The sequence below is a fragment of the Methylophilus sp. TWE2 genome (assembly GCF_001183865.1).
In the GTDB taxonomy this organism is placed as follows: Bacteria; Pseudomonadota; Gammaproteobacteria; order Burkholderiales; family Methylophilaceae; genus Methylophilus.
Window position 1 is genome coordinate 286,492 of sequence record NZ_CP012020.1, and the last position, 111,470, is coordinate 397,961.

Sequence of the window (111,470 nt, forward strand, 5' to 3'; positions counted from 1 at the left end):
ACTCCCACCAAAGCGCTCATGGATCAGGTTGCAAGGATTGGTCTTTCGGCTGCTGACCTGGAGAGTTTACGCATGCGCGAGCTCAATACCAAAGGCGCATTATTAACGCCGAAAGGAGGTTTGTACAATTGATGTTTGATAACGTTCAGCCATTAGTGGTCACACCTCAACCTATGCCTTTTGAAAGCTATAAGGGCTATATTTTGAGAGTGGCTGAGGCTAACGGTTATCGTTCCATTCACGGCATGCTCCGGCATGCCGGAATGACTGAGAACGAAATCCGTTCGGCAACGCCTGACCCTGAAAAATTAAAGCGGTTGGTAGGCAGTGATCTGTCAGAGTTTGACTTCCTCTCTGAGAAAACCAAGCATAGTCGCTATCAGGTCCTTTCAGGCCACCGCATTCCAAGTTTGTATCTGCGCTCCAAGCACACGAGAGTCTGTCCTTGTTGTATCGCTGAGAAGGGTTATATCTCCAGTTTTACTGAGCTCAAGTATGCTGTTGTCTGCCCTGAACATAAGATTGAAACCATCGAAGAATGTCCAAGCTGCGGTAAAGGGCTGGATGTCTTTCGACCAGGACTCTCCAAATGTCAATGTGGCTATGATTTTAAGCATGCAAAGGCTCGCGAGGTGACAAATCATGCGGTGGTTGGGTTGATGCATATCCTCAAAGCCAAACTGGAAAATCAGGATCTGAACCGCTCCCTGCTTGAGCCCTTAGGATTTCCTGTCGAGGCGATAGCTAAATTGTCGCTAAACACAATGCTGAGTTTGTTGTACCGGCTAGAGGGACGTTCAGCTGATGCGCAACCCAATAGCGACGTAATGGCTACAGTCACTTTGGCGGCCAGCATCTTTACGAACTGGCCTCGGGGTTTTCACAAATATCTGGAGGAAACGCAGGGACCACAGGCCGATATGGCAAGCACAGGGCTGCGTAAGCAGTTTCTGCCCATCTATGAAACCTTGTTTAAGAATGGGCTACCCAAGGATGAAGTGGCATTTATGCACCAGGCCTTTGTTGTGTTTGGCCAAAGCCAGTGGCGTAAAGCGCTGATCCACCCTAAACTCCAACAAGGTGGCGCATCTAATATCGTTGGGATTTATGGACTGGCGCAGGCATTGAGCAAGCAGCCTGCCACATTACGAAAAATGGTGGCTGCAGGCCTGATTCCTGTACATGCAGTCAACGCCAAAGGGCAGGCACTGTTTGAGGTCACTGAGCAGTTGGTGTTTGAATTTTCTGCAGGCCAAAGCCTCACAATTAAAGAGGCTGCGGAACGTTTGGATTTGCCTGTGGCCATTTTGAATGTATATCGTCAAAAAGGGTATTACCAGGAACACTTCATGACCAATCCAATGAAGCTATTTCATGAGCGGGATGTAGAGCGGTTGAGAAGTGAGTTAGTGGACGGTGTGGAGTTTATTTCCAATTCACCACAAGATATTCGCTACATCAGTTTAAAGCAGATTATGCTTAAGAAGCTGGGGCCATCGGTTATCAAGGCGGCATTGATTGAAGCCATCAGAGTTCGAGAGATTCTGCCTGCTGGCATCGCTGGCGATAAGCCTGGAGATTTGCTGTTCAAGCGCTCACAAATTGATGAGACCATTTCTAGCCTAGCGCAAAAATTCTCTGGCATGGTTTCATCTGAAAATGCTAGCGAGATTTTGGGAGTAGATGCCAAGGTTGTTAAAAGCTTGATCAAGGCGAATGCGCTTGAGGCTTACTCTACGGACTACGGGATATATGTGATCGAAGAGTCTTTGGTTGGATTTAACCAATCTAGTATGCAAGAGTATTCTGTCAATCGAGCATGATTTATTCCAATAGTTGAAGGAGCGTCATGATGAAAAAATTTCGAGAAAAAGTGGTTCCGGAAATATCTGGCTACGTTTGTGATCGTTGTGGCCGTGAGGCCGAGGCTCATGATGGAGAGGCTGAGGAACTCCTCTCAATTGATCGAGTGGGCGGGTATTGCTCGATTTTTGGGGATGGCAATAGAATTTCAGTCGACATTTGCCAGCATTGCCTCAAAGACGTTTTGGGTGAGTGGTTACGTATTGTGCCGTTGAGGTTTCTATGACTATTGAATCTAATCCTGCACAAAATCTGGCAAAGATTCGATCTTTAGCGATTGATACCTTTGGTTCCGAGTCGGCGGCAGAGTCTTGGCTCAATCAATACCATGCCTTGTTAGGAGCCGCTCCGATCGCTGTGGCCGAATCATCCTCTGGATTTATTGAGGTTCAGAAAATGCTAAGTGCGATCAGTTATGGCGGAGCTGTTTAAACTAGTTATTTAATGAAGTCAGTTGCGATTATCTCGCTCAGCATGCCTAGTGCCGATATTGCATTTTGTCTAAAATACTTTGCACTTTACTATCTTTCATCCGTTAGATTCTGCACATTCATGCAAGACTTTATTACCTACCTAGATAAAACTGAATCCGCCGTTAAAAATATTTTTGATGGAATTGAGTACTATAAAAAGATATTGGCACCCATTAAAGGAGCAATTTACGTTGGTGGTGGGGCAAACAAACAGGAAGCTGAAAAGAATTTCAATCAATGGGCGGAAAAAAATCAAGATGCTCTGAACGCCTCTATCGAAGCACAAAAAAAGTTTTTTGAAGAGTCATTTGCAATGGCTACTCTTTGTGGAGCAGTTCTTCAAATTGCCGCTAAAGCTATTGAATGTTTTTCAGCACTAGATCATGTGCCGGAAAATCTTTTGCCAATTATTGGAGACTCAAAAGCGATACGTAAATTTTGTATTGGCAGAGAGGTTAAAGGGCTTCCGATTGGTTTAATCATTTACGCTGGAAGAAATCAACATACTCACTACAATGATGCTAAATTAAGCGCAGCGAATACTGCAATTTTTTCTAAATTAGCCGAAGTGCCTGGACATCCAGATATTGCAGATCCCGCACTAGACTTAAGAAGGCCAAACATATTAAGCCTCGCAGATAATATAACCTTTATCCTAGGTTGGCGAACCTATAGAGACTATCGAATGGATATGGAAAGTTTACTAAATACTAAGCCTGACTAATTGGGGTAGCTGAAAATACTTTTTAAAGGAAAGGGTCGATTTAAACCTCTGCAACAAAATCTGGCTAGAGTCGAAGCTGACTATTCTGCTAAGAGCGATGCTACTGTTAATCTCGAACTCGTTTGTAATTCAAGTGTTAAAGTACTTGCTCTTTCAAAGAGGGGATTAAAGGTTTTCGCAACTTCGATGTTGTACTTCCCTAGGTATAAAGCTGAAGCTTCAATGTAGAACATCATGCTTGTCAGCACCATATTCAATGAAAAAGCATATGTTTCAATTTGAACCGCTTTCTCAGAAGTAGTATTTGAACTGGCTCTGGCTATCAGGTTATTTAATATATCTTCTGGATCATTATGAGCTTGTGAACATAGGGCTGCATAAACAGTCCTATACGCAATTTCATTTCCAATTTTTGAGAACCGTTCAAAAATATTAGGCCATGAGCCTGGATATTCATCGTAATCTATTCCGGAAATTGCAAAAGCAATTCTAAGACTGCTTTCATAGGAATCCAAGCTTCTATCTTTATTGGTAATGAGATCTCGGTGGTATTTCTTTATATGTTCAGAGTTGCCGGGCTTCTCGACACTATTGAGCCAAGCCCGATTCTGTTTTCTTTCTGTAGCTATATATTCACGCAAGTAACCTAATACATTTCCAATGTCATCTCCTATAGTGACATACTGAAGATTTACAGCAGACTCTACAGCTGTTCTGCAAAGTGCTTCAGCGGAAGCTATGTGACTAATTATGAATGTCGCCAATGCACCACCAGTGAACTCATAGCACTTTTCGTACATGTCATGAACAATGCTCCACACGGTTTCATCGTTCAACCGATCAATGTTTTCTCCAACTAATTTATTTACTTCGTTATTCGTAAGTTCAATGATCTCTGCGGCTTCTAAGACAAACTTGTTTAGGCCCATCTCAGTAGAAATACATCTACTTTCAAAAAAGCGACGAGCATTGATGTTCATGTCTTCGTTACTCATTAAGATTCAATCCGTCATAACCCGATTTAAACTATTCAGTCTTTAATAAGGGAACGTGTCCGAATCCATTTTTCTGTAGTAAGGTTGCCACATCTTGAGTCGAGCATAACCGGCCAACCACAACCGAAACTAGTTTTATATGGCAAAAGTCATTTTCGAGATCATCAATTGGTATGGGAAAGTATGATGAACTTCCTTTATTCACAATCAAGTCATGACCAGTACCTGAACCCCAAGTTTTAACTAACAATCTAGTCTCTTCTTCAGACTCCAAACCTCGGTCCACAGGAAGGTAGAATGCACCAATTCTGCTAATACCTCTTAGAACAAAATCTCTGTTGCATTCTTGTTTCAGGCGAGTTGCAATAGTTTTGAACAAGGATTTTCCAAGGTCAATTTTGGAACTGTATTTCATAGGCCTCAACTCAGATCGATCTCGATTTACAGTAATTTCAAATTGAAGCTTAACTCCTTGATTTTGTTTTCCGAAAACGCTCCAAAGTAAATCTTCATTTTTAGGTTGTAAATTCGTGAATGAGCAAAAAAATATCTGTTCCATTAATACTTCATCAATCGCACGTCCATTCTCGTCATAGTGGCCCGCTAACCCATAATCTTCTGAAAAAGTCCTAAATTCAGCTTCTCCCAATTTATTTAATAAGCAATTTAGTCGAATAGTTCTAGTAGATATGATTGATTCAAATTTTTCCAAACTTGTGTAGTGTGCCAAAACGGATGAGGTCACTTTTGAGGGAAAGAAATGGTTAATAAGAGCTTTTGACAGGCGACCATCGCTGCTTGTTTGTTCAATTATAGAACTAGAATCTTTGTGAAAATGTAATTCATTGATATCCCAAGTGAGGTTGAGTCCTGCATTCAGCAGTTCTTCATCGATGATGAGCTTGGTTTTCTCTTTGATATTCACTATTTCAATCACCCTGTTTTTAAATTTCTTCACATAACAAAGGTATCCACACGATTAAATGGATTTTGTGCCAACATCCTAACTCCATCAATGAATTGAAACAAATCAATGTGACTGACCAATATCAATATGAAGCAGAACGCGACGAGGTGCCATACGTTTTCTGGGACCAGCTCGATTTTAGTATCATTACTATGGGGCTTAAACGCCTTCCATTCTTTAAGGATGATATTTATCTGGGAATGCAGGCTATCAATGTCGGTGTAGCTGATAGCGTAATCACGCAACTAGAGTACGAGCTAGTAACCGAATATCATGAGACAGAGCGAACGCCTATCGAAACTTCAATGGCTGTATCCGCATTATCTCAGATGTGGATCTATGGCTTATACGAAGTGCTAAGAATGTGGCGCGACCGTAAATTTCAGTTTGAAAAGCTCTTCCAAAACAGTTGTATCGACTTAAAGGTGGATAGCATGTCTAGCGATGAAACCTTGAACATCACAATCGAAACCCGAAAAAAGCAGCTGCAAAGATTCAATCAAGATGAAGACTATCGAAAACGAATTACAGAAGTCTGGGAGTTGTTAAGCCCCGTGTACCGAATGACTGAGTTAATCCGCATTAACCTTGCAAAGCACTGCGCACCTGGCAAGGACGGCATGGTCCCGCGTGCGCCTGGGTATGGTCGAATTAATAGATGGTGTGGAGCTATGGATTTTGAGTTGATTGAAAAAGATGGGTATTACACTACTTTAAATCGCCGGGATATTGCCGATGCACTTCGCGCTGTAATTGCTAATTGCTAGCTGAAAAATCCGTTTGCAACTTATGCATAAATTTCTGATGATATTTGCAACTTTTGCTGTTGCATGAATTGGTAAGTGTTTGATTATAAATACACGTCATTTGCAATTTATCTGTGAACCCACATTTGTTGACATTGATGTCCTTTGGCAATTCAAGGCTTTCATTTAGATACGTCTCAAAACTCATGAATGATAAGACATAACTTATGAAATACAACTCTGAAACTCCCCCTCACATAATCAAAGAGTATGTAAAAAGTAATAATGAAAGATGGGACCAATTAAATAACCTCATACTTTCTGTAATATCTGACGGTGTAAAATTTTTATTTGTAATTAATGGCGGTGGATGTATCGCTATGTTGGCTTTTTTGGGAACATCCGAAGAGTTACGGAAACAACAATGGACATGGAGCGTGCTTTTCGTTTTATTTTTAGGAATTGTTTTTATTGGTTTTCTAAACTTTGCTCGTTATCATGTAATTAGTTATTTACAACAAAGATGGCATTCAGATGTTATTCAGTTTTATGAGGGACGAATTGATTTTGATGAGTTGAGTAATAGAGATGATCGACGAGTAAGAAATACAAGTTGGATATTATTATTTGCATATGCAGCTTTCAGCTGTTTTTTAATTGCAGGTGTACTTGGGTACAAGGGAGTTTCTGAGTTAAGGGAAACACAAAAATCTAATGACGGAGTTGCTATGAATTACACTACTTGCTCTGATGATAGAAAAAATCATGTACCTAGACCTGCCCCAGTTGCTCCGCCGGTTCAACCCCCAAAAAGTAAATAAACTCATCCTAAACTTTAAATAAAAATCACTGAGGTTAGACTTCCTTGATTTTATTAGTGGGTATTGATTAGGTCAGAATCTCTAGACTTCTTTTGAAATCAATAAATTTGCCCTATATGAGACCTAGTGAATATAAATCTGACTCAAATGTTATTTGTGCCAAAAACTTTAAATCAGCGGCATTATACTTTGACAGGGTGCTACCGCTTTATTTAGGCTCTGATAGAGGTGTTAAAGAAGCAAATGATTGGATGATGGGGTATCCAGCCGAGGAAATACCTTCTAGAGCCTTAGTTAATTTAATTGATAAAACTGTCGTACCCAAAAATTCTTTTTCCCATGCTCATCGGGTAATGGAAGAAATTAGACATGGTGCGTGGATGCCATTTGCACAAAAAATTTTGCCATATGGAAATCCCTATTTAAGTCATAAGTACGACTTTCAAGAGCAGAAAACCGTTGACGAATTATCTAATAATTATAAGAAAATAATTGAAGCATATTTAAACGACGTAACTCTGAACGGATCTGACTCCATTCGTAAAATATTCAAAGACTATGCTTCTGCAGTTGGAATAGTGGATTTTGACGTATTGCAATTCTGTTCAGATAGCTCCTCAATGCCTTTTAAAGATCCCAGTGTCACCCTTGCTAACATACAATTGATAGATACTGCCAACACAGAATGGGAGCAAATTATTGAAATTAGGAAGGATGAAAGATCTCATCAAAAACTTAAACGATTAAAATTATTTCTTACAAAAGACTATCAAGATTGTTCACTTCAATTTATTGAAGACGATTTGTCCCAGCAAATTTTTGATTATGAGCAAACATGCAAAAATTATGGATTTAATACTTTTAGCTCCAGCCTTTCATTGTTGTTAGACTCTAGAAATTTACAAGCTACATTAGGTGCAAGCTTACTAGCAGCTATTTTTGGGGGTCCATTATCAGGTTTGGCGGTAGGAGCAACTATAGAAATAGGGAAATTAGCTATTAATTTCGCTGAGAAACAGCATGAATTAAAAAACTGGAAGAACGGTCACCACCTAGCTTATATTTTTGAAGTTAAAGAAAGGTTGAAATAAGGATTCTTAGCAATAATTGGGGTAAGGGTAAATTAATCTTCATACAACCCTAACGCCAATGCCTATAAATCAATGGGGTCGGACACACTGCTGTCCCACAATTCCTAGCCTAGCATAATATCCCCTGAACAAAGCCCAGCGGTTGTGGCGGCGGCTCAGGTTTGAGTAGTGCGATCAGGTTACGCTTGGCAAATACATTCACACTGATGAGTCTTAATATCGGAACCTTCGGGTCAGATACCGTCTTGAATTGCAAGCCCCTTGAGCGAAATTTCTGCATCAAAAGGCTTGCCTGACTTCACCACGCCATAAATCAAACAACTCTTGGGGTCAGACTCCATTGATTTGACAATCATGCCGCAGATTATTTTCAAAACCCTCAAGTTACTAACTACAACTTCTCCCAAGCTTAAAAGCCTCTAACCAGTTGCGCAAAACATCGTCATAGCGCACAACTCACCATGGTCTCCACCCGCAGTGACGGTGTATTGATACTCTTCTTTTGCTTACCTTCATCGCTTTAAAAGCTGTTTGACAATCATGCTGGAGTCATGCACTCTGACATTGCCAGAAAAGCCTGCTAGGTTGCATGATTTTGGCAGATTGAAATGCCGTCAATTCTAATAATTAATTTAACAAATGAGGGGGAATAAAATGCTCAGAAAAATAGTTTGCTGTTTATTTGGTTGCGCCAAACCTGTTGCTAGCCCTGTAGAAACCGTGGCTGAAAAGCCGGAATCGGCGCAGGTTGTCGTGCAATCAACCGACCCGATTCTCAGCCAGATTCAGCTATTTGCATTGGATTTTGCACCTGTTGGCTGGTTGATATGTGATGGCAGGGAAGTGCCGATTGCGCAGTATATGGCCCTGTTTGCCTTACTGGGTAACAAGTATGGCGGTGATGGCAAAGCGAGTTTTGCATTGCCTGATTTGCGTGACAAGGCGCCAATGCCCAATATGGTTTATTGTCTTTGCGTTTCAGGCGTTTTTCCTCAACGCGGGTAATTAATCACGGATAGTTGGGGTCAGCGGAAAAACTTCGGGGTTAGGTCTTTCAAAGTCACATATTCTAAATATACTAAAGCCGCAGATCGCGGCTTTTTTATTATTCCAAAATTTCATCTCCAACTTGTGGTGGAAGTCCGCTTTGTCTGTTGAGTAAGTCTAATGCGGCTTGAACGTTGCCATTTTTTGCGCGCTCGGTAAAGTAGTCGGCGGTTTTCATGGCTGCTAATTTTTCAGCCACGGCGCAGACTATGAACTGGTTAATTGAGGTGCCATCTTGTTGAGCCACTTGCTCGACTGATTGTTTGAGCGATGTGGGAATGCGTAACGCGTATTTGCTATTGGTGCCCATGAGTTAGCTCCTTTAAAAATGAATAGTTGGGGTCAGAGTACGTATTAGTCTTCGTTAATAAATACTTCATGATCTAACAGTAGTATGATTTTTTAAATTTCTAACAAAAAATTATCATTGGGGTCATCATGAAAATAATAACAACATTTCTATTACTCTGTATTTCAGGCGCTGCATTTGCTAACTCCGCTTGTGATAAACCAAGAGATGATTTCGACGGTTTGTATTGCCTAAATAAGGTTTACCAAGAAGCAGATAAAGAGTTGAATGAAAACTTCAAAAAGCTAAATTCAAAATTGGACTCTGATGGTAAAAAGGCTTTAAAGTCAGGCCAACTTTCATGGATGTCGGAAAGAAATAGTAGTTGCTCCAAGCGCGATGGTGAAGCTTTCTTCGTAAATCTGAATTGCGCCTCCAGTATCACCATAAAACGCTCCCAGTTTTTGCAAGACCGCATTCGAGAGTGCGTAAGTTCCGGTTGTCAAAATAGTAAGCTTCTCTAATAAAGCAGTTAATCCATACACCGGGGTCATAGATGCATATTCACTCATCTTATCGACCTACTTATCTTCGAGGTGGTGTTATCCCCGATGACATGAGGTTTTTTTGGCTTTATATCGCCTTGTGTATTGTATGTTTGGTAATTTCTGCGCTATTAGCAAGAGTCAAACTAACGACTTTCCCGCTGAATCCAATTTACTGGCACTACTGGGTAATGGCTAACGCCAAAATTCCACCAGTGGTTGGAGATGTATTTGAGCGACCAAGAAATTACAGGTTTTATGTAATCTTTTGGGCCTTATCAGTCTGCTTTCTGATTTTTTCAGTAGTCATTCTTTTATCAATTCTTTTCTAAGAAAAATAACTTCATTTTTTATGCGCAATCTGATTGGTTTTAATTTAGTACTCTTTATTTTTACTTCTCAGGCGCTGAAAGCAGAAACCGAAGAGATTGAGCTTCGATATAGGATAAATCCAAATACCGACTTTATCTCCGAGTCTACGAATGAATCAGTGAATTCATTACAAGTACTCGAAGACCGTGGAATCATTGCGAACTCTAAAGGCAAGCTAACCATGGAGCCTAAAATCCAACACCTTGTCACGAAGAATAAGATTCGAATAAATACGGGTAGCGTGCAAGCAGACCAGACATATCCATTGGAATTGAGCTTTCTGGAAAAGGAAACATATAGAAAGGATCAATCTGGTAAAGATACACTGGTTCAGCAACCGATTGATGTTAAAGGCATGCACGTTTCAGCCTCAATTAACGCTTCCGGACAAATATTAGAAGAGTCAGTCAAAATCTCCGGCATGAAAGAATTGCCACCCGAGCTTGCTCAGCTAGTTCAAAAAATAGCGTCCTCAACCATGTCACAAATTACAAGTGTTGAAACACTGAAGATATCACTGGGCAAAAGCACTCCTCAAGAAATTTCACTCAAAGTGCCTATCGGTAGCATAGTCGTTATTGACGTTAAAATGCATATTGATAATAAGTTACTGGCTATCGATAACGGTATTGCCCGAATTTCCCAAACTTATTCCATGGATTTTATTGTGCCGAATGGTCCTTTCAAAGCTACTACGGTAGGTGATGGAAGTGGAATGATGCTTTACGATACAAAGGCTCAGATATTCCAACATAGTGAAACGGATACGCGGATGTCGATAATTTTCGAAACTGCTAAAGAAGGCAAGATCGAAATTAAAACGAATTCAAAGCAAATTCAATCAACCTACCCATTCATAGAAGATCAGCCTAATTGATCGGGCGCAAATCGTGACTTTTTGATTAGTATTGGGAGCCAATTATGAAAACAATTTTAAAATCACTCACATTGGGCTTTGTCATTTCTGCCTTAGCATTGGTGGGGTGTTCATCTCTTCCAGAGAGTTTAGCTAATTCAGATAAAAACAAACTGGGTATCCTGATTATGGCGGGTGAAGGTTTTAATCCCATCTACGATGATCCTAAGGACCAAAAAGTGAGAGCGACTTGGCTGGACACCTCTAAAAAGTTAGCAGAGTATCTAGAGACTGAGATTGAACAAGAACATCACACGGATGCTGAAGCCGCGGTAAATTTAAATTCTACGATTGATTCCAACACTTTTATAGCACAGCAGTTTGCGCAGAAAAGAGTCGATGGACTGATTCAAGTCAGAATTAGCCATATCAAAAACGCTTCTGAGAATACTATTTATCTAAAATTGGCATATAACGCAGTGCACTACGGTAAAAATCAGCAGGGGGGTGACACGATGATTATTGGAAAAGGGATAGAAGAAAAATACACGCTGGTAGGCGTTAATTTTGAGGGTTCGAAAACACCCCTTAACTACTTTACCCATGACTTTATTCGCAAGTTATCCCAAAAAGGATTTATTGCGGATTAACCTATTACTCGTTATTAACAGGTTTGGGGCAATCTCTCTTGCCATCCGCCAGGTGATTAATTTCAATACTAGAAGCAGAGTGAAAGTTAATATTCACACAACCCTAATGCCAATGTCTGCAAAATCTCCCCTGTTCCTGAGTTCTGCACAAACGCAACCACGCTAATATCACGCTGCTTCCAAGCTGGTTGAAGTTGAATCTCATGACTAGCACTTATTTTTCCATCAGCCCCTACCTTAAACGGCCCTAACCACTGACGTACGACATAATCATGGCGCAACAGCTCGCCACGGTTTTCACCTGCATTGACGGTGGATTGCAGATTATTTTCTTGTAGTGCGAGGTAATAGACGAATGGCCCGGCATCAGCGGTTTTGATATTGGTGGAAACTTGCACTGACCTGGTTGTTGTCGCGTTGGCTGCAAGGCGAATCTCGGCTTTGGCTGGCATACGGTTGATGCTGGCCACTTCACTTTTAAAGCGCGCATCACTTAACCAACTGCGCGTATCTTGACCATTGATGGCGAGTTGCGGGGTATATACGCCACGTGCACGACCTAAGGTGGCCATTTCACGTTGCCGTTTGGCAAATTCTGGGTTGGCAAAGTTGTCTTTCCAGCCAATGTAATCCCAATAATCCACATGCAAGGCGATGGGCACGATGTTGCCAATCGGGTTGCTTTGATTTTTTAAACGGCTTAACCACTGGTCGGCGGGTGGGCAACTGCTGCATCCTTCTGAGGTATAGAGCTCAACCAGCGCATTGGTTTGCGGCCCGCTGACGGCGCTGCATTGTGGTTGTGCGAGGGCGTTTGACGCAAACACGATTGCGCATACAGCGGTTAGCAGAGATTGTTTTTTCATGACTCGACTCACTCAATTGGCTGGAGTGGATTGGTCGTGTCACTGAGCTATCCCTTACAGGTATTTAGGCTGGGGCTGAGAGCTGGTGAGTAATTTTGCACAAAATGTACAAAATAGACATTTTGTACTATTATTTGGAAAACAGGAGGGTGAGTATGCAATATGTTTCTGCAACAGATGCTAAACAAAATATGGCGGCTTTAATTGATACGGCACAACGTGAGCCAGTGACGATTCGTCGCCAAAATCGCGATGTGGCGATTGTGCTTTCGCCCGCTGAATATCAACGCTTGCGCGGGTTGAATCTGGCTGAGTTTCAATCGTTTTGTGACCGAGTGGGGCAGCAGGCGGAAGCAAACGGCTTAACCGAGGACAAATTAGCCGAGTTGCTGACCAATGAGTGAGGCGTTACGGATCGTCTGTGACACCAATACTCTGATCAGTTATTTGCTGTTACCGAACAGCGTTTCATCAATTGCCGTGCGTAAAGCTTTTGAGCGAGGCGTATTGCTGGTGTCTGAATCTACGCTCAATGAACTGGCGGACGTATTATCTCGCCCAAAGTTTGACCGCTATATTTCACTGGAGGATAGGCAGGCTTTTTTTAGACTGTTTAGCCGCATGTATGAACGTGTGCATATTGTCTACCCTGTGAATGCCTGCCGTGATCCGAAAGACAATCAATTTCTAGAAGTCGCCGTGAATGGTGGTGCGTCCATCATTATTAGTGGTGATGCCGATTTGCTGGTGTTGCATCCTTTTCAAGGCATCTCTATTTTGACTGCCGCACAGTTTAATGCGCTTTGAATTAAGCAGGTCTCACATTCTTGTAAGCCAAGCCACATCTCCGCGTTTTTATTACCATAAAGACGCATGCGACGTGATCAGGTCGCTATTCTTTCATGCGGCTCCCAAGCAGGTTTGCAACTATATTTTTCTTGCTATACGCTAATGCTACATGCGTTTTGACGAGAGGGATGAACGATGGCTATAAGCACTGTGTTTATTAATAATCGCACGCAAGCTGTACGCCTGCCTGCTGAAATGCGCTTGCCAGAGGATGTGAAACTGGTGAACGTGCGTGCACTTGGTAACGAGCGCATTATCACGCCGATTGCTGAAACCTGGGATAGCTTTTTTAATGCTAACTTGACGGTGAGCGATGATTTTATGCCAACGCGGTAGGGCGGTCTCGCTTACAGACCACCGCATGGTTCATTTCATATACGGCGCGCCGTGAGCGGGTGCGCCCTACATAAAAACAATTGCCTTCAACATTTACCGCGCATTTTTCCTGTAAGTACGGAAAGACTCCACACTTAACTGCCTGGTAATGGTTTTGATTTCCAGCCGTTGTTTGCCTTTTTGGTACAAGAATGTGCAGCCATCAATTTCCATCGAGATGCAATCGGTGACTTCTGTGAGGCCCATGGCGTAGATTTCTTGTGCGTATAGGCTAGACCGATCAATCTTGGTGTTTTTAATTGGCGCCCAGCCGTTATCTATGAGCGTTTGCTTGACCTCGTTGTATGACTTGCCTTCGGCAATAAAGCTTAAGTCATTGGCAGCAAAGGCCAGGCTGCTGCCCAGCATCAAAATGGGTACTAATAATCTGGCAAGCATGGTTTTCATCACCTGATTAGTCAAAAATGTTAGGCAAACTGCGCCACAAACTGCTCAATCTCTTGGTGAATGTTATCGTGTGCGGTGAGGCCTTTGATCCAACGCTTTGGAATCGCACTCACCCCTAAGGAGGCACCCAAAATCGCACCCAGCACGGCACCGCGGTGGCAGTTATCCCCGCCGACATTGGTGTTGGCGATGAGTGCGCTTTCAAAGTCGTCGTGATAGCGGGTGGCGAGGTAGAGCACAGATGGAAACGATTGGTCGATGTAGCAGGCGGGGCTTAACAGTTTGCCGATGACATCGAGGTCAGAGCCTTGCTTGGCGCGCACTTGCTCCACCACTTTGGCGGCCGGAAAGCCCAACTGACTGGCGACGGCGCTGGAGAGTTGTTCATTATCTGGCTGTGGCGAATTGAAAATTTCAAACAACAGTTGGCTGAGTGCCAGTGTATGCCGTTCAAGTTCTGTTGAGCGATGCGTGAGGTTTTGCTGGGTGAGCGCGGCTTGATTGCAGGCGGCTAGATCATTTGTTTTTACATTGGCCATGACCACCAGCGGAATATTGACCAGGCCACCGATGGAAGCCGTATCGTGGCCTTCGTCGCCCGCACACTTTTCCGGGGCGACGCCTTTGGCGTAGTTGGCAAAAAAATCACGGTGGTACGATTCAGCATAGGTGTCGTTGTGCTGGTCGGGCTCGGTCATAAACCGAATATAGGCCTGCAAAAAGTCAGCGGGGTCATGGCGGCCGTTGGCGGTGAGCGAGCGCAACAATACCCGCGCACATAACAGGTTGAGCGTGTTGTCGCCTGCGTGCATGCCTTGGTGATAATGGCCGTTGGGAAGCCCCCAAAACTGTTTTTTGTCTTTTAAAATCACGCTGCCGACTATGTCGCCCGCTTGGTTGCCACGGCCTGCCTTGCCGGTGCTGGCCAGGGGCATAATCGAGTTGGGGTGATGGGCTTTGGGCGCTTGATAGTCGCGTATTTGGCCAAAGTCTTGCCACAGGGCGGCGATGTTGTAATACCAGTGCACTGGCATGGCGAGGGCATCGCCAACAAACATGCCCCAGAGGGCGCCGCGCATCCGGTCTGCACGTGGGAGAGTGGTCATTGGCATCAGTGTTCCTCGCTTATCCGCTTTATCACTAGGGCTTTGGGAGTGCTGTCAGGCATTTGCCAGTGCACCATTGGCTGCGCAAGCGGTCTTGCATCATGATCTTTTCCAAAGCCAGGAGCGAATTTAGACAGCAGGTTTTGGAATATGTCTGCCCAAAAACCGCAACACAGAATAGCCGACGATGCCTGCGATGATGGAGGCTGCCAGCACGCCAGTTTTTGACATTAATAAATATTCCGGACTGCCCTTAAACGCTAATTCAGCGATAAAAATGGACATGGTGAATCCGATGCCACCAAGAATGGAAACGGCCACAATCTGCGAGAACGTCGTGCCTGTGGGCAGTTGACCGAGTTTGAGTTTTATCGCTATCCAGCAGGCACCGGAAATGCCTACCAGCTTGCCCAGCGCCAAGCCTAGGAATACGCCCAGAAACACCGGGTGAGAGAATGTTGCGCCAAACGTAGACACATCGATGCTGATGCCAGCGTTAATGATGGCAAACAAGGGGATGATGAGAAAAGCGACCGGCAAGTGCCACACATGCTCTAAACGCTGCAAAGGCGTTTGTACCTTGTTTGCGTTTTGTTCTACTTCTTCAGCCAGCATATAGAGGCGGTCATTGGTCATGACGGTGTCATGGTCAGTGCGGCTTTCGTTAAATCGAGTCACTAAATCTTGAAGGTTTGCGGCAAATTTATCCAGGTTATATCTGGACCTGGCCGGGACTGTAAATGCGCCTAATACCCCAGCCAATGTGGCATGGACGCCTGATTGAAACAGGGCGTACCAGAGGAAAACAGCAACAACAAAATAGGGGCTGACTTTACGCACACCGGCGAAATTCAAGGTGATTAAGACGAGCACCAGGCTGGCGGCAATGAGTAACCATGAAATTGAGAGATGTTGCGTGTAGAAAAAAGCGATGACTAATACCGCACCGAGGTCATCGGCAATGGCAAGCGCGACTAAAAAGGTGATGAGGGTCTTTGGCACCCGGTAGGCCAGTAATGCCAGCACGCCGACAGCAAACGCGATATCTGTCGCCATGGGGATTCCCCAACCTGGTACGGCATCAGTGCCATGATTAAAGGCGAGAAACGTCAACGCTGGCATGACCATGCCACCGATGGCAGCAATGATAGGTAAGGCGGCTTGTTTAATATCTGAAAGTTCACCAACCAGGAACTCTCGCTTTAACTCCAGGCCGACGACAAAAAAGAAGATTGCCATCAAGCCATCATTGACGAAATGATGCAGGCTCATTTGCATTTGCCACTCGCCAAACATGACACCAACAGGCGTGTGCAAAAGATGTTCATAAACATCTGCCAGATTGCTGTTGGCAATGATCAGTGCAAAGACTGCCGCCAGCATTAACAGGATGCCACTGGTGGTTTGTTGATGAACAAAATGTTCGAACGGGGTGATGACTTTGGTGAAGATTTTTTCCCACGGGGCGTAAATCACCCCATCTTTTTCAATCCCCGCTGCTTTTTTGCTAATAGACATGCGTTACAACCTAACTTTGATTTTTGCGTGATGCGTTTAAATGGGTGACATCACTGGCACTGGAGGCGCTGAATAATATATTGGGATTCATTTTATTACGATACTGCACAATATATAAACCTTTTGCGATCAGTGAAGGCTTGCTCTCGTACCCAACTCAGTACTTAACAGCCTTGTAAGTGTTGGTTTTTACACTGTGCAGCCAATTGCTTGGCGGTAGTCTTTTGCTCTTCTGTCATTTGCGCCGCAAGATAATTGAGCATTTTGGTGTGGCGGTTCACAAAGCGCTTGTCTTCGTTTTGCGTGGCCAGCAATAACCACATCGCCGCTTTGACGGTGTTTTGTTCAACGCCTGCACCTTGCTGGTAGAGGTCAGCCAGATAGCCCTGGGCTTCACTGTTGTTGTTGCTTGCGGCCTGGCTTAGCCATTGCACGGCGGCGGGCATGTCTTGGGCAATCACATCGCCACGCAAATACAGCATGCCTAAGTTGAGTTGCGATTTCACATGCCCTTGCTTGGCTGCCTGTTCGTAATACGTCACGGCTTGCGGGTAGCTAATGCTTTGAATCTGGCGCTGAAACACCAGTGAGGCCAGCAGGTACTGCGCCTCTTTGTAGCCCAGGTCCGCTGACTTGGTGTACCACTTGATCGCTTCATCCATGTTTTTGGTCACACCATCGCCATCCTGATACATCAGACCCAGGTTGTAGCAGGCTTTGGCATCGTTCTGGTTCGCCAGTGTCAAATAAATGGCGTGGGCGGCGGCAAAGTCTTTTTCCGCGAGTTTTTGTCTGGCTTCTTCCAGCGTGTTTGCTTGCGCCACGATGCCTGTGAACAATGCAAGTAACAACACCCCAGCTAACATCATTTTCCCTGTTTGCATCATGCGTTTTCCTTAAAGGTGAATGCTGCGTCTGTTATGCATGGCGAGTTAACGCGTTTTTTAATCGCGCCAGTGCTTCGAGTACCTTGGCTTTAGGGGTGCCTATGTTCATGCGCATAAAGCCTTCACCGCCATGACCAAACATGGCGCCGGGGGAAAGGCCGAGTTGCGCTTCTTCAATAAAAAAGCGTTTTAAGGCGGCGTCATCCAGATGGAGTGCGCGGCAATCCAGCCACAGCAGATAAGTGGCTTGCGGGGCGATAACTTTAATAGCCGGTAATTCTGATTCAATAAACGCGATGGAAGCATCGCGTGTGGCTTGCAGATAAGGCATCAGCTCATTTAGCCAGTTGCCTCCGCCGCGATAGGCTGCTTCAAAGGCGGCCATATTGAGTGGGTTGGTGACTGAAATGCCCAAGCTATTGAGGCGGGTTTGAATCGCTTGCCTATAGGCGGTGTTAGGCACGATTAAGGCAGAAAGACCCAGACCGGGGATATTAAAGGTTTTGCTGGGCGAGACAGCGGTAATCACGCGATGCGACTGCGCAGTTTGTTCGGCGGTTTCAGCCTGCATCGCCAGGCGACTAATGGGCTGGTGCTGCGCATCGGCATAGACTAAATCGGCATGGATTTCGTCTGAGAGCACAATCAGATTGTGCTGGTCGGCGATGCTTAAAATGGCTTCCAATTCTGCCGTTTGCCACACACGACCTACTGGATTATGTGGAGAGCACAGCAAGAATAGCCGCGCCTGTTGGGCGCATACGGCCAGGTGGTCCAACGCCATCTGGTAGTGCGGCTGGCCTGCGTCATCGACAAGGCTTAACGCGTTTTCCACTAAACGCCGCTGCTGTCCGGTGACGGCAGAAAAGAACGGAAAATACACCGGCGGTTGCACGATCACACCATCGTCTGGGTCAGTCAGCGCCGCGACGACCAGATTGAGCGAGGGCACCACGCCGGGTGTGAGCACGATCCACTCGCGCGGTACTTGCCAACCGTGCTTGGTGGCTAGCCAATCTATCAGCGCTTGATACAGGCTGTCTGGCGCCAGGGAGTAACCTAGCACCGGATGTGCGACCCGGGCTTGTAGCGCCTGGGTCACCGCTTCGGGCACGGCAAAGTCCATATCGGCTACCCACATCGGCATGACCTCGGTAGTGCCGAAGGTCTGCTCACGGCCATCGTATTTTAATGCGCCGCTGCCTTCACGCGCGATGGCTTGGTCAAAGCGGCTGGTCAACGCACGCGCTCCCATAGCGTCACTTCTGACAGCGTATGCTGGAATTTGTGGCGAGTTTCGCGGATTACAAACGGAATCTCCACCGGGGCTTGCATGAGTGTGAAGTGCGGGCTTAGCAGCGCTTTCAGGCCATCCAGCGTGGTCACATTTTCACCATCCTGCTTGTAGCCGCCTATCCATTCTTCGCGTGGGGTGTGCTCCTCCAGCCAGGTGTAAGGTGAGGTGATCATCAGCACGCCGCCCATATTCAGGCGTTCATGAATGCTGCTTAAGAACTGGCGTGGGCTATACAGCCGATCAATTAAATTCGCAGCCAGAATAAAGTCATAGCCCGTGAATTGGGCTTTGAGGTTGCAGGCATCACCCTGCCAGAACTCCACTTTATCGACAATCTGGTCTAAGCCCAAGGCGCTCAGGGTGCGTTCCTGGTAGCTGACCAACTCACCTTCGTCCACTAGGGTGTAACGCAATACGCCTTGCTCGGCCGCCTGCATTGCCAGCCCAATAAAGCGGGCAGAAAAATCGATGCCAGTGACGTGCTCAAACTGTTTGGCCAGCTCAAACGTTGCGCGTCCGGTGGCGCAGCCTAAATCGAGCGCTTTGCGCTTGGGCTTGGCTTGTAAATGCTGCAAGGCATAATCGCTCAATGCCTTGGGAAAGTTAGGCACGCCAAAATAGCTGTCGCCATAATGAAATTCAGCATACTCAGACAGCTGTTTGTCTGATTCGTAATACGCGGCTTTATTTTCTACGGGGGTGTCAGTCACAATATAGCGGAATCCTGCATGTTGAAAAAAGTGGCGACGAAACGCATAGCGCGAGTGTTTAATCGCCTCGTTACCGGTCGAAATCCACGAACCACCTTTGATGATGTTATGGCGGCCATCATAGGTCGGTGTCGTGAAGTCATCGTACAAGGGGTGCACTTTAAAGCCATCAAACGGGAAAATCGGCGTTTCTGTCCATTGCCAGACATTGCCCACCACATCGTAGAGATCACCCTGCGCAAACTGATTGACCGGGCAGGATGACGCGCCATGGTCTAAAAACAGGTTGGCGTGATGACCATTGGCGATCTTCTCATCTGACAAGCCTGCCTGCTCATACAGACTATACCACTCATGCTCGGTGGGCAGGCGCACAGGTTTGCCGGTGTGCGCAGACAGCCAGTTGCAAAACGCCTTGGCCTCATGGTAATTCACTTCCACCGGCCAGCTCCAGGGCATGTCGACTTCTTCGGTCATCAAGCGCAGTTTCCAGCCGCTGGCGTGTTTGATCCAAAACGTAGGATGTTCAGCTTGCGCGTATTGCCTCCAGGCCAGGCCTTCTTCTTGCCAGTAGGTATCGGTCTGGTAGCCGCCTGCTTCCACAAACTTTAAAAACTCGGCGTTGGAAGTGAGGTATTTTGCCGCCTCAAACGCCGGACAGTGCGTGTGAAAGTGACCGTACTCGTTATCCCAGCCGTAATACTCGGCAGACTTATTCAGCACAATTTCGCGCGCGGGAATACTTACCAAAGCGTTTTCAGGGGCGGCGACTGTCAGGTCGGCAGTATGCGTCCAGGCGGCCGAAGGTTGCACATACTCTAAGGCGTGTTGCCGCATCAGCACCGAACTGGTTTCCAGATGAATGCGCTCATGCTCTATGCCCATCAAAATTGGCCACCATGGGCTTTCCCAGTCGATCGCTTTATCTAACGGCAGGCGATTGATTAAGCCATCTACCACTTCACGCACGCGCGTCCGGTAAGCTTTGACCTCGGCGGGTGTCGGCCACTGATAATGCGCTTCGTTGACATCATCCCAGCTCATTTCATCGACGCCTACGGCAAACATGGACTCAAACCTGGGGTTCACCCGTTCTGTGATCAGCCCGGCCAGAATCAGCTTGTTGATAAAAAAGGTATGAGTATGACCGTAGTAAAAAATCAGCGGATGCCGAAGTGGAATCGGTTTGATGTAATACGCCTCATCGCTGGTGAGGACGCTAAACAACGATTCATAAATATCGCAGGTTTCATGAAAGTAAGCCCGTATTTGCTCACGTGTCACTGGTGTTTGCGAATGGTTCAATAAGAGGCTTCGATGGGGATGCTTGTTCATATTGTTAATCGTGTGTGTATGTTTTTAGTTATAAGCCTGTTGATACTCGCCAAAAAATGAGGTCGAAAATCAGGTCTATGCCGGCGCCAGTATAATCACCCGATGGCGCTTGCTAGTTTATTGAATAAGAATGGAAATGATTGGTTCAATTTGCGTGCAAAACAATATCGTGTCATGCCTGCAGTTCCATCCATTGCACGGCCGTGCGCGTCTTGGCTTGTACCGCTGCTCGCCAGAATTGAGCAGAAAGTGGCCCGTAGTCAGTGTTGTCAATATATGTATAATCCATGACGCAGTTTTAACAGCTCTTCGGAGCTTAACCCCAGATTTTGCATTTCAAGTCCTAATGGAAAATCTGGGTTAAACCAAACATAACAATGAGGATAGTACATGTCTAAAATAATAAAACGAGTAGGGGTAGTGGTGGCACTGGCGGTATTGAGTGGTTGTGCAGCCGCACCTGCAAACAAGCAGGCGATGGTGGTGAGTCCGGTGAGTACGGTGAGTGCCGAGCAAAAGGGTAAGTTTGTGGTCAATACGGTGACTGGCGGCAAAGCGACGAATCCGTTTTGGACTTCACAAGTGAGTAATGAAAGTTTTGAAGCAGCATTAAAAGAGTCATTGGCTTTGTCAGGCTTATCTGTGGCTACAGGCAGTGCTGGCAAATACAAAGTGGATGCCGAACTGGTGTCATTAAAGCAGCCATTGTTTGGCTTGACCTTTGATGTTGTTTCTACGGTAAATTACAAAGTGGCCGGTGAAGGCGTGGAAAAAGTGTTTCCTATCGTCGCGACCGGGACAGCCACCACCTCAGATGCTTTTGTGGCGATTACGCGATTGAAAATTGCGAATGAAAAGTCTATACAGGAGAACATCAAGGCTTTTATTCAGCAACTTTCATCGAGTGGGCTCAAATAGTGGTTAAAAACCAAGGCGGGGATTGTGAATAAACAGCCTGTCTCAAATGCTCAAAAGCCGCAATTTGCGGCTTTTTTATGGCTTCGCTTGCCATTGAATAAGCCATTAAGTAGCGGCTTGACGCTGATACCATGCACCACGATGGAGAGCGCAATGACAATAAAGGTGAGTTGAATCAGTTCTCTGGCGATGGGCTCGGGCAAGCCATGCTGGATGGCATACATGAGGTAGTAAATGGAGCCTATGCCACGCACGCCAAACCATGCCAGGCTTGCTTGGATGGGCCAGCGCGTTTTGCTGAACATCAATCCGCATAACACGCTCAACGGGCGTGCTACCACAAAGATAAACAGGGCGAGGCTGAGGGTGCGCCAGTTCCAGAAATCAGCCACCAGCATGCCTCCTACCAGCAATACCAGCATGAGTTCCGAGAGTCTTTCCAGATGCTCTTTGAATACCAGGGCTTCTGCGCTGACAATCGAAGGCACCACAGTGTCGGCGTCTTCCACCACGGGTTCTGCTACTCCGGCTCCAAGTTGTTCCGGCTTGATCCCGGCGGCTTTTGCGAGATTGAGCTCGGTATGCCTAAGCGCCACGGCGGCAAAGAATACGGCTAAAAATCCCCAGCCATGTAATAACAGGCTAAAGCCATACACAATAGCGATTAATCCCAGACCGACTAAGTCATCCAGCACGTCTTGCCTGGGTTGCTGGCCTCTCAGTTTCCACACCATTTTACCGACGGCAATCCCACCGGCGATGCCGATGAGGATGGCGATCGCCGTGGCCCAGATGATCTCTTTAATCAGCCATTGACCACCGGCGGTGCCCAAGTCGTGCAGGCCCAGCAAGCCGAGGCCGAGCATGATAAAGGGAAACGCAGTGCCATCATTCATCCCGGCTTCGCAGGTGAGCGTGAACCTGAGTTGATCTTTGTCTCCCGGGTAGCGGGACTGTGCATCCGTGGCCAGCACAGGGTCGGTGGGTGCCAGCAAGGCTCCGAGCAGTACGCCTGCGCCTAATGGCAACTGGAGTATAAACACTGCAAATACGGTAATCAGTGCAATGGTGACCATCATGGAGAGAAAGGCCAGCCTGAGCGGTAATTGCCACTGTTTCACTTTAAACGGGACGGGCATTTTAACCCCGGCTGAAAACAGCGAGATGAGGACTGCGATCTCGGTCAGTTTTTCCAGGAGGGGTGCTTGTTTGATAGGGTCAAAATAAAAGAAATTTAAAACAGATGGTCCGAGCAGGAAGCCAATCACGAGATAAACAATGGCCGGGGTAAAAGGCAGCTTCTGCAAGCAGGTTTGGCCTAACCCCCTGGTTAACATTAATAGTCCGATGAGTAAAAACCATAGGGAAGCAGTCATCTAAATTGATAGCCATTGAATGAATGTCACTGGTATACGCGCTTGAAAAGGTTGATGGATGGCATCATGACTTCCTTCTGACTTCCTGTAGCGGTAGATTACTGTGGCGGGCAAGTGGTGTTTATCAGGAAGACACTGAAAACCATGTCAGAATCAGCGCACCAGACAACGGTGTTTAGCTAGCAGAGCATCCGTTTTTTGTCGCCGCTGCAGGTCTGATCAAGCCAACCCCATCCATTGCGCGGCGCCTCGAGCAGAGGCTTGTACCGCTTGTTGGTAGGTGGCCGTCGCTGGCAAATGGTCAGCCAGCTGGTGGAGTGAGAGATAGCCGGGGTCTAAACGGATATCTTTTTCGCGGAAAATGCTGTGCTCGAGGGCGTAGGTTTCTGCCAGTGCTCTGAGGGATTCAGCCAGGGGTTTGGCAGGGTCGCTGGGCGTAAAATCCCCAAGTAGCCAGAGGTGTACATCTTCTTCTTGGCTGTAGCCAGCTTTCGGGTCCGCCAGGCGATAGGCATGGTCTATCCTGGCCTGGTTTTCAACTTCTTTCGGGTCACCATAGGCGACTTCGTAGTATTTTACTTTGGCGGTGAGTAGCGAGGTCGGGCCATCAATCGGCACCTGGCCGACCGCATGATAGCCAGCAATGGCGCGCAAGCTTTTTAAATGATGCTCCTTGCCAACAAAGTGGATGGTTTCGCCACGGGCTTGCAACGCTTTGATGCCTGCTGCCATATCTTTGGTGGCCGCGTAAATGAAGGCGGCGCCATACGCTGCCGTTTTTTGGGCAAGACTGTAGTTGATCATGGCCGTGCCATTGCGATATAACTCCATCGCGCTGGCGGCCGCTGCCTCAGCTTGTGCATCCAGCACCACTGAAACAGCCATTTTGGTGCCGTTTTCATTGCCAGTGGCCAAGGCTGCGAGCCAGTTTTGCAATTGCTCCGCAGGCCATTCAGGGTATTGCTCGCTGGCCATGGCAAACACTTGCGGTAGCAACCGGGTTTGTTCGGCCAGGCTCAGGTCTTGCAGCCGCAACGTGTTGTAGCCAGGCGGCAGGTTGAAATCTTCTCTCATTAAAATGCCATGCCCTGTTTACTTCTTGTGCAGCCTCGTATTCAACTGGTCTATCACTTCCGCCCAGTCTGCGTCTTTCAAAATCTCTTCACGCAGGAATGCGGCTTGGGCCGGTGTCCAGTAAGGAGCTTCAGCGAGTGAAACATAGCCAGCCAGATGGCTATGTGTTTGTATAAATGCGTCGATCTCTGCATCGCTATTCGGCAAACCGAGTTGTGCAAACAGGTTGTTGAGGGTGTGTAGTGAAGCTTCCATGATGCGGTCTCCTTAGGGATGGTCATTGTTTTGGCGTATGACTGCCTGGGCCAAACTGGCCAGCCAGTACCGAGTAGAGCGGGCGGCTGAAGATTCTGGAGGTGACAGTGGCAATGAGTGAAACGGCCATCAGGCTGATGACCATTTCGTGGCCGTCTATCATTTCCATGACAATAATAAAGGAGGTAATGGGCGCCTGGGTGACGCCTGCCAGAAAACCTGCCATGCATAAGGCACTGAATGCAATGGCGATCTCGTGGTAGTGAAAGATGGTCGACAGGTCGTAACCGATGCCAGCGCCTATCGACAGTGCCGGGGCAAAGATGCCGCCGGGGATGCCGCTGAGATAAGTGAAAATGGTGGAGAGGTATTTGACGATAGGGTAATACCAGGTTTCATTGAGGGTGCCATCTAGCATGGCTTTGGTCATTGAGTAGCCCGAGCCGTTAGCGGCACCGTGGCTGACAATCCTCAGGCCTGCCACGAGTAGTGCGCAAAAGCCTGTCCAGTAAAGGGGGTGGCGGGTACGGAATGCCGTGATTCTGCCAGGCAGGTTTTCAGAGAATTCGATCAGCGTCCGGCTGAAGATGCCGCCAGACATGCCGCAAACCAGCCCGCAGATGAGCACGGGCAACAGGATCTCGGTGTGGATGGCGCCGACATTCAGGCTGCCGAAATAGGTGTAATTGCCTTGTAATGAAATGGAAACCAGGCCGGACAAGACAATGGCGGTGATCATGACGCCATTGGTTTTTTGTTCAAACTTGCGGCTCAGTTCCTCAATCGCAAATACAATCCCTGCCAGGGGGGTGTTAAATGCCGCCGAAATACCTGCTGCGCCGCCCGCCAGAATCAAGTGTCTGGGATACACATGAAAGTGCGCCGGGAAATATCTGCGGAAACCATGCATGATGCTTGCGCCTACCTGCACCGAGGGACCCTCCCTGCCTGCAGAGAATCCGGCGGCCAGCCCCAGCGTGACAAACAGCATTTTGGTGACGGCGATTTTAATCGACACCAAATGGCTAATGGACTGGTGTTCTTCGTATTTGAGGGCGGCAATGGTTTGCGGGATGCCGCTACCGGCGGCACCGGCAAGCCAGGTGCGGGTCACCCAGACAATCAAGATGCCCACCATGGGCATGATCAGGATAGGTAACCACCAGACCGCGGATTGCATGCCATAAAACCAGGCAATCGCCTGCTCTGTGGCACGCGCAAATAATACAATCATCAGCCCGGTAATGGCCGCTGCGGACCAGATGATCAACCTGCCCAGCCAGGCATGTAGGTCAGTCATCTTGATGGATAAGGCGATTCTCCTGAGCTTTTTCAGCATGCTTGGATTGCTTTCATTGATTCATGTTGGGTGAGCGGCAGCATCCATCCGCTAATCACTATCAGTCCATAGTCTAACTGAAGCATGGACCAATCCTAAATAAAGTGACCATCCCTGTTGCAGATGTTTCAATTTTTTCTACCTGTTCACAGATCTCCGGTGTTGTGGAAAAGCCGTTTATAAAAATTTTCAACCTATTTGAAAAATACATGTAAGTAATTTCTTTCTCGTCAGACTAAAGGTGGCAGTCCTCATGGGCTGGTTCATTTTTTTGATTGTTACTTTTAGGAGATGTGATGAAAACGACTAACAAATTAGCTGCTGCAGCACTTTTGGGCCTGTTTACCGCCAGTGTGATGACTGCCACCCCGGCATTCGCAGGCGAAGAGAGCAAGTCTGGCTGTCATGGCAAAGACGATGCCAAGATGGAAAAAGCCAATTGCAAAACGGCAGATGGTAAAGAGAAGCATGCGTGTAAAGGTAAAAACGCCTGTAAAGGCCAGGGTGGCGATGGCAAGAATGCTTGTAAAGGCCATGGTTCCTGCGCCACGGATGGTAGCAAGTAATCTAGAAACTATCTCAACCAGATTCAAAAAGGCAGGGCAGTCACCCTGCTTTTTTGAAAGGAATTTTTAAATGGGCTTAGATTTAGATCATCCATCACTCGGTTTCGGACTCGGGCTCAGGCCTCAGCACTATCCCTATATTTTCGAGCATCAACCCAGCGTGGACTGGTTTGAAATTATTTCTGAAAATTTTATGGATACTGACGGCAAGCCCAAACGCAATCTAGCGCGTATCAAGGAACAGTACCCGGTCGTCATGCACGGAGTGTCCCTGTCGATAGGGAGTATGGATCCGCTGAATTCTGAATATTTGACCAAGCTGAAAGCGCTGATGGACTGGGTGAATCCGGCCTGGATTTCCGACCACCTGTGCTGGACTGGCGTGGCGCATAAAAATACGCATGATTTGTTGCCGCTGCCTTATACCGAAGAATCGCTCAAGCATATTGTCCACCGTATCCAGCAGGTGCAGGACCGGCTGGGGCGCAGAATTGCGCTGGAAAATCCTTCGACGTATCTTGAGTTCAAGCATTCCAAGATGCCGGAAGCCGAGTTTATTGCAGCCATGGCTAATGAAGCTGACTGCCATTTGCTGCTGGATGTGAATAATGTCTATGTGACCTGTTTTAACCACCGGCTGGACCCGCAAGCCTACCTGGATGCACTGCCTCTGGACAGGGTAATACAGATGCATCTCTCAGGTCACAGTAATAAAGGTAATCATATTGTGGATACCCACGATGACCATGTGATTGATGAGGTGTGGAACCTCTACAAGTATGTGGTGCATAGGGCCGGGCGTGTGCCGAATACCATGATTGAGTGGGATGACCGTATCCCAGAATTTCCGGTGTTATCTGCAGAACTGGATAAAGCCAGGGAAGCCGCCAGGCATGCCGCCGCATTTGCCTTGCCGCAGATTGCGCATGATGAAAGCGTCGTTCCGGTTGAAGAAAGCGTGCCGCTCTTAACGGCACAAACTCATATGCAGCAGGCGGTGACGTTGGGTGACCGGTTTGATAGTGTGCCTGAGCAGTGGATACGGGCAAAAAATGCCTTTGCGCCGCACGAGCAACTCTCGGTGTATATCAATGCTTACCGCTACCGTTTATACGACGTGGTGGCAGATGACTATCCGGTATTGCAGCATTACCTGACCGACAAAAAATTCTCGGACCTGATGTGGGCATTTGTGGGCGAGGTATTGCCGGACCACTTTAATATTGGCCGCTTTGCACTCAAGCTCCCGGCCTTTATTCAACAGGCTTTACCTGACGATGCCTTTGCGCATGCCTTGTGCCAGTTGGAAACCGCGGTGGCGCAAATGACGGACCCTACCGAAACCCAGCCACTGGATGAAGTGGATATTCAGGGGCTGACAGCCGAGACATTGTTAGACCTGATACTGTATCCACGCCAGGCGCTGGCCTTGATGCAGTTTGATCAACAAGTGAATGCTTATTACCAGGCCGTGATGGATGGCGAGGTTGCGGTGCCAGTGGGTGAAGCCCTTTACCTGGCCGTGTTCAGGCACGAGGATGTGGTCTGGCGCATGGAGCTGGAGGCGCAGGAGTTTGGCTTGCTCAGCAAATTATTTAGTGGCTCAAGCATAGGCGAGACCTTGGTTGATGTGCAGGAAGAGGCGCAATACAAGATCACTGAATATTTTTCAAAATGGATGCGTAACGGCTTGCTCGCATCGCATCAATACGCGTAAACATACACACTGAAAGGGGAAATACCAATGAACGCATTACTGAACCTGTTGATCTGGTGGCCTAAACGCATCGCCGCGCATTTTGAATGGGCTGGCCCGCTGGTCGCGCGTATCGTGGTTGGCTATACATTTATGCTGACTGGTTGGGCCAAGCTCAATAACTTACCAGCCATCATAGAAAACTTCAAAAGCTGGGGTATTCCATTCCCAGAATTGCTGACACCGTTTGTCGCCGGCTGGGAATTTCTTGGCGGGCTTGGCTTGATACTCGGGTTGATGACGAGAGTGCTGGGCGGAGGATTGGCCGTGGTCATGATCGTCGCCATTATTTCCGCCAAGCTGGCGGATATTGATTCGCTGGAAACCTTGCTGGGGTTTGAAGAAGCGACTTACTTTGCCGTATTCACCTGGCTGGCGATTTGTGGGGCGGGCAAGGCCTCGCTGGATTATTTTCTAGAGCGCAAACAGTCTGATAAGTAAACTAAAACGGTGGCTCCCGCAGGAGCCACCGCTGTGCTGATGACCATTTGTGAGATTTAGCCCCAGGTGGGCTTAAACGCTTGGTATCAACGATTCCAGAATACTGCCAATCTCATGCCGGATTCATCGGTCATTTTCTGGTTGGCTTGTCAGAATATCCAAGCCTAATGCGTGACGATGCCACCGCTACCGTGAATATGGCCGTCACCACTGGGCGCATATAAAGTCCCATCGGGGTCTCTGGGCGCTTCTGCGTACTGTTGCCGGTTAGCCTGTTTGGCCGACATTTTCTCCGCCAGTGTCGGCATCAGGTTTTGCAGGGTGGTATTGACCTTGGACATCATGCCCACCTTGATGTGATGGGTAATGCTGGTGGCGGCCTCCAGAATCGCATTGGTCACATCGGCAGGATCAATCTGCGGGGTAGGCAGTTTGGGTTCCTTGTTCATGTAGTTTTTGGCATGCTGTGGATAAGGCGTATTCACCGCCGTGGGCTGGATTAGAGTGATTGAAATCGGTGCGTGGTCCAGTTCTTGCACTTCTACGCGCAAGGCATCGGTAAAGCCTTTCACCGCATGCTTGGTGGCAGAATACATGCCCTGTAATGGCAGTACCGCTTCAGATACTTCACTACCCAAATTAATCAACGTGCCTTCACTTTTAATCAAATGTGGCAACGCAACCAGAGAGCCATACACCACGCCCCAAAAGTTGATGTCGAATAGTCGGCGATGGTCTTCGTCACTCACTTCATCCAATCGGCCATAGATAGAGACGCCTGCATTATTAACCCAGGTATCTATGCTACCAAATCGCTCAATAGCGATCTGCGCAACTCTTTCCAACTCCTCACGTTGGCTCACGTCTGCCACGACATACATGGCTTCACCGCCATTCTCAATAATCAAATCGACCACATTCATTAATATGTCTTCACTGCGGGCAACCAATACCAGCCTTGCACCTTGCTCTGCCGCAGCATAGGCCGTTGCCAACCCGATGCCACTGGAGGCGCCAGTGATCACAATCACTTGTTCGCTGATGGGCGTCATAAGTTTACTCATGATTTCTTCTCCTTCACTGATAACAGAAACGGCGTTTTAAACCGTTAAAGTAACGTGTAGGAAGCAAAGAAATCATCCGGCTAAGACTGATTAAAGCGTCGGAATTTCACATGAGCGTAAATAAGAGTATTGTGACTTATAAATGCAGCTTCTTCTGCCGTTATATACAACTAACCGCTGACAAACGAGGTCTATTAGACAAAGGGTGATTTTCAACAGTGCGTTCTGGTGCAGCTAATCAAATAAACATTGTTGCGGAGGAAATGTGATGCCAGTTGCAAAAGGAGAGAATTTTCCGGATTTTGAGTTGTTTTCACGTTTCTCGCTTGATAAGGTTCAAGATTGGATTACCTGGCTAAATGCGGCGGGTGATCTCGTTTATGTCAATGAGGCGGCGTACAGGGCCTTGGGCTATAGCAAAGAAGAGTTCTATGGGTTGAATATTTTTCAGATTGATGAAAGTTATTCACCTGCATCATGGGCCGCGCATTTTGCCAGTTTAAAAACATTAGGCGCTAAAACGTTTGAAACGCAACATCGAAAAAAAGATGGCAGTGTATTGCCCGTGGAAATCAATTCAAATTATATTGAATACAACGGCCATGAATATAACTGTGCCATCGTCAGGCCCATCATAGAGCGCAAGCGTGCAGAAACACGGGAGCACATCAAAAATCATGTGCTGGATCTGGTTGCCCGCAATGCACCTTTAAAAAGTATTCTCGGCTACCTTGTACAAGGGGTGGAAGAAGAAAATCCGGAGCGGTTATGCTCGATTCTGCTACTGGATAAAACCAACCAGGTGCTTAAAAACTATGTGGCGCCCAGTTTGCCCAAGGGTTATTGCGAGGCCATAGAAAACCTGGAGGTGGGACCCAGTGTGGGTTCATGCGGTACGGCTGCGTTTAGAGGTAAGCCAGTCATTGTGGAGAACATCCAGACAGATCCCTTGTGGGAGGGTTACCATGCGCTGGCTGCCCAGTATGGGTTGGCGTCGTGCTGGTCTATGCCGATTATTGTTGACCATCATGAAGTGATCGGCACCTTCGGGATTTATCACAAAACACCCAAAGTGCCTACGCAAGCCGATCTTGAGCAAATGGAATATCTTTCCAACCTGGCCAGGATTGCGATCGAGAGGCATCGCGCTGCGGAAGAACTACGGTTATCGGACTCCATTTTCAAGAACACCAGTGAAGCCATGCTAGTGTTGGATATTGATGGTTTGATCATCGCGACTAACCCGGCGTTTAGCAGAATCTCCGGCTACACTGCTGAAGAGGTCATTGGGCATCACCCGATGGCGTTTGGCTCACCGCGGCATGACCAGGATTTTTATAGCGCGATACGCAATGATCTTGAAGAAAATGGATCCTGGCGAGGTGAAATATACGGCGTTAAAAAAAACGGTGAAGAATATATCAACTGGGTGACAGTGAACACCACCAATGATGAAAAAGGGCAGCCATTCAGACGCGTGGTGTTGTTTTCTGACATTACCGAAAAGAAAAAACACGAAGAAAGTATCTGGTACGAAGCGAATTACGATGCCTTGACGCATTTGCCGAATCGCCGCTTGTTCCAGGAGCGCCTGCAACAAGAAGTGTTTCGAGCCAACCGCGTGGGCGCTAAAGTGGTCTTGTTATACTTGGACCTGGATGGTTTCAAGGAGGTGAATGATGCCTTGGGGCATCAAGGCGGAGACCAGTTGCTCATTGAGGTGGCAAGGCGGCTCATGCATGTGGTCAGGATTACCGACTGCATTTCGCGCCTGGGCGGTGATGAATTTACCGTGACCCTGGTAGATGTCCAGGATTCACAAGCCGCGACCAAGGTGGCAACCTCTATCCTGGAGCTATTACAAGCCCCGATCATGATTGATACGCATGCCACTTACATCTCCGCCAGTATTGGGATTACGGTGTACCCTGACGATGCGGAAAGTGCATCCAGCCTGATAAAGAATGCCGACCAGGCGATGTATGAAGCCAAAAAGCGTGGTCGTAACCAGTATTCTTTTTATACGCAGGAAATGCAGTATTTGGCGCAACGGCGCACTGAGCAAAAGCGGGAACTCAGGCATGCATTGGCCAATCATGAGTTTGAAATTTATTACCAGCCGGTGGTAGAGCCCAAGTCTGGGATGGTGACGAAGGCAGAGGCATTACTGCGGTGGCGGCATGGCACCATGGGGATTGTCAGTCCGGCAGAATTCATCCCCTTGGCTGAGGATGCAGGCCTGATCCATGAAATCGGTAGCTGGGTATTTATACAATGCCTGGAACAGGCACTTCAGTGGCGTAGCCAGTTTCATCCCGACTTTCAAATCAGTGTCAATGTCTCCCCGGTCCAGTTTAAAAATACGGCTTACTTTGATCACTGGTTCAATTTGCTTGCGTCAACGGCCACCAGTAAACATTGCCTATGCGTCGAAATTACAGAAGGCGTGTTGTTAGATGCTTCGGACAAGACGTCAGCGCAATTATTACGTTTCCGGGAAGCCGGAGTGGAGGTGGCCATCGATGATTTTGGCACCGGGTATTCTTCACTGGCTTACATCAAGCGCATCAATGTGGACTATCTCAAAATCGATCGTACTTTTATCACACATCTCGCCAGCGAATCTGCCGATTACCCCCTGGTTGAGGCGATCATCATGATGGCCCACAAACTGGGACTCAAGGTCATTGCAGAGGGGGTGGAAACAGAGACACAACTTGCATTACTCACCCAGATCGGTTGCGATTATATCCAGGGCTACTGGTACTCCAGACCTTTGTCAGCCGACGCATTCGAGGACTGGCTGACGACGCGGGTACAGCATCGCGCGTAAGTCGCTTATTGTGGCGTCAGGCCGCTACATCCTTGTGTCAGATAGTTGTGTTTGGTGACGATTTTATAAGGCTGACTGCTGTTTTAAAGCAACTCCTCCACATGTTTTTTAATGTTGGCAGCCATTTTGGGTGTGGGTAAATCGTTGGTGTCGGTGCCAAACGGATCTTCAATTTCTTCGGCAATCAACTCCAGGCTGGCTAACACATAAAAAATAAACACCACTACAGGGATAACGTAATAACCCAGGTTAAACACAAAGCCAAACGGCAGGGTCATGACATAAAAGAAGATGAATTTCTTGATAAACGCGCTGTAGGAATACGGGATAGGCGTATTTTTGATCCGTTCGCAGACCCCGCATATATCAGTGAAGGCTTTGAGTTCTTCGTGGATGATAAAAAACTGATCCCCTGTGATGTGGCCTGCGGTATAGAGTTCATTGGCTTTCTGGAATATGCGTTGTGCGATCTGGTTGGGATGGTGTTCATGGTGGTCGATCTCCAAATCCAGGCCATCAAACAGCATTTTACTGACGTCCTCATTCATCAGATGTTTGGATAACACCGCCGCATAAGTCGGGATAATTTTCCTGAAAAAGTCACGGTCAGCTTGATTGGTCAGGTAGGCCGACAATTTAATCGCCAGGTTGCGGCTGTTGTTGACCAGTGCGCCCCAGGCTTTGCGGCCTTCCCACCAGCGGTCATAAGCAGTGTTGGTGCGGTATGCCAGTAATAATGACAAGACAAAACCGACAGTGGTATGGATTAACGAGAGGTTTTTCACATGGCTGCTATCGGCCAGTTTCCAGTATTCCAGCTCAAGATAGGCAATGCCACCTGCGTAGCAGCCGATCAGTATCATCATGGGCATCAGTTGCCGGAAGGTATCAGACTCGTGAAAGCGGAAAATGAAGGTGAGCCAGTCTTTGGGGTTATATTGAATCATGATTGCGGAAGCCGTTGAGAGACTGGCACGAGTGTATCACGGCGGCATGATCACGGTTGACTTTGCACACCCGGTCTCAAAGGATGGCTTGGTCTTTTTCCATGGGGCAGCATAGAAAAACCGCCAACGTTACATCGTTGGCGGGCTGCAATGACTTCTTACACATGCGCATGTTGCGAGCGCATGTATCGTCAGCTAAACCAATGGCGGATCTATTTCGCGAGCATGGTCGCGGGGCTTGGCCAGCGTCATGAGGAACATTTCAATCTCATCAGATAGCCTGTCTTCGGCAATGATCAGCCCGGGGTCAGGGTTGCCGTCTGGCAGCATGGCCTCGATACCGGCTTTTCGCAATAAATGGCTCGCACCCCTGGGGACGAGGATAGGCTTGCAATGACGGTATTGGTCACGCAGGAATTCCACAGTGCGGCCATCCAGCGCCAGATTGGCAATAGAGCGTTCGCCGTCCGCAATGACCATGGCATCAAACAATACGTTAGGCATGGTTTCCAGTGTCGCTTCTGCATCTAATGCACTCCCTTGGGCTGTTTCCACCTTGCCGAGTTTGATGCTTAACAGACGGGGGACACCGCCTTGCGACAGGATGGCGTCATAGATGGCATTGACGCTGATTGCGTCCACCCCATTGGCAGCGAGGATGGCCACTTTCCTGGTTTTGATTGAACCATCGCCCGGGTAATGCGTTTCTGACAGGGCGGGGGAGGCTAGCAACACCGGGAAAGGCTGGTCGCTGGCTAATGGCGCGGGTGCTGGCAGCGGGATACCCAGGCCATCCGCGACGGCTTGCGCCAGGGTGGCGTCGACATTGACCAGGAGTGACACCATGCGTTCTCGAATAGCGGGCGTTTGCACACGTGTCAGCTCAAACCGGTAAGCGTTAATAATATGTTGCTTTTCGGCCGCTGACTGACTGTTCCAGAACAGGGTGGCCTGAGAGTAATGGTCAGCAAACTTTTCCGGTTTACCGCGTACTTTATCTTCACTGATGTGTTCGGGAAAACTGGTAAAGCCATTCATGCCCGCCTGGAATGGACATCCACCGCCCAGCGAGTTGGGCTCATAGGACACTCTTCCGCGAGGGATGTTTTGCCTGTGCATGCCATCGCGCTGATTATTGTGGATTTCCTTCAGCGGCGCATTGATCGGGATTTCATGGAAGTTGGGGCCGCCCAACCGCGTTAATTGTGTATCGACATAGGAGTGGATACGGCCTTGCAATAGTGGGTCATTGCTAAAGTCTATGCCTGGAATAATATGCGCGGTGCAAAAGGCTACCTGCTCGGTTTCGGCAAAGAAATTATCCGGGTTGCGGTTGAGCACCATTTTGCCGACCGGGGTTAGCGGTACCAGTTCCACAGGGATGATTTTGGTCGGGTCCAATACGTCAAAATCGAATGAGTCGGCTTGTTCTTCAGTGAATATTTGCAGGCTCAGTTCCCATTCCGGGTAGGCGCCCGCTTCAATGGCTTCCCACAAATCGCGACGGTGGAAATCAGGATCGGCACCGCTGATTTTTACTGCCTCATCCCAAATCAACGAGTGTGTGCCGGCCATGGGGGTCCAGTGGAATTTACAGAACACCGACTCATTATCTGCATTCACCAACCTGAAGGTATGTACACCAAACCCTTGCATCATGCGGTAGCTACGCGGGATGGCGCGATCTGACATTTGCCACATCACCATATGTGTGGATTCTGGCATCAGCGAGATAAAATCCCAGAAAGTATCGTGAGCCGAAGAAGCTTGTGGAATCGCATTGTGCGGCTCTGGTTTGACCGCATGCACCAGATCAGGAAACTTCATGGCGTCCTGGATAAAAAATACCGGGATATTGTTGCCGACCAGGTCCCAGTTGCCTTCATCAGTATAAAATTTGACAGCAAACCCGCGCACATCGCGGGCAGTGTCGGTGGAGCCACGCTCGCCCGCCACCGTCGAAAAACGCACAAATACAGGTGTTTGTTTGCCTGCCTCACTGAACGGTGTCGCTTTGGTGACTGCGGTGAGTGGCTGGTAGTTTTCAAAATAGCCATGCGCGGCAGAGCCACGGGCATGCACCACGCGCTCGGGGATACGTTCATGGTCAAAATGGGTGAGTTTTTCACGCAGGATAAAATCTTCTAATGCCGTAGGGCCGCGCAGGCCTATTTTGAGTGAGTGCTGGTTGTCGCCGACGGTTACTCCCTGGTTGGTGGTTAATGCCTGCAAATTGGAATCGGAGCGCACGCGGTCCAGATCGCCCTTGAGCATATTTTCGCCCTCGGTGGCCCCTTCGCCGGTTTTTTCATTGGGATTGTCCTCGGTAATGGTACTGGCCCTCACCACAGCGTCATCGGCTTCACGAGCTATCCCTGTCATGGGACATCTGGCCTTTTTCCCGTATTCCGCCGCCTTGGTCTCGTTGTAGGGAAACGCTTGTGACAACACATCACCACCGACCACTTTGTCAATCAAGTCCGGAGGAACGGCCCCTTCCATGGATGACATCGGTGGCTCATGGGTAGAAGGCCCGGAGACAGTGGATAAAATGGAGCCGAGGCCTACTTGAGTCTTTGATGCTTTTGCCATGATTGTTTTTCCCGAAAATGAAAGTGCAAGAATGCAACGCAAAAATGAAGTAAAAGTACGAAACGATTATCGGGATATCACCATGGGGTGGATATAAGCGCTCTCCGATTTGATTGTAGGAGAATCACTGCTGAGTGCCCGCCAAATTCACTCATCTGCAAGCGAATATTCCGCGCCCTGAACTTCTGCCAGAGTCTATAAACAAACCGATATGGCTCATGCTCACATCCTGATTGGCATCTCTGGCTGGCGTTATGCGCCCTGGCGGAAAGTCTTTTACCCTGAAGGCTTGACGCAGAAACGCGAGCTCGCATTTGCCTCACGCGCCTTGCCGACCATAGAACTCAATGGTTCTTTTTATGCCCTGCAGCGCCCGAGCAGCTATCAACAATGGTACGCACAGACGCCAGCGGATTTTGTATTCAGCATCAAGGCGACGCGTTATATCACCCACATTTTGCGGTTGGAAAATATTGAAACAGCCATGGCAAACTTTTTTGCTTCCGGCCTTCTGGCGCTTAAGGAAAAGTTGGGCCCCATTCTCTGGCAGTTTCCGCCCAGCTTTCGTTTTGATGCAGACTTGTTTGAAGGTTTTCTCAAGCAATTACCACACGATACTCAGACTGCGGCCAACCTGGCAACACACCGTGATGCCACCATGCATGGCCGCGAATTTCTCAGAACGGATAAAAAACGACCGTTGCGCCACGCGGTTGAAATCCGCAACAAAAGCTTTGAAGACCCTGCATTTATTCAATTGCTACGAAAATATAAGGTGGCGCTAGTGATTGCGGATACGGCAGGCAAATGGCCGTATAAGGAAGATATCACCGCAGACTTTACTTACTTGCGTCTGCATGGGGATGCAGTGCTGTATAGCAGTGGCTACAGCGATCAGGCGCTGGATGGTTGGGCTGCACGCATCACGGCATGGAGCAAAGGCGGGCAACCGCAAGATCCACAGCTGATCTCGCATCAGGCGCCTGCTCTCCGTAAATCGCGCGATGTGTACTGCTATTTTGATAACGATATCAAGGTGAAAGCCCCTTTTGATGCACGCAAACTGTTAAGGCGGCTTCATCTGGAGACCGGCCTGGCAGAACTGGATTGGTCGCATGCCGATGCACCGGGAGAGATGAATCCGAGCAAAACGCGTGGCCTGAAAAAGCAGGCAACCGGACTGAAAAAACGGTAGTATGCACTGACACGCTTGGAATGAAGGTGTCGTTTGGCAACTCTTCAGGAAAGGCTCAGGCAATAGGATTGCGGGTCATGTCCGCTTACGAACCGCGCAAAGTCATCGGGGGGGAGCGGTTTGGAGAACAGGTATCCTTGCAACATATCGGCCCCTAATTCACGGCATAACCTGGCTTGCTCCAGGGTTTCTACCCCTTCAACAATCACTTCAAGATCCAGGCTTTTTGCCATGGCAATCAGCGCTTTCAGTATGCGGCTGTCGGCTTCGCTTGCAGGCACGTTTTGGACGAAGGATCGATCCACTTTTAAAATAGAGGCGGGCAACCATTTCAGATACGACATGGACGAGTAGCCGATGCCAAAATCATCCAGCGCGATCGTGATACCTAATGTTTTGAGTTGCTTCAGCAATAGCGAGGTCTTGTCAAAATCCGATACCAGGACGCTTTCCGTCACTTCTATGGTGAGGCAGCCACCGGGCAGGCCTGTGCTTTCGAGATCGCGTTGAATGTCATGGCACATTGTCTCTTGTTGTAACAGTTGCTCACTGGCATTGACCGCCAACACAAAATGCTCGTTAATCAAGCGGTCTTCGCGCCACTGGGCCACCTGCCTGCATGCCAATTCCCTGTTTTTGGTATCGATGGCAGCCATAAAGCCCAGCTCTTCCACCACATCGATAAACACAACAGGCGGTAACAGACCCCTGGTTGGATGGTTCCAGCGGATGAGCATTTCTGCACCGCATATCTCCAAGGTTTTGGCATGGATGACCGGCTGGTAATATTGCACCAGCTGGTTCTGTAAGCGTTGCGAGCGCAGTTCGGCTTCCATCATAATGCGGTGCAAAATCTGGTCTTGCAGCTCTTCGCTAAAAAAATGAAAGCCATTGCGACCCTGGCGCTTGACCTGATACATGGCGAGATCGGCATGTTTTTGCATGTTTTCGGCATTGAGCGCACAACGTGGATAGGTTGAAATGCCGATACTGCAGGTAATAAAGTGCTCGGCATTGTTGAGTGTAATCGGTTCGCGCACGCTTTCGAGTATACGTTGTGCCAGTGCGCCCACTGAGGTTTCGGTATCGAGGTCGTGTACGACAATGGCGAACTCATCGCCACCTAAGCGGCAGACCACATCGCCATCTCTCACCACTTGTAGCAAGCGTTGGGCGATCTGCTGCAATAATTGGTCGCCTGAGTCATGACCCAGGCTGTCGTTGATCAGTTTGAAGTTATCAATATCCAGATAGATCAGGCCCAATTGAGCGTTGAGCCGCTGTGCCCGTTGAATGGCGCTGTTCAAATGTTCTTCAAAGAAATAGCGGTTAGGCAAGCCGGTCATGGGGTCATTTTCGGCCAGGTATTTGAGGCGTTTGTGTGTGTCGATTAGCTTGCTGTTGAGCGCATGCCGTGCCTGGGCATGGAGCAGTGCCTTGGTCAAGTGACGTTCAGAGAGTTCTTTTTTCAATAAAAAATCCTGAGCACCGGCGAAGATACAGTTGCGCTCTATGATTTCGTTGTCCTCCATGCCGGTGAGGATAACGACCGCGGCCTGTTTCTCTGCGTGCTGGGTCAGTTGATTAAGCACATCCAGGCATTCCATATCCGGCAGGCGGTAATCGAGCAGCACAATGTCAAAGGTATCCTCATCAAATAGCTTCAGTGCTCTCACTGCCGTATTGGCTTGTACGATGTCTTTGACCAGGCTTGGATTTTTCAGGACCCTGATGACGGCCTGCCTGTCCAGTTCGTCATCATCAACGAGTAGCAATCGCATCCTTTACTCCTTTGTGATTGGTAGTTCGACCAGCCGCCAGTAATGCTCAATTAAACCAACTACCTCCAGAAAATCTCTGTCCATGTGCTGTTTGAACACATAACCAGCGACATGTTGACGGTAGGCCGCGACCAGATCTTCATCTGACTTGGACGTCGTCAATACAAACACGACGGCATGAGTCAGTAAGGGATCTGTGCGCAAACTCTCCAGAAACTCCAGGCCATTCATGCGCGGCATATTCAGGTCGAGCAGGATCATATAGGGGGAAGACACTTTGCCTGCGCGCAGCAGATCGAGTGCTTCACGCCCATCTCTGGCCCGTATCACCGTATTTAGCAGGCGTAATTTGCGCAATGCACGTTCCAGTGCAATGGCATCAATGTCATCATCATCCACAATGAATAAAGTGGCTTCCTTATAGTTTTGCTTCTGCAGGATTTGCACGGATCAGCCTTTCTCCAATATTGATTGGCCAGGTAAAACGGATGGTCGTCCCACGTATACCATCAGAAACAATACTAGTCGTACCGCCATAGGCTTCCACAATTTTCTTCACCAGCGCCAGCCCCATGCCACTACCCTCGACTTCATCGCGCGGACGCAGGGTCTGGAACATGAGGTACACCCGCTCCTGGTACTCGGGTGAAATGCCAGGGCCATCGTCAGTGACACTAAACTCATGATACGTTTTACTGGCGGCCCGCCAATCCAGACGAATACGGCCTTGAGGACGGTCATGGTGCTTGATCGCATTCGTAAACAGGTTGCGCAGGACCTGCTCCAGCGGCGTAGCAAGCGTGGTCAGGGTGGGTAGATCGGCGGCTACCTCAAGCGTGAAGCCTTCAGGCGGTGCTTGCATCTCGAAGATGTTCTGGGCCCATTTGCCAAGTGCTACCTGGCTCACGCTGCCTTCTAACCGCCCGGCGCGTGAATAGGCCAGCAAGTCATCCAGCAGGCGCTCCATACGGCGCAGACGCCCACGTAACAGGCTCATATGTTGGGGAATCGCGTCGGTTTGCCCGTTGTTCAGGTCCTCTTCTATCCAGTGTGAGATCTGGAAGATGCCGCGTAATGGAGATTTCAAGTCGTGGGAGGCCACATAGGCAAACGTGGCCAGTTCTTTATTGCTGCGTTCTAGTTCATCCCTGTGCTCAGCCAGTTTTTCGCTGGCTTTGACGCGTGCAGTAATGTCAGTGATGGCCGAGAGTACTTTGACGCCATCATCGGTTTCAATCGGGTTGAGGCCCACTTCCACCGGAAATTCGCTGCCATCCTTGCGACGGCCATAGAGGTCACGGCCAGTCCCCATCGCGCGCGGACTAAGGTCGGAGAAAAAAGAGGCTCGGTGAGCGGGATGCTGGTGGCGGAAGCGTTCTGGCAGCAAAATATCAATCAGTTGCCCTAACAGCTCGGCACGGGAGTAGCCGAAAATCCGTTCTGCCTGGGTATTCACCATCTCGATGATCCCCTTCTTATTGACCATCACCATGGCGTTCGGGGCGGCCTCTACCACTTGGCGAAAGCGCTCTTCCATGCGCTTGCGTGCGGAAATATCGGTAATGGCCGAGAGCACTTTGACGCCATCATCGGTTTCAATCGGGTTGAGGCCCACTTCCACCGGGAACTCGCTGCCATCCTTGCGGCGGCCATAGAGGTCACGGCCAGTCCCCATGGCGCGCGGACTGAGGTCGGAGAAAAAAGAGGCTCGGTGATGCGGGTGCTGGTGGCGGAAGCGTTCAGGAAGCAAGATGTCGATCAACTGGCCTAATAGCTCTGCACGCGAGTAACCAAAAATGAGTTCGGTTTGCGTGTTCACCATTTCAATGACGCCAGCCTTGTTCACCATCACCATCGCAGTAGGCGCAGCTTCTACCACCTGGCGAAAAGGCAGGTTGGCAGGTTCGATCTCCCCAGTTTCCTCACTCATGACGACAGCCCCCTTTTTTGTTCCCGCAAAAAATCTGTCTGGCGAATAGTTTGTTGCTATTTACTTGAAACCTGGATGTGGCATGGCATGCTGCATGTATTGCCAGCACTGCCATGGTGTCCTTTTTGAACGATAAGTCATCATAACAAACGGCCATCGGCTGGGCAATCTGCCATTAAATAGCCTTGTTTGATAGCAGATTTCTCTCGCTAGGGGATGCCGATGATCTTGAGGTATTCTTCAAGCGTGAGTGCCAGCGCCTGCAAGGATTCATTAACTTCATCCAGATGCTGGTTGTTATTCAAGTGCAGCTTTTCCAGCAATGCCTGGTGTTTTTCCAATGCCTGGCGATGAGCCTGCAAGGTTGCCATTTTCAGATCTTCGCTCATGACGACTCCTTTCTAACTTTACTATCAGTCTACCGGATAACGGAGGGTAGATGTCCGGTATCAGAACCATGATAGTGAGATTTAGGACATGCCATTAAGTTTACTCCTTGCCAGCCTTACCATGGTCTTAATCCGATGTCTGAATAAAGTGAATCTTTCCTATTGTCTGTCGCCAGCCCTTTGCCTAGGCTTGTAACAGATGATCCCCACTAGTGAGAAGATGCATGAAATACAGGATGGTTGTCACGGGACTGGTTTTGCTCATGAGCTTGCAGTCCGTTGCCGGACAAGTTGTAGATGAGCGTGCGCGTGAACAGCTTTCCGCTGATCAGGTGAATGCTTTGAGCCCGACAGAACAACACACCACGGAAGACCAGAAAGGCAGTCTGCCTGAGTCGCAGTCCACCTATCAGGAGCAGACCGGGCCCAATACCATGGATTTATCTTCTGATTTTTCGATGTAATGCAGTCATGCTGGCATAGCCATATACAATGGCTACATGTCAGCCATGCTCATCCAACAGTTTTTACCTCATTACCCAGCGCATTTGCGTGAACAGATCGCTTCCTTGCACGCAAAGGGGCAGCTCGGGCACTACCTGCAACAGCGCTATCCAGAGGAACATAGAGTACAGAGCGACAAGTCATTGTATGACTTTTGCATGGAGCTCAAAAACCGCTACCTGAAAAATGCGCCCATGCTGGACAAGGTGTATTTTGATAACCGGTTGACCATAGAAAAACAGACGCTAGGCTTGAATACAGCCATCTCGCGTGTGCAGGGTGGCAAACTCAAAGCCAAGAAAGAAATTCGTATTTCTGCATTTTTCAAGACAGCCCCGCTGGCGTTTTTGCAGATGATTGTGGTGCATGAGCTGGCACATCTCAAGGAGCGCGATCACGACAAGGCGTTTTACCAATTGTGTTTGCATATGGAGCCCAACTACATGCAATATGAATTTGATTGCCGGGTCTATCTGCTATGGCTGGCTACTGGTAAACTCACTGCTGAAAGTGTGCGCTAACTATTTTAGTTCTTTTCACGGTTTTTGTACTTGCAGCCAGACAGCAGCGATTCTCTCGGCCTCAAAATAGGCTTCGTTCATCAGTTCTTCACTAAAAATATCAGGATCGATTTCGATATAGCTGTAAGTGGCGCCCGCGCTTTTAATTTTTGGGCTGATGGCATGGATAAAAGGGTCCTCCCCAGCCAGCATGGCGACACCGGTATACAGCATTAACGTCCCCCTGGGGGCCAGTCGGGCCAGTGCGGTATCCACAATATCCAGCGAAAGTTGTGCCCCTAACGCTCCGTTGCCATGTCGGTAAGCGCGTTCCAGCGGGTCAACCAGGTAAGGCGGATTGGCAACGATGAGGTCAAAATGGCCGTCGATATCATTGAGCAGGTTGCTGTACTGGAAGCGGACATTATTGACCCCGTTGGCCTCGGCGTTGCTGGCTGCGATTGTCAGCGCGTTTTCGTTGATATCCACGCCCCACACTTCCGTTTCAGGCAGCATGCTGGCCAGTAAAATGGCGGCTGTGCCAGGCCCGGTGCCGATATCAACACAGCGTTGAATCGGCTTGTGCAGGCCTGGCAGTGCCTGATCTAACGCACGTATAAACCGGTAAGTGTCCGGCCCCAGAAAAACAGCATCACTGGCGTCGGTAGGGAAAGGCGAGTGTGCAAACAGGGTATTGTTGAGACTGGATACGCGTATGAGTGATTGCCACCCCTGGGCAAACGGCCGCACGATGCCAGCCGCCTGCATCAGCTCAAATAATTCGGCATCGGGTGTGCTGGCTGCAAACGGCCGATTCCAGCCAAAAATATCCTGCAAGGAACGCGACCAGCGATTCTCTGGCCGCTGATTAACCAGCCGATGCGTGGTCGGTGTGACGGTCACAAAATGATAATCGCGGGCTTGTAATGCCTGCAGCACTTTCACCAAGGGCGCATTTATTTGTGGCAGGACTGCTGTCTTTACAGTGTTTTTCATGGAAACAAGCTCTTGAAGAAAGGTGGCTTTTAGCTTAGCAGAACCTCGGTTTTTCTCTTATAAGCGTATTCCTACAATGCGCTCATGGATTGTCTGATAGGGATTTTGATCACATCTGCGTAACGTATCTGCTTTCTACTTGCAATGACACCTGCAAGTTAATCTTTGGAGGCAGAAGAAATGTCGGTCATCAGCAATGAAGTTGAAAAACGGGCAAGAACGGTCAATGACTGGTCGGCAAGGGACATGTATTTTTCACTGCTTTCGCCCTCTGGCTTTAGCAAGGGCAGGGCAGATAGTGCAGGTTTCCTCACAGCGCATCTCAAGGAAACAAGCCAGCATTTTAACAATATGCCAGCACATCCGGAACAGCTTGAAGCCTGGCTGGATGAGCACACTCAAGTGGTTGGGCGACAGTTTCAGGAGTACCTGGCGGTTCGTCAAGAAGGTGGGCGGCGTTGGTACTTCAGTAGCAAGGCACATGCGTTATATTTTTTGAGAGCGGTCGCCCCGACAAAAATGGTAGATGGTGCCTGGCTTTATGGCATCACCCGGCACTGGCATGATGCGCGATTTGCCTCTTTGCTTAAAATTTATCTAGAAGAGTTAGGGAATGGCGTGGAGGCGATGAACCATGTTGTCCTCTACCGCAAGCTGCTTAAAGTCAATGAATGTGAAGACTGGAAAAACCTGGACGACAAGTTTTTCACGCAAGGTGCGCTTCAACTGGCCCTGGCTGCGAACACTGAAACGCATTTGCCAGAAGTCATCGGCTTTAACTTGGGGTATGAACAATTACCCCTGCATTTGCTGATCACGGCTTATGAGCTCAAAGAGCTGAATATTGACCCTTATTACTTTACCTTACACACCACCATCGATAACCCCCACAGCGGGCATGCACGCGCGGCAATTGATGCAGTGACTGAGGCATTGCCCACTTTCGGTTCTGTCCGACGTTACATGGAGCGCATCATGGCTGGTGTGAAATTGAATGACGCCGGGCTGGGCACGCTGGATATCATTAATCATTTTGACTTGCACGGGGAAGTGATACGTGTGCTACAAAACAAGGCGGACATCGGCCGATACATGCATTCCAACCGCTGCGTGATTGAAGGCAAAACCATGAATGAGTGGTTGGCGGACCCGGATCAGGTGGCCAAATTGCTGTATATCATGCAGAAAACAGGTTGGATCAAACGTCACCAGGATCCGGAACAAAGCCGTTTCTGGCAAGTAATTGCTGCCGAAAAAGCGCCGATGTTCGGCGTGTTTACGGCTTATGAGCGGCAGGTGATTTATGACTGGATTGCTGGCGATGTGTTGGAGACTCTGCCCAGGGTGTCCCGTTTAGGCCCTCCGTGGCGGATGGCTGAACATCCCATGACACAACCTGAGAAACAACGCGGAAACGTCTATGATTTGCGTTCCGGGCTGCGCCTGGCGGAGCTTGGCCTCCCGGATGACGATTTTAACCAGGAGCAGCTATCGCTGGAACGTTACCTGCACGGCTTAGGCCCAAAACGGATGGACTTCCTGATTGACTGGTTGTCACCTGCCAAGCACCACACCGCGCTCGGCTTGTGTGCAACCCGTTACTTCAAAGCCTATATGGATGCGCCCTATTCGCAATACAGTCGAACATAAGTTGGCGATAAACTGCAGTTAATCTTTACGTTGGACCAAACAAATCATCCAGCGGGTTTTTGCCGGAGGGTGCCTTGTTTGAGACACGGTGCACCGTGAATTCGTCTTCAATATTGTCACGGTAATAACTCCACTGTGCGCTGGCATTCTTTAAGTTGCGCCATAGGCTTTCGCCCACGTTAAGGTGCTCTAGTGTACAGCCATCTTCAAGCTCCACTCTCAGTATGCGTTTGCTCGCATCATAGCCAATCGCACGTAATTTGCCGGAATGGATGCGGATCATGTCCATCACAGACGCCTAGCCACAGCACCCTGTCTTTGTCTTGCAACCACAGGACTTTCCGCCGCTCGTGAGGCCTTGTTTCTGCCAGGCTTTTAAAAAGGCCTCTTTGCTCATGGGCTGTATATTCAGCGATTGCTGTAATTCTGAATTCACCACCTGTGCCTGATAATGCTGAAAATGCGCCAGGTATTTGGCATATGCACGCTCTGATCCGCGTAGTTTCTGCCATTGTGACCATAGCCATTTTTTCAATCTAAACATGACCCTATCCTTTGCTAAAAATGGTTTGACCACCATTTGGATGATTGTATCCTCAGAGGAAACGACTGCCTATACATCTTGTTACGTTTGGTGCCTCCATTTTCTTGCAGCGTCATGCTAATCTGGCAACCTGTCTGTCACTAACACCCTTCTGCAGTCAATGTCCAACGCGTTTTATTTCAATCTGATTTTATTTTTCCTAGTCGCCATTATTGCGCTGGAGGTGCTGGCAAAGAAACTACGCTGGCCGCCTGCCGTGGCGCAATTAATGGGTGGGGCCATCATTGCGTTTATTCCAGGATTACCCGCATTTGAAATCGACCCTGCGCTGGTGCTCGTGGTGTTCTTGCCACCACTGTTGATGGCAGGGGCTTATTTTACGGTATGGCATGAGTTCCGTCGGCATCTGGGGGGGATTTTGCTGCTGGCCGTGGGGGCGGTGCTATTCACGACACTGGTTGTCGGGCTGGCGCTTCATGCATTGACGCCGTCGTTACCTTGGGCAGCCTGTTTTGCTTTGGGCGCTATTGTCTCTCCGCCTGATGCTATTGCCGCCAAGGCGGTATTGCAACGTGTTGCATTGCCGCGCAAATTGCTGGTGTTACTCGAAGGTGAAAGTTTGCTCAATGATGCAACGGGATTAGTGTTGTACAAGTTCTCGTTGGTCGCCGTGCTGACAGGGGCGTTTTCCATGACGGCTGCGCTCGAAGAGTTTGCCTGGTTGAGCATAGGCGGCATAATGCTTGGCGGGGCATTTGGCTATTTCGTTTATAAAACCTTGCGCTATTTGCAGGATACCGAGTTGATGATACTGGCCTCTGCGTTACCCGGCTGGATATGTTACGTCGTAGGTGAGCATATTGGCGTCTCAGGGGTGATAGCCACCGTCACCTACGGCATGATGCTGGGCTGGCACCAGCATGAAATCATGACTGCTACGGCGCGTCGCCGCGGCACAGCCTTTTGGCAAATCATGATCTTTGTGTTTGAGTCACTGGTGTTTATCCTGATTGGCCTATCGTTGCGCGGCGTGTGGGAGCGTATTTTGCATGCCGACACATCGCTGACAGATTACAGCTTGCAGGTATTGCTGGTGTTGGCCGTGGTGATTGTGTCGCGTTTTGTCTGGGTGTTTGCGCTAGAGGGTGTGTCCAGGCTATTTAGCTCATCTACGTCTGACTTTCATCATGGCTGGCGAGAATCTTTCGTAAAAAGTTGGGCTGGTATGCGTGGGGTGGTGACGCTGGCGGCGGCGCTGGCTGTGCCTGCTGAAGTGCCTGGCCGCGATTTGATGTTGCTGTGCGCCTTTGCGGTAATCCTGGTGACGGTATTGTTCCAGGGGACCACCATAGGCTGGGTGATCCGCGTGCTCAAATTAAAGGCCACACACGAACGTACCTACCTCAATGAGCCCCAAACTTGGGCACGGATTGAGCAGGCGCAATATGCCGTGGTAAGCAAGTTGGCTTACGACGAGCAAGGTCAGCTATTACATCCGCGTTTGCTAGAGCAATACAGCTACCGGCAAAGCCTGTCTGACAAACATAAAAATGATGCCATGTTACCTGACCACATTCGCAAGGCACATTTTAGTGTGATTTTGGCTGCTGTCGCGGCGGGGCGGGAAGAGTTACTCAAACTGCATCGTTCCGGCCAGATTCATGATGAATTACTCCATGTCATGGAGCGCGATCTGGATATCCAGGAAATCGCAGCCTTGCATAGTCGAGGTTAAAAGGCACTGTCCACATTTTTTGTGGATAACTTTTGGGTTGTGTTGTGGGTGGGTGGTGTAAGTGTATGATTCAATGATGTAAATAGCGGTTGATTAAAATCTGTACGCTAAAATTATTTGCTGAAAATGCTTGCTGACAGCTGTTTTTTGTGTATTGCCAGCTGCCAAGAGCCAGCGTAGCATTAAGCGCATCATTGTCGCCAATATGGGGAGTGTATGATGAAGAGACTGTTTTATATCGATTATCCGCAAGAGCATTTTGAAGGCCAGGCACACCGTTACCGTTGTGCTTTTTGCAAACAGGAAACGACCAAAATTAATGGGCGCCTGGAAGGGCACCTGCCGACGTGTGATTACCGGATAGCGTTGGAAAAGGCTGGTTTTGAATGTAACCGTCATTCATCTGTTCCACATGAAGACAGGGCAGATGAAGTGGATTAACAGCTGGGGGGCTATATCCTTTGGCTTCAGAAAAACTGAACAATTAGAAAACATATGTCTGACTTTACTCCGTTGCAATCATTGATCGGTGGCTTACTGATCGGTTTCTCAACCTTATTGATGATACTTTTACTCGGCAAAATTGCCGGCATCAGCGGCATTGTTGGCCAACTCTGGTCAGCTGCTAGCGGTGACCGTGCATGGCGCTTTGCTTTTGTGGTGGGTTTATTGGTATCGCCAATGTTATATGCACAGTTCACTTCTTTGCCCGAGATCGTTGTGATGACAAGCACGTCCTGGCTGGTTGTGGCGGGGTTGCTGGTGGGCTTTGGTAGCCGTTTAGGCAGTGGCTGTACCAGCGGGCACGGCGTGTGTGGCTTGTCGCGTTTGTCATTACGTTCCCTGGTCGCTACCGTGACCTTTATGGCGACGGCGATGCTCGTCGTGTGGCTGGTTCGTCATGTGTTGTTGATAGGGTAGGAAAAAATGGTCGTATTGATCGCATTATTAGCGGGTGTCATTTTTGGCTTGGGATTGATTGTGGGTGGGATGACCAACCCGGCTAAAGTACTGGCTTTTTTGGATATTACTGGGGATTGGGATCCCTCGCTGGCATTTGTCATGCTGGGGGCCATTGCAGTGGGTTTTTTTGCTTTCCGGGCTGCGGCAAGAAAGTCTGAAAGTGTGTTGGGGATGCCAGTGCAATTGCCAGGAACCCGCACGATTGATCGCAAGTTGCTACTCGGTGCCGTGCTGTTTGGCACAGGCTGGGGAATAGCCGGATTCTGCCCTGGTCCTGCAGTCACCTCAGTCTTCACTGGCGGCATCTCTGTCTGGCTGTTTGTCGCCAGCATGCTGGCCGGGATGGCGGTACATACTCTGGCAGTACGTCGCGGCTGGTTGTGACAGCATTATTCTTTTTGCCATAATTTACGGTAACGCCACAGCGTGGTGCGGCCTATCCCGAGCTGTTTGGCTGCTTGCGTCAGGTTGCCCCGGCAGTCAGCCACCGCCTGCAAGATGGCTGCTTCTGATGGCGCCTGCCTTCCGGATTTTGCGGGTCCGGTGACCTGCATCTGAGGTATGGTTGACTGCGCTTGTAATTCTGGCGGCAAATCTCCCACGTCCAACTGTTTGCCATCCGACATCACCAGTGCGTAATTCAGCACATTGCGCAGCTCACGCACATTGCCCGGCCAGTCGTACGCCATCAGTTGCTGCATCGCGGCTGCGGTCACCACAGGTAGTTGTTCCCCGGTAAATTGCTGTTTCAGGAAGTGACGCAGTATGAGCGGAATGTCCTGCTTGCGGGTCTGTAGGCTCGGTAAGAAAATCGGCACCACGCGCAAGCGGAACAATAAGTCTTGCCGGAAACGCCCGGCTTTAACCTCTTCACGCAAGGCTTTATGGGTGGCGGCCACGATGCGGACATTGGCTTGCATGGGTTGGCTGGCCCCCACTGGCAGGTACTCGCCAGTTTCAAGCACACGCAATAATTTGGCCTGCAACTCATACGGCAGCTCAGCGATTTCATCCAGAAACAGCGTGCCACCCTCCGCGCGCCCAAACAGGCCTTGGTGATCGCGAATGGCGCCGGTAAAAGCACCTTTAACATGGCCGAACAATTCACTTTCCAGCATGCCCGCATTGAGAGTGGCGCAGTTGATGGCGACAAAAGGCGCAAGATGACGCGGGCTTTCACCATGGATCGCGCGTGCTACCAGTTCTTTACCCGTGCCTGAGTCGCCGCGGATCAAGACTGGAATTTCAGTGGGGGCGACGCGCCGTATCATCTCAAACACTTTTTGCATCTCGGGTGCGTGACTGATCAGTCCATACTTTTCGCCCAAGGAAGCAGGCCCGCTAGTTTTTGTCTGCTCGGGCTGTTGTGGCAGCAGGATTTCCAAACCGCCAGCAAATACGCCATCCTCTTGCTGGTAGGCCATGGCATATTTCAATACAGCCTGTTGTGTGCCATCTACCCGGTGCAGCAGTAATGGCGCACCTTCTACCTTGCCGGATTCGGTCAAGCCGCAGCTACGCATACATTGCTCACAACGGTTGGCAGTCAGGCAGTTTTCGCCCAGTAGTGTTTGTTGCTTGAAGCCTAGCAATTTCTCTGCGCCTGGACTCCAGTAGCTAATGCATTTGTGTGCGTCTACGGTAAATACGGCAGCGTCCGGCATGATCAACGAAATCATGCGAGCCAGGGATTCCCCCTGAGTGCGCGACAAGCCTGCATGCTGACTGAAAAAGTCTGGGGTGGTATGTTCCATGATGAGTTTTGAAACGTTTCAATTTGAGATAAGGTGTTTCATTGAAACACTGTAGGCGGGATAACGCAAGCGAAAAAATAGTTTAACTCTATGATTTTAATAGGCTTAAATCCTGAATGAAACATTGGCATCCCTTTTGCTCAACACATATTGTCGTTTTCAGGAGAGCCATCATGATCTTTGAGCAATTTTTTGAGCCGGACAGTAGTACTTTTACTTATCTTCTCGGTTGCGAGCACACCAGGCAGGCGGTGCTGATTGACACTGTGGAATGCGATGTTGAGAAGTATTTGACTGCTTTGCATCAGCATGGCCTCACCCTCGTCTATACACTGGAGACCCATGTACATGCAGATCATGTCACGGCGGCAGACGCCCTGCGTAAACGGCTAGGTAGCAAAAGTGTGGTGCACCGTGATGCAGGTGCCATGTGTGGTGATTTGCTAGTGACCGATGGCATTCATGTGCAGGTGGGCTCTCTGGATATTGAAGTGCGCTACACCCCTGGCCATACCAATGGCTGTGTTAGCTACTACGTGGGTGACCGTATTTTTACAGGCGATGCTTTGTTGATCGGGGGCTGTGGCCGTACTGATTTTCAGCAGGGCAATGCCGGGCAGTTGTATGACAGCATACACAAGCAGATTTTCAGTTTGCCGGATGACACCTTGATTTACCCCGGTCACGACTACAACGGCAACACAGTCTCTACGGTCAGCCAGGAAAAGCGTGACAACAAGCGCTTGGGTGGCCATAAGTCTCGTCAAGACTTTATAGAAATCATGGCGAATTTAAAACTGGCTTATCCAAAACAGATTGATATTGCACTACCTGCCAACCAGGCGTGCGGCAATATTGCGGTCAAGCAATCTGCCTGATGAAACTGGCCCAGTATTTTCCGGTCCTGCGTTGGGGGCGACACTATCAACCCCAACAAGCATTGCATGACCTGACTGCAGCCGTGATTGTCACCTTAATGCTGGTGCCGCAAGCCCTGGCGTACGCCATTCTTGCCGGTTTGCCGCCTGAGGTGGGCCTGTATGCCAGCATGTTACCCCTGGCCGTGTATGCCCTGATGGGCACCAGTGCCACCCTGGCAGTGGGGCCAGTGGCAGTGGCGGCGCTAATGACTGCCAGTGCCATTGCACCTTACTCGGCCGTAGACTCTGCTCTGGGCCTGCAGGCTGCCATCATCCTCGCCTGCCTGTCAGGCATGTTTCTGGGGCTGGCAGGCTTGTTAAGGCTGGGCTTCCTGGCCAACTTCCTGTCACATCCCGTGATTGCCGGTTTTATCAGTGCCGCCAGCCTGCTGATTGCCAGCAGCCAGCTCCCAGCATTGCTAGGCATCAAGGCAGGTGGTGACAATATGCTCAGCCTCTGGCAGGGCGTTCTTCAGCATGCCAGCCGAGCCCATCTGCCTACAGCCATTCTCTCCGGCCTGACTATCCTGATACTGGTGGCAAGCAGGAAATATGGCGTTCGCCTGTTGCAGGTCATGGGGTTAACACCTTTTTGGGCGCAGGCAATGTGCCGCTCCGTGCCAGCCATGCTGGTGATTGTTGGCACCCTTGCCGTGCAATGGGCGTGTGCATGCATGCAAGGGGTGGTAACGGTAGGCGATATTCCGGCAGGCTTGCCTGCATTGACGTTGCCTGAGGGGTCGTACACCATGTGGCAATCATTGCTGATGCCCGCCATTTTCATTTCCATTGTCGGCTATGTCGAATCCATTTCCGTGGCGCAGAGTCTGGCCATGAAACGCCGTCAGCGCATAGATCCAGACCAGGAGCTGATCGCGCTGGGCGCGGCAAATCTGGCTGCTAGTTTTACAGCTGGTCAACCAGTCACTGGTGGCGTTTCGCGCTCGGTCGTCAATCGGGATGCGGGTGCCGAAACCCCAGCTGCCGGCCTGTTCACTGCGCTAGGCATGCTACTCGCCACCGTGTTTCTAGCTAGCTGGCTGAGTCAGCTGCCCCGTTTTATTCTGGCCGCTACCATCATTGTGGCTGTCATGAGCTTGTTCGACTGGCGGATGTTTGCCGATAGCTGGCGCCGCAACCGAAGTGACTTTATTGCTTTACTCATGACATTCGCCATCACACTGCTGGTCGATGTAGAGCACGGCATCAGTGCGGGCGTGTTGATCTCGATTGCCATGCATGTTTACCGGAGCAGTCGCCCGCATATTGCCGTGGTGGGGCAGGTGCCCGGCACTGAACATTTCAGAAACGTTACTCGGCATGCGGTCAACGTCTGCCCTGATGTGGTGACACTGCGCGTGGATGAGAGTTTGTATTTTGCCAATGCGCGCTATCTCGAACAAAAAGTGCTGGAAGTGGTGGCAGACAATCCGTCCCTCAAACATGTGATCCTGATGTGCTCGGCCGTCAACGAGGTAGATGGCAGCGCTATGGAAGTACTTGAGGCAGTAAATCACCATCTATCTGCGCTGGGAATTGGCTTTCATTTGTCCGAGGTCAAAGGGCCGGTGATGGATATGGTGCAACATTCCACACTGAGGCAGCAGCTCAATGGCAAGATTTATCTCACCCAGTACCAGGCTTATGCTGCGCTGGCCTGTCATTAACAAGAATATTTCGATCAACAGTAAGGAGAGACAGTGATGGCAGATAACATCAATCAGTTGGAGCGATATTTAAGAGTGATCGTTGGGGGAGGCTTGTTGCTATGGACGCTGTTTTTTGAGGGGGCGGTCTGGGGCTGGTTAGGCGTCGTACCGTTAGCAACCGGGCTGATTGGCTGGTGCCCGGTGTACTCACTGTTTCGCAAGTAACGCATCCGGCAATTTTTCCCTTAACCAGGCCTGGTGATGAACATGAAAAAACTGGTGACGCATTATCGCAGCAGCGCCCTGTTTCGTCATTTGACGTGGGTATTGCTGATCAAAGTGATTCTGTTGTGGGCGCTTTGGCTATGCATCGTCAAGCCGCAGAAGCAACATCCGGATATTGAAAGTGTGTTCAGGCATTTGGTCAGTGTGTCGGCGCAAACCCCTGCAAAGACTGGAGGTTCAAAATGATTTCTCACGAACTGGTGGACTTGTCGCGGCTGCAATTTGCCGCCACCGCCATGTACCACTTTTTGTTTGTGCCGCTGACACTGGGCATGGTCTGGCTACTAGTGATCATGGAAAGCGTCTACGTCATGACCGGCAAGGTGATCTGGAAAGACATGACACGCTTTTGGGGCAAGCTGTTTGGTATCAACTTTGCCCTGGGTGTCACTACGGGTATCACCATGGAGTTCCAGTTTGGCACCAATTGGGCCTATTACTCGCATTATGTGGGGGATATTTTCGGCGCACCGCTGGCGATTGAAGGCCTGATGGCGTTCTTTCTCGAATCTACCTTTATTGGCCTGTTTTTCTTTGGTTGGGACAAATTATCCAAACCCAAGCATCTGATGGTGACACTGCTCATGGCCATAGGCACCAACTTGTCTGCGTTGTGGATATTGATTGCGAATGGCTGGATGCAAAACCCGGTTGGCGCCGAGTTTAACTGGCACACCATGCGCATGGAAATGACCAATTTCTGGGATATTCTGATGAATCCGGATGCGCAGGTGAAGTTTGTGCATACTGTGTCTGCCGGTTATGTTACCGGCGCCATGTTTGTCCTTTCCATTTCGAGCTGGTACCTGCTCAAAAAACGCAATGTAGAGTTTGCCAAACGCAGCTTTAGTGTCGCCGCCGCGTTTGGTCTAGCCGCTTCAGCCAGTGTGATTGTGCTGGGGGATGAGTCCGGTTATACCGTAGGCGAAGCGCAGCAAACCAAAATGGCAGCGATAGAAGCGATGTGGGAAACCAAGCCTGCCCCGGCCGGACTGACTTTGCTGGCGGGCATCAACGAGGCCGAGCACAAAAACAACTGGGAAATCGAGCTGCCTTATGTGATGGGCGTGATCGGTACCCGCTCGCTGAGTAAAACTATCCCCGGTATAGACGAAATCAAGGACAAAAACCGTGAACGTATTCTGAATGGTATCCCCGCGGTAGTCGCGCTGGAACAACTGCGTGCCGATCGTAATAACACTGAGGCAGAAACGACGCTCAAGGCGCATATGCATGACTTGGGCTTTGGTTTGCTTCTCAAGCGTTATACCGAACATGTCGCTGAAGCGACCCCTGCCATGATTGCGCAGGCCGTGGATGACACCGTGCCGCATGTGGCGCCGATGTTCTGGTCGTTCCGCATCATGGTGGGCCTGGGCTTTGCCATGCTGGCGCTGTTTGCGCTGGCTATGTGGAGCAGTCTCAAAGGCTGTTTTACCGAAAAACCATGGTTGCTGAAGTGGTCGGTGTTGATGCTGCCCATGCCATGGATCGCCGCCGAACTGGGCTGGTTTGTGGCCGAATACGGCCGCCAGCCCTGGACCATTTACGGCGTGCTGCCTACCCATTTATCGGTGTCCACGCTGAGCCCCGCCAGCTTGTATGGTTCATTGATCGGCTTTGTTGGCTTTTACACGGTGTTGCTGGTGGTCGAGTTATATCTGATGGTCAAATTTGCCCGGCAAGGGCCAGGCTCTCTGGGCACTGGCCGTTATGATCAGGAAGTACATGCTTAGGAGAACACCATGCTGGATTACCCAACCCTGAAAATCATCTGGTGGCTGCTGGTCGGCGTCTTGCTGGTCGGATTTGCCATCATGGACGGCCACGACATGGGCGTGGGCACACTGCTGCCGTTTGTCGGTAAAAACGATGATGAACGACGCGTGGTGATTAATACGGTCGGTCCGCACTGGGATGGCAATCAAGTCTGGTTTATTACCGGAGGCGGGGCCATTTTTGCCGCCTGGCCACTGGTGTATGCCACGGCCTTCAGCGGTTTTTACTGGGCCATGCTGGCGGTGTTGTGGGCTTTGTTCTTCCGCCCGGTGGGCTTTGATTACCGTAGTAAAATCCATGATCCTCGCTGGCGCAGTACCTGGGATTGGGGCCTGTTTGTCGGTGGTGCCGTACCACCGCTGATTTTCGGCGTGGCTTTTGGCAACCTTTTGCAAGGCGTCCCTTTTAGCTTGGATAATAATCTGGTGTCGCACTACAGCGGCAGCTTTTGGGCGTTACTCAACCCATTTGCGCTGCTGTGTGGCGTGGTTTCGAGCGCCATGATCACCATGCAGGGCGGGATGTATCTGGCGCATCGTACCGAAGGCCGCATACAGGTGCGCAGTATCACGCTGGCAGCATACTGCGCTTGGGTCATGGTGGCGGCTTTTGTGCTGGCCGGGTTATGGTTGCGTTTTGGTCATATCGATGGCTATGTCATCACCTCTAGTGTGGATGCGGCAGCTTTACCGGATCCACTGGCCAAAACCGTGGCACGTTCAGCCGAAGGCTGGTGGCAGAATTATCGGGCGCAGCCCATGTTATGGCTGTTGCCTGGGCTGGCGATCTGTGGCGCTTTACTGGCCACCTGGCTGGTGCAATCAGGTCGGACCTTACGCGCATTTGTGGCTTCCTCGCTGAGTATACTGGGTGTGATTGGTACTGCAGGTGCCGCCATGTTCCCGTTTGTGATGCCGTCTTCGACCCAGCCCAACGCCAGTTTGACCGTGTGGGACAGTGTCTCCAGTCACCTGACATTGCAGTTGATGTTTTTTGCCACGGTGATTTTTATGCCGCTGATTATTTTTTATACCAGCTGGGCCTATCACGTCATGCGCGGCAAAGTCACCGTGGCCGATATACAGGCCAACAGTCATCAGGCTTACTAAAGGAGAATACACATGTGGTACTTTACCTGGTTGTTAGGCGTCGGTTTTGCCGTACTACTGGCGATCCTCAATGCCATGTGGCTGGAGTAGGGTGGCTGCGATCAGTGTCGTCACCCAGAGCAATGATAGGTTGAACGAGACCATGGCTTTTTGGATGGGCGCCGGACTGGGCTACCACCATGTGTTGCGAAATGATGAGCTAAGGCCGGAGCGAAGATTTTAGAATCAATACCGACGCTTTGCCAAACCCATAAGAGGTCGTGATCAGGCTGGCAAACAGGTAAACCTGGAACAGCATGGGTGGCGGTAATTCAGGATTGTCCAGCGACGGAAAAATGGACATCAGCAGGAAAAGGCTGGAATTGGTAAAGGCCCCGATGACCATGGCCCAGCGTACCGTCCAGGGCAAGCGCACGCGGGAGGCCGCAATGCCTAAAATCAACGCTGTCATGAGCAAGAAATCAATATGTGCCTGCAACAGGCGGGTGAATTTTCCGGCAAAAATTGTTTTGAGTGGCGTCACGCCAAAGTTCAGGCCTACCATGCACCATGCCAGTAATAGCGCCATCAATAGCCAAAGGCCCGCTCCACCGAGCAGCATACGATGTTCCGTGTCACTGGATTGATGATCAGTCATACAGCCTCCTATTTCCCATCATTGGATTTCTTTTTTAAGCATAAAACATTGCTTTGCTCTGGCTTGGTTGTGCTGGAGTCAAAACTTGACTGAAACGGAGGTCGCTCACTTGCCTGGACCATGACTTATGACTTAATCTGGGGGCAGGAAAGGAGGCAGTGTGCAAACCAGACAGCGAGGAACAGAGAGCGGTCGCCGGTTTAGTACCGAAGATATCCAGCCCTGGCATCGCAAGGCTTGGCTATGTGAAGTCATCGGCAGGGAATATGCTGAGGTTGAAATCATACCGCCTGCCGACATGCCACTCTTCAATGAAATGACGCTGTATCCCTGGCAGGATTTGCAGTTATCCGTCATCCGTTCGAATGGCATTACTATCCAGCGGGGTACGCGCGAGATCAGCCAGGCCAGCCTGGATAATTATTTTGCGGTGGTGTTGCTTGAGGGGACTTACAGCTTGCAACAGCAGGGACGGGAGGTGTTTCTGCAACCGGGAGATATGACGCTTTATGATGCCACGCGGCCGCATCGCATTTATTGTCCCCAGGCATTTTCAAAATTGATCGTTTCTATTCCTCGCTCAGTGATGCATCAGGTACAGCCAGCCGCCGGGCATTTAACGGCCATGCGTATGGATGGAAGGCAAGGCCTGGCAGCAGTTCTCTCGCCATTGATCCGTCAGGTCGCTGCACAGATGCCACAACTTTCCGGCAGCAGTTTTGCCGCCAGTGCTCCCAGTGTGGTCGAGTTGCTGGGATTAAGTTTGCGTGAACTGGATGGCTCGGGGCTGGCGCAATCTGGCAGTGGTGCCGTGTCGTTGCTCAAGGTCAAGCAATGGATAGTTGATCATGTGCAGGATGGCGAGCTGAATAGCGACATCATTGCAGCAGCGACCGGTCTCAGCAGTCGCTATATTAATCAGCTGTTTGCACGGGAGGGCACGTCGCTGATGCGGTATGTCTGGCAACAACGACTGGCCTTGAGCGCGCAAAGCCTGACACGTCCTGCATGGCGTCACCGCAGTATTTCCGAGATTGCACTGGCCTGCGGTTTCAATGATTTTTCGCATTTTAGCCGCGCTTTCAAACAGCAGTTTGGCATATCGCCGCGCATCTACCGCCAACAGTCCTTGCTTTAAATGCGCTGGCAGGTCAGCGATAAAAACTTAACAAATTTAAATCTTTGGGTGAATAGCAGATCACCAGTCATACATACAATGGTGTATGTTAGTATATTTAAGTCAAATGGATGTTATGGGTCCAGCTGCATCAACAACAATTCAACAAGGAACAACCCCTATGAAACTGAATATCAATGGCAAGGATACAGAACTCAATGTGAGTGACGATATGCCTATTTTGTGGGCAATCCGGGATGTGGCGGGCATGACAGGCACCAAGTTTGGCTGTGGCATGGCGCAGTGCGGTGCCTGTACGGTGCATCTGGATGGGCAGGCGATTCGATCCTGCGTGACGCCAGTGAGTGCGGCCGTTGGCAAGAAAATCACCACCATAGAAGCCATGCAGGAAGATAAGGTCGGGCAGGTGGTGCAGGCCGCATGGCAGCAGATTGATGTCGTGCAATGCGGTTACTGCCAGTCCGGGCAGATCATGTCAGCAACCTCGTTACTGAAACAGAATCCTAAACCCAGCGATGCTGATATTGATGCCGCCATGAGTGGCAATATCTGCCGTTGTGGGACTTACCAACGCATCCGGGCAGCGATTCACGAAGCCGCTGCCAAACTCGCTTAAGGAGAGACACCATGAACGATATGATCAATCTCTCTCGCCGTACTTTCATCAAAAGCACTGCGCTGGTGGCTGGTGGCCTGGTTGTGGCATTCAGTATTCCGCAAGCCAAACGTTTTATGGGTGTAGCCAATGCTGCAGAAGCCATGCCATTGCCCGCCCCCAATGCTTTCTTGCGTATAGGCGCGGATGACAGTATCACTGTATTGCTGGCCCATAGTGAAATGGGCCAGGGCGTATGGACCACCTTGCCGATGCTGATTGCCGATGAGCTGGATGCAGACTGGAACAAGGTGAAGGTGGAGCATGCCCCAGCAGCCCCGGCGTATATCCATACCGCGTATGGACTCCAGATTACAGGTGGCTCTACAACCACCTGGTCAGAGTTTGATCGTTACCGCCAGGCAGGTGCACTGACCCGTGCTTTATTGATGCAGGCCGCGGCCAAACAGTGGAATGTCCCTGTGGATAGCTTGCGCACTGAAAACGGTGCCGTGGTTAACGGCCACAAAACGTTGAGCTATGGTCAACTGGTGGAGACTGCCAGCCAACTGCCGACGCCGACCACAGTCAACCTCAAAAAACCAGAACAATGGAAGTTTATTGGCAAGGCCACCAAGCGTCTGGATAGTGCAGAGAAAATTAATGGCAGTGCCAAGTTTGGCCAGGATATACAGTTTGATGGCCTGAAAATCGCCATGGTGGCGCGAGCCCCCGTGTTCGGTACCAAGCTCAAAAGCGTGAACGACAGTGAAACGCGCAAAATACCAGGGGTGATCAAAGTGGTCAAAGTACCTACCGGGGTCGCCGTGATTGCTGAACATTACTGGGCCGCCAAGCAAGGTCGCGAAGCGCTCAAACTGGAATGGGACCTGGCAGGGCATGACAAACCTGATTCCGCGGCCCTGTTGAAACAATACCAGGCCCTGGCGCAACAGCCGGGCGTGCAGGCAGCCAAAGCCGGTGATGTTGCTGGTGCCAGCAAGCAGGCCAAACAGATGGTAAGTGCAGAGTACGTGTTGCCATACCTGTCACATGCGCCTATGGAACCATTGAATTGCGCGGTAAAAATTTCGGACCACGGCTGCGATATCTGGACCGGGACCCAGATGCAGACTACAGACCAGGCGTCTGCAGCCAAGATCCTGGGTCTCAAACCAGAACAGGTCAATATCCATACCCAATTCTTAGGCGGTGGTTTCGGCCGTCGTGCCAATCCGCGGGCGGATTTTGTGTCTGAAGCGGTGGAGGTGGCTAAAGCCGCCGGATTACCTGTTAAAACAGTCTGGAGCCGTGAAGATGACATCAAAGGCGGCTTTTATCGCCCGATGTTTGTGCATAGAGCCAATGTGGCATTAGACAAGCAAGGCAAGCCACTGGCATGGCAGCATACCCTGGTCGGTCAGTCCATTATCAAGGGTACCCCGTTTGAAGGCGTCATGATTAAAGACGGCATTGATGCGACCTCGGTGGAGGGCGTAGCAGATTCGCCTTATGTCAAAGGCACGGCCAATCATCAGGTGCATCTGCATTCGGTGCCAAGTGAAGTACCAGTGTTGTGGTGGCGTTCGGTCGGGCATAGCCATTCCGGGTTTGTCATGGAAAGCCTGATTGATGAGCTGGCGCATGCCAGCAAGCAGGATCCGCTGGCCTATAGACGTCAGTTACTCAAGGATCATCCGCGCCATCTGGCTGCGCTCAACCTCGCTGCCGACAAGGCCAACTGGGGTAAACCACTGCCTGCGGGGATATCCCGCGGCATTGCGGTGCATGAATCGTTTGGCAGTTATGTGGCAGAAGTTGCCGAAGTGTCGGTGAAAGACGGCGAGGTCAAGGTGCATCGCGTCGTTGTCGCGATTGATTGCGGCCTGGCGGTCAACCCTGATGGTGTGAAAGCGCAGATGGAATCTTGTGTGGCTTTTGCGCTCGGTGCGGCCCTGAGCAGTGAAATCAGCTTCAAGGATGGCCAGGTCGTACAGTCCAACTTCCATGACTACCAGGTATTGCGCATGAAAGACATGCCCAAAGTCGAGGTGCATATTGTGCCTAGTACAGAAAAAATGGGCGGTGTTGGCGAACCTGGCGTACCACCACTGGCACCTGCGGTGACCAATGCCATCTTTGCTGCGACGGGCAAGCGTATCCGTCGCCTGCCAATTGGCGACCAACTGGCTTAGGTGCGATGCAATCGTCTGATTGGGAAGTGCTGCAACGTGCCAGTGAATGGCTGCAACAGGGTTACCGTGCACACCTGTTCACGGTGATCCAGACCTGGGGGTCTGCACCAAGGTTACCAGGTGCCATTCTGGTGGTACGTGAAGATGGTCATCTGGTGGGCTCAGTGTCGGGCGGCTGCATTGAAGATGATCTGGCTGACAAAGCCAGGCATCAGCAATTGCCCACACAACCTGCCATTCTGGAATATGGCATCAACCAGGCCGAAGCACAGCGTTTTGGCATCCCGTGTGGCGGGCAACTCAAGATTTTTGCCGAGCCGCTGGCGCGTGCCACGCAACTGGCACCCATGCTTGATAGCTTGTCGCAACGGCGTTTGTTAAAGCGCTCGGTGCATTTGCACAGTGGCGAGGTGCGTCACACCATGGTGTTGCCTGAAGGCATGCCTTACCTGGAAGATGACTGGTTCCATAGCTATTTTGGCCCGCAATGGCGCTTGCTGATCATTGGCGCCAACCAGTTGGGCTCGGTGCTGGCGGCGATGGCACAAGCGCTGGATTTTCATGTCATGATCTGTGACCCGCGTGAAGAAATGCGTGCCGAATGGCATGTGGAAGGCGCTGACTGGCTACCCGGCATGCCTGATGATGTGGTGCTGGACATTGCGCCAGACACGCACACTGCCATTGTCGCCGTCACGCATGACCCCAAGCTGGATGATATGGCCTTGCTCGAAGCGCTGAAATCAGAGGCTTTTTATATTGGTGCACTGGGGTCGGTCAAAAACCAGGAAAAGCGCAAGCAGCGTTTGCGCAGTTTTGACCTCACCGAGCAGGAAGTGAACCGCCTGCATGGGCCGGTCGGGTTGCGCATCGGGAGCCGTACCCCGGCCGAAATTGCGGTCTCTATCCTGGCCGAACTGATTCAGGTGCGCTCGCAATTGCAACAGGTGGGTGTCGCGCAAATGACAGCGCGTGCCGTTGCCTGATTCAGCCTAAATCTGCAGGCGTATCAATGTCCTTTAAAATGCCGGGATCCTGGCATTCCAACCGCAATATGTTGGCTTGATGCGCACGTAATACCTCACGTGCGCCCTGGTCGCCTTCAATCGCCAGTAATTCAGGTATCAAGCGCGAAGCAAAGGCGACCGGATGCCCAGGTTGTCCCTGCATGACTGGCTGCACAATGCTGGCCTGGGCCAGTCCGGCGGTCACCTGCCTGATGGTTTCCACCTGAATGTATGGCATGTCCGCCAGCGCAATTACCAGGCCTGTCAGATGCGGAAAAACAGCCTGCGCAGACTGGATGCCCAGTTTCAGGCTGTCTGCCATCAGCGCATGTTGCATGTGGCAAAGCACCACATGGTAACCCAGGGCGGCCAGGCTTACAGTGAAATCGGGGTCATTCTCACGTACCACAGCAATCGCCACAGGCAAGGCAGCAATGAGTGTTCTCGCCGAGCGTATTCCTATCATTTCGCCATCGGTTAAGCGTTGCGTGAGCTTGTTTTGGGGGCCAAAGCGGCGTGAAAAACCGCCTGCAAGCAGGATACCTACGGTGGATGAGGGGACAGGGCTGGCAGCTAGCATGTTTTTATCAGGATCACTGGTCAACAAAGCCTGCCACAGGCGCGTTTAAGCAGGCTGATCATTCGTTTATCCGGGAGAGTCTAAGATGTTGTCTAAACGTTTATATTACAGCCTGTTGCTGAGTTTGCTCTGTTTTCCTGCGTATGTGCTGGCAAATCTGGCAGCAGGAGATTATGAGTTCGCCGTCAACGTCAATGGCGATAAACGTCCTTACCTGGTGCACATCCCCACGCAATCGCAAGCAGACCAGGCCTTGCCCATGGTATTGGCCTTGCATGGCGGACTGGGCAATATGCATGTACAGGCCAGCGAGCGGTTTTATCACCAAGTGTCTGCGGCAGAAAAATACGGTTATATCGTCGTTTTTCCCAACGGCTACAGCCGTTTGCCAGGTGGCAAGTTTGCCACTTGGAACGCAGGCCTTTGCTGTGGACCTGCCGTTAAGAAACAAAGCGATGATGTGGCGGTGATCCGTGCCATCATTGAGGACATGCAGCAGCGCGCCCAGGTCGATGCAAAACGTATTTTCGTGGATGGCATGTCTAACGGCGGCATGATGAGCTATCGTTTGGCTTGTGAGTTATCTGGCACAGTCAGTGCCATCGCCGCGGTGGCGGGCACTGACAATACGCAGCGTTGCCAACCGGCCAAGCCGGTGGCGGTATTACATATCCACGCAAAAGATGATGACCATGTGCCATTCGAGGGTGGTAAAGGCCAGCAATCCATGGCAGATATGAGTTTTAATTCCGTGCCTGCCACTATCCAAAAGTGGGTGGAAATCAATCAGGCCAACCCACAGGCGGAACGCATTCTGGAGGTGCCGGGTGCTTACTGCGAAATTCACCGTGGCGGCCTGGCTCCTGTGCAACTATGTGTCACAGAAACCGGCGGCCATTCCTGGCCTGGCGGCAGCAAGCCTCGCGGGGGCCAGGCCCGTTCCAGCGCCATTTCAGCCAATGATGTGATCTGGCAGTTTTTTAATGGTCAGGGCCGCTAGACATCATAAATTAAAACGGGATGCTGTAACCTACATAGGCCAAGGGCTGGATTCTGGTTTCGGTAATCGGGCTGTCATTTTGCTCATTACTGAGGCGAGTGACAAATGCGCCAAACAGCAAGGAATGATTTTGAAAGGCAGGCATCATGCCATTGATGCCAAGCTGCCACTCAACGCCTGAACCTGCGCGGTAAAACGGCCGGTTGGGAGTGACTTCATCGCGGCGTACACCAAAATAGTAGTCATTGAATTTCTGGCTGTTCCAGGTTGCACCGACCAGCCCGTTCAGGCGTAGTTGCGGTGAGCGGACCAGGCTCTTGATATATTGCACCTGGAACTGCTGGCCATCGCTGTTGCCACTGGCGTCTGTCGTCCATTGCGCATTAAATGTGCCATAGTCGGTTTGCCAACGAAGCAGCGGGCCGACAAAAATTGAAAAGTCTCTGTCGTCCATGCCGCGCGTGCGGTCGCCTTTGCTGGCATCCCAACCAAACTTTGCTTCGGCCGACAAGCCAAACCGCAAACGCTGGTCTTCACTGTCCAGCAACCAGGCGCCCGCCTGCAATGCGTTGATAAAAAAACGGTCACCGTAGTTGGCATTGATAATCGGTAACACCAGCGCGCGGTATTCGTCCGAGCCGGAAGTCTTTGGCAGGACACCGACGCCAATACCATACAGGTTTTGTGACCTGGGCACCGCGGTTTCGGTTTGACGGTCTATGCGCGATTCTGCAGTGGCCGTATTGCTCTGCAACGTCAGGGCCAGGCAGGCACCTGCCAGAAAATAAGCATGATATGAGGTCATTGTGTGTATCCGTAATTATTATATGCAGCTTGCTTGAGCAGTCTATCAGGGATTTAGTTCCCACATCACTGACATGCTTTTTTAACTGGTTAAAAAACCAAAAGGATTGAGAACGGTCACATCGCTGCAAAGAGGAGAAATCAACATGCGATCAGCACATATTCAACTGGCCAAAACCTTGGCTTTTATGGGCGCGTTGCCCTTTATTGGCGCAGTTGTCGCGCAATCACAGGGCATGGCGCATTATCACAGCGGTTACCTTGCCTTAACGTATGGTGCCGTCATTATTTCGTTTTTATGTGGTATTCACTGGGGTTTGTTTTTAAGCCATGCCCACGAAATTCGGCTTAATTTGCTGGTAACTAGCAACCTGTTAGCGGTAATTGCCTGGGCCACGCTTTTTTTTGTGGTCCCGGTGACGCAATACCTTGTGCAAATAGCAGCGTTTATTGCGCTATGGCTGATTGACCGCAGACTGGTCGCCGAGGGCGTGATTGAGCGCTGGTTTTACCAGTTGCGTAAGCAAGTCACGCTGATAGTCCTGGGCTGTTTGTGCGTGATGCTGGTGTTGCAATTTTAGCGTCGAGTCAGCTTAAGGCGTGGCCTGTCGCAGTGTCAGGATTTGTTGTGCGACTTTTTCGCCCTCTGCCGGATCTATCGCCTGGATGCCTGGCTGAAGGGTTTCCAGCGTCGCCAGATCTTTTTGCAGGAAGGCCACTCGTGACAAGGCCAGCAAGGCATCATAATCCCGCTGGTTTAGCGCATATGCCCGTTTTAAATCCTGTTCGGCCTGGGCATAGTGTTGCAAGCCTTCTTCTGCGAGACCAAGAAAATACCAGGCATCGGCAGAGGCTGGTTCTTTTTTAGACCAGTTGGCTGCAATCGTTTGCAGTGATGGCCAGTCAGCATTCTGGTAAGGGAGGACGACTTGCATAAAGTAAGGGCGCTCCTCCAATGGTAGCGCCCAGAAGGGAACATCATTTGTTTTCAGGGAGGTGACTTCCGGTGCCTCCATGAGCTCCTTGATCCACTCCACGGGCAAGCTGTAATAAAACGCCTGATGCCCGGGACTCTTAAAAGTGGTCAGGCCAATCAAGTTGAAATTCTGGTCAAACAGGGCGCCGCCGCTAGACCCCATATAAAAAGAGGCATTTGAGCGCACAACTAGGCTACCATCAAACGGATAAATGCCCTTGATCGCCCCATAAGAAAGCTGCGGCACCGGCGCCCCGGCCGGAAAACTCATGCTAAAGACCTCCTCCTCATATTGCAGGCTTTTGCTGTCCCGCATGGGGATAGGTTTGAACGGTAAAGGATCAAACTTGAGCAGGCAGACATCCCGTTTCCAGTTGGCTTTCAAGGCAATGGGCTGATAGCCATCCCTGAACTTGGCAATATTGACGCCTTTGCTATTGGCAATCACATGGCAGTTGGTCGCGACATATTCCGGACTCACCACCACTCCAGAACCTCGCCCGTTAGAGCCATCTGGCAGGTCAGTGGTCACCATCACAATTGAGTGGCCAAGCTCCAGCGTATCTACAATGGTAGGTTGCGCCTGCGCATCAGCAATAGTCAATAAAACGATAGGAAATAGCAGTAATGGCTTCATCAATTCTTCCTTATTAAGCGGAAATCGGGAGCATCATGCGCCCACACTTGTCGTCTGACCAACTTTGCGCGTAAATGTTTTATGCGGCAGCTTTTTGTAAGGATTTTCTGACAGCTAATTAAGCGCTCGCCTACTTATTCTGTCAGACCCAACCTCTACCATACGCGGAGAAAGGAAATAAAATGCGACACACAAAATCCTATATGGTCCCCAAGCTAGTCTGCCTGAACGTGCTGGCATTGATGATGTTCTCCTTTGAACACACTACTACTGCGAATGACCAGCCTTTAATGAAAACTGCCAAGGTTAAACAACCTGCCCCTGCTGACCAGGGTGCCTTCATGCCGGCATCTGTCGCTACATCTGCGGCTGAGCCACAGCATGCGATCACAGAGAACAGGCCGATGGCAGTGAAAAAAACAGCCGCATATAAAAAACCTATGCAGCATCATGCCAGGTCGAAGAGCCAATCCATATTGATCAAGGCAACATATACGGCAAACTCTGCTGTGGATTGTTGCTTCCGTGGCAATCGCACCTAGTCTTTATTTGAACCACTACATTTAAACCCGTGCAAAAGCCTCCATCTGGAGGCTTTTTTGTTGCAGGTGTGGGAAAGAGGCAATACACTCACGGGGTATTTGTCGCAACAATCATTTGAAAATATTCTATAAAGAAAAACTTATGTTCAAGTCCTTTTTTCCCGATTCCCGCTGGTTTTGGCCTTCAGTCATCGTCTGGTCTGTGATTTGCTGCGGTGTGTGGTTTGAGTATTCTACCGTCATGGGTACGGCATTCGGCTTTACCATGTCCGAAGAACCCCCTGTCATTGGTCTGGGCCACTTTGTCACCGACTCATTCAAGCTGTTTTATGCGTATTATGCTGTGAGTGTCGCCTTGTTTGCCCTGTTCTGGTTTCTGTTCAAGCCCAGCCGCTGGCAGTGGTGGTCCATTGTCGGTTCGGCGTTTGTATTGTTCTCCACCTATTACTCGGTGCAGGTGTCGGTGGCGCTGAATAATTGGCGCAGACCTTTTTTTGATGCGGTGCAGGCGGCATTGTCTCCGAACTCTAAAGTGACGACCACTGAGTTATATACCTTGATGCTGCAGTTTTCCGAAATCGCTTTTGTAGCGATTTTTATCTATGTGATTACCCGTTTTTTTGTCAGCCACTATATCTTCCGTTGGCGCACGGCCATGAACGATTTTTATACCAGCCAATGGCCGCAGGTGCGTGGTATTGAGGGTGCTTCCCAGCGTGTACAGGAAGATACCATGCGTTTTGCCACCATCATGGAAGGTTTGGGTGTGTCCATGGTAGAGGCAATCATGACGCTATTTGCATTCTTGCCTGTGCTATGGAGCTTGTCTTCTTACGTCAGTGAGTTGCCAGTGTTTGGTGCGGTACCGGCGCCATTATTTACGTCAGCCATTGCCTGGTCAGTGTTTGGGACCTTACTGCTCGCGGCGGTGGGAATCAAATTGCCAGGACTGGAGTTCAGAAACCAGCGTGTAGAAGCGGCTTACCGTAAGGAGCTGGTCTATGGTGAGGATAATGCAGAGCGCGCGCAACCCGCGACCTTGAAAGTGCTGTTTGCGGATGTTCGTAAAAATTACTTTCGCCTGTACTTTCACTATATGTACTTTAATGTGGCGCGCAGCCTGTACCTGCAGGCTGACAATATCTTTGCTTACCTGATTCTGGTGCCGACCATTGCCGCCGGAAAAATCACCTTTGGTATCCTGCAGCAAATCCTGACCGCGTTTTCACAGGTCAGCAATTCGTTTCAGTACCTGGTCAATTCCTGGACCACTATCGTTGAGTTGTTGTCGGTATATAAACGGTTAACGGCTTTTGAGGCAGCCATCAAGCATGAAGCCTTGCCGGAAATAGAACAAACAGTGGCCTGATGCACCCTTATGCTAAAAACAGAAGTGACCAGCGTTACCTGGTCACCTGTTGCAAGTGATCAAATTTGGGCCGCTGGTCACGCATGAATTCTGCCAGTGCTTCCTCAGAGAGCGGTCGGCTGTAGTAATAGCCCTGGCCCACATCGCAACCACTGTGTAGCAAAAAGCGATGCTGGTATTCAGTTTCTATGCCTTCAGCCGTGACTGATTTATGCAGGCTTTTGCCAAGGTTGATCAATGCCAGCAAAATGTTGCCATTGGTCACACTTTGCTCCAGATCTTGCACAAAGGCCTTGTCGATTTTTAATTCGTCGATGGGATAGTTTTTGAGGTAGGCCATGTTGGAATAGCCAATACCGAAATCATCAATGGCAATACATACGCCCAGCCGTTTCAACTGCTCCAGCGTGCGCGTAAACATGGCCTCATCTTTGAAGCGTGCATTTTCCGTGACTTCCAATGTAATCAGGTGTGGTGGAACGCGCTCTTGCCGCAACACGCGCTGCACCGTTTCCACCAGGTTGCCACGCAAGAATTGTATGGGCGAGACGTTAATGGCAATCGGGACCAGGTAGCCCCATTCCGTCTGCATGGACTTGATTTTCTGGCAGGCGGTTTGGAGTACCCATTCGCCAATCGCAAGAATATGACCAGTTTCTTCCGCCACCGGGATAAACTGATCGGGTGGAATCAATCCCTTTTCCGGATGTTGCCAGCGGATCAGGGCCTCCAATGCGCTGATATTGCCATGTTGCATATTGATTTGCGGCTGGTAATACAGCATCAGCTCCTGCCGTTGCAAGGCATGGCCAAGACCGTATTCAATTTCGTTGCGTTCGCCCAGTTGTTGAGCCAGCACACCGCTGAACATCTGTACCTTGTTTTTGCCGGCATTTTTGGCGCTGTATAGAGCCGAGTCGGCACAAGTGAGCAGGCTATCAATTTCTTGGGCGTGGTCAGGGTAAATGCTTACGCCCACGCTACAAGTCATATTGAAAACATAGTCGCCAATTGCAATCGGTTGTGAAATGGCTTTCATCACGCGTTCCAGCAAAGGTTCGGCATCTTCAGCAGAGCGCAGCCCCGGGTAAAGCATGACAAATTCATCGCCGCCAAAACGCACAATGGCATCGGTGGGACGAGTGCTTTGGATCAGGCGCTGCGCCACATTTTCCAGTAGCTTGTCACCGGCACGATGTCCCAGGGTGTCGTTAATCAGTTTGAAGTGGTCCAGGTCGATAAAAGCAATTGCAATTTTGCGTTGCATTTTATCTGCTTCAGCAATCAGGCTGGCCAGCTTGCCGCTAAAAGCATGACGGTTAAGCAGACCGGTCAGATTGTCTGTCACCGCCAGTTGGCGGATTTGCAGTTCATGATTTTTACGTTCAGTAATGTCTTCTACTGTGCCTTCGTAATAAAGGATATTGCCGTCTGCGTCATACACAGCATGCGCATTCTCCGAGATCCAGATCGCGCCGCCATCGAGCCGGTAAACCTCCGATTCAAAGTTTTGCACCCGCCCTTGAGCCCTGATGGCTTCAGTAAAGTCACCACGGCGTGCTTCGGATACATACAACTGGCTGCTGATATTATTAAGGTCGCTAATGAGGGCAGCAGGGGAGGCGTAACCATACAGTTTGGCCAGGGCAGGATTGGCGTTAAGGTAGGTGCCTGACTCTGTGGTCTGGAACATGCCCAGCGTGGAGTTTTCGAACATGGAGCGGTATTTTTGCTCGGTACTGAATAACTCGTGCTCTATGCGTTTACGGCTGCTGATATCTTGAATAATGCCTTCTAGCGCCACCGGTTGCCCGGCTGGATCAAGCACTGCACTGCCACGTTCGTTCACCCACACCACTTCACCATCTGCACGGATAATGCGGTACTCGAGTTCATAACGCTCCCCCCTTGCAACGGCTTCGGCAATGGCGGCACGTGATTTCTGCCTGTCTTCAGGATGTGTGATGTTTTCGTAGGAAATTTCTTTGTTGAGCAGTAAGTCATGTGCCGGATAGCCCGTCAGGCTATCGCAGCCCTTACTGACATAAATCATGGTCCAGCTGCTGTCATACAGGCAGCGGTAAATCATGCCATCCAGATTGTCCAGCAGGGTATCCAGCAATCGCTGTTGCTGTGCTGTCAGTAAGGATTCCAGGATTTCGTTTTGCATGATGCCAAGAATGGTCGTCTGGCTATTCATCAGGCGTATACCTGCGCTTCAGGCTGGGTGCGACCCGTCAACACCTTTTCCCACAGGCTGCTGGCAGTGATCAGTGTCAGCATGCTGTGCTGGGCCAGATTGGCAATCGCAACGCCAGGATTGTTGCTGGCTCCTCTGAAAAAGGTATTCATGGGCTGGATCTGCTGAGTAGTCAAATAGGGAATTTCACCCAGTGCCGATACAAACACGCCGAACTTGAGGGACTGGTCTTTGTCTTCTATGACGACAATTTGCCGGTAATCGGTAAAGTAATGAGGATGTCCTAGCATGCGGGCCAGGTCAATCACCGGGATCACACCCTCACGATAGGTATGCATGCCGGCGATAAACGGCGCTGACTCCGGCAATGTGCGTAATTGTTCTTCATCGATGGCCTCGCGTACAAACCGCGCCTCAATGCCCAGCCAGGAATCCCCTACATAAAAGGTGGCATATTCCTGGCTCTCCTGTCCGGACTGTGAGAACAGGCTGGGGTTGAATTTATTATGGATGACTTGCGCTTCGGCATGAATGCGCTGGTTAATTTCATCCACTTTGCCCAACGGTGTGAAGATCAGGGCGACGATCTTGTTGCGGTAGCTGTCCTGTTCGCTCTTGAATTCACGGTAACCATAAGCTGCACGCGCACCCACCGCATAATAAGTGTTTTGGTAAACTGCAATATCAAACAGTTGGTCACCTTCTTTGAGTTTGGTGATGGCTGGCATCAGCTCAAACGTATCACTGGTGTTGAAGTCGGGGTGTGTACTCGCAATGACACTGAGCTGCTCATTCACAAATAAAGTGAAGCTGCCTTTGACGGGCGTATCTGTCTTGTCGCGCGGAATCACATCCTGCAACATGGCCTGGAACTGGGGGCTACTATCGAACACGATGGCGATGCCACCAACGATGCTGTTGCCATCCAGGTGGCGGATAGGGGCGGCGTAAATATAGGTCGGTTTGTCATTGTAGAGAGGGGTTGGTTCAAACTGCGAAACAACATAATCTTGCGTCGAGTTACAGCTACGCGTTCGACCGACCCATTCATCGGCCAATGGCTGACCAACCAAATGGGCATATTGCATATTTGATACGGCCATGACTTCGCCCTTGCGATCAAAGATGATCAGGTTGTCATAAACCGTATACAGGCTGTTGATGTAGCGCAAGACTGCCGTCATTTTGCTTTTATCTTCATCAGCCAGGTGACTCTGTGCCAGCATTTCCCTGAAAACGTGTGTGAGCGCCCACCAACGTACATCATTGGCGCGCTCGTACAAGTTGCGATCCATGATTTCTACCGCCAGCTGCGCATAAAAACTGGAGTTCTCCAGCATGACAGATACTACCGTCTGGTACAGCTCAGACACCATGTTTTCAATGATCTTCTGCGTTTTGTGACCGGTATGGCTGATCTCCGAAAGCAGGCTTTTGGAGAAGTTTTTCTGCTGCGTATTCACATAATTGCTTTGCCAGATATTACCGTTCCAAACGGATTGGTTAAGCTTGCTCTGGATGTTGGCTGCCTGTTTGGGGATATTGAGCAGGCTTTCGGAAAAAATCAGCGGACTACGCATGACTTTGCGCAGGGTGTCCGCATCAATGTTGTTGATGGTGTCGTGTATGCTCTGGTTGAACGCATGTTCTAGAGGAATCATGGCCTGGCCCAGCCAGCCCGGCCCCTGGTAGCCCTGATAGCCTTCAGACTGTTTGGTGACACACAGGTATTCCCGACCACTGAAGCGAGTGATAAACCAATCGGTATCCGTATTTACACAAAGATTGATCCCGGGGGGGATCTGATAGGGATCGCTGGAAGCAATCACATTGCGCTCTTCATCAAGCAGGACACCTATGGTCCAGTCATTGGGGGAAATCAGGTTGCGGAAAATAGTATCCAGCTCGTTGACGAATTTAAAGCACAGGCAAAGGACCCCTAACGAACGGCTGTCATCTTTGCTACGTACTTCGTGCGCATACACCAGTGATTTACGCATCCTGCCATTGATCTCGGTTTCATAAAAGCGCTCCACATAAGGGTCTGTGGATTGCTGTGCCAGTTCAACAATCGGGTGGTAATGGAATAACGTGGTTTGCGTATCATCCAGTTGATGTAAAAGATGTCCTTGCGCATCAAACAGCACAATATTCTCGTAAACCGTATATTTCTTCTGGTACTCCTGGAAGCGAAACTCTATCCGGTGCTGATCTCCTGCGTCCAGGCTATCTGCAGCCTGCATCTCCAGATATTCACGTAGGTCATCATCGGTGGCGAAAAAGCCAATATCAGCCGTTCGTTCAAACAGGTTGCGGACGAGCAGGTTAATAATCTCAAAGGCTTTGGAAGAGAGTTGTGCTGCCGTTTTATGCAGGGTTTCCTGCGATAGATGGCGTAATACATCGTTTGAGATGGTGTTGAATGCGCTACGGGTTTCTTCCATCTCAGACCCTGTTCCCGACAGCTGGGCCATCAATGCCAGGCTATCCCAGGCATGTTGCAGTTGGTAAATGTGGGTTCGAAAATCATTGACCTTCTTGAAGTGGCTAGCTAAATCCTCAGTTAAAGGTTGCGGGTGCATCTATTATCTCTTCTCTATACTTAATTCGTTAATGCTGGTGATTACCACAAGGCGTAGAGCAAGAATGGTTCCCGTTTTCATAGGTCAAATTGCAAAACAATGGCAAGAAAAATGCTTTTATTGCAATATGAGCGCCTTAAATGCGTCTAACCTGGCGTAAAAATCGCTTATCAATCCCTGAATTGGCAGCGAACTCCCTTCTTTTTTGCAAAATTGATTTTTCTGTGCATTTTTAAGGTGCATCAATCTCCAAAATAGTGCGGAATCTGGCAAAGTCATCTTATCAACCGCGATAGCGCTTTTTAGTTTTTTTGAGATCAGTTTCCATGATCAATACCATGATTGAAATTCACAGTGTGTCTGATGCCATTCGGGATGCGGTGGCGCCAGTGTTTTTGTTAACCGGCATAGGCTCTATTCTCGGCGTGTTGATTGGCCGCCTGGGCCGCTCGATAGACCGTGCTCGCTTTTTGACCGATGTACCGGAGGAGAAGCGCGAGCGTTTTAAGGATGAGCTGAAGATTATTGTGCGCCGGACCAAATGGCTGCGGCGGGCGATTGGGCTGGCCACCTTTGCGGCATTGTGTATTTGTGTCTCGATTGCGAGTATGTTCATCTCGGTGGAGACCGGTCTGCGGTTGCCGCACCTGGTGATGGTCTCCTTCATTATTTCCATGGCCTCGCTCATTCTGGGCCTGTTGTGTTTTTTACGCGAGATCGTACTGGCTTCGCGTGAGGTGATTGTGCCTTTTCAGCAGCAGGAAAAGTCAGGTAGGCATTAACGGTAAAGCGCGCGTATGACGTCGGTCTGGGTGAGGATGCCGACCAGCTTATTGGTGTGGTCAACGACAGGCAGCAGCTGTAAATGATGGCTGGTCATGAGCGGGATGGTATGCATGAGGTGCATATTTTCGGAGATGGTCAGGGCGGGCGTGGTCATGATCTGCCCAACCACTTCCGGTTTGTCGCTGTGCGTGGTGGGTGACCAGCGGATCAGGCGCTTGAGGGCAGGCGCCACTTCGCGGTAGCTTTCCGCCTTGGCATGGCGCACAAAGTCGGAAACACTGAGCAGGCCAATCACCAGTTGCGCCTTGTTGACCACCGGGATGGCGGGCTCTGTCTGCTTGAGAATCACTTGCCATGCCATTTCCAGCGCATCTCCAAACTCAAAAGTGGTGGTCACCGGCCGCATGATTTGCCGGCACTCAATGGCTTCCAGTTTGCGTTTGTAGGCGATGAGTTCGGTTTTCTCCAGCAGACTTTGTAGCTGTTCGGGGTTGATGTCCAGCACTTCGTGAAATTGCCCCAGCGCGGCTTGCAAATCTTCCTGCTTGAAACCGAACTGGTAATGCATGTGCGTCGGTGTATTCGGTGTGTGGTCATGATGCACGGCAGGGTAACGGTAGCCGGTCAAGGTGTGGTAGAGCCAGGCAGCCAAGACCAGTAATGCACTGTTTGCCAATACCGGCCACCAGACAAAGTCATAACCCAACTGGTGAATGGCATCCCCACCCAATACGGCGGTCAATGCCACGGCACCACTGGGGGGGTGCAAACAGCGTAGCGCAAACATGAGTCCAATGGCCGTGAGCATGGCCAATGCCGCCGCTAATACTAGCTGGTCAGCCAGCAGTTGCGTAAAACACACCCCTGCTAATGCGGCAACAGTATTCCCGGCCAGGATGGCCCATGGTTGCGCCAGCGGGCTGGAAGGCAAGCAGAACAGAATCACGGCAGAAGCGCCCATGGGCGCGATCAGGAAGATCACCCCATGCCAATCGCCAGAGACGGCGGCCAGAGAGATCAGGCCGGTAGACAAAATCCCTAATCCCGCCCCTATCGCCGCCCGCGCATAGTCGCGCAGGGTGCCAGTCATGCGTTGAGGCCAGTAGGGCTTCAGGAAAGACGGTAAATCTGCCATTGCATGTCAAAAAAGCAAAAAACTCAGTGTATCACGACGGGCAATGGATTCAGTTTTCGTTAGCCGCTGCCAGGCAATTGATGCCGATACAATCGAGATACAAAAACAGTGAAACTTCGAGGCAACTTTAGCGCTCATATGCGCAGAAACCGCAGTTTGATAGCGGGATGCATTGACTGATACGCAAGAAAGGAAACTGTGATGCAAGCATTTTTACACTCCAGGATCACCCACTGGGTGACTGTTCCACTGGCCGTGGCCGCCTTGTTTGGCGCCGGTTATTGGGTCAAGGGCGATACGCTGGTCAATCATGCGCAGGCGACCGCGCCCGTTTCAGCAAAAACCATGACCGCTCCCAGTGCTTATATTACCTTGCCTAATTTCGCCAGTATTGCGAATAGCCAGGGCGCGGCTGTGGTCAATATCAGTGTGACGGGCACGGTGAAAACGGCAGGGATTCCGGGCGTTGATCCCAATGACCCGATGTTTGAACTGTTCCGCCGCTTCCAGCCTAACCTGCCGCAAACTGAAACACCAATGAATGGCCTGGGTTCAGGGTTTATCGTCAAGTCAGATGGTGTGGTGCTGACCAATGCCCATGTTGTCGATAAGGCGGATGTCGTGACCGTAAAACTGTCTGATAAGCGCGAGTTCCAGGCCAAAGTGGTGGGCGTAGACAAGTTGACCGATGTGGCCGTGTTGAAGATTGATGCCAAGGATTTGCCAACAGTGAATATCGGCAGTACCAAAAATAGCAACGTTGGTGACTGGGTGGTGGCCATTGGCTCCCCGTTTGGCTTTGAGAATACAGTCACGGCAGGGATTATCTCGGCCAAGTCACGTGCCTTGCCAGATGAAGGCTATGTGCCATTCCTGCAAACCGATGTGGCCATCAACCCCGGTAATTCTGGTGGCCCGCTGTTTAACCTGAATGGCGAGGTGATCGGGATTAACTCACAAATTTACAGCCGTAGCGGCGGGTATCAAGGCCTGTCGTTTGCCATCCCGATTGATGTGGCGATGAACATTGAGCAACAATTATTGGAAACAGGTAAAGTCAGCCGTGGCCGTCTGGGCATCGGTGTGCAGGCGATTAATCAGGATTTGGCGAGCTCCTTTGGTTTGAAGTCGCCGAGTGGTGCGCTGGTCAGCAACATCGAAAAAAATGGTCCGGCAGATAAGGCGGGCCTGGAACCTGGTGATGTGATTGTCAGCTTTAATGGCCAAAGCATAGACCGCTCAAGTGATTTGCCACCCATGGTGGCCAGTGTGAAACCTGGCAGTACGGTTAACATTGAAGTTTGGCGCAACAAGCAACTGAAAAAATTGTCCGTACGTGTGGCCGAAATGCAAACGGCTCAGGCTGGGCCTGCAGCATTGCCGGATAGCCAGCAACCTAGTTTAGGGGTGAGTGTGCGTCCTTTGACTTCGCAAGAGTTGGCACAAACACAGCTCAAGCAGGGCTTGTTGGTTGAGGAAGTGGCTAAAGGCCCTGCCGCCGCCGCAGGCATTCAACCTGGCGATGTGATTTTGGCGGTGAATGGCGATCAGGTGAAAAGTGTGGCGCAATTGCGGGATGAGTTGTCTAAAAATGGCAAGAACGTTGCGTTACTGGTGATGCGTGGGGAAAGCAAGATTTACGTCCCGGTCAAGATTGGCTGATTTTTGCGTGTGTAATCCTTAGAGCCTTGCCCCGCGATCGCGGGGCTTTTTTATGGGCACTTCCAGACATTCAAATGTCTGTCGCGATACGGCGTTGCGCATATAGTGTGTTAAGCAGGCCATGCGTGAAACGCATGCTGGCAAATTTTTAATCGTGCCTTATCTGGCTTAGGAATTTGAATTTATAGAAACGCCCTTATGCGTGAATCAGCAGATTATTTTGATACGCTTCAGTTTTGATCGGTAGAATAACAATATGCAGACATTCCAGATTACACCCATCCACAACGAAACCTTGCAAGCGGCACTTGTCCAACGCATCAACCAGAAAACCAAACCTTTGGGTGCGCTTGGTCGCCTTGAAAGCCTGGCGATGCAGATCGGGCTAGTGCAGCAAACTGAACATCCTGTGTTGCAGCAGCCAGCCATGCTGGTATTTGCCGGAGACCATGGCATTGTGGCTGAGGGTGTCAGTCCTTATCCGCAGGCAGTCACTGCACAAATGGTGCTCAATTTTTTAAATGGCGGCGCAGCCATTAATGTGTTTGCCAGGCAGCATGGATTTGATCTGCATGTCGTGGATAGCGGTGTGAATGCTGTACTGCAGCCACATCCCATGCTGATTGATGCCAAGTTAGGCATGGGCACAGCCAACTTCTTGCAACAGCCAGCCATGACCGCGGCGCAATGTGCAGAAGCGATTCGCACTGGGGCCGAGATTGCGCGTGATGTGGTGATGCAGGGCACGAATGTACTGGCGCTGGGCGAAATGGGGATAGGCAATACCTCCAGTGCCAGTTGCCTCATGAGCGTGTTGTGTGGGCAGCCTATGCACCAGTGTGTGGGGCGCGGTACAGGGCTCAGTGACAAGGGCTTGCAACATAAACTGTCAGTCCTGACCTCCGCCTTGCAGCATCATCACGTTTCCGGTGATGATCCCTTGCAAGTGCTGGCCGTATTTGGCGGCTTTGAAATTGCCATGATGGTAGGCGCTTTACTGGCTGCGGCAGAGGCCAGGGCCACGCTCCTGATTGATGGGTTTATTGCAACTTCCGCTTTGCTGGTGGCGGCCAAACTCTATCCCCAAGTGGTCGATTATTGTGTGTTTGCACATTGTTCGGATGAAAGCGGGCATCGCATGATGCTGGATCATCTCAAGGCACAACCTTTGTTGCACCTTGCCTTGCGATTAGGCGAAGGCACGGGCGCGGTGCTGGCTTATCCCTTGCTGCAGTCATCCGTCGCTTTCTTGCATGAAATGGCCAGCTTTGACAGCGCTGGCGTCAGTGGGCAAGTACAGTGAGGGTCATCAAGTCAGCGAGGATGGATCAGTGAAGCTGCAATGGCGCTATTTTCTGCTGGCCGTGGGTTTTTTCACGCGGCTGCCGGTCCCGGCGTTGCCGGATTTTCAGGAGGCTGAGCTCAATCATGCTGCCAGGTATTTCCCCATGGTGGGGTTGCTGGTTGGTTTAATGGCAGCCGTGACGTGGTGGCTGGCAAGTTGGGTCCTGCCACCTGCGTTAGCCGTATTGTGTAGTATGGCCGCCACGATTTATGTGACAGGGGCCTTTCATGAAGATGGCCTGGCCGACAGTGCGGATGGTCTGGGTGGCGGTATAGACCGCGCACGACAACTGGAAATCATGCAGGATTCCCGGCTAGGCAGTTATGGGGCGATTGCACTGGTAGGCATGCTGCTATTCAAGTTCCAGGCTTTATCCGCGCTTACCCCTGCAATCTTGCCGTTTGCCTTGATCTCTGCGCATGCCCTGAGCCGCCTGGCGGCGGTGTATATCATGGCGACGGCAAGTTATGTGCGGTCTGCCGGTAAATCCAAGCCACTGGCAACGATGCTCACACGGCAAGATCTGTGGTTCGCCAGTGCGTTTGGTTTACTGTGCTGGTTGGGCTTTGCTGCGATGCTGGGTGTGAATCAATCGATGATGGCTGCGATTAGGTTCCTGCTTGTCACAGCGCTGCCGGTGCTGGGTATCTGGTGGTGGTGGCGTCGCCTGATTTTGCGAAACTTGCAGGGCTATACCGGCGATACGCTGGGTGCGACCCAGCAATTGACTGAACTGGCATTTTATTTGGGCCTGCTGGCCTGGGAGCATGTCGTATGAAGCTGACACTGGTGCGTCATACCAGTTTGCAAATTACCGAGGGCATCTGTTATGGCCAGAGCGATATCGATGTCTCGATTAATTTTGCCAGCGAGTTGTCGCAACTCAAACAAAAACTCATCCATGAACAGATTGATGCGGTTTACAGTAGCCCCCTCCAACGTTGCAGCAAGCTGGCGCATGCACTGGGGTTTGATGGTATTTTGCATGATGAGCGCCTAAAAGAACTGCATTTTGGCGATTGGGAAATGCAATCCTGGAACGATATTCCACGAGAATTATTTGATGTGTGGGCGCAGAACTATGCCGAACTGGCGCCTCCAAATGGTGAAACCTTTGCCGGTTTGCAGCAGCGAGGCATCGATTTTTTGCAGGAAGTGCAGGCGCGCCATCATGGCCAGCATGTGTTGGTCGTGACTCATGGCGGGATGATACGCGCCTTGATTGCACATGTGCTGAACATGCAACTCAAAGGCCTTTTCCGCTTTCATGTGGATTACGCCAGCCTGACGCGGCTGGATCTCTCTGGAACAATTCCAAAGGTGGAGTTTGTAAATAGGTAGTTGATCAAATGTGTATGATATAAGCTTAATTGGCTTCTATAAAGAAATCATTGCACTTGCCCCGTTCTAAAGATGGGCCACCATACTAATCGGATGAACACCAATGTATACGCCAAAACATTTTTCTGCTCCCAGTGATCAAGCGTTGCAAGATTTAATGCGGGCATACCCGTTTGCTACTCTGGTCATCCATTCCGCCGATGGGTTCAATGCACATCATCTCCCGTTATACTTTGATGGCAACAGGACATTAAGCGGTCACGTTGCCCGTGCAAACCCTTTATGGCAAGAGGCGGAAAACGCTCAGGAGGTGCTCGTGATCTTTCATGGGCCCAATGCCTATGTTTCGCCTTCGTGGTATCCCACCAAGGCTAGCACCGGTAGGGTGGTGCCGACCTGGAATTATGTGGTGGTACATGCGCGCGGCAAATTGCGGGTGATCAATGATGTGCACTGGTTACGTTCACATCTTGAAGCGCTGACTGCCCACCACGAGGCCCCCTTTGAGCAGGCGTGGCAGTTGGGCGATGCGCCTGCAGACTTTATTGATCAATTGATGCAGTTAGTCGTGGGAATTGAGATTGAAATCACACAATTGACCGGTAAGTGGAAGGTGAGCCAGAATCAGCCGCTGGAAAATCAATTGGGTGTAGTGGAAGGCTTGAAAAGCACGGCTAACACTCAAGCCAGCGAAATGGCTGGGATCGTGGAAACGATTAATCGCTTAAAGAGTTAATCGCCAACGTCAGTGCATCATCCAGTCTATCCCAATCCTGGGTGGACGCTAGTCCGAAGCGTAAGGCAGCTGGTGCGGCAAAATAACGCGTCCACACCCCATGTTTGGCCAGCACTTGATGCAATCGCAGACTTTGAGGATGCGGCACATATTGAAATAAATCTGTGCCTCCCGTCGGAGTCAGACCATGCTGGTTGAGTAATTGGGACAGTTGCGCTGATTGCGCTGGCAACTCAGCACGCATGTGTTGTTGCCACGCATGATCGGCCAGCGCCAGACTCGCGATATATTGGCTTGGGCCGGTCACTGACCACGGACCCAACCGTGATTCAACTTGTGCCAGGGCTGTCGGCTCACCCAGTAGAAAACCAACCCTGAGTCCGGCCAGGCCAAAAAACTTGCCTAGTGACCTTAACACCCATAAGCCCGCTTGTCCGGTATGGCTGGCCAGGCTGTGTTGTGGCGTAGTGTCCATAAAGGCTTCGTCCACCACCAGCCAGCCACCACGCGTTGCCAATTGTGCATGCCAGTCTAAAAGCTTGTCAGTTGCATATAAATGCCCGGTGGGATTGTTTGGGTTACACACCAGCAATACGTCCGACTGTTGCAGGATGCGGCTGTCGGGTGTTTGTTCAAAAAACTGTATCTCATGTCCTGTGCGTTGCCAGGCATGCGCATGTTCCTGATACATGGTGCGCGGCATGGCGACACGACATGGCGGGCGCAAGGTGGGTAGTAGTTGCAAGGCTGCTTGTGAGCCTGCACAGGCCAACACATGTTGGCAGCCATAATAAGCGCGGGCTGCGGCATGCAATGACTCAGTTACCGGCGGCAGGCGTTGAAACAGTGATGGCTCCAGTGCCGGAATTGGGTAATGTTGCGGATTAATACCTGTGGAGATATCCAGCCAGTCTGCCAATGGCCTGCCGTATTGCTGCGCTGCCTGCTGTAAGTTGCCGCCGTGTTCAAGCATAGGTCATCGCCCCAATCAGGACAGCAATCACCAGCCACCCCAGCATGCCATTGCGCACCAGTTGCAACGCCCTGGGAATATCTTCAGCCGTTGCTGCCACTGTTGTGCCGAGGCGTGGCCGTTCATGCCATTCGCCGTGATAGCGCGCCGCGCCGCCTAGTTGCACATTGAGTGCGCCCGCCCCTGCGGACATCACAGGGCCTGCGTTCGGGCTATCCCATAACGGCGCTTGTGTTTGCCAGGATTGCCAGGCCAGTGATGTCTGGCCGAGCAACGCGTAGGTAATGGCCGTGAGCCGTGCCGGGAGGTAGTTCAGTACATCATCCAGCCTAGCGGCGGCCCAGCCAAAATAAAAATAACGTGGGGTTCTATAGCCCCACATGGCATCGAGGGTATTCACTAAACGATAAGCCAGCGCACCGGGGCCACCAGCGACAAAAAACCAGAAGAGGGCACCAAACACACTGTCGTTGCCGTTTTCCAGCACCGACTCGATGGTGGCGCTCACGGGTTCTATCGCCTCCACATCGCGGCTGACCATATACGAGGTGGCGCGTTGTGCCTGCGCAAATTGCCCGGCTTGCAAAGCCTGATAAACAGCCAGGCCATGCTGGCGTAAGCTACGGTGACCAATGGCAAAATACAGGCAATACACATGCAGTGCGAGCGCCAGCCAGCTAGATAATTGCATGAGCAACACAACGGTAAAAATGATAGGCAATACCAGCAGGAGTACACTCACTAGTCCCCATAGATATTGGATCCGTAATGGCTGCTTGGGTGAAGGGTTGAAGCGCTTTTCAAGCTGCGACACCAAGTGACCAAAGCCAACCAGGGGATGCCAGCGACGGGGTTCACCCAGCCAGGCATCGAGCAGCACCGCGCCACAGGCAAGCGCGGCGAGTGTGAGATAATCGAATGATGGATAAACAGGCAGTGAAAACATTAATGGTTCAGGGCACCACGTCGGATGCCGGTAAAAGTACGCTGGTAGCTGGATTGTGCCGCGTATTGTACCGCAGCGGGGTGGCCGTCGTGCCATTCAAGCCGCAAAACATGGCCTTGAATGCGGCGGTGACTGAAGATGGTGGTGAGATTGGCCGCGCGCAGGCGGTGCAAGCCATGGCCTGCGGATTGCCGCCGCATACCGATATGAACCCGGTGCTGCTCAAGCCTAACTCGGACACCGGCTGCCAGGTGATTATTCATGGTAGGGTGGTGGGCAACCAGGAAGCGAGTACTTACCACGACTACAAAAAAACAGCCATGCAAGCCGTGCTGCAATCATACCAGCGCTTACAGCAACAGTATGCTTGTATCGTAGTCGAAGGCGCAGGCAGCCCGGCAGAAATCAACCTGCGCGCCAACGATATTGCCAATATGGGCTTTGCTGAGGCAGTTGATTGCCCGGTGATCCTGGTGGCGGATATTGATAAAGGTGGCGTGTTTGCGCACCTGGTCGGCACATTGGCCTTGTTATCGGAAAGCGAACAGTCCAGGGTAGTTGGCTTTGTGATTAACAAATTCCGCGGTGATATTGCCCTGCTGAAACCAGGGCTGGATTGGCTGGAGGAACGCACCGGCAAACCGGTGATCGGTGTGTTACCCTACATGCATGACTTGCACCTGGAAGCCGAAGATGCGGTCGCCAAAGGCCATACTAAAAAAAACGATATTCAGCTGACCGTGGTCGTCCCCGTATTGCCGCATATCGCCAATCACACTGACTTTGATGCCCTGCGATTACACCCGCAAGTAGACCTTAAGTTTGTACGTTTCAATGAGCCTATTCCTGCGGCAGATTTAATCATTCTGCCCGGTAGCAAGAATGTACGTGGCGACCTGGCTGCCTTGCGAGAGCATGGCTGGGAAGCAGTCATTGCCCGACACTTACGTTATGGCGGCAAAGTGCTAGGAATTTGTGGCGGCTTTCAGATGTTGGGCGAGCAATTGCATGATCCGTTGGCGATCGAAGGCGAAGCTGGCAGTAGCGCAGGCTTGGGTTGGCTGCCAATGGAAACGACCCTTGAACCCCATAAGCAGCTCAAACAAGTTTGTGGCAAGCTGGCTTTTGCCGATGCAGAATTGCAAGGCTATGAGATTCATATGGGGGTGAGCTGCGGGCCAGCCTTGAAGCATCCGGTACACCTGATAGACGGTCTTGCGGAAGGTGCGCGCTCAGAAGATGGCCAGGTGGCTGGTAGTTACGTACATGGTCTGTTTGACCATCCACAAGCGTGCGCGGCATGGTTGCAATGGGCGGGGTTAGCTACACAGGTGGATTATGACTACACGCAATTGCGTGAAGAAAGTCTGGAGAAGCTGGCAGACAGCGTGCAGCAGCACTTCAACTGGTCAGCGCTTGCCCCTTACTTGCCCAAAGACTTTGTGCCAGCTTAACCAGCAACGACCTTGATGGTCTGCTCAAACGCCTGTACCACCTGTCCGGCACGGATTTTGGCGGTTTTCCGACGCTCGATAGCGCCATCTACCTTGATCAAGCCTTCTGCGACCATGGACTTGCCTTGGCCGCCGCTGTCGGCCACGCCTTCCAGTTTGAGCAAATCACACAGCGCGATATATTCGCCTCTCAGTTGAAAAGTCGTTGTTGCCATGTTTTATCTCATCGATCTTTTAAAGCAGTCATTTTAAGGCTTGTTTGTATTTTCTGGGGGCAAATTCACTTCCAGCGTCAGCGAGGCATTCTGGCTTTCCCACAGATTTTCATTGAGCTGGTGATGCACCGTCACAAAGAGAAAGGTGAGCCCGGCTTTTTGCGGTTTGAAGGTAAATTCGCCTTGCTGATTGGTATGAAGATTGGACGTCCGCACGTTTTCAACATCATACAGGTCTTCAATCCGGCGCTTGCTAAAGTGCTCGTTATCGGTGACCACGATAATGCGCGCATTCGGCACCGGCTTGCCATTTTCCAACACTTGCAAACTTAACTCACCCCCTAATATCACCCCATTTGGCGAGGCCAAAGGGATGATCTCCAAGCCTTTATTCAAAGGTACGGGCTTGTATTTTTGTTGCCCTTTGAAAATATAAGTATCGGCATAGCTGTAGTAATTCATGGTGGTTGGCTTACCGCTGACCCGCTTCATATCTGCCGCAAAATACAGTTTTTTATCAGGCGTCTCCACCGCTTTATAAACAGGCCCTAAACGTTGGCCAGTGCTGATACGGTAAGTGCCTTCCTCCTTGAGTTCCGGTTCCAGGTACACAGCAGCCTTGGTTTTGGCAATAGGCTTGATGGCCGTGGTTTCGCCACGTGGTGAAGTGATGCTAAAGTTTGGCGAGTCCATGGCAAAGTCAGCCTGGAAAGGGAACTCGGTAAACGCGGATTCAATGGTCAGCCGATGATGGGTGACGTTGAACTGGTTAGGTTTTAAAAACGGCACATGCGCCTCGGCAGCCAAAGTTGTGACTAAAGCGATGAGGGCGAGGGAAAGCTTTTTCATAAAGGTCTTTCTTGTTATTTAAGCTTTAGCGGCAAGCCTGCCGCAATAAAGCTGACGTGATTAGCAACCGCTGCTACATGCTGGTTTAAACGGCCTTGCTCATCCTGGAACTGGCGGTTGATTTCACCGAGCGGAACGATGCCCATGCCGACCTCGTTACTCACCAGAAACACATGCGCCTGTAGCTGTGGCAGCGCGGCCAGCAAGGCCTGTTTTTCTGCCTGCCAATCCAGCCGTTCCGGTTTGTCGCAATCTGGACAGATGCACTGCGCCAGCCACAGGGTTAAACAATCGACAATCAGGCAGGTGTCTGGCGCATCGTTGTCGAGTAAAGTCTGCCCAAGGTTGAATGGCGCTTCCACCAGCCCCCAGTAAGGCGGACGCCGGGTTTTGTGGTGCTCAACACGTTGCGCAAATTCGTCGTCATACACTTGTGCGGTGGCAATATACGTCACCGGTAATTCAAGTGCCGAGGCCAGGCGCTCGGCATAAACACTTTTGCCACTGCGGGCACCGCCTAAAATCAAATGGGTGCTCATGTGTCGCTCCTTTGCTGTTGCCAGCGTTGAATAATTGCCTGCAGTTGCGGCAGGCCTTCGCTAAACAGGGCGGGGCCAGGCTGCAAGATATCAACAGATTTGATTTCGTAAACATGCCCGTCACGAATCGCAGGCATGACTTGCCAGCCTGCGCGTGCTTTGACTTTTTCTGGCTGAAATTTTTTGCCACACCAGGAGCCGATGATGATATCCGGTTGCCTGGCCAGCACTTGTTCTGCCGTGACTGTGCGGTCACGTGCGCTATGAAAGGGGCTGAGTTCCGGGAAGCAATCCTCACCACCAGCCGCTTCAATCAGCTCAGCCGCCCAGCGGATACTGCACATCATGGGCACATCCCACTCTTCAAAATACACCTTGGGTTTGCGTGTCCAGGTGGCCGCTTGCTGTCGGGCAGCTGCCAGTTGTGCCTGGTAAGTGTCCACTAGCTGCTGTGCCTTGTCGCTGGCGCCAACCAGATCGCCGACGGTCAATATCATCTGCAACGTTTCATCCAGGCTGCGCTGGTTAAACACATGTACCTGGCAACCGGCTTTGATCAGTGAGGCTGCAATCTCAGCCTGCAAGTTGGAGAAACACAGCACCAGGTCTGGTTGCAGTGCCAGGATTTTTTCAATATTGGCACTGGTGAAGGCGCTGATCTTGGGTTTCTCTTTGCGCGCAATCGCTGGGCGCGTGGTGAAGCCTGAAATACCCACAATGCGGTCTTGCTCACCGAGCAGGTAGAGCACTTCGACGGTTTCAGTGGTCAGGCAAACGATACGCTCAGGCCAGCGTTTCATGGTTGCTTTCCTTGCGTGGTCTGCCAGCCGTTTTCCATCAGCATGTCAGAAAGCGGTTTTTCTGTGGTCCAGCCTTCTTCCACCAGCATGGGTGATTTGTAAAATGTATTCACATAGCCCAGGCATAAAATCGCTACCGGTTTGGCGCCCTCAGGCATATTCAATAACTGCGCCAATTGTTGCGGGTCAAACAGGCTGACCCAGCCCATGCCTATGCCTTCTGCACGTGCCGCCAGCCACAAGTTTTGGATCGCACAGCTGACCGAAGCAAGATCCATTTCCGGCAGTGTACGACGGCCAAAAATATGTTGTTCGCGCTGGTCACATAAAGTGGCGACCAACACTTCACCACAGTCCAGAATGCCTTCCACTTTGAGGCGCATAAACTCGGCCATGCGCGCGGTGTTTTCAACTTCGCCAATGGCTTCGGCTGTCTGTTTGCGCTCTTCATCAACCAGTTTATGAATGGACTGGCGCAAAGTGGCATCGCTAATTCGGATAAAACGCCAAGGCTGCATGAGACCGACGCTAGGCGCATGATGTGCGGCGTGGAGCAGTTTTTGCAGTAACTCGGGCGCAATCGGCGTCGGCAGAAAATGCCGCATATCGCGCCGCTCGGCAATTACTTTGTAAATGGCCGCTTTATCGGCCTCAGAATAAGCAAAACTCATGGCAGGAAAAACTGTGCGGCCAGGGCCGGGTTAGATGGGAAGTAAAAGTGCAAAAAGCTGGCCGTGATGCTGCCTTGTTGATAGACCGGCTCACCGGCGCCATATTTGCCTTTGCCTTGTGCAATCACCGGTAAATCGGTGTCAAAACGCCCATAGTGAAAGGTATGTGCGCCTATGCTTGCTGGTTCTTTGCCTTCAGCAGCAAATGTGACATGTTGTGTCCCCAGACCTTGTAGTTTGGGTTGAATTTCGGCGGTACCTGGCAACAGGCCGAATACCGGTTGTCCATTCAGCGTGTCGCTCAGGGCGAGCATACCGCCACATTCGGCCAAGATGGGTTTCTTAGACTGAGCAGCAGCTTGCAAACCTTCGCGCATGGCGGTGTTGTGTTGCAGTTGATCCAGATGCAGCTCAGGGTAACCGCCCGGGAGCCAGTAAGCATCTGCCTCAGGAAATTGCGCATCCTGCAAGGGTGAGAAAAACTGAATGGTTGCACCCAGGGTTTGCAGCAGATCGAGGTTGGCCTGATAAGTGAAGCAGAAGGCTGCATCTTTGGCGACTGCGATGGTTTTACCCTGTAACAGTGGCGTGACTGTGTGCGGTTCTGGCGCTGAAAATTGCACTGCAGGCGGTAATGGAGTCTCTTGCCCCAGCAGTTGTGCCGCTGCTTCTATGCGCTGGTCAATATCGCTAATTTCCTGTGCCAGATGCAAACCCAGGTGACGTTCAGGCAAGCTCAGTTGCGGGTCGTTTTTCATGGCGCCCAGCCAGGGTACATCTGCTGGCAAAGCGGCCTTGATCATATTGGCATGACCTTCGCTGCCGACCTGGTTGGCGATGACGCCAGCGCGTTGTAGCGCGGGCCGAAACGCGTATAAACCATAAGCAATCGCAGCAAAGGTCTGTGCCATGGCTTTTGCGTTAATGACCAAGGAGACCGGGATACCAAAACGCTCGGCGATATCGGCACAAGATGGTGTGCCATCATACAAGCCCATCACACCTTCCAGTAAAATCACGTCATTTTCTTGCGCAGCTTGATAGAGCAAGCGTTGCGCATCGGTTTCACCACACATGCCAAGGTCGAGGTTATAGACGGGTTTGCCAGTGGCGACTTGCAAGATCATGCCGTCGATAAAATCTGGGCCACATTTGAATGCCTGTACGCGCAGGCCACGGTTTTTATAGGCCCGTGCCAATGCGGCCGTGGTCATGGTTTTACCTTGCCCCGACGCCGGAGCCGCCATCAGCATGGCATGGCATCTTGATGGTTGTTGCATTACAGGTCTATCCCGGCCTGGGCCTTGATGCCTGCGCGCCAGGCATGCTTCACGTCCATGAGTTCAGACACGGTGTCGGCAGCGTTTCTCAACGCCTCGGACGCGCCACGGCCAGTGATCACCACATGTTGCATGGGTGGGCGGTTGGCTATGGCATCCAGCACCATTTGCTCGTCGAGGTAACCGTATTTGAAGGTGTAAGTGAGTTCGTCCAACACCACAAGATTGATCGCAGGATCTTGCAGCATCTCGGCCACGATTTGCCAGCCGCGCATGGCCGTTTCGGTATCGCGCTGGCGGTCTTGCGTGTTCCAGGTGAAGCCTTCGCCCAGCACATGCCAGGTCACCGTTGGGTGTTGGCGGAAAAAGGCTTCTTCGCCGGTATCTGAGCGGCCTTTGATGAATTGTGCCACGCCGACACGCATGCCGTGGCCCAATGAGCGGGCTACCATGCCAAAAGCGGAAGAGCTTTTGCCTTTGCCGTTGCCGGTGAGAATGAGGAGCAGGCCTTTTTCCTGATTGGCCTGCTCGATTTTTTCGTCAATGACCGCTTTTTTGCGGATCATGCGCGCCTTGTGGCGGCTGTCGCGGTCACTGGTCTCCATGAACGTTTACGCTTTTTCTTGCACTGAGCGCTTTGCCAGGCCAAACACCACATGCGCGATCAGCGCAACTACCACCCAGAATGCAATCGCTTCCAATTGTTTAGGGAAGTATTTGACCAAACGTGGTATAAATTCAGCAAAGCTTGGGTCAGGGTAACGGCCACCAAAGAAGTAGAAACCACCACTTGAGAACAACTCAGCAATCGCTGCTGCAACCACGACGACACCCGTCAGTTTAAACAAGCTGCTAAAAGCCCAGCTTGTGTTGTCTGCCAGCCAGCGACCTGCCAGCCACATCGTGCCATACGCTGGCAACAAAAAGCCATAAGCCGGGGTCACGCAAAAGTTGCTCACGCCACCCCAAGTCACGGCTGCCATATCCAGACCAGCACACAAAGCCAGTAATGCAACAAATAGGATAGTAGAGCGCAGGTAGTAACCGGCAATAAAAAACGCTGCGTAAGACGCGCTAGGCAAAAAATCGATAGAAGCGAAATGATGCCCACGTGTGACGATGACCATCAGTGCAATGACAAGCGCAATTGCCAGAGATTGGGTTGAAATGTTACGTGGCATGCCAGCGTCTCCAAAATTAAGATTAATCACAAGGGGTGAATTTTAGCCCAATTCGATCAGGCTTGGGCAAAATCCACCTTTACGGGGTTACTTCATGTCGTAGTTCAGGCTCACAAAGATATTAGTGCCCATGGTGTTGTAATCGACAGTGGATGAGGCCGCTGCCAGCACATAGTTTTTATCCAGGATGTTATTAGCTCGAGCCAGAACTTTCCAGTGATTATTCAGTTTATAACCGAGCGAAGCGTTGATAAGGGCATAGCCCCCTAGTTTTAAGTTATTGTCCGCGTCGTTGTAGCGTTGCGAGGCGGCAGTCACCTCGGTGCCAACATCCCAGTCGCCAGATTTGTATTGCAATTGCAGGTTGCCATAACGCTGACTTCTTCTTACTAGCAAATTATCTGTGTCATCGTTGCGTGGAGACTGAATAGTTAAGTTTCCTGTGAGTTGCCACTGAGGGTTTAACACGATGCTGCTTTCAGCAGTGATCCCTTTGATTTCTACCTTGCCTGCATTGGTTGGGCAGAATCCTGCAAAACTACAGCCTGATGTTGCAGGGCCTGCATTCTGTATCAGGTCGCGGATATGATTTTCAAATATGGTCAGCTTGGCCTGAATAGCCGAGGTTTGATAGCGTAGGCTCGCTTCAACGTTATCCGATTTTTCCGGTTTCAGAGCCGGGTCACCAAAGCTTGGAAAATACAATTGGTTAAACGTAGGTGCCCTGAAGGCTGATGCATATTGAGCCGTGATTTGCCACTCGGGTGAGATGGCGTAGCCATAACCTGCGTCACCGGTGACGTAGTTGCCATATTGGGTGTTGTGATCTTCACGTGCTGAGAGTTGAATGCTGTGCGCTTCGTGATTGCCAACGAAGCCAAGCATAAAGCCGTCATCGTTACGCGTCTTGTCTATGCTGGGGTTGCCATTTGAAAAAGTTAGGACATCTTGCTCTAGCCTGTCGTAGGCAAAGGTCAATGTGCCGAACGGCAGCGTGTAATCATGTTGCCAGGTAATCTGGGTTTGTTCTGAGTCGAATTTACTGCGGCTGCTCGCGCTGTTTAAACTGAATGAGCGCTCACGCCCGATGCCATATTTCAATGTGCTCGTCCAATGCTCAGTCAGCCGGTTTTTCAGTGTCGCACCATAGGTTTGCTGGTTGGTGGTGGAGTAGTTGCGATAGGCATTATCAAACTGATTTTGGCCATCAGACTCCATAAAGCGCAAACCGAGGCTATGGCCTTCTGCAAGCTCTAGGTCTGCATAAGCCGTACCGCTCAGATTGTTATAGCCATCACGGTCACGGTCAATCGCTTGCGGTGGACGTTTTTTTGCAGAAATGCCTCTCGTATCATAACTGCTCATTTGAGCACCAAATTGTAGTGCCTGATAGCGGCTATCGAATCCTGCGCTGCCGGTGTATGTGTCGTAACTGCCAGCACCTACACTACCGTAAAAGAGGGTCTGGTCGGTTTTTGCGCGTCGAGTAAAAATCTGGATAACGCCGCCAATAGCATCAGCGCCATAAAGGCTGGAAGCAGGGCCACGTAGAATTTCAATTCTTTCTATTAATGATAATGGCAGGTTTTCGAAGGCAGTGGTTCCCAGTGTCGCGGAGTTGACTCTCAGTCCATCGATAAGCACAATCAGTTGTTCCGCATTGGTGCCACGTATAAATACACTGCTGGCCGTGCCCATGCCGCCATTGGTGGAAATCTGCAAGCCGGGCTGTAATCTGAGTAGGTCTGGCAGCGAGCTGCCTTTCATTCTTTCAATCTCGTCATGCGTGATCACTGTGATGTCACCAGTCGCCGTTTTGGTTGACACCGGGATTCTTGCTGCGGTTACGTTCACTTCGTCCAATGACAGTGAAGCGAGATTGGAGGTGTTTTCAGAAAAAACCTCTTGAGCCAAGGACATGGCTGGGTAAAGGGCGATGAGTCCCAAAATGATTTTTTTATTCATATTTGTTTCCGATAATGCATACGACCCCGCATGCAGAACATAAAGTGGAAACCTGGGATGTGTATTGACGACTAAAAGCCAAACAGGCACTTCAATTAAATCAAAGTGCCATTTTTTAGAGTCACCGTCACCCCGCGGTATTTCCATGCGATTTGGTTGCTAGGCCGGTCTCCGGGCTGGCAAGTTTTGATCTATCGCCTTCCCGAGTTTGAACTCAGTGGCATGTGGATAGACCCGCACTTGCTTACCGTTGCGGGGGCAGCACAGGCATTGTGAATGGCTTCACGCACCTGTTTCCCAGTTTCACCTTTGTCTGCAAGAACACAGACTTGGGCACCTGACAACTTGGCGCATTTTAGTCTAAAGGCTGCTCCTTTACTAGCGAACCCGTCTTGAGGAGGGAGTCATACATTCTTAATTTACTTTGAAAAAATGCGCTTAGCTATTGACCACACTCGTTTTTTTAAAAGATAATGGGCTGATGGATGCCGATTTAAAAAGTCTTGAAGAGCGTGTCACCAAGCTGGTTGCTTTGTGTGGGCAGCTGCGTGACGAAAACGTGGAGTTACGTCAGGAGGTCACACGTTTGCATCAGGAGTCGCAGTCACTTAAGTTGAATATGACGCAAGCCAGCGTGCAGCTTGAGAGATTGTTGTCGGCATTGCCTGAGGAAGGTCGTTAATCATGGCTTCCAATCCTATTGATATCGAAATCATGGGCCGCGCGTTTAGCGTGACCTGTACCGATGAGGAGCGGGACAGTTTGTTGCAAGCTGTCGGCTATCTGGATGGTAAAATGCGTGAAATTCGCGACGCTGGCAAAATGGTTAGTGTTGAGCGTATTGCGATTATGGCGGCATTGAATATCACACACGAGTTGCTGAATACCCGCACTGGTGGCGTGGATGTGGGCGATGTGAAAAAGCGCATTACCGACATGCAGCAGCAGATTGACGATGTGTTGTCCGGCCAGCATAAGTTGTTGTAATCCGCTTCATTTCACAAATTTTTCATCGTCATGTTTACTAAATGGCGTATCATAAAAATACGGTGTGCTAAGGCGTTGCCTGAGTCCAAAATTCCTTGAACTAGTCTTTGTTATAGGTTTCGGCTCATCAGGTGCTGTGAGATCGCACTAAGTTGGGTAGTCTTTTAAGACGCCCTTGGCGTGTGAACCTAATGTACCTTAGGCTGTTACCACCTGAACTTTTTGGTTCAGGATTAGCGGCTCAGGTAACCCCTTAGCACATCTCTTTTATGAGATCACTTGATCTCGGTCATTTAGCGCAATGCGTGATACATCAGGTCAGCCAGGCTGACTACCTCCAGACAGCTTTCATCGCAGGATTCCAAAATGACTGGCGGCGCGTACCCCGCTTCGCTGGCTTCCAGCCAGCGCCGTGCACACAAGCACCAGCGATCCCCGGCTTTGAGTCCGGGAAACCCATATTCAGCCACCGGAGTTGATAAATCATTGCCTTGTGCTTGAGAAAAAGCCAGAAACTCATCAGTCATCTCGGCACACACGGTGTGCCTGCCAAGATCTTCGGGATGAAATCCACAACAGCCATCGCGCATAAAGCCAGTGATGGGCTGCATGCTGCAAGGAATAAGAAGTGTACCGAGAACGTTTTTTTTCATGATTGTGAGCTGAACTATAACTTGGTTTATGATACTGGCATTTGATGGACAGCAGAAGGTTTTAAAGCATGGCGCGTTACTGGTTGATGAAATCCGAGCCCTCGGATGTTTCTATTGATGATTTGGCTGGGTTTCCCAATCAGACGGTGGATTGGTATGGCGTGCGAAATTACCAGGCACGCAACTTTATGCGTGACCAGATGAAAGTCGGCGATGGTGTACTGTTTTACCACTCTAATTGTGACGAACCCGGCATTGTGGGGATCTGCGAAGTGAGCCAACTGGCTTACCCGGACAAGTTCCAGTTCATAGAAGGACATAAGTATTTTGATCCAAAATCCACACCAGAGAATCCGCGCTGGGTGAATGTGGATGTCAAGCTGGTGCGTAAAACCCGATTGCTGAGTTTGAAGGAGATGCGTGAAATCCCTGAACTGGCAAATATGCGCACCTTGCAAAAAGGGAACCGTTTATCGATTACACCCGTCGATCCCAAAGAGTGGGCAGTCATCACGACGCTACTGGGTTCTTAACCCTGGAAACAGTCGCGTTTCTTAAACTTGCAAACGAGTGACCTGGACAGAGCGCATGAATAGACCACGAAAACGTGCGGTATTGTATATCCTGATTGCCGGGTTCCTGATTGCTTTTGTCGGTGCATTGTTATTCATCTGGATTTACTTTTCCAGCATGCGCGAGATGCACCAGACCACGCGCAAACTTTATGAATACCCTTTTGCCGTGGCAAACGCAGCCCTCGCACTGGAGGCTGATCTCTACCAGATTCGCAGTCATCTGCTGTATGTCACACTGATCCAGGCAGACCGCCAACAACTGGCAAATGCTGAGGCATTGATTAATGCATGCGAGCAACGGGCTCAGCAGAAGATTGCAACCATCACCCGTAGTTATTCCCATGACCCCCAACAGGTCATGCAACTCAAACAGCAGCTTGCCTTGTTGGGAAATGTTCGTGAGCAGGTGTTGCAAAAGCTCTCCGCTGCTCGTTATGCTGAGGCTAACCAGCTGATTGAAACCGAGTGGACAGCCCGCTTTGCCAAGGTGGCTGGTCTAAACGAGATTATTCTCAAACATGCGCATCAGCGTGCAATTGAGTATGTCAATGAGAGCCAGCAGCGTCTGGAACAGCATACCAAGCGTGGTTTAAGTTATGCCGCTTTACTTCTGAGCCTCTTTGTTGGGGTGGGAGCCTTTGTTGCCTGGCGTATCTATCAATTACATATTGAGGCTGACAAGTTTGCCTTTACCGATTTCTTGACGGGTATTGCCAACAGGCGGCATTTCATCCACGAGCTTGAATCTGAAATCCGGCGCAGCCAGCGTTATGAGTTGCCGTTCTCATTTGCAATGGTAGACATTGACCATTTTAAGAAAATCAACGACCAACACGGGCATCATGCTGGCGACCTGGTGTTGCAGAACTTTTGCCTCAGGTGTGTCAACGCTTTGCGTACTAGCGATATTGTCGGCCGACTGGGCGGTGAAGAGTTTGGCATCCTGATGCCGATGACGGATCTGCATGAAGCGGCGCGCGTGATTGAGCGTTTACGCGCCGAGATTGATCACAGTGTCATGACGGATCAGGGAGAGAAAATCCATTACACGGCTTCGTTTGGCCTGGTGTCTACATCTCAGCTAGGTGAGCAGCAAGGCATGGCGCATTTGATGAAGATGGCGGATGCAGCACTCTATACAGCCAAGCAGCAAGGCCGTAACCGGGTATTTATCGCGCATCCCTGAGTTTTAAATGCGTATCAAGCATGGTGATTGAAACAGGGAATCTTTTCCTGCTGCTTTAGTCTGTTCTGAAATGTCTGCGAAAAATATTAATGCGATAGCAAGAGGGTGGGTTAGTGGCTTGTTGGGAATGCTGGTCACGGCCTGCAGGCCGGTTGCCATATTGAATGCCATGATTCCCAAGCGTCAGATGGAGATCTTACCGGATATTCCTTTTGGAGACTTGCCTCGGCAAAAACTGGATATCTATCGACCTCGTTTGCTTTCCGGAAAATCACTCCCGGTAGTGGTGTTTTTTTACGGCGGCAGCTGGGACTCGGGGAGCAAGAATGATTATTTGTTTGTGGCAGAGGCACTCACTGCGCAGGGATATCTTACGGTGATCGCCGATTATCGTCTTTACCCGGAAGTGAAGTTTCCCCAACTGATGCAGGACCCGGCACTGGCACTCCAGTGGGTTAAAAAACATATCGCCAATTATCATGGCGATCCGCAACGCCTATTTATGATGGGTCATTCCGCCGGCGCGCATCTGGCAGTGATGCTGTCTCTTAATGAGGAGTACCTGGCGGCTGTCGGCCTGAAGCCCGACGCGATTGTCGGCACTATTGGGCTGGCTGGTGCCTATGATTTTCTGCCATTGACCTCAAGCCGATTGAAATCCATTTTTGCGCCAGCCGACCAAGAATGGATTTCTCAACCCATCAATTTTGTCAATGGACATCATCCGCCCTTGCTTCTGCTCACAGGCACTGCGGATCGCACTGTTTGGCCCAGAAATTCCATCAATCTGGCACATGCCGTTGAAGCCAAAGGCGGCCAGGTTCAGCTCATCACTTATCAGGGGTATGACCACGTGGATATGATTGCCAAGCTAGCCAGGCCATTGCGTGGAGATCAGCGTTTGCTGCAAGATGTGGTGAACTGGTTGCGACTGCGCGGCGGCTAGCCTTGGCTCCTGATTATTGCATGCAGAGTCTGCATCTGTGTTCGGTATTTTAGGACTGGTCATTATTCTCTATGACTCACAGTCACCACCCCATCCCTTGTGCTAACGGGGACTAGCCCCTGGCATCATCGGTTTTAAGCTCGGAAAAAAGCAACATTTCTGCATTTGTTTCCGTGTTAGCTATGTTCACGCATCCACTTTAAACCTCGAATGCCTCCTGGTTGTGCATTCATAAAGGGCAATGCACTTTTATAGTGCTATTTTGGGCTGTATCACCGCTAGAAAACTCTCTTGTTCACTCCGTGATATGCATGAAAATAAAGTTGTTTTGTATTTAATTGATTGATTATTAATGATTATTTGTTATTTTGTCATTGATTTTCCATGCGTTTTTAAGGTGCGGAAAAGCCAGCTCCAGGGTTGGAATACGTCTTGCTAAAACAAGCTTGAACAGCTTTCCAACTTACTTAATGCCCATCGGGTCATTGCCCAGGGCGCCACGGATTGGAGCACGACATGACGAAGTTAATGATCGGATTATTGTTAGGACTCATCAGCACATCGGTGACGGCGGAGCCAGCAGACGAGCTGATGCAAGCGTTAAACAGTCGTGTGTTGCGCGTGCAAGTCGGCCTGAAAAACGGTCAATATGGTTTGGGCTCTGGCGTGGTGGTGGCTGAAAATCAGGTAGTCACTAACTGCCATGTGGTCGCGAATGCCAGCAGTATCAGTGTGGTGAGTGGTGGTGCCGCTTACCATGCAGTCGGTGTCAAGCCAGACTGGGAGCATGATGTGTGCATGCTGCAAATGGAAGATTTGCCGCTCACCCCAGTCACCATGAAATCCAGCCGTGAGCTCAAGTACGAGCAACCGGTATTCACCATTGGCTATCCAAGTTTTGTTGCTGCCCCGGTGAGCACCAGTGGCGTGGTCAAAGGTCTTTTTACCATGGATGATTCTGTCATCGTGCGTGCGACCAGTACCTTTAGGCAGGGAGCCAGTGGCGGTGGCCTGTTTGATGACAGTGGCGCATTGGTTGGCTTGATCACACTTAAAAGCCCAGGTAAGGACGCCTATTACTACTATATGTCAGTCGATTGGATCCAGGCATTGATCAGCAAACCGGCAGGTCCCATTGTGGTGAAGAGCGAACTGCCTTTCTGGGGCAAACCGGCTGCCGAGTGGCCTTACTTCATGAAAGTGGTTTTCCCCTACTTGCACAAAGACTGGCAAGGCCTGAAAGTGATTGCCGAACAATGGACGGCTAAAGAGCCTCATAACACCGAAGCCTGGTTTTACCTCGCTGCCGCAGAGTATGAAACACGCGATTTCACCACAGCTGAACAACATCTGCACCGTGTGATCAGTATGAACGACCAGCATAGCCAGGCTTTTTACTACCTGGGGATGATTGCTGAAGCCAGCGGTAATCATGGCGAAGCAATGGCGAGGGTAGATACATTAAGCCATCTGGATACCGAAAAAGCAGAAGAGCTTAAAGTGGCCATGAAAAGTCTTCCATAGGCAGTCTTGATTAATTCATCAGCTCAGGGATAATCAGTCAGTCAAGTGTCAATAGTGAGCCATAAAAAAGCGCCCAACCGGGCGCTTTTGTTTTAAATCTTTAAGAGTATTGCAATCGCTTAAGCCACTGCCATGTCTAACTCTTCAACATGGTAGTAATGTTCATCATCCCACAAGGTAAAGTCTTGTGCGGTATATATCGCTTCCTGAAAATGATGAAAGGTTGCGATGCAATGGTTCTCTTCATCCATCACTTGATACATCGTCATGTGAACCACCTTTCCTAATCTGTTGTCTTGAGTGTTGCTGTGATGACATCATGGCATAGGTGTATGACAATGATTTTGCAGAGTAACAGGGGGGAATGACGTCAGTTTATAGATTCACGCAACACACCCGGTTTAGCGGTTTATTTGCGTCGGATTTATCCCTTTGTTTGAAGTTTGCAAGCGCTGGCTTTTTTGTAAAATGCCAGGGTTAGCGTATAATCCGCAACTTCTGAGGAACGCTGCGAGAGTCATTCGGCTCCCAGGCTCAGAGCATTTGCTGCAAAGCATCTTAACGGCGTTCACTTTTCACTGTGCGAGCACGGAAAAAAGGTGAACAAACGTTTCCCCGGTTCTGATGAACATTTCCTGCTCAGTTTTCATATTTTTAAAGGATTGAAACATGAATACTGTAGCTGATATTAAAGATTACGTTGTTGCTGACATGTCCCTGGCGGCATGGGGTCGCAAAGAGATTGCGATTGCCGAGACCGAAATGCCTGGCTTGATGGCAATTCGTGAAGAATATGCTGCTCAACAACCGCTCAAAGGCGCCCGTATCACTGGCTCCTTACATATGACTATCCAGACCGCTGTACTGATTGAAACCCTGAAGGATTTGGGTGCTGAAGTGCGCTGGGCTTCCTGTAATATTTTCTCTACCCAAGACCATGCTGCGGCTGCGATTGCTGCGACCGGGACTGCCGTATTTGCCGTCAAAGGCGAAACACTGGAAGACTACTGGGATTACACCCACCGCATTTTCGAATGGGTAGATGGTGGTTATTCCAACATGATCCTGGATGATGGTGGCGACGCCACATTGCTGTTGCATCTGGGTACTCGTGCTGAAAAAGATTTATCTGTCGTGGCCAATCCGACCTCTGAAGAAGAAATTTGTTTGTTCAACGCGATTAAAGCCAAGCTGAAAACAGATCCAAACTGGTACTCTGTACGTTTGGCTGCAATCAAAGGCGTGACCGAAGAAACCACCACTGGCGTGCACCGTTTGTACCAAATGCACAAAGAAGGCAAGCTGGCCTTTCCAGCGATCAACGTCAATGACTCTGTGACTAAGTCAAAGTTTGATAACTTATATGGCTGCCGTGAATCACTGGTTGACGGTATCAAGCGCGCGACTGACGTGATGATTGCCGGTAAAATTGCCGTCGTAGCCGGTTACGGTGACGTGGGTAAAGGTTCTGCACAAGCGTTGCGTGCCTTGTCTGCCCAAGTATGGGTGACTGAGATTGACCCGATTTGTGCCTTGCAGGCAGCCATGGAAGGCTACCGTGTGGTGACCATGGATTATGCGGCTGAGCATGCCGATATTTTTGTCACAGCTACCGGTAACTACCATGTCATTACGCATGAGCATATGGCCAAAATGAAAGACCAGGCCATTGTGTGTAACATTGGCCACTTCGATAACGAAATCGATGTTGCCAGCATTGAAAAATACCAGTGGGAAGAAATCAAGCCACAAGTGGATCATGTGATTTTCCCTGACGGCAAGCGTATTATCCTGCTGGCAAAAGGTCGCTTGGTCAACCTGGGTTGCGGTACTGGTCACCCAAGCTATGTCATGAGCTCCAGCTTTGCTAACCAGACCATCGCACAAATCGAGTTGTTTACGCAAACCGACAAATATCCTGTTGGCGTATACACCTTGCCTAAGCATTTGGATGAAAAAGTGGCCATTTTGCAGTTGAAAAAACTCAATGCGCAATTGACTACTTTGACGGATGCACAAGCAGCTTATATTGGCGTGAACAAAAACGGCCCATACAAGCCAGAGCATTATAGATACTAAACTGCGGTATCCACACTTGTAGCCATCGCCAGATGTCCTGGCGGTGGTTTCGGTGTACACTCTCCTCACATCCATCCTGAGGAGTGAGCATGTTTAAGTTGCTGGTAGTCTGGGTTTTGAATGCAGTGGCGCTGATATCCGTCACCTATCTGGTGCCTGGCATTCATGTGGCGAACTTTAAAGCGGCACTGGTGGCTGCGCTGGTAATTGGCCTGGTCAATGTGCTCATCAAGCCACTACTAGTTCTTCTGACATTGCCTATTACTTTATTAACGCTGGGCCTGTTTATACTGGTCATTAACGGACTGCTTTTTTGGGCGGTGGGCAATTACCTGGAAGGTTTTTCGGTCAGCTCTATCCTCATCGGCGTGATTGGTGCGCTGGTGTACAGTCTGATCTCGGGCGTACTCAGCGCGATTGTCGTGGATGGCAAGGATTAAGTGCACAGCCAGCTGGCGTCGCGTCAAGCGCAAATAGATAAAGATTAAACAAGTGAATAATAAACTCTCTTACAGTTTTGAATTCTTCCCGCCCAAGACGGCGGAAGGCATGGCTAATCTGCGCAATGTGCGCAATGAGCTGGCGGCATTCTCACCCGAATTTTTCTCGGTCACTTTTGGCGCAGGTGGCTCCACGCGTGACCGTACTATGGAAAGCGTGCTGGAAATTCAGGCGGAAGGCCATGGGGCAGCGCCTCATATTTCCTGTATTTCCTCCAGTAAAGAAGAAATTCGTGAGTTGTTACAGGCTTATCAAGCCAAAGGCATCAAGCGACTGGTCACCTTGCGCGGCGATATTCCTTCTGGCGAAGTGAGTGCTGGCGATTTTAAATATGCCAATGAGCTGGTGAGTTTTATCCGTGCTGAAACCGGTGACTGGTTTCACCTCGAAGTAGCGGCTTACCCTGAGTTTCACCCGGAAGCTGGCTCTGCACAAAAAGACCTGGAAAACTTCAAGCGTAAAATCGATGCCGGTGCCGATTCGGCCATTACGCAGTATTTTTACAACGTAGATGCGTATTTCCGCTTTGTGGAAGCTGCGCAAAAAATGGGTGTCGCAGCACCTATTATTCCGGGCATTATGCCTATCTACAATTACACACAGCTGGCGCGTTTTTCCAATGTGTGTGGTGCCGAAATTCCGCGCTGGTTACGTTTACGTCTGGAAGCTTATGGTGATGACTTGTCGTCATTGCGTGCTTTTGGCGTGGATGTAGTCACCGATATTTGCGCCAAGCTGATTGCGTCTGGCGTGGATAAAATGCATTTCTATACGCTGAACCAGGCTGGCATTATTGGCCAGATTATCCGTCAACTGTAACCATAAAAAACAAAAGCGCGACCTGATTCAGGTCGCGCTTTTTTTTGAAGCATACGCTTATTGTAGTGAAAGACCTTGCGGGTTAAACAAGGCATCTTCGACAAACAGGTAATCCTGCTTGCGAGTTTCGTCCCACAACACCATCATGGTGATCCAGCGGATATCTTCCATACTCAGTGTTTCCTGTGGCAGCACCATGGCGCGGTCAATAATCAGATCGCGCTCATAAGCCGAGATAATGTTGCTTCTTTGCAGCAGGCCCAGGAAATTCAGGCTGTCGTCATTAATCTTGCTGCGTTCCATATCGCAGAAAACGCGGATTGCCGCTGGGTCTTGCTGGTATTGCGGTTGTTGTACCGAGCGGCGCAGGTCTTTGACCCAGTCCACTGCGTGCAAGATATCCTGGTGATTAAATCCAGCCTGGGATAGCTCGTAAGCCATGATGGTTTCGTCTGTTTCTTTCAGCTCCAACGCATCATGTTTGTCCCAGTAATTTTGATAAATAAATATCAATACTTCCAACATGTATATAGTCTCCTCAAATACGCTAAGACATTGCCAGCGTTTATGGGCAGGTTTAAGCCAGTCGTTGGAATTGACCATTGGCGAGATGGCTAACCACACCTTCTAATTCAAGTAGTGTTAGCATGGTGGAAACTTGTTCGGGCGTCAAGCCTGAGCGCGCCGCAATCTGCTCTGCAAAGAGAGGGTCAAATCCCATGCAGGCCAATACAGGGCTTGCTTCGGCGGGTAGATTAGTCCAATCGGGTAATGGCCCATTCGGGCTAATCGAAACTGCCGGGTTTGGCAGGCGGACATGACGCAATTCGCTCACGATGTCTTCGGTGGATTCGACCAGTTTTGCGCCTTGCTTAATCAATGCATGGCACCCTTTGGCCACTGGGGAGTGAATTGAGCCAGGAATGGCAAACACTTCCCGACCTTGCTCAGTGGCGAGCCTGGCGGTAATCAATGAGCCGCTATCAATATTGGCTTCTACTACCAGGCAACCCTCAGATAATCCGCTGATGATGCGGTTGCGTCGCGGAAAGTTGTGCGTGAGGGATGGGGTGCCCAGCGGGTATTCGGAGAGGATTAGCCCGTATTGCACAATCTGGTGGGCCAGGGCTTTATGCCTGGCCGGATACACAATATCCAGCCCGGTGCCGACCACAGCAATCGTCGCGCCATCCGCTTTCAATGCGCCGCGGTGTGCGGCACCATCGATGCCCAATGCCAGTCCGCTCACAACAACAAATCCTGCCCGGCACAGGCTCTCAGCAAAGTTTTCGGCGGTGGCTTCACCCTGTGGTGTCGCGTGTCTGCTACCGACAATCGCCATGCCAGGGCGTTTGAGCATTTGCAGGTTGCCCTTTGCGTATAGTACTGGCGGGGGCTGGTCAGTTTCCAGCAGTCGCTGTGGATAATAAGAGTCGCCGAGGGTAATCAGGTGGTTATCCGTTTGCGTCAGCCAGTCCAGTGTGAGTCCAATATGCGGATCATCCATGGCTTTCTGGATGCCATCGGCGACCTCTTTGTTCACAATCTCGCGCAGGGCGGTATAGGGCGCTGCCAAAACCGCTTCTGGGGTTTGAAAGCGCAATAGTAGCTGGCAATAAGTGACGCTACCTAGCCCGTCAACCAGGCTAAGCGCAATCCAAGGCGTGAGTTGATTAGTTGTTAAAGTCACGCGATTGCTGAGGGGTTATGGGGTGCGTACAACGTCTTCGGTATGGATGGGCTGTGAGGCCTGCATCACCAGGGCGTAAGACAGTTTGGGGAAGGTCTTGAACACCATCACCAGGCCAACCGGCTCATCTGGTAGCTGTATGTTGACTGGTTTTTTGGGGTCGGATTCCGGGTCCACCATATTCACGCCCTTGCGCAGTACCGATAACACATGTCCCCGTTCAATGCCTTGTTCTTCACCGCGGTTAAGTACAACAACCCGCCCATAGCCGGTTTCATCAATTCCCTGGCTGACACGTGCAATCTGTCCCTGGATGTGTGTTTCAGGCGCATGGGGTATGTAAGCTGGTGTCAGTTCGTCTTCCACCGCGATCAGTTTGTCCTTGACGGCAATTTCTTCCTTGGCTTGGGTAACAGTCAAGGTGGCAGGCTTGCCTGGGCGTAACAGCCTGGCTTCACCGAGGTAATGGGCTTCATTACCAAGTAGTTCTCCCGTTTCGGGGTCTTTGACGGGCTCGCCTTCGCGGTAGATGGCCCACACGTTTCTGCCGGATTCTGGCAAACCTTGTACGTAAATATGTGTTCCCGGGCTTAAGATCTCTCGCTCTTCCTGTGCTGCGACTATCCTTGGTGCCGCTTTCAAGTCTTCGGGCGAAATGAGCATGGGTTTGGTCAAGAATGGCAGGATGGTGCTGGGCTGTATGGCTGGAATTGCATCGCCTTTGATTGGCGTCACAATCACGCCAGGCTCCAGCGTGACCGATTCACGCACCAGTTTCAACACGGGTTTACCGCTGCTGGTATCCAGCACAATCACATCCCCTGGATAAATCCAGTGCGGGTTTTTAATCCGTTCACGGTTGAGTTGCCAGATTTGCGGCCATTGCCAGGGATTCTTGAGAAACTTGGCAGAAATATCCCATAGCGTATCGCCTTTGACCACGACATGGCGGTCCGGATGGCGCGCACGCAAGGGAATTTCTTCTGCCTGCACCAACAAGCTGCAACAAGCCAGGGCAAGCGAGGTTATAATTTGAACAATTTTGGTCATGGGGCGTCTCTGTACTATGCAGCTGAAAAGGATGGCAGTACTCACGGTGCGCAGCGTCTGCGCAATGTCGACCAATCTAGCATGGGTTTAAAGTTCTGATCAAGGTGAAAAAAGGGCGTTTTGCCCTGTTTTCCCGCAAACTATTTGAATGGAAAGATTTGTAGAGCATGGCACACCTTCCAATTTTGCAATATCCGGATCCGCGCTTGCACACTGTGGCTAAACCCGTGCAAGTGTTTGATGAGGCATTGCAGCAACTGGTCAGCGATATGGCAGAGACCATGTATGATGCGCCAGGCATAGGTTTGGCAGCCACACAGGTGGATCAACATATCCAGTTGATTGTGATTGACTTAAGCAAGGAAAAAAATGATCTGCTGGTGTTGATTAACCCTAAAATCATTGCCCAGTCTGGCAGCCAGGATTATGAAGAGGGTTGTTTATCCGTGCCTGGCATTTATGAGAGTGTCACCCGCGCCGAATTCATCACTGTTGAGGCGCAGGACGTGCATGGCAAAACCTTCAAGCTGGATGCAGACGGCCTGCTCAGTGTGTGTATCCAGCACGAAATGGATCATCTCAAAGGCAAGGTGTTTGTTGAGTACCTGTCTCCACTGAAACGCAACCGTATCCGTACCAAAATGGTTAAGCACGCGCGCGAAATCGAGCGCAACAGTTACTAAGCACGGAACATAGAAATCATATGCGAATTATTTATGCCGGGACACCGGAGTTTGCCGTGCCTGCCTTGCAGGGGTTGATTGATGCCGGTCATGAGATTGTCATGGTACTTACGCAGCCGGATCGCCCTGCTGGACGCGGCATGCAGCTTAAAGCCAGCCCGGTCAAGCAACTAGCACTCCAGCATGGCTTGCGAGTGTTTCAGCCGGAAAGCCTCAAACCAGCCGAAGTGCAAGCCGAGCTCGCCGCCGCACAGGCAGACGTCATGATCGTGGCGGCGTACGGCCTGATTATTCCAACTGCCGTGTTGAATCTTCCTTCCAAAGGTTGTTATAACATTCACGGCTCATTGCTACCGCGCTGGCGTGGTGCCGCACCTATTCATAGAGCCATTCTGGCGGGTGATGCCGAGACCGGAGTCACGATTATGGAAGTGGTGCCCAAGCTGGATGCGGGCAATATGATCAGCAAATGGGCTGTTGCCATTACCGAAGCTGACACCACACAGAGCCTGCATGATGCGATCAGCCGTGAAGGTGCGCGCTTGATGGTCGAAGCCATGCACACCTTACAAAACACGGGGCAGTTGCCATCTGAGGTGCAAGATGAGTCGCTGGTGACCTACGCCCACAAACTGGAAAAATCTGAATCGGCCATCGACTGGACTCAGCCAGCCCAACAACTTTCGCGTCAGGTACGGGCGTTTAATCCGTTTCCGGTAGCCACAGCCAAATTTAAAGAGCAGGTCTGCAAAATATGGTTTGCGCAGGCGGCAAATGGGCAAGGTCAGCCTGGTAGGGTGCTTGAAACACAGCCTTTACGTGTGGCTTGTGGTGAAGGTGTATTGGACATTCATGAACTGCAAATGCCTGGTGGCAAACGGCAAACGGCACAGCAGTTTGTACAAGGTCAGCACGTGCAGGTGGGCAACCAGTTTTTCTAAGAACAATGGTGATCCTGAACGTCAACTGTGTTCGAGATCATCTGAGTATTTGAGTCCTTAAGTATATGGGTATCAGCCATTGAAAAACGCCTGTCATCCCCACATATTAGGAGGATGGTATTCAATGTATTCAAGGAGTATGTATGTTAGGTAACTGGACCAAAACCTTTGTGCTGATGGCAGCAATCACGGCATTATTTGTCGCTGTCGGTGGGGCATTGGGCGGTCAGGGCGGCATGTTACTGGCCTTGTTGTTGGCCGGAGGCATGAACTTTTATGCCTACTGGTTTAGTGATCAGGCGGTATTGAAGATGTATGGCGCGGTGGAAATCAATGCCGAGAACAATTTTGGCAATGGGCAGTTCCGCAATTACTACAATATGGTCAAAGAGCTCGCAGAGCGTGCGGAATTACCCATGCCACGCGTATTTGTGATCAACGAAAGCCAGCCCAATGCGTTTGCTACCGGTCGCAATCCTGAAAATGCGGCCGTTGCAGCGACCACAGGGATTATGCAAATCTTGAGTGAGCGTGAGTTGCGAGGTGTGATGGCGCATGAACTGGCCCACGTTAAAAACCGTGATACGCTGATTTCGACTATTTCAGCGACCGTTGCCGGTGCGATTTCATCTATTGCACAGTTCGGCTTGATGTTCGGTGGTGCCCATAGAGAGGGTGAGGATAGACCCAACCCGTTGATTGGTATCCTGATCATGATATTGGCGCCGCTGGCGGCGTCATTGATCCAGATGGCGATCTCGCGGTCACGCGAATATGAAGCGGATCGCATGGGCGCGGATATCAGTCGTGATCCCAAGGCCCTGGCAGCAGCGCTGGAAAAAATCCATAACTATGCCCACCAGATCCCGAACATGACAGCGGAGCAGCATCCTGAAACCGGGCAAATGATGATTATCAACCCTTTGTCTGGTGCCGACCTGGCAGGGTTGTTCAGTACCCACCCGCAAACAGAGGAGCGGATTCGCCGGTTGATGGCGTTGGCAAGCCAGTATTAAGTGCTAGACGTGTTGCAAAAGGCTTTCCTTGTGAAGGCTTTTTTTATTGCAAGCGTTTTCACTATGCAATCGGGGCGCATCAAGTAAAATAAGCTTTTTTGCCTAGAGATTCCCGGTGCAAGTTGCCCAGTTAATTGCCGCGTATGCGGTGGCCGAGGTGTTGGCCGGACATAACCTGACTGTTTCCATGCCCAAAGCCTTGCGCAAGGTCAAATCGGCCACGCCACAACAACAGGCGGCAGCGCAGGATTACAGTTATCTGACCCTGCGATTTTATGCAGAGGCGGCCGCGTACCTGCAGGCCCTGACCTCAAAGCCAGTGACAGATGATCGCGTACAGGCCTTGCTCCTGGTGGCATTGTCGCAATTGCTGCATGGTGGAGATAATGACTTCACGGTGGTTGATCAGGCGGTAGAAGCAGCCGGTAAAACCGGCCAGCGCTGGTCAAAAGGGCTGGTCAATGCTGTCTTGCGTAATTTTTTACGCCAGCGCACAGCCTTGCAATCCACGGTTGCCCAGCGAGAAGAGGTGAAGTTTAATTATCCGCAATGGTGGATAGACACCCTCAAGCAACAGTATCCGCAGCAGTGGCAAACCATCCTTGAGATCGGCAACAGCCATCCGCCCATGACCTTGCGTGTGAACCTGCGCAAGACGGATGTCGCGTCATATATGCAATGGTTGGAAAAGGCCGACATCAAAGCGCATCATTTGGGTGGGGCGGCCATCCAGTTGCAGCAGCCTTTGCCTGTCCACAAGCTACCTCATTTTGCGGCAGGCTGGGTGAGTGTGCAGGATGCCGGTGCGCAATGGGCGGCTCCATTGCTGGACCTGCAGCCGGGTATGCGCGTGCTGGATGCCTGCAGTGCGCCAGGTGGCAAGACCTGCCATCTCCTGGAGACATGCGAGGTAGATTTGCTATCGCTGGATATAGAGGCAGAACGATTGCAGCGGGTAGAGGATAATCTCCAACGGTTAGGGTTGCAGACGCAAGTGATGGTTGGCAATGCGGCACAAGCTGACTGGTTTGATGGTCAGTTATTCGACCGTATTCTGGCAGATGTGCCTTGCAGTGCCTCTGGAATTGTACGCCGCCACGTGGACATGAAATGGTTGCGCAGGCCGGAAGATCTGGCGACTTTTGCTAGAACGCAGCAGGAAATTTTGTCGAATTTGTGGCAAATGCTGGCAAAAGGCGGTAAATTGCTGTACGTGACCTGCTCAATATTTCAACAAGAAAACGAAATGCAAATTCAGCAGTTTTTAAGTACGCATGCAGATGCGACAAGATTGCCAGTCGTTTTTGACGTGTCCACATTGCCATGTCAGTCGCTTGGTGGTCAGTTATTGCCGACTGCCGAACATGACGGATTGTTTTATGCGCTACTGCAAAAACATTAATCGATTATTTTGGTCATGCGTATTGCTACTGGCCCTCACCACCTGGATGGCGGTGGCAGCTGGCAATCATGCGCATATTCGTAATGCCGAATTGGTGTTGCGTGATGATGTGTGGACGCTGGATGCGGATATGGATATCCAGTTTGGCCGCGCGCTGGAAGAGGCACTCAATAAAGGCGTGCCCCTGACTTTTTTGTATGAATTCCAAATCGTCAAACCCCTAAAGTACTGGTTTGATGACGAAGTCGTCACGGAACGACGCGCGGTCACACTTAATTATCATGCGCTGACCAAGCAATACCTGATTAATTATCCCCAGCAGCAAAAGGTATTTGACAGCCTGGGCGAGGCTAAGCGCGAGCTGGGAGTCATCCATGACTGGCGTCTTGTGCCGCATGCCACGTTGGAAAAAAACCAGTCTTATCAGGCGGCGCTCAAAATGCACCTGGATACTAGCAAACTGCCCAAAGCATTGCAGCTGGATGCATTGGGTGAAAGCGACTGGGAGTTGATGACGCCCACATTTACCTGGTGGGTAAAGGAAACGCAGCGCTAGCTTATGCGGTATGTCCTGATTTTGTCCATTTTCCTGGCAGCAGTCCTGCTTTACCTGCTGTCACTGGCCAGTGCGAATACGGCTATCAGCGGTGATTATTATCTGGTCTTGCTCTATGTCAATGCCGGATTAGCCTTGCTGTTGCTCGGTGTTATTGCTTACCAGCTGCGCCACCTTTATCTGACTACCAAAGCCAGGCAGGTCGGCAGTAAACTCAATTTCAGGTTGCTGGTCACCTTTGCGTTGATGGCATTGATTCCAGGCATGATTGTGTATCTGGTGTCTGTGAATTTCCTGTCGCGTTCGATTGAGTCCTGGTTTAACGTCAAGGTCGAATCTGCGCTGGATGGTGGACTTAGCCTCGGGCAGCGTGCACTTGATATTATGCTGGGTGATGTCAAGGAAAAGGCACAAAGCATGGCAGTGTCATTGTCTTTGCAGCCTGCACGTTCACATTACAGCCAGATTAACGATTTGCGTGAAAAGGCGGGCATTCAGGATGCGGCCTTGCTCACGCCTCAAGGGGCGATTCTAGCCGTCAGTAGTTCCGATCCCAGCAGCTTTTTGCCGGAACTACCCTCAGTCCCCCAGTTGCGCCAGGCCAGAAGTGGTGTGTACGGCAAAATCGAGCCTATTCCCGGCAAGGGTTTATACATGCGGGTGCTGATTCCGGTCGAGACCCTGGGGATTACCGGGGAAATGCGTATTTTGCAATTAATGCAGCCTGTGCCCAAAGCCCTGTCAAATACGGCTGAATCGGTGCAGGAGGTCTACCGAGAGTACCAGACCCTTTCTTATAGCCGCCAGTCACTGAAAGACATTTTCATGCTGACGCTGACCATGATCCTGCTGCTATCCATGCTTGGCGCCTTGACGATTGCCTTTGCCTTGAGCCGCCGCATGGCGCAACCATTGACGGTGCTGGCAGAAGGGACGCGCCTGATTGCAACGGGTGATTACTCGCAGCAGCTGCCTTCGTTTGGCAAGGATGAGCTCAGTGTGCTGGTGAAGTCATTTAACAGCATGACGCGCCAGTTGCAGGAGGCAAAAAATGCTTCCGAACAGAGCCGTCAGCATGTCGAATCCGCGCGTGCTTACCTTGAGGCAATTTTGTCGCACCTGAGTTCCGGCGTCATGACGATTAATGAGCGTGCCGAGTTGCGTGTGTATAACCTGGCAGCGACCAATATCTTGGGGATTTCGCTGGTCGGTTTCAAAAACAAGGTTTTTACCGAGATCGCTGCCGAAAATCCCTATTTGAGTCCTTTTACGGGATTGGTCATGCAGCACTATGAGGAAACCTTGCAGTTCGAGCGCCATGAGCGGCACATGACCAGCCAGATAGAAATTGAAGGCGTGCACGGCACGCAGATTCTGATGTTGCGAGTGACACGGCTGCCTGAAGGGGCCGGGCATGGCCTGGTAGTGGTGTTCGATGATGTCACTGCCATGGCACAGGCACAGCGCGATGCTGCCTGGGCAGAGGTGGCGAGACGCCTGGCACATGAGATCAAGAACCCGCTGACACCCATTCAATTGTCGGCCGAGCGGTTGCAGTTCAAATTGCAGGACAAGCTAGAAAGCAAAGACGCCGAGATGCTGTTGAAAGCGACAGATACGATTGTTAACCAGGTACAGGCCATGAAAAACATGGTCAATGAATTCAGCGAGTACGCCAGGACGCCCGCTGCAAAGTTGGTCAAACTGGATTTGAATGCGTTGATCCGCGATGTCAGCAGTCTTTACAATGCCTCTACGGTTAAGCTGGTGCTGGCTTTGCATGAGCAGCTGCCGGAGATTGATGCCGATGCCACCATGATGCGGCAAATTCTGCATAATCTGCTGCAAAATGCCCAGGATGCGTTACTCAATGTCGCTGATCCGCAAATTGTCATCTTGACCGATTATGATGGCGAGCGTATAAAACTCGCAGTGACCGATAACGGTAGTGGTTTCCCGACGGATGTGATGGCCAGGGTATTTGAACCTTATGTCACCACCAAGTCACACGGCACTGGGTTGGGATTAGCCATTGTCAAAAAAATGATAGAAGAGCAGCGTGGACAGATTCGCATAGACAATCTGCCACAAGGGGGCGCCAGCGTCACCATCAGCTTGCCGGTAGATAAACAACAACAGCGTCGGCGCGTTGAGCGCATCGTGTAAGGAAGTACCATGGCTTCACGTAATATTTTGGTGGTCGATGACGAGATAGGCATCCGTGAGTTGTTGAGCGACATCTTGCGTGATGAAGGGCATGTCGTGCGATTGGCGGAGAACGCGCAGATTGCACGTGACGAACGCCTCAAACTGCGACCGGATCTGGTCCTGCTGGATATCTGGATGCCGGATTGCGATGGTATCAGCCTGCTGAAAGAGTGGGCCAATGCTGGTTTACTGACCATGCCGGTCATTATGATGTCTGGTCATGGCACCATAGATACCGCCGTCGAGGCGACACGTCTGGGTGCCTTTGATTTTCTCGAAAAACCCATTGCCCTGCAAAAATTGCTCAAAACCGTGGGTGCTGCCATCAAGCACACCGAGCACCTCGCCCACACCGAAATTAACCTCTCCAGCTTTGGTAAAAGTGCTGTCATCCAGGAGCTCAAGCAGCGGTTGGAGCAACTCGCCCGACATAAAAATACGCTATTCCTGATTGGTAAAAAAGGCGGTAGTGTGCCTTTGTGCGCCAAATTTTTACGTCCGCAAAATACACCCTGGGTCGCGCTGACAGAATATGAAAAACTGGTGACTGCCCCTATGGAAATCCTGGAGCAGGCGCGTGAAGGCGTGGTGTTTGTCGATGAAGTCACCAGGCTGGGTAAAACTGAACAAAAAGGCCTGAGCCTGCTGATTAACAAATCAGAAAAATATGGTGTCCGTGTGATTTGTGCCAGTGAACATGGCTTGCCGCAGCTCATTGAAAAAGCCATGCTGGAACAGTCGCTGCTGCAAACACTGGCAGGTGCTGCGGTGAAGGTGCCGTGCCTGGATGAACACAAGGAGGATATTCCCGACCTGGCGAGTGCCATGGCTACCTTGATGGTTGAAGCCAGTAAGATTGACTATAAAGCGTTTGATGTGGCGGCTTTGAATGCTTTGCGTAATGCCGACTGGCCTGGTGACCTCGGTGAGCTGGAGTCTGTGGTACAAAACCTGCTCATGACCAGCCTGGGGGAGGTCATCACACAGGCGGATGTGCAGCGTGTACTTGCGAATTTTCAGGGCCAAGCCACGGAGTCCGCTGAGCAGCATATGCCGCTCAACCTTGACCAGCCTCTACGTGAAGCGCGTGATGAATTTGAACGTTTTTACTTTCAGTACCATATGCGGCTGGTGAAAAACAACATGAGCCGCTTATCAGAGATTTCCGGGCTGGAACGTACACATTTATACCGCAAGCTTAAACAGTTGGGGATCAAGATCAAGGGTTGAGTGTTTGCCTTTTCTGCAATAAAAAAGCCGGGGTGATCCGGCTTTTTTAATCAGACATGATTTATGAACTGCGGTTATCCAGACTGCACGCGGTTTGCGGGTAAACGCTCAGCAGCAACATGCCGCCAGCAATACCCATATAGGCGAAGAATGCATCCAGCGAGGCCTGGCCCAATACCAGCGCCATAAACACGGCCAGTCCACCTAGGACACGTGCTGATAGCTGAGTTTTAAAACCAAGAATCAGCATCAAGCCAAACACAAACTGAATCAGGATCAATAACGGGGCAAAGACTGCGGGCAAGCCAAATTGACCGAGCATCATCTGGTATTGCAGGTAACCATCCGGGGTATTCAATATGGCCATCAGTTTTAAAATCACCACGCCAAAAAATACCAGTCCCAGCAAAATTCTGGCTGCTGCAGTTTGAAAACGACTCATTTCTTTTCCTCAAATCCTGTTTTAATAAAGCACGTATGATGCCTGTCGACAGTTACAATTGCAATATTTCCCCTGGAACGGCTATGACTGTACAACGCACCAAGCTCATCATCCATACCCTGGCGATGCACGATCCATTATGGCCAGCGTGCTGCCATATCCGGCAACGCGTGTTTATCGAAGAGCAGCATGTGCCTGTCTCGCTGGAGTGGGATGAGACAGATGAAACCGCGCTACATCTGCTGGCAAGCCGCGATGGTCAGGCCGTTGCCTGTGCCAGGGTCGTGCCTGAAGGCTATATCGGGCGCATGGCTGTGCTGCCTGAATGGCGTAGGCAAGGAGTCGGTGAGGCATTGTTGTTGCAGGCGATCCAGACTTGCCGCCAGTTTGATGTGACGCATGCGCGTTTGTCGGCACAAATGCATGCTATCGGTTTCTACCAGCAGGCCGGGTTCGAAGTCTGTAGCGAACCGTATCTGGATGCCAATATCTTGCATGTTGATATGCAACTTGAGCTGGTATAATAACGGTTTCAGTTTTTCTCCAACTTGCAGACATAAAAGGAATTCTCATGTCAAAAATCGTAATGAAAGCCGGTGAAGCAACCGTATTTTCCGAAGGCAAAGATGTGACTGCAGCCATGCCGGAAATCGTCATCGGTTCTGTAGACGGCCCGGTCGGTACTGCGTTTGCCAACATGATGGCGCAAACCAAAGGCCATACTGCCATGTTCGCCGTGCGTGACATTAACCAGATGGTACGTCCTGCCACCATGATGGTGCCAAAAGTCACCTTGAAAGACTCGCTGAACATTGAACTGTTTGGTGGCGTGGTGCAAGCAGGCGTGGCTGATGGTATTACTGATGCCGTGATCGAAGGCATTATCCCTAAAGAGCTGGTGAATGACCTGTGCATCGTTGCATTGCTGTGGATTGATCCAGGCTGTGCCAAGGAAGCAAACCTGGACAAGGCTGACCTGTACAAAAACAACTACGAAGCGATCAAACTGGCCTTGAAACGTGCCTTGAACGACGAGCCTAGCATTGATGAAATCATCGCTAACCGTCACAAAATCAAGCACTGTATGTGGGAAGATAGCTGGGATCAGAAGTAATCCAAGCGTTTTCTGCCTGACCCCGCAATTGCGGGGTTTTTGCTATCTGGATTAAATGATGAAGTACTTGATTAAACGTTACCTGGCAGTGCTC

At 50.4% G+C, this 111,470-nt stretch carries 119 protein-coding genes and 2 riboswitches (2 of these 121 only partly in view); of the genes, 69 read left to right on the forward strand and 50 right to left on the reverse strand.

What is annotated here, in order from left to right; all coding sequences use genetic code 11:
- The 5 genes from ACJ67_RS01275 to ACJ67_RS01295 all read left to right on the forward strand — a co-directional run.
- Nucleotides 1-132 carry the 3' end of a TniB family NTP-binding protein gene (locus tag ACJ67_RS01275; RefSeq protein WP_049637550.1) on the forward strand. The gene continues 900 nt to the left of window position 1, outside the view, so the window shows 132 of its 1,032 coding nt (coding positions 901-1,032); the start codon falls outside the window, past its left edge; its stop codon occupies nt 130-132.
- Nucleotides 132-1,823 carry a TniQ family protein gene (locus ACJ67_RS01280; protein WP_049637551.1) on the forward strand — a complete coding sequence of 564 codons (1,692 nt, stop codon included), beginning with the start codon at nt 132-134 and terminating at the stop codon, nt 1,821-1,823. The genes ACJ67_RS01275 and ACJ67_RS01280 overlap by 1 nt, the downstream gene beginning before the upstream one ends.
- Nucleotides 1,824-1,849: 26 nt before the next feature.
- Nucleotides 1,850-2,089 carry a hypothetical protein gene (locus ACJ67_RS01285; protein ID WP_231587219.1) on the forward strand — a complete coding sequence of 80 codons (240 nt, stop codon included), beginning with the start codon at nt 1,850-1,852 and terminating at the stop codon, nt 2,087-2,089.
- Nucleotides 2,086-2,295, forward strand: coding sequence for an MbcA/ParS/Xre antitoxin family protein (locus ACJ67_RS01290; RefSeq protein WP_049637553.1), 210 nt, complete (start codon nt 2,086-2,088; stop codon nt 2,293-2,295). The genes ACJ67_RS01285 and ACJ67_RS01290 overlap by 4 nt, the downstream gene beginning before the upstream one ends.
- Nucleotides 2,296-2,415: 120 nt before the next feature.
- Nucleotides 2,416-3,060 (forward strand): hypothetical protein, encoded by a 645-nt coding sequence (locus ACJ67_RS01295; protein WP_156171620.1) that lies wholly within the window; start codon nt 2,416-2,418, stop codon nt 3,058-3,060.
- A gap of 80 nt (nt 3,061-3,140) precedes the next feature.
- Here the strand turns inward: ACJ67_RS01295 and ACJ67_RS01300 are convergent, their stop codons facing one another.
- Together ACJ67_RS01300 and ACJ67_RS01305 are read right to left on the reverse strand one after the other, a co-directional pair.
- The gene (locus ACJ67_RS01300; RefSeq protein ID WP_049637555.1) at nt 3,141-4,055 is read right to left on the reverse strand and encodes a DUF5677 domain-containing protein; all 915 of its coding nucleotides are present in this window, start codon (nt 4,053-4,055) and stop codon (nt 3,141-3,143) included.
- Between the two features lie 31 nt (nt 4,056-4,086).
- Entirely contained in the window at nt 4,087-5,013 is a 927-nt protein-coding gene (locus ACJ67_RS01305; RefSeq protein WP_049637556.1) for a hypothetical protein, read from the reverse strand.
- A 77-nt stretch (nt 5,014-5,090) separates the two neighbouring features.
- On the opposite strand from ACJ67_RS01305, the gene ACJ67_RS01310 reads away from it, so the two are divergent.
- From ACJ67_RS01310 to ACJ67_RS01325, 3 genes are all read left to right on the forward strand, one after another.
- Complete coding sequence (locus ACJ67_RS01310) at nt 5,091-5,789, forward strand: hypothetical protein (RefSeq protein WP_049637557.1); 699 nt, start codon at nt 5,091-5,093, stop codon at nt 5,787-5,789.
- Nucleotides 5,790-5,995: 206 nt separating this feature from the next.
- Nucleotides 5,996-6,589 carry a hypothetical protein gene (locus ACJ67_RS01320; RefSeq protein ID WP_049637559.1) on the forward strand — a complete coding sequence of 198 codons (594 nt, stop codon included), beginning with the start codon at nt 5,996-5,998 and terminating at the stop codon, nt 6,587-6,589.
- Between the two features lie 116 nt (nt 6,590-6,705).
- On the forward strand, nt 6,706-7,680 hold the full coding sequence (locus ACJ67_RS01325) for a hypothetical protein (RefSeq protein ID WP_049637560.1): 975 nt from the start codon (nt 6,706-6,708) through the stop codon (nt 7,678-7,680).
- A gap of 233 nt (nt 7,681-7,913) precedes the next feature.
- Here ACJ67_RS01325 and ACJ67_RS15090 read toward each other — a convergent pair whose 3' ends face one another.
- Nucleotides 7,914-8,036 carry a hypothetical protein gene (locus tag ACJ67_RS15090; RefSeq protein ID WP_255350783.1) on the reverse strand — a complete coding sequence of 41 codons (123 nt, stop codon included), beginning with the start codon at nt 8,034-8,036 and terminating at the stop codon, nt 7,914-7,916.
- A gap of 298 nt (nt 8,037-8,334) precedes the next feature.
- Here ACJ67_RS15090 and ACJ67_RS01330 point away from each other — a divergent pair, with 298 nt between their 5' ends.
- Nucleotides 8,335-8,685, forward strand: a complete 351-nt coding sequence (locus ACJ67_RS01330; RefSeq protein ID WP_082163883.1) for a phage tail protein — start codon at nt 8,335-8,337, stop codon at nt 8,683-8,685.
- 100 nt (nt 8,686-8,785) lie between these two features.
- On the opposite strand, the gene ACJ67_RS01335 is transcribed toward ACJ67_RS01330, so the two are convergent.
- On the reverse strand, nt 8,786-9,037 hold the full coding sequence (locus ACJ67_RS01335; RefSeq protein WP_049637561.1) for a hypothetical protein: 252 nt from the start codon (nt 9,035-9,037) through the stop codon (nt 8,786-8,788).
- A 128-nt stretch (nt 9,038-9,165) separates the two neighbouring features.
- Between ACJ67_RS01335 and ACJ67_RS01340 the strand changes: the two genes are divergently transcribed.
- From ACJ67_RS01340 to ACJ67_RS01350, 3 genes are all read left to right on the forward strand, one after another.
- Nucleotides 9,166-9,540 (forward strand): lysozyme inhibitor LprI family protein, encoded by a 375-nt coding sequence (locus tag ACJ67_RS01340; protein ID WP_053092872.1) that lies wholly within the window; start codon nt 9,166-9,168, stop codon nt 9,538-9,540.
- 373 nt (nt 9,541-9,913) lie between these two features.
- Nucleotides 9,914-10,810 (forward strand): hypothetical protein, encoded by an 897-nt coding sequence (locus tag ACJ67_RS01345; protein ID WP_049637562.1) that lies wholly within the window; start codon nt 9,914-9,916, stop codon nt 10,808-10,810.
- A 44-nt stretch (nt 10,811-10,854) separates the two neighbouring features.
- The gene (locus tag ACJ67_RS01350; protein WP_049637563.1) at nt 10,855-11,439 is read left to right on the forward strand and encodes a hypothetical protein; all 585 of its coding nucleotides are present in this window, start codon (nt 10,855-10,857) and stop codon (nt 11,437-11,439) included.
- A gap of 86 nt (nt 11,440-11,525) precedes the next feature.
- Here the strand turns inward: ACJ67_RS01350 and ACJ67_RS01355 are convergent, their stop codons facing one another.
- Nucleotides 11,526-12,305, reverse strand: coding sequence for a thioredoxin family protein (locus ACJ67_RS01355; protein WP_049637564.1), 780 nt, complete (start codon nt 12,303-12,305; stop codon nt 11,526-11,528).
- A 155-nt stretch (nt 12,306-12,460) separates the two neighbouring features.
- Here ACJ67_RS01355 and ACJ67_RS01360 point away from each other — a divergent pair, with 155 nt between their 5' ends.
- The 3 genes from ACJ67_RS01360 (at nt 12,461) to vapB (ending at nt 13,490) form a co-directional block, all read left to right on the forward strand.
- On the forward strand, nt 12,461-12,709 hold the full coding sequence (locus ACJ67_RS01360; protein ID WP_049637565.1) for a type II toxin-antitoxin system Phd/YefM family antitoxin: 249 nt from the start codon (nt 12,461-12,463) through the stop codon (nt 12,707-12,709).
- Complete coding sequence (locus ACJ67_RS01365; protein WP_049637566.1) at nt 12,702-13,112, forward strand: putative toxin-antitoxin system toxin component, PIN family; 411 nt, start codon at nt 12,702-12,704, stop codon at nt 13,110-13,112. Before ACJ67_RS01360 ends, ACJ67_RS01365 begins: the two co-directional genes overlap by 8 nt.
- A gap of 177 nt (nt 13,113-13,289) precedes the next feature.
- Entirely contained in the window at nt 13,290-13,490 is a 201-nt protein-coding gene (gene vapB, locus ACJ67_RS01370; RefSeq protein WP_049637567.1) for a type II toxin-antitoxin system VapB family antitoxin, read from the forward strand.
- 93 nt (nt 13,491-13,583) lie between these two features.
- Here vapB and ACJ67_RS01375 read toward each other — a convergent pair whose 3' ends face one another.
- The 6 genes from ACJ67_RS01375 to ovoA form a co-directional block, all read right to left on the reverse strand.
- Nucleotides 13,584-13,928 (reverse strand): hypothetical protein, encoded by a 345-nt coding sequence (locus tag ACJ67_RS01375; RefSeq protein ID WP_156171621.1) that lies wholly within the window; start codon nt 13,926-13,928, stop codon nt 13,584-13,586.
- A gap of 29 nt (nt 13,929-13,957) precedes the next feature.
- The gene (locus ACJ67_RS01380; RefSeq protein ID WP_197080638.1) at nt 13,958-15,043 is read right to left on the reverse strand and encodes an ADP-ribosylglycohydrolase family protein; all 1,086 of its coding nucleotides are present in this window, start codon (nt 15,041-15,043) and stop codon (nt 13,958-13,960) included.
- Between the two features lie 129 nt (nt 15,044-15,172).
- Complete coding sequence (gene nhaA / locus ACJ67_RS01385; protein ID WP_049637570.1) at nt 15,173-16,561, reverse strand: Na+/H+ antiporter NhaA; 1,389 nt, start codon at nt 16,559-16,561, stop codon at nt 15,173-15,175.
- A 164-nt stretch (nt 16,562-16,725) separates the two neighbouring features.
- The gene (locus ACJ67_RS01390; RefSeq protein WP_049637571.1) at nt 16,726-17,448 is read right to left on the reverse strand and encodes a tetratricopeptide repeat protein; all 723 of its coding nucleotides are present in this window, start codon (nt 17,446-17,448) and stop codon (nt 16,726-16,728) included.
- A gap of 31 nt (nt 17,449-17,479) precedes the next feature.
- On the reverse strand, nt 17,480-18,703 hold the full coding sequence (locus ACJ67_RS01395) for a MalY/PatB family protein (RefSeq protein WP_049637572.1): 1,224 nt from the start codon (nt 18,701-18,703) through the stop codon (nt 17,480-17,482).
- A complete protein-coding gene (gene ovoA / locus ACJ67_RS01400) occupies nt 18,685-20,790 on the reverse strand; it encodes a 5-histidylcysteine sulfoxide synthase (protein WP_049637573.1) in 2,106 nt (701 codons plus the stop codon). The genes ACJ67_RS01395 and ovoA overlap by 19 nt, the downstream gene beginning before the upstream one ends.
- 390 nt (nt 20,791-21,180) lie before the next feature.
- Here ovoA and ACJ67_RS01405 point away from each other — a divergent pair, with 390 nt between their 5' ends.
- On the forward strand, nt 21,181-21,708 hold the full coding sequence (locus ACJ67_RS01405; protein WP_156171622.1) for a hypothetical protein: 528 nt from the start codon (nt 21,181-21,183) through the stop codon (nt 21,706-21,708).
- A 50-nt stretch (nt 21,709-21,758) separates the two neighbouring features.
- Here the strand turns inward: ACJ67_RS01405 and ACJ67_RS01410 are convergent, their stop codons facing one another.
- From ACJ67_RS01410 to ACJ67_RS01425, 4 genes are all read right to left on the reverse strand, one after another.
- Entirely contained in the window at nt 21,759-23,084 is a 1,326-nt protein-coding gene (locus ACJ67_RS01410) for a sodium:proton antiporter (RefSeq protein WP_049637575.1), read from the reverse strand.
- A gap of 219 nt (nt 23,085-23,303) precedes the next feature.
- Nucleotides 23,304-24,158, reverse strand: a complete 855-nt coding sequence (locus ACJ67_RS01415; protein ID WP_049637576.1) for a hypothetical protein — start codon at nt 24,156-24,158, stop codon at nt 23,304-23,306.
- Between the two features lie 18 nt (nt 24,159-24,176).
- Entirely contained in the window at nt 24,177-24,413 is a 237-nt protein-coding gene (locus tag ACJ67_RS01420; protein WP_049637577.1) for a DUF2789 domain-containing protein, read from the reverse strand.
- A gap of 22 nt (nt 24,414-24,435) precedes the next feature.
- Nucleotides 24,436-25,752 carry a chloride channel protein gene (locus tag ACJ67_RS01425; RefSeq protein ID WP_049637578.1) on the reverse strand — a complete coding sequence of 439 codons (1,317 nt, stop codon included), beginning with the start codon at nt 25,750-25,752 and terminating at the stop codon, nt 24,436-24,438.
- 296 nt (nt 25,753-26,048) lie between these two features.
- On the opposite strand from ACJ67_RS01425, the gene ACJ67_RS01430 reads away from it, so the two are divergent.
- The 3 genes from ACJ67_RS01430 (at nt 26,049) to ACJ67_RS01440 (ending at nt 28,515) form a co-directional block, all read left to right on the forward strand.
- Nucleotides 26,049-26,318: a hypothetical protein gene (locus ACJ67_RS01430; protein ID WP_049637579.1), complete on the forward strand. Its 270-nt coding sequence runs from the start codon at nt 26,049-26,051 to the stop codon at nt 26,316-26,318.
- Nucleotides 26,319-26,388: 70 nt separating this feature from the next.
- On the forward strand, nt 26,389-28,035 hold the full coding sequence (locus tag ACJ67_RS01435) for a DUF692 family multinuclear iron-containing protein (RefSeq protein ID WP_049637580.1): 1,647 nt from the start codon (nt 26,389-26,391) through the stop codon (nt 28,033-28,035).
- Between the two features lie 27 nt (nt 28,036-28,062).
- The gene (locus ACJ67_RS01440) at nt 28,063-28,515 is read left to right on the forward strand and encodes a DoxX family protein (RefSeq protein WP_197080640.1); all 453 of its coding nucleotides are present in this window, start codon (nt 28,063-28,065) and stop codon (nt 28,513-28,515) included.
- 164 nt (nt 28,516-28,679) lie between these two features.
- Here ACJ67_RS01440 and ACJ67_RS01445 read toward each other — a convergent pair whose 3' ends face one another.
- Nucleotides 28,680-29,579: an SDR family oxidoreductase gene (locus tag ACJ67_RS01445; protein ID WP_049637581.1), complete on the reverse strand. Its 900-nt coding sequence runs from the start codon at nt 29,577-29,579 to the stop codon at nt 28,680-28,682.
- 268 nt (nt 29,580-29,847) lie between these two features.
- Here ACJ67_RS01445 and ACJ67_RS01450 point away from each other — a divergent pair, with 268 nt between their 5' ends.
- A complete protein-coding gene (locus tag ACJ67_RS01450; RefSeq protein WP_053092873.1) occupies nt 29,848-32,412 on the forward strand; it encodes an EAL domain-containing protein in 2,565 nt (854 codons plus the stop codon).
- Between the two features lie 83 nt (nt 32,413-32,495).
- Here the strand turns inward: ACJ67_RS01450 and ACJ67_RS01455 are convergent, their stop codons facing one another.
- Both ACJ67_RS01455 and ACJ67_RS01460 read right to left on the reverse strand, forming a co-directional pair.
- Complete coding sequence (locus ACJ67_RS01455) at nt 32,496-33,359, reverse strand: bestrophin family protein (RefSeq protein ID WP_049637582.1); 864 nt, start codon at nt 33,357-33,359, stop codon at nt 32,496-32,498.
- A gap of 195 nt (nt 33,360-33,554) precedes the next feature.
- Nucleotides 33,555-35,951 carry a catalase gene (locus ACJ67_RS01460; RefSeq protein WP_049637583.1) on the reverse strand — a complete coding sequence of 799 codons (2,397 nt, stop codon included), beginning with the start codon at nt 35,949-35,951 and terminating at the stop codon, nt 33,555-33,557.
- 211 nt (nt 35,952-36,162) lie between these two features.
- Here ACJ67_RS01460 and ACJ67_RS01465 point away from each other — a divergent pair, with 211 nt between their 5' ends.
- The gene (locus ACJ67_RS01465) at nt 36,163-37,146 is read left to right on the forward strand and encodes a DUF72 domain-containing protein (RefSeq protein ID WP_049637584.1); all 984 of its coding nucleotides are present in this window, start codon (nt 36,163-36,165) and stop codon (nt 37,144-37,146) included.
- A gap of 44 nt (nt 37,147-37,190) precedes the next feature.
- Here ACJ67_RS01465 and ACJ67_RS01470 read toward each other — a convergent pair whose 3' ends face one another.
- The 4 genes from ACJ67_RS01470 to ACJ67_RS01485 form a co-directional block, all read right to left on the reverse strand.
- On the reverse strand, nt 37,191-38,927 hold the full coding sequence (locus ACJ67_RS01470; RefSeq protein ID WP_049637585.1) for a bifunctional diguanylate cyclase/phosphodiesterase: 1,737 nt from the start codon (nt 38,925-38,927) through the stop codon (nt 37,191-37,193).
- A gap of 3 nt (nt 38,928-38,930) precedes the next feature.
- Nucleotides 38,931-39,374, reverse strand: a complete 444-nt coding sequence (locus ACJ67_RS01475; RefSeq protein WP_049637586.1) for a response regulator — start codon at nt 39,372-39,374, stop codon at nt 38,931-38,933.
- Entirely contained in the window at nt 39,346-40,857 is a 1,512-nt protein-coding gene (locus ACJ67_RS01480) for a PAS domain S-box protein (protein WP_049637587.1), read from the reverse strand. Before ACJ67_RS01480 ends, ACJ67_RS01475 begins: the two co-directional genes overlap by 29 nt.
- Before the next feature lie 209 nt (nt 40,858-41,066).
- On the reverse strand, nt 41,067-41,246 hold the full coding sequence (locus ACJ67_RS01485; RefSeq protein WP_049637588.1) for a hypothetical protein: 180 nt from the start codon (nt 41,244-41,246) through the stop codon (nt 41,067-41,069).
- A 224-nt stretch (nt 41,247-41,470) separates the two neighbouring features.
- Between ACJ67_RS01485 and ACJ67_RS01490 the strand changes: the two genes are divergently transcribed.
- Together ACJ67_RS01490 and ACJ67_RS01495 are read left to right on the forward strand one after the other, a co-directional pair.
- Nucleotides 41,471-41,710 (forward strand): hypothetical protein, encoded by a 240-nt coding sequence (locus ACJ67_RS01490; RefSeq protein WP_156171623.1) that lies wholly within the window; start codon nt 41,471-41,473, stop codon nt 41,708-41,710.
- 36 nt (nt 41,711-41,746) lie between these two features.
- A complete protein-coding gene (locus ACJ67_RS01495; RefSeq protein WP_049637590.1) occupies nt 41,747-42,271 on the forward strand; it encodes a YgjP-like metallopeptidase domain-containing protein in 525 nt (174 codons plus the stop codon).
- Nucleotides 42,272-42,286: 15 nt separating this feature from the next.
- Here ACJ67_RS01495 and ACJ67_RS01500 read toward each other — a convergent pair whose 3' ends face one another.
- Nucleotides 42,287-43,246, reverse strand: a complete 960-nt coding sequence (locus ACJ67_RS01500) for a class I SAM-dependent methyltransferase (RefSeq protein WP_049637591.1) — start codon at nt 43,244-43,246, stop codon at nt 42,287-42,289.
- 180 nt (nt 43,247-43,426) lie between these two features.
- On the opposite strand from ACJ67_RS01500, the gene ACJ67_RS01505 reads away from it, so the two are divergent.
- Complete coding sequence (locus tag ACJ67_RS01505) at nt 43,427-44,896, forward strand: iron-containing redox enzyme family protein (protein ID WP_049637592.1); 1,470 nt, start codon at nt 43,427-43,429, stop codon at nt 44,894-44,896.
- 25 nt (nt 44,897-44,921) lie between these two features.
- Here the strand turns inward: ACJ67_RS01505 and ACJ67_RS01510 are convergent, their stop codons facing one another.
- Together ACJ67_RS01510 and ACJ67_RS01515 are read right to left on the reverse strand one after the other, a co-directional pair.
- Entirely contained in the window at nt 44,922-45,185 is a 264-nt protein-coding gene (locus ACJ67_RS01510; protein ID WP_049637593.1) for a KTSC domain-containing protein, read from the reverse strand.
- A 9-nt stretch (nt 45,186-45,194) separates the two neighbouring features.
- Entirely contained in the window at nt 45,195-45,440 is a 246-nt protein-coding gene (locus ACJ67_RS01515; protein ID WP_049639707.1) for a hypothetical protein, read from the reverse strand.
- A 160-nt stretch (nt 45,441-45,600) separates the two neighbouring features.
- On the opposite strand from ACJ67_RS01515, the gene ACJ67_RS01520 reads away from it, so the two are divergent.
- The 4 genes from ACJ67_RS01520 (at nt 45,601) to ACJ67_RS01535 (ending at nt 48,522) form a co-directional block, all read left to right on the forward strand.
- The gene (locus ACJ67_RS01520; RefSeq protein ID WP_049637594.1) at nt 45,601-47,175 is read left to right on the forward strand and encodes a Na+/H+ antiporter; all 1,575 of its coding nucleotides are present in this window, start codon (nt 45,601-45,603) and stop codon (nt 47,173-47,175) included.
- Nucleotides 47,176-47,391: 216 nt separating this feature from the next.
- Nucleotides 47,392-47,616 carry a hypothetical protein gene (locus ACJ67_RS01525; protein ID WP_231587221.1) on the forward strand — a complete coding sequence of 75 codons (225 nt, stop codon included), beginning with the start codon at nt 47,392-47,394 and terminating at the stop codon, nt 47,614-47,616.
- Nucleotides 47,617-47,670: 54 nt separating this feature from the next.
- A complete protein-coding gene (locus tag ACJ67_RS01530) occupies nt 47,671-48,096 on the forward strand; it encodes a YeeE/YedE family protein (RefSeq protein ID WP_197080641.1) in 426 nt (141 codons plus the stop codon).
- 6 nt (nt 48,097-48,102) lie between these two features.
- Nucleotides 48,103-48,522, forward strand: a complete 420-nt coding sequence (locus ACJ67_RS01535) for a DUF6691 family protein (protein WP_049637596.1) — start codon at nt 48,103-48,105, stop codon at nt 48,520-48,522.
- Nucleotides 48,523-48,527: 5 nt separating this feature from the next.
- Here the strand turns inward: ACJ67_RS01535 and ACJ67_RS01540 are convergent, their stop codons facing one another.
- On the reverse strand, nt 48,528-49,892 hold the full coding sequence (locus ACJ67_RS01540) for a sigma-54-dependent Fis family transcriptional regulator (RefSeq protein ID WP_053092874.1): 1,365 nt from the start codon (nt 49,890-49,892) through the stop codon (nt 48,528-48,530).
- A 173-nt stretch (nt 49,893-50,065) separates the two neighbouring features.
- Here ACJ67_RS01540 and ACJ67_RS01545 point away from each other — a divergent pair, with 173 nt between their 5' ends.
- Genes ACJ67_RS01545 through cydX form a run of 7 tightly spaced genes read left to right on the forward strand, consistent with a single transcriptional unit; the run spans nt 50,066 to nt 55,724 of the window.
- Nucleotides 50,066-50,770 carry an MBL fold metallo-hydrolase gene (locus tag ACJ67_RS01545; protein ID WP_049637597.1) on the forward strand — a complete coding sequence of 235 codons (705 nt, stop codon included), beginning with the start codon at nt 50,066-50,068 and terminating at the stop codon, nt 50,768-50,770.
- Nucleotides 50,770-52,479 carry a SulP family inorganic anion transporter gene (locus ACJ67_RS01550; protein WP_049637598.1) on the forward strand — a complete coding sequence of 570 codons (1,710 nt, stop codon included), beginning with the start codon at nt 50,770-50,772 and terminating at the stop codon, nt 52,477-52,479. Before ACJ67_RS01545 ends, ACJ67_RS01550 begins: the two co-directional genes overlap by 1 nt.
- Before the next feature lie 36 nt (nt 52,480-52,515).
- A complete protein-coding gene (locus ACJ67_RS14560; RefSeq protein WP_082163885.1) occupies nt 52,516-52,686 on the forward strand; it encodes a DUF2892 domain-containing protein in 171 nt (56 codons plus the stop codon).
- A gap of 42 nt (nt 52,687-52,728) precedes the next feature.
- A complete protein-coding gene (locus ACJ67_RS01555; protein ID WP_156171624.1) occupies nt 52,729-52,932 on the forward strand; it encodes a hypothetical protein in 204 nt (67 codons plus the stop codon).
- A complete protein-coding gene (locus tag ACJ67_RS01560; protein WP_049637600.1) occupies nt 52,929-54,482 on the forward strand; it encodes a cytochrome ubiquinol oxidase subunit I in 1,554 nt (517 codons plus the stop codon). The genes ACJ67_RS01555 and ACJ67_RS01560 overlap by 4 nt, the downstream gene beginning before the upstream one ends.
- 9 nt (nt 54,483-54,491) lie before the next feature.
- Nucleotides 54,492-55,634 carry a cytochrome d ubiquinol oxidase subunit II gene (cydB, locus tag ACJ67_RS01565; protein WP_049637601.1) on the forward strand — a complete coding sequence of 381 codons (1,143 nt, stop codon included), beginning with the start codon at nt 54,492-54,494 and terminating at the stop codon, nt 55,632-55,634.
- 12 nt (nt 55,635-55,646) lie between these two features.
- Nucleotides 55,647-55,724: a cytochrome bd-I oxidase subunit CydX gene (cydX, locus tag ACJ67_RS14565; RefSeq protein WP_082164089.1), complete on the forward strand. Its 78-nt coding sequence runs from the start codon at nt 55,647-55,649 to the stop codon at nt 55,722-55,724.
- 109 nt (nt 55,725-55,833) lie between these two features.
- Here cydX and ACJ67_RS01570 read toward each other — a convergent pair whose 3' ends face one another.
- Complete coding sequence (locus ACJ67_RS01570) at nt 55,834-56,271, reverse strand: hypothetical protein (protein ID WP_049637602.1); 438 nt, start codon at nt 56,269-56,271, stop codon at nt 55,834-55,836.
- A 160-nt stretch (nt 56,272-56,431) separates the two neighbouring features.
- Between ACJ67_RS01570 and ACJ67_RS01575 the strand changes: the two genes are divergently transcribed.
- From ACJ67_RS01575 to ACJ67_RS01590, 4 genes are all read left to right on the forward strand, one after another.
- Entirely contained in the window at nt 56,432-57,409 is a 978-nt protein-coding gene (locus ACJ67_RS01575; RefSeq protein WP_049637603.1) for a helix-turn-helix domain-containing protein, read from the forward strand.
- Between the two features lie 160 nt (nt 57,410-57,569).
- Complete coding sequence (locus ACJ67_RS01580; protein ID WP_049637604.1) at nt 57,570-58,025, forward strand: (2Fe-2S)-binding protein; 456 nt, start codon at nt 57,570-57,572, stop codon at nt 58,023-58,025.
- Between the two features lie 11 nt (nt 58,026-58,036).
- Nucleotides 58,037-60,199, forward strand: coding sequence for a xanthine dehydrogenase family protein molybdopterin-binding subunit (locus ACJ67_RS01585; RefSeq protein ID WP_049637605.1), 2,163 nt, complete (start codon nt 58,037-58,039; stop codon nt 60,197-60,199).
- A gap of 5 nt (nt 60,200-60,204) precedes the next feature.
- On the forward strand, nt 60,205-61,185 hold the full coding sequence (locus tag ACJ67_RS01590; RefSeq protein ID WP_049637606.1) for an XdhC family protein: 981 nt from the start codon (nt 60,205-60,207) through the stop codon (nt 61,183-61,185).
- A gap of 1 nt (nt 61,186) precedes the next feature.
- On the opposite strand, the gene ACJ67_RS01595 is transcribed toward ACJ67_RS01590, so the two are convergent.
- The gene (locus tag ACJ67_RS01595; RefSeq protein WP_049639710.1) at nt 61,187-61,786 is read right to left on the reverse strand and encodes an NTP transferase domain-containing protein; all 600 of its coding nucleotides are present in this window, start codon (nt 61,784-61,786) and stop codon (nt 61,187-61,189) included.
- An 85-nt stretch (nt 61,787-61,871) separates the two neighbouring features.
- On the opposite strand from ACJ67_RS01595, the gene ACJ67_RS01600 reads away from it, so the two are divergent.
- Nucleotides 61,872-62,786 carry a PHB depolymerase family esterase gene (locus tag ACJ67_RS01600; protein WP_049637607.1) on the forward strand — a complete coding sequence of 305 codons (915 nt, stop codon included), beginning with the start codon at nt 61,872-61,874 and terminating at the stop codon, nt 62,784-62,786.
- Nucleotides 62,787-62,796: 10 nt separating this feature from the next.
- Here ACJ67_RS01600 and ACJ67_RS01605 read toward each other — a convergent pair whose 3' ends face one another.
- Entirely contained in the window at nt 62,797-63,591 is a 795-nt protein-coding gene (locus ACJ67_RS01605; protein ID WP_049637608.1) for a MipA/OmpV family protein, read from the reverse strand.
- Between the two features lie 145 nt (nt 63,592-63,736).
- Between ACJ67_RS01605 and ACJ67_RS01610 the strand changes: the two genes are divergently transcribed.
- A complete protein-coding gene (locus tag ACJ67_RS01610) occupies nt 63,737-64,171 on the forward strand; it encodes a DUF3429 domain-containing protein (RefSeq protein WP_049637609.1) in 435 nt (144 codons plus the stop codon).
- Nucleotides 64,172-64,183: 12 nt separating this feature from the next.
- Here the strand turns inward: ACJ67_RS01610 and ACJ67_RS01615 are convergent, their stop codons facing one another.
- Nucleotides 64,184-65,203: a trypsin-like peptidase domain-containing protein gene (locus tag ACJ67_RS01615; protein WP_049637610.1), complete on the reverse strand. Its 1,020-nt coding sequence runs from the start codon at nt 65,201-65,203 to the stop codon at nt 64,184-64,186.
- A 182-nt stretch (nt 65,204-65,385) separates the two neighbouring features.
- Between ACJ67_RS01615 and ACJ67_RS01620 the strand changes: the two genes are divergently transcribed.
- Both ACJ67_RS01620 and sbmA read left to right on the forward strand, forming a co-directional pair.
- Nucleotides 65,386-65,745 carry a hypothetical protein gene (locus tag ACJ67_RS01620; protein WP_156171625.1) on the forward strand — a complete coding sequence of 120 codons (360 nt, stop codon included), beginning with the start codon at nt 65,386-65,388 and terminating at the stop codon, nt 65,743-65,745.
- A gap of 142 nt (nt 65,746-65,887) precedes the next feature.
- Complete coding sequence (gene sbmA, locus ACJ67_RS01625) at nt 65,888-67,114, forward strand: peptide antibiotic transporter SbmA (protein ID WP_049637612.1); 1,227 nt, start codon at nt 65,888-65,890, stop codon at nt 67,112-67,114.
- Nucleotides 67,115-67,148: 34 nt separating this feature from the next.
- Here the strand turns inward: sbmA and ACJ67_RS01630 are convergent, their stop codons facing one another.
- Together ACJ67_RS01630 and ACJ67_RS01635 are read right to left on the reverse strand one after the other, a co-directional pair.
- Entirely contained in the window at nt 67,149-69,314 is a 2,166-nt protein-coding gene (locus ACJ67_RS01630) for an EAL domain-containing protein (RefSeq protein WP_231587222.1), read from the reverse strand.
- Nucleotides 69,314-71,896, reverse strand: a complete 2,583-nt coding sequence (locus ACJ67_RS01635) for a chemotaxis protein CheW (RefSeq protein WP_049637613.1) — start codon at nt 71,894-71,896, stop codon at nt 69,314-69,316. Before ACJ67_RS01635 ends, ACJ67_RS01630 begins: the two co-directional genes overlap by 1 nt.
- A gap of 338 nt (nt 71,897-72,234) precedes the next feature.
- On the opposite strand from ACJ67_RS01635, the gene ACJ67_RS01640 reads away from it, so the two are divergent.
- A complete protein-coding gene (locus ACJ67_RS01640; RefSeq protein ID WP_049639712.1) occupies nt 72,235-72,678 on the forward strand; it encodes a DUF2721 domain-containing protein in 444 nt (147 codons plus the stop codon).
- On the opposite strand, the gene ACJ67_RS01645 is transcribed toward ACJ67_RS01640, so the two are convergent.
- Entirely contained in the window at nt 72,675-73,817 is a 1,143-nt protein-coding gene (locus ACJ67_RS01645; RefSeq protein ID WP_049637614.1) for an HPP family protein, read from the reverse strand. The genes ACJ67_RS01640 and ACJ67_RS01645 overlap by 4 nt on opposite strands.
- A gap of 201 nt (nt 73,818-74,018) precedes the next feature.
- On the opposite strand from ACJ67_RS01645, the gene ACJ67_RS01650 reads away from it, so the two are divergent.
- The 5 genes from ACJ67_RS01650 (at nt 74,019) to ACJ67_RS01670 (ending at nt 78,901) form a co-directional block, all read left to right on the forward strand.
- Entirely contained in the window at nt 74,019-75,479 is a 1,461-nt protein-coding gene (locus ACJ67_RS01650) for a DegQ family serine endoprotease (protein WP_049637615.1), read from the forward strand.
- 256 nt (nt 75,480-75,735) lie between these two features.
- Entirely contained in the window at nt 75,736-76,782 is a 1,047-nt protein-coding gene (gene cobT / locus ACJ67_RS01655; RefSeq protein WP_049637616.1) for a nicotinate-nucleotide--dimethylbenzimidazole phosphoribosyltransferase, read from the forward strand.
- Nucleotides 76,783-76,810: 28 nt separating this feature from the next.
- Nucleotides 76,811-77,602 (forward strand): adenosylcobinamide-GDP ribazoletransferase, encoded by a 792-nt coding sequence (locus ACJ67_RS01660; protein ID WP_049639713.1) that lies wholly within the window; start codon nt 76,811-76,813, stop codon nt 77,600-77,602.
- Nucleotides 77,599-78,165, forward strand: a complete 567-nt coding sequence (cobC, locus tag ACJ67_RS01665) for an alpha-ribazole phosphatase (RefSeq protein WP_049637617.1) — start codon at nt 77,599-77,601, stop codon at nt 78,163-78,165. Before ACJ67_RS01660 ends, cobC begins: the two co-directional genes overlap by 4 nt.
- Nucleotides 78,166-78,268: 103 nt before the next feature.
- Nucleotides 78,269-78,901: an FMN-binding negative transcriptional regulator gene (locus tag ACJ67_RS01670; protein ID WP_049637618.1), complete on the forward strand. Its 633-nt coding sequence runs from the start codon at nt 78,269-78,271 to the stop codon at nt 78,899-78,901.
- On the opposite strand, the gene cobD is transcribed toward ACJ67_RS01670, so the two are convergent.
- Both cobD and cbiB read right to left on the reverse strand, forming a co-directional pair.
- Nucleotides 78,882-79,874: a threonine-phosphate decarboxylase CobD gene (gene cobD / locus ACJ67_RS01675; protein ID WP_049637619.1), complete on the reverse strand. Its 993-nt coding sequence runs from the start codon at nt 79,872-79,874 to the stop codon at nt 78,882-78,884. The genes ACJ67_RS01670 and cobD overlap by 20 nt on opposite strands.
- Nucleotides 79,867-80,820: an adenosylcobinamide-phosphate synthase CbiB gene (gene cbiB / locus ACJ67_RS01680; RefSeq protein ID WP_049637620.1), complete on the reverse strand. Its 954-nt coding sequence runs from the start codon at nt 80,818-80,820 to the stop codon at nt 79,867-79,869. The genes cobD and cbiB overlap by 8 nt, the downstream gene beginning before the upstream one ends.
- 2 nt (nt 80,821-80,822) lie before the next feature.
- Here cbiB and ACJ67_RS01685 point away from each other — a divergent pair, with 2 nt between their 5' ends.
- Nucleotides 80,823-82,274, forward strand: coding sequence for a cobyric acid synthase (locus ACJ67_RS01685; RefSeq protein ID WP_049639714.1), 1,452 nt, complete (start codon nt 80,823-80,825; stop codon nt 82,272-82,274).
- On the opposite strand, the gene ACJ67_RS01690 is transcribed toward ACJ67_RS01685, so the two are convergent.
- The 9 genes from ACJ67_RS01690 to ACJ67_RS01730 all read right to left on the reverse strand — a co-directional run bounded on the left by ACJ67_RS01690 (nt 82,271) and on the right by ACJ67_RS01730 (nt 89,774).
- Nucleotides 82,271-82,489 carry an RNA-binding S4 domain-containing protein gene (locus tag ACJ67_RS01690; RefSeq protein WP_018986780.1) on the reverse strand — a complete coding sequence of 73 codons (219 nt, stop codon included), beginning with the start codon at nt 82,487-82,489 and terminating at the stop codon, nt 82,271-82,273. The two genes, ACJ67_RS01685 and ACJ67_RS01690, sit on opposite strands and share 4 nt — an antisense overlap.
- 33 nt (nt 82,490-82,522) lie before the next feature.
- Nucleotides 82,523-83,338 carry a DUF4198 domain-containing protein gene (locus tag ACJ67_RS01695; RefSeq protein ID WP_049637621.1) on the reverse strand — a complete coding sequence of 272 codons (816 nt, stop codon included), beginning with the start codon at nt 83,336-83,338 and terminating at the stop codon, nt 82,523-82,525.
- A 14-nt stretch (nt 83,339-83,352) separates the two neighbouring features.
- Nucleotides 83,353-83,877 carry a bifunctional adenosylcobinamide kinase/adenosylcobinamide-phosphate guanylyltransferase gene (gene cobU / locus ACJ67_RS01700; RefSeq protein ID WP_049637622.1) on the reverse strand — a complete coding sequence of 175 codons (525 nt, stop codon included), beginning with the start codon at nt 83,875-83,877 and terminating at the stop codon, nt 83,353-83,355.
- Complete coding sequence (locus ACJ67_RS01705; RefSeq protein WP_049637623.1) at nt 83,874-84,677, reverse strand: cobalamin-binding protein; 804 nt, start codon at nt 84,675-84,677, stop codon at nt 83,874-83,876. The genes cobU and ACJ67_RS01705 overlap by 4 nt, the downstream gene beginning before the upstream one ends.
- Nucleotides 84,674-85,348: a 5,6-dimethylbenzimidazole synthase gene (bluB, locus tag ACJ67_RS01710; RefSeq protein WP_049637624.1), complete on the reverse strand. Its 675-nt coding sequence runs from the start codon at nt 85,346-85,348 to the stop codon at nt 84,674-84,676. The genes ACJ67_RS01705 and bluB overlap by 4 nt, the downstream gene beginning before the upstream one ends.
- The gene (locus tag ACJ67_RS01715; protein WP_049637625.1) at nt 85,345-86,628 is read right to left on the reverse strand and encodes a cobyrinate a,c-diamide synthase; all 1,284 of its coding nucleotides are present in this window, start codon (nt 86,626-86,628) and stop codon (nt 85,345-85,347) included. The genes bluB and ACJ67_RS01715 overlap by 4 nt, the downstream gene beginning before the upstream one ends.
- Entirely contained in the window at nt 86,628-87,233 is a 606-nt protein-coding gene (gene cobO / locus ACJ67_RS01720) for a cob(I)yrinic acid a,c-diamide adenosyltransferase (protein WP_049637626.1), read from the reverse strand. Before cobO ends, ACJ67_RS01715 begins: the two co-directional genes overlap by 1 nt.
- Nucleotides 87,234-87,239: 6 nt before the next feature.
- The gene (locus tag ACJ67_RS01725; protein WP_049637627.1) at nt 87,240-87,809 is read right to left on the reverse strand and encodes a hypothetical protein; all 570 of its coding nucleotides are present in this window, start codon (nt 87,807-87,809) and stop codon (nt 87,240-87,242) included.
- 87 nt (nt 87,810-87,896) lie between these two features.
- Entirely contained in the window at nt 87,897-89,774 is a 1,878-nt protein-coding gene (locus ACJ67_RS01730) for a TonB-dependent receptor domain-containing protein (protein ID WP_049637628.1), read from the reverse strand.
- A gap of 144 nt (nt 89,775-89,918) precedes the next feature.
- Nucleotides 89,919-90,116: riboswitch (cobalamin riboswitch) on the reverse strand.
- A gap of 103 nt (nt 90,117-90,219) precedes the next feature.
- Here ACJ67_RS01730 and ACJ67_RS01735 point away from each other — a divergent pair.
- On the forward strand, nt 90,220-90,456 hold the full coding sequence (locus ACJ67_RS01735) for a hypothetical protein (RefSeq protein WP_018986771.1): 237 nt from the start codon (nt 90,220-90,222) through the stop codon (nt 90,454-90,456).
- A 2-nt stretch (nt 90,457-90,458) separates the two neighbouring features.
- On the forward strand, nt 90,459-90,761 hold the full coding sequence (locus tag ACJ67_RS01740) for a cell division protein ZapA (RefSeq protein ID WP_049637629.1): 303 nt from the start codon (nt 90,459-90,461) through the stop codon (nt 90,759-90,761).
- A 293-nt stretch (nt 90,762-91,054) separates the two neighbouring features.
- Here ACJ67_RS01740 and ACJ67_RS01745 read toward each other — a convergent pair whose 3' ends face one another.
- On the reverse strand, nt 91,055-91,414 hold the full coding sequence (locus ACJ67_RS01745; protein WP_049637630.1) for a DUF2237 family protein: 360 nt from the start codon (nt 91,412-91,414) through the stop codon (nt 91,055-91,057).
- A 68-nt stretch (nt 91,415-91,482) separates the two neighbouring features.
- On the opposite strand from ACJ67_RS01745, the gene ACJ67_RS01750 reads away from it, so the two are divergent.
- The 4 genes from ACJ67_RS01750 to ACJ67_RS01765 all read left to right on the forward strand — a co-directional run bounded on the left by ACJ67_RS01750 (nt 91,483) and on the right by ACJ67_RS01765 (nt 95,645).
- Nucleotides 91,483-91,947 carry an EVE domain-containing protein gene (locus tag ACJ67_RS01750; RefSeq protein ID WP_049637631.1) on the forward strand — a complete coding sequence of 155 codons (465 nt, stop codon included), beginning with the start codon at nt 91,483-91,485 and terminating at the stop codon, nt 91,945-91,947.
- 55 nt (nt 91,948-92,002) lie between these two features.
- On the forward strand, nt 92,003-93,175 hold the full coding sequence (locus ACJ67_RS01755) for a diguanylate cyclase (RefSeq protein WP_049639715.1): 1,173 nt from the start codon (nt 92,003-92,005) through the stop codon (nt 93,173-93,175).
- A 70-nt stretch (nt 93,176-93,245) separates the two neighbouring features.
- Nucleotides 93,246-94,121, forward strand: coding sequence for an alpha/beta hydrolase (locus ACJ67_RS01760; RefSeq protein WP_049637632.1), 876 nt, complete (start codon nt 93,246-93,248; stop codon nt 94,119-94,121).
- A 516-nt stretch (nt 94,122-94,637) separates the two neighbouring features.
- A complete protein-coding gene (locus tag ACJ67_RS01765) occupies nt 94,638-95,645 on the forward strand; it encodes a serine protease (RefSeq protein ID WP_197080643.1) in 1,008 nt (335 codons plus the stop codon).
- Between the two features lie 119 nt (nt 95,646-95,764).
- On the opposite strand, the gene ACJ67_RS14780 is transcribed toward ACJ67_RS01765, so the two are convergent.
- Nucleotides 95,765-95,914: a hypothetical protein gene (locus ACJ67_RS14780; RefSeq protein WP_154650038.1), complete on the reverse strand. Its 150-nt coding sequence runs from the start codon at nt 95,912-95,914 to the stop codon at nt 95,765-95,767.
- 225 nt (nt 95,915-96,139) lie between these two features.
- Nucleotides 96,140-96,222, forward strand: a riboswitch (S-adenosyl-L-homocysteine riboswitch).
- Nucleotides 96,223-96,314: 92 nt separating this feature from the next.
- Between ACJ67_RS14780 and ahcY the strand changes: the two genes are divergently transcribed.
- The 3 genes from ahcY to metF all read left to right on the forward strand — a co-directional run bounded on the left by ahcY (nt 96,315) and on the right by metF (nt 99,044).
- The gene (gene ahcY / locus ACJ67_RS01770; RefSeq protein ID WP_049637633.1) at nt 96,315-97,724 is read left to right on the forward strand and encodes an adenosylhomocysteinase; all 1,410 of its coding nucleotides are present in this window, start codon (nt 96,315-96,317) and stop codon (nt 97,722-97,724) included.
- An 89-nt stretch (nt 97,725-97,813) separates the two neighbouring features.
- The gene (locus ACJ67_RS01775; protein ID WP_049637634.1) at nt 97,814-98,164 is read left to right on the forward strand and encodes a phage holin family protein; all 351 of its coding nucleotides are present in this window, start codon (nt 97,814-97,816) and stop codon (nt 98,162-98,164) included.
- A gap of 52 nt (nt 98,165-98,216) precedes the next feature.
- A complete protein-coding gene (gene metF, locus ACJ67_RS01780) occupies nt 98,217-99,044 on the forward strand; it encodes a methylenetetrahydrofolate reductase [NAD(P)H] (RefSeq protein ID WP_049637635.1) in 828 nt (275 codons plus the stop codon).
- A gap of 57 nt (nt 99,045-99,101) precedes the next feature.
- Here metF and ACJ67_RS01785 read toward each other — a convergent pair whose 3' ends face one another.
- From ACJ67_RS01785 to ACJ67_RS01795, 3 genes are read right to left on the reverse strand one after another with little or no spacing between them, the layout of a single operon-like run.
- Entirely contained in the window at nt 99,102-99,569 is a 468-nt protein-coding gene (locus tag ACJ67_RS01785) for a DUF494 family protein (RefSeq protein ID WP_018986759.1), read from the reverse strand.
- A 52-nt stretch (nt 99,570-99,621) separates the two neighbouring features.
- The gene (gene dprA / locus ACJ67_RS01790) at nt 99,622-100,734 is read right to left on the reverse strand and encodes a DNA-processing protein DprA (protein ID WP_049637636.1); all 1,113 of its coding nucleotides are present in this window, start codon (nt 100,732-100,734) and stop codon (nt 99,622-99,624) included.
- A gap of 15 nt (nt 100,735-100,749) precedes the next feature.
- Entirely contained in the window at nt 100,750-101,784 is a 1,035-nt protein-coding gene (locus ACJ67_RS01795; protein WP_049637637.1) for a LysM peptidoglycan-binding domain-containing protein, read from the reverse strand.
- A 167-nt stretch (nt 101,785-101,951) separates the two neighbouring features.
- On the opposite strand from ACJ67_RS01795, the gene def reads away from it, so the two are divergent.
- The 7 genes from def (at nt 101,952) to ACJ67_RS01830 (ending at nt 109,820) form a co-directional block, all read left to right on the forward strand.
- The gene (gene def / locus ACJ67_RS01800; RefSeq protein WP_049637638.1) at nt 101,952-102,467 is read left to right on the forward strand and encodes a peptide deformylase; all 516 of its coding nucleotides are present in this window, start codon (nt 101,952-101,954) and stop codon (nt 102,465-102,467) included.
- 20 nt (nt 102,468-102,487) lie between these two features.
- Nucleotides 102,488-103,408, forward strand: coding sequence for a methionyl-tRNA formyltransferase (gene fmt / locus ACJ67_RS01805; RefSeq protein ID WP_049637639.1), 921 nt, complete (start codon nt 102,488-102,490; stop codon nt 103,406-103,408).
- A gap of 143 nt (nt 103,409-103,551) precedes the next feature.
- A complete protein-coding gene (gene htpX, locus ACJ67_RS01810) occupies nt 103,552-104,424 on the forward strand; it encodes a zinc metalloprotease HtpX (RefSeq protein ID WP_049637640.1) in 873 nt (290 codons plus the stop codon).
- Nucleotides 104,425-104,539: 115 nt separating this feature from the next.
- On the forward strand, nt 104,540-105,826 hold the full coding sequence (gene rsmB / locus ACJ67_RS01815; RefSeq protein ID WP_049637641.1) for a 16S rRNA (cytosine(967)-C(5))-methyltransferase RsmB: 1,287 nt from the start codon (nt 104,540-104,542) through the stop codon (nt 105,824-105,826).
- Entirely contained in the window at nt 105,804-106,382 is a 579-nt protein-coding gene (locus tag ACJ67_RS01820; protein WP_049637642.1) for a DUF4390 domain-containing protein, read from the forward strand. The genes rsmB and ACJ67_RS01820 overlap by 23 nt, the downstream gene beginning before the upstream one ends.
- A gap of 3 nt (nt 106,383-106,385) precedes the next feature.
- Nucleotides 106,386-108,548, forward strand: a complete 2,163-nt coding sequence (locus tag ACJ67_RS01825) for an ATP-binding protein (RefSeq protein ID WP_049637643.1) — start codon at nt 106,386-106,388, stop codon at nt 108,546-108,548.
- Between the two features lie 9 nt (nt 108,549-108,557).
- On the forward strand, nt 108,558-109,820 hold the full coding sequence (locus ACJ67_RS01830) for a sigma-54 dependent transcriptional regulator (RefSeq protein WP_049637644.1): 1,263 nt from the start codon (nt 108,558-108,560) through the stop codon (nt 109,818-109,820).
- A gap of 61 nt (nt 109,821-109,881) precedes the next feature.
- On the opposite strand, the gene ACJ67_RS01835 is transcribed toward ACJ67_RS01830, so the two are convergent.
- Entirely contained in the window at nt 109,882-110,262 is a 381-nt protein-coding gene (locus tag ACJ67_RS01835; RefSeq protein ID WP_049637645.1) for a DoxX family protein, read from the reverse strand.
- Between the two features lie 83 nt (nt 110,263-110,345).
- Between ACJ67_RS01835 and ACJ67_RS01840 the strand changes: the two genes are divergently transcribed.
- The 3 genes in view from ACJ67_RS01840 to ACJ67_RS01850 are tightly spaced (at most 55 nt apart) and all read left to right on the forward strand, a layout consistent with a single transcriptional unit that may run on beyond the window.
- A complete protein-coding gene (locus ACJ67_RS01840; RefSeq protein ID WP_049637646.1) occupies nt 110,346-110,786 on the forward strand; it encodes a GNAT family N-acetyltransferase in 441 nt (146 codons plus the stop codon).
- Nucleotides 110,787-110,833: 47 nt separating this feature from the next.
- Complete coding sequence (gene fae / locus ACJ67_RS01845) at nt 110,834-111,376, forward strand: formaldehyde-activating enzyme (RefSeq protein ID WP_018986747.1); 543 nt, start codon at nt 110,834-110,836, stop codon at nt 111,374-111,376.
- 55 nt (nt 111,377-111,431) lie between these two features.
- Nucleotides 111,432-111,470: the beginning of an RDD family protein gene (locus ACJ67_RS01850; protein ID WP_231587223.1), read on the forward strand. 375 nt of this gene lie beyond the right edge of the window; the window shows 39 of its 414 coding nt (coding positions 1-39); it begins with the start codon at nt 111,432-111,434; its stop codon lies off the right edge, out of view.

Coding starts and splice junctions, on each gene's coding strand:
- ACJ67_RS01280 (WP_049637551.1), top strand. CDS start 132: ATGTTTGATAACGTTCAGCCATTAGTGGTCACACCTCAACCTATGCCT.
- ACJ67_RS01285 (WP_231587219.1), top strand. CDS start 1,850: ATGATGAAAAAATTTCGAGAAAAAGTGGTTCCGGAAATATCTGGCTAC.
- ACJ67_RS01290 (WP_049637553.1), top strand. CDS start 2,086: ATGACTATTGAATCTAATCCTGCACAAAATCTGGCAAAGATTCGATCT.
- ACJ67_RS01295 (WP_156171620.1), top strand. CDS start 2,416: ATGCAAGACTTTATTACCTACCTAGATAAAACTGAATCCGCCGTTAAA.
- ACJ67_RS01300 (WP_049637555.1), bottom strand. CDS start 4,055: ATGAGTAACGAAGACATGAACATCAATGCTCGTCGCTTTTTTGAAAGT.
- ACJ67_RS01320 (WP_049637559.1), top strand. CDS start 5,996: ATGAAATACAACTCTGAAACTCCCCCTCACATAATCAAAGAGTATGTA.
- ACJ67_RS01325 (WP_049637560.1), top strand. CDS start 6,706: ATGAGACCTAGTGAATATAAATCTGACTCAAATGTTATTTGTGCCAAA.
- ACJ67_RS15090 (WP_255350783.1), bottom strand. CDS start 8,036: ATGATTGTCAAATCAATGGAGTCTGACCCCAAGAGTTGTTTGATTTAT.
- ACJ67_RS01330 (WP_082163883.1), top strand. CDS start 8,335: ATGCTCAGAAAAATAGTTTGCTGTTTATTTGGTTGCGCCAAACCTGTT.
- ACJ67_RS01335 (WP_049637561.1), bottom strand. CDS start 9,037: ATGGGCACCAATAGCAAATACGCGTTACGCATTCCCACATCGCTCAAA.
- ACJ67_RS01340 (WP_053092872.1), top strand. CDS start 9,166: ATGAAAATAATAACAACATTTCTATTACTCTGTATTTCAGGCGCTGCA.
- ACJ67_RS01345 (WP_049637562.1), top strand. CDS start 9,914: ATGCGCAATCTGATTGGTTTTAATTTAGTACTCTTTATTTTTACTTCT.
- ACJ67_RS01350 (WP_049637563.1), top strand. CDS start 10,855: ATGAAAACAATTTTAAAATCACTCACATTGGGCTTTGTCATTTCTGCC.
- ACJ67_RS01355 (WP_049637564.1), bottom strand. CDS start 12,305: ATGAAAAAACAATCTCTGCTAACCGCTGTATGCGCAATCGTGTTTGCG.
- ACJ67_RS01360 (WP_049637565.1), top strand. CDS start 12,461: ATGCAATATGTTTCTGCAACAGATGCTAAACAAAATATGGCGGCTTTA.
- ACJ67_RS01365 (WP_049637566.1), top strand. CDS start 12,702: ATGAGTGAGGCGTTACGGATCGTCTGTGACACCAATACTCTGATCAGT.
- vapB (WP_049637567.1), top strand. CDS start 13,290: ATGGCTATAAGCACTGTGTTTATTAATAATCGCACGCAAGCTGTACGC.
- ACJ67_RS01375 (WP_156171621.1), bottom strand. CDS start 13,928: ATGCTTGCCAGATTATTAGTACCCATTTTGATGCTGGGCAGCAGCCTG.
- ACJ67_RS01380 (WP_197080638.1), bottom strand. CDS start 15,043: ATGACCACTCTCCCACGTGCAGACCGGATGCGCGGCGCCCTCTGGGGC.
- nhaA (WP_049637570.1), bottom strand. CDS start 16,561: ATGTCTATTAGCAAAAAAGCAGCGGGGATTGAAAAAGATGGGGTGATT.
- ACJ67_RS01390 (WP_049637571.1), bottom strand. CDS start 17,448: ATGATGCAAACAGGGAAAATGATGTTAGCTGGGGTGTTGTTACTTGCA.
- ACJ67_RS01395 (WP_049637572.1), bottom strand. CDS start 18,703: ATGGGAGCGCGTGCGTTGACCAGCCGCTTTGACCAAGCCATCGCGCGT.
- ovoA (WP_049637573.1), bottom strand. CDS start 20,790: ATGAACAAGCATCCCCATCGAAGCCTCTTATTGAACCATTCGCAAACA.
- ACJ67_RS01405 (WP_156171622.1), top strand. CDS start 21,181: ATGTCTAAAATAATAAAACGAGTAGGGGTAGTGGTGGCACTGGCGGTA.
- ACJ67_RS01410 (WP_049637575.1), bottom strand. CDS start 23,084: ATGACTGCTTCCCTATGGTTTTTACTCATCGGACTATTAATGTTAACC.
- ACJ67_RS01415 (WP_049637576.1), bottom strand. CDS start 24,158: ATGAGAGAAGATTTCAACCTGCCGCCTGGCTACAACACGTTGCGGCTG.
- ACJ67_RS01420 (WP_049637577.1), bottom strand. CDS start 24,413: ATGGAAGCTTCACTACACACCCTCAACAACCTGTTTGCACAACTCGGT.
- ACJ67_RS01425 (WP_049637578.1), bottom strand. CDS start 25,752: ATGCTGAAAAAGCTCAGGAGAATCGCCTTATCCATCAAGATGACTGAC.
- ACJ67_RS01430 (WP_049637579.1), top strand. CDS start 26,049: ATGAAAACGACTAACAAATTAGCTGCTGCAGCACTTTTGGGCCTGTTT.
- ACJ67_RS01435 (WP_049637580.1), top strand. CDS start 26,389: ATGGGCTTAGATTTAGATCATCCATCACTCGGTTTCGGACTCGGGCTC.
- ACJ67_RS01440 (WP_197080640.1), top strand. CDS start 28,063: ATGAACGCATTACTGAACCTGTTGATCTGGTGGCCTAAACGCATCGCC.
- ACJ67_RS01445 (WP_049637581.1), bottom strand. CDS start 29,579: ATGAGTAAACTTATGACGCCCATCAGCGAACAAGTGATTGTGATCACT.
- ACJ67_RS01450 (WP_053092873.1), top strand. CDS start 29,848: ATGCCAGTTGCAAAAGGAGAGAATTTTCCGGATTTTGAGTTGTTTTCA.
- ACJ67_RS01455 (WP_049637582.1), bottom strand. CDS start 33,359: ATGATTCAATATAACCCCAAAGACTGGCTCACCTTCATTTTCCGCTTT.
- ACJ67_RS01460 (WP_049637583.1), bottom strand. CDS start 35,951: ATGGCAAAAGCATCAAAGACTCAAGTAGGCCTCGGCTCCATTTTATCC.
- ACJ67_RS01465 (WP_049637584.1), top strand. CDS start 36,163: ATGGCTCATGCTCACATCCTGATTGGCATCTCTGGCTGGCGTTATGCG.
- ACJ67_RS01470 (WP_049637585.1), bottom strand. CDS start 38,927: ATGCGATTGCTACTCGTTGATGATGACGAACTGGACAGGCAGGCCGTC.
- ACJ67_RS01480 (WP_049637587.1), bottom strand. CDS start 40,857: ATGAGTGAGGAAACTGGGGAGATCGAACCTGCCAACCTGCCTTTTCGC.
- ACJ67_RS01485 (WP_049637588.1), bottom strand. CDS start 41,246: ATGAGCGAAGATCTGAAAATGGCAACCTTGCAGGCTCATCGCCAGGCA.
- ACJ67_RS01490 (WP_156171623.1), top strand. CDS start 41,471: ATGAAATACAGGATGGTTGTCACGGGACTGGTTTTGCTCATGAGCTTG.
- ACJ67_RS01495 (WP_049637590.1), top strand. CDS start 41,747: ATGTCAGCCATGCTCATCCAACAGTTTTTACCTCATTACCCAGCGCAT.
- ACJ67_RS01500 (WP_049637591.1), bottom strand. CDS start 43,246: ATGAAAAACACTGTAAAGACAGCAGTCCTGCCACAAATAAATGCGCCC.
- ACJ67_RS01505 (WP_049637592.1), top strand. CDS start 43,427: ATGTCGGTCATCAGCAATGAAGTTGAAAAACGGGCAAGAACGGTCAAT.
- ACJ67_RS01510 (WP_049637593.1), bottom strand. CDS start 45,185: ATGGACATGATCCGCATCCATTCCGGCAAATTACGTGCGATTGGCTAT.
- ACJ67_RS01515 (WP_049639707.1), bottom strand. CDS start 45,440: ATGTTTAGATTGAAAAAATGGCTATGGTCACAATGGCAGAAACTACGC.
- ACJ67_RS01520 (WP_049637594.1), top strand. CDS start 45,601: ATGTCCAACGCGTTTTATTTCAATCTGATTTTATTTTTCCTAGTCGCC.
- ACJ67_RS01525 (WP_231587221.1), top strand. CDS start 47,392: ATGATGAAGAGACTGTTTTATATCGATTATCCGCAAGAGCATTTTGAA.
- ACJ67_RS01530 (WP_197080641.1), top strand. CDS start 47,671: ATGTCTGACTTTACTCCGTTGCAATCATTGATCGGTGGCTTACTGATC.
- ACJ67_RS01535 (WP_049637596.1), top strand. CDS start 48,103: ATGGTCGTATTGATCGCATTATTAGCGGGTGTCATTTTTGGCTTGGGA.
- ACJ67_RS01540 (WP_053092874.1), bottom strand. CDS start 49,892: ATGGAACATACCACCCCAGACTTTTTCAGTCAGCATGCAGGCTTGTCG.
- ACJ67_RS01545 (WP_049637597.1), top strand. CDS start 50,066: ATGATCTTTGAGCAATTTTTTGAGCCGGACAGTAGTACTTTTACTTAT.
- ACJ67_RS01550 (WP_049637598.1), top strand. CDS start 50,770: ATGAAACTGGCCCAGTATTTTCCGGTCCTGCGTTGGGGGCGACACTAT.
- ACJ67_RS14560 (WP_082163885.1), top strand. CDS start 52,516: ATGGCAGATAACATCAATCAGTTGGAGCGATATTTAAGAGTGATCGTT.
- ACJ67_RS01555 (WP_156171624.1), top strand. CDS start 52,729: ATGAAAAAACTGGTGACGCATTATCGCAGCAGCGCCCTGTTTCGTCAT.
- ACJ67_RS01560 (WP_049637600.1), top strand. CDS start 52,929: ATGATTTCTCACGAACTGGTGGACTTGTCGCGGCTGCAATTTGCCGCC.
- cydB (WP_049637601.1), top strand. CDS start 54,492: ATGCTGGATTACCCAACCCTGAAAATCATCTGGTGGCTGCTGGTCGGC.
- cydX (WP_082164089.1), top strand. CDS start 55,647: ATGTGGTACTTTACCTGGTTGTTAGGCGTCGGTTTTGCCGTACTACTG.
- ACJ67_RS01570 (WP_049637602.1), bottom strand. CDS start 56,271: ATGACTGATCATCAATCCAGTGACACGGAACATCGTATGCTGCTCGGT.
- ACJ67_RS01580 (WP_049637604.1), top strand. CDS start 57,570: ATGAAACTGAATATCAATGGCAAGGATACAGAACTCAATGTGAGTGAC.
- ACJ67_RS01585 (WP_049637605.1), top strand. CDS start 58,037: ATGAACGATATGATCAATCTCTCTCGCCGTACTTTCATCAAAAGCACT.
- ACJ67_RS01590 (WP_049637606.1), top strand. CDS start 60,205: ATGCAATCGTCTGATTGGGAAGTGCTGCAACGTGCCAGTGAATGGCTG.
- ACJ67_RS01595 (WP_049639710.1), bottom strand. CDS start 61,786: ATGCTAGCTGCCAGCCCTGTCCCCTCATCCACCGTAGGTATCCTGCTT.
- ACJ67_RS01600 (WP_049637607.1), top strand. CDS start 61,872: ATGTTGTCTAAACGTTTATATTACAGCCTGTTGCTGAGTTTGCTCTGT.
- ACJ67_RS01605 (WP_049637608.1), bottom strand. CDS start 63,591: ATGACCTCATATCATGCTTATTTTCTGGCAGGTGCCTGCCTGGCCCTG.
- ACJ67_RS01610 (WP_049637609.1), top strand. CDS start 63,737: ATGCGATCAGCACATATTCAACTGGCCAAAACCTTGGCTTTTATGGGC.
- ACJ67_RS01615 (WP_049637610.1), bottom strand. CDS start 65,203: ATGAAGCCATTACTGCTATTTCCTATCGTTTTATTGACTATTGCTGAT.
- ACJ67_RS01620 (WP_156171625.1), top strand. CDS start 65,386: ATGCGACACACAAAATCCTATATGGTCCCCAAGCTAGTCTGCCTGAAC.
- sbmA (WP_049637612.1), top strand. CDS start 65,888: ATGTTCAAGTCCTTTTTTCCCGATTCCCGCTGGTTTTGGCCTTCAGTC.
- ACJ67_RS01630 (WP_231587222.1), bottom strand. CDS start 69,314: ATGAATAGCCAGACGACCATTCTTGGCATCATGCAAAACGAAATCCTG.
- ACJ67_RS01635 (WP_049637613.1), bottom strand. CDS start 71,896: ATGCACCCGCAACCTTTAACTGAGGATTTAGCTAGCCACTTCAAGAAG.
- ACJ67_RS01640 (WP_049639712.1), top strand. CDS start 72,235: ATGATTGAAATTCACAGTGTGTCTGATGCCATTCGGGATGCGGTGGCG.
- ACJ67_RS01645 (WP_049637614.1), bottom strand. CDS start 73,817: ATGGCAGATTTACCGTCTTTCCTGAAGCCCTACTGGCCTCAACGCATG.
- ACJ67_RS01650 (WP_049637615.1), top strand. CDS start 74,019: ATGCAAGCATTTTTACACTCCAGGATCACCCACTGGGTGACTGTTCCA.
- cobT (WP_049637616.1), top strand. CDS start 75,736: ATGCAGACATTCCAGATTACACCCATCCACAACGAAACCTTGCAAGCG.
- cobC (WP_049637617.1), top strand. CDS start 77,599: ATGAAGCTGACACTGGTGCGTCATACCAGTTTGCAAATTACCGAGGGC.
- ACJ67_RS01670 (WP_049637618.1), top strand. CDS start 78,269: ATGTATACGCCAAAACATTTTTCTGCTCCCAGTGATCAAGCGTTGCAA.
- cobD (WP_049637619.1), bottom strand. CDS start 79,874: ATGCTTGAACACGGCGGCAACTTACAGCAGGCAGCGCAGCAATACGGC.
- cbiB (WP_049637620.1), bottom strand. CDS start 80,820: ATGTTTTCACTGCCTGTTTATCCATCATTCGATTATCTCACACTCGCC.
- ACJ67_RS01685 (WP_049639714.1), top strand. CDS start 80,823: ATGGTTCAGGGCACCACGTCGGATGCCGGTAAAAGTACGCTGGTAGCT.
- ACJ67_RS01690 (WP_018986780.1), bottom strand. CDS start 82,489: ATGGCAACAACGACTTTTCAACTGAGAGGCGAATATATCGCGCTGTGT.
- ACJ67_RS01695 (WP_049637621.1), bottom strand. CDS start 83,338: ATGAAAAAGCTTTCCCTCGCCCTCATCGCTTTAGTCACAACTTTGGCT.
- cobU (WP_049637622.1), bottom strand. CDS start 83,877: ATGAGCACCCATTTGATTTTAGGCGGTGCCCGCAGTGGCAAAAGTGTT.
- ACJ67_RS01705 (WP_049637623.1), bottom strand. CDS start 84,677: ATGAAACGCTGGCCTGAGCGTATCGTTTGCCTGACCACTGAAACCGTC.
- bluB (WP_049637624.1), bottom strand. CDS start 85,348: ATGAGTTTTGCTTATTCTGAGGCCGATAAAGCGGCCATTTACAAAGTA.
- ACJ67_RS01715 (WP_049637625.1), bottom strand. CDS start 86,628: ATGCAACAACCATCAAGATGCCATGCCATGCTGATGGCGGCTCCGGCG.
- cobO (WP_049637626.1), bottom strand. CDS start 87,233: ATGGAGACCAGTGACCGCGACAGCCGCCACAAGGCGCGCATGATCCGC.
- ACJ67_RS01725 (WP_049637627.1), bottom strand. CDS start 87,809: ATGCCACGTAACATTTCAACCCAATCTCTGGCAATTGCGCTTGTCATT.
- ACJ67_RS01730 (WP_049637628.1), bottom strand. CDS start 89,774: ATGAATAAAAAAATCATTTTGGGACTCATCGCCCTTTACCCAGCCATG.
- ACJ67_RS01740 (WP_049637629.1), top strand. CDS start 90,459: ATGGCTTCCAATCCTATTGATATCGAAATCATGGGCCGCGCGTTTAGC.
- ACJ67_RS01745 (WP_049637630.1), bottom strand. CDS start 91,414: ATGAAAAAAAACGTTCTCGGTACACTTCTTATTCCTTGCAGCATGCAG.
- ACJ67_RS01750 (WP_049637631.1), top strand. CDS start 91,483: ATGGCGCGTTACTGGTTGATGAAATCCGAGCCCTCGGATGTTTCTATT.
- ACJ67_RS01755 (WP_049639715.1), top strand. CDS start 92,003: ATGAATAGACCACGAAAACGTGCGGTATTGTATATCCTGATTGCCGGG.
- ACJ67_RS01760 (WP_049637632.1), top strand. CDS start 93,246: ATGTCTGCGAAAAATATTAATGCGATAGCAAGAGGGTGGGTTAGTGGC.
- ACJ67_RS01765 (WP_197080643.1), top strand. CDS start 94,638: ATGACGAAGTTAATGATCGGATTATTGTTAGGACTCATCAGCACATCG.
- ACJ67_RS14780 (WP_154650038.1), bottom strand. CDS start 95,914: ATGACGATGTATCAAGTGATGGATGAAGAGAACCATTGCATCGCAACC.
- ahcY (WP_049637633.1), top strand. CDS start 96,315: ATGAATACTGTAGCTGATATTAAAGATTACGTTGTTGCTGACATGTCC.
- ACJ67_RS01775 (WP_049637634.1), top strand. CDS start 97,814: ATGTTTAAGTTGCTGGTAGTCTGGGTTTTGAATGCAGTGGCGCTGATA.
- ACJ67_RS01785 (WP_018986759.1), bottom strand. CDS start 99,569: ATGTTGGAAGTATTGATATTTATTTATCAAAATTACTGGGACAAACAT.
- ACJ67_RS01795 (WP_049637637.1), bottom strand. CDS start 101,784: ATGACCAAAATTGTTCAAATTATAACCTCGCTTGCCCTGGCTTGTTGC.
- def (WP_049637638.1), top strand. CDS start 101,952: ATGGCACACCTTCCAATTTTGCAATATCCGGATCCGCGCTTGCACACT.
- fmt (WP_049637639.1), top strand. CDS start 102,488: ATGCGAATTATTTATGCCGGGACACCGGAGTTTGCCGTGCCTGCCTTG.
- htpX (WP_049637640.1), top strand. CDS start 103,552: ATGTTAGGTAACTGGACCAAAACCTTTGTGCTGATGGCAGCAATCACG.
- ACJ67_RS01820 (WP_049637642.1), top strand. CDS start 105,804: ATGCGCTACTGCAAAAACATTAATCGATTATTTTGGTCATGCGTATTG.
- ACJ67_RS01825 (WP_049637643.1), top strand. CDS start 106,386: ATGCGGTATGTCCTGATTTTGTCCATTTTCCTGGCAGCAGTCCTGCTT.
- ACJ67_RS01830 (WP_049637644.1), top strand. CDS start 108,558: ATGGCTTCACGTAATATTTTGGTGGTCGATGACGAGATAGGCATCCGT.
- ACJ67_RS01835 (WP_049637645.1), bottom strand. CDS start 110,262: ATGAGTCGTTTTCAAACTGCAGCAGCCAGAATTTTGCTGGGACTGGTA.
- ACJ67_RS01840 (WP_049637646.1), top strand. CDS start 110,346: ATGACTGTACAACGCACCAAGCTCATCATCCATACCCTGGCGATGCAC.
- fae (WP_018986747.1), top strand. CDS start 110,834: ATGTCAAAAATCGTAATGAAAGCCGGTGAAGCAACCGTATTTTCCGAA.